General features: G+C 57.9%; 101 protein-coding genes and 6 pseudogenes (2 of these 107 running past the window's edge). 52 read left to right on the forward strand and 55 right to left on the reverse strand.

Annotation, left to right across the window (positions count from 1 at the left end; translation table 11 throughout):
- Positions 1-826: the 3' portion of a purine-cytosine permease family protein gene (locus tag AC3IX4_RS13215; RefSeq protein WP_489260954.1), read on the forward strand. Its footprint begins 497 nt before the window's first position; the window shows 826 of its 1323 coding nt (coding positions 498-1323); its start codon lies off the left edge, out of view; its stop codon occupies positions 824-826.
- Between the two features lie 60 nt (positions 827-886).
- On the opposite strand, the pseudogene AC3IX4_RS13220 reads toward AC3IX4_RS13215, so the two are convergent.
- Positions 887-996 (reverse strand): annotated as a pseudogene (locus AC3IX4_RS13220) (REP-associated tyrosine transposase); the annotation flags it as partial.
- 115 nt (positions 997-1111) lie between these two features.
- Entirely contained in the window at positions 1112-1507 is a 396-nt protein-coding gene (locus AC3IX4_RS13225; RefSeq protein WP_489260955.1) for a hypothetical protein, read from the reverse strand.
- A gap of 232 nt (positions 1508-1739) precedes the next feature.
- Between AC3IX4_RS13225 and AC3IX4_RS13230 the strand changes: the two genes are divergently transcribed.
- From AC3IX4_RS13230 to AC3IX4_RS13245, 4 genes are all read left to right on the forward strand, one after another.
- Entirely contained in the window at positions 1740-2219 is a 480-nt protein-coding gene (locus AC3IX4_RS13230; protein WP_489260956.1) for an isochorismatase family protein, read from the forward strand.
- An 85-nt stretch (positions 2220-2304) separates the two neighbouring features.
- Positions 2305-3000 carry a tRNA (adenine(22)-N(1))-methyltransferase gene (locus tag AC3IX4_RS13235; protein WP_489260957.1) on the forward strand — a complete coding sequence of 232 codons (696 nt, stop codon included), beginning with the start codon at positions 2305-2307 and terminating at the stop codon, positions 2998-3000.
- Positions 3001-3067: 67 nt separating this feature from the next.
- Positions 3068-3229, forward strand: coding sequence for a DUF2986 domain-containing protein (locus AC3IX4_RS13240; protein WP_489260958.1), 162 nt, complete (start codon positions 3068-3070; stop codon positions 3227-3229).
- Between the two features lie 60 nt (positions 3230-3289).
- Positions 3290-4153, forward strand: coding sequence for a diguanylate cyclase domain-containing protein (locus AC3IX4_RS13245; protein WP_489260959.1), 864 nt, complete (start codon positions 3290-3292; stop codon positions 4151-4153).
- Positions 4154-4579: 426 nt separating this feature from the next.
- Here the strand turns inward: AC3IX4_RS13245 and AC3IX4_RS13250 are convergent, their stop codons facing one another.
- The 3 genes from AC3IX4_RS13250 to AC3IX4_RS13260 form a co-directional block, all read right to left on the reverse strand.
- Entirely contained in the window at positions 4580-4834 is a 255-nt protein-coding gene (locus AC3IX4_RS13250) for a hypothetical protein (protein ID WP_489260960.1), read from the reverse strand.
- A 75-nt stretch (positions 4835-4909) separates the two neighbouring features.
- Positions 4910-5221, reverse strand: a complete 312-nt coding sequence (locus tag AC3IX4_RS13255; RefSeq protein WP_489260961.1) for a hypothetical protein — start codon at positions 5219-5221, stop codon at positions 4910-4912.
- Positions 5222-5287: 66 nt separating this feature from the next.
- Positions 5288-5722, reverse strand: a complete 435-nt coding sequence (locus AC3IX4_RS13260) for a hypothetical protein (protein WP_489260962.1) — start codon at positions 5720-5722, stop codon at positions 5288-5290.
- Positions 5723-6054: 332 nt separating this feature from the next.
- On the opposite strand from AC3IX4_RS13260, the gene AC3IX4_RS13265 reads away from it, so the two are divergent.
- A protein-coding gene (locus AC3IX4_RS13265; protein ID WP_489260963.1) for an IS3 family transposase occupies positions 6055-7607 on the forward strand; the annotation gives its coding sequence in 2 pieces (ribosomal slippage) (positions 6055-6517 and positions 6517-7607; 1554 coding nt in all).
- 614 nt (positions 7608-8221) lie between these two features.
- Complete coding sequence (ltrA, locus tag AC3IX4_RS13270) at positions 8222-9868, forward strand: group II intron reverse transcriptase/maturase (protein WP_489256427.1); 1647 nt, start codon at positions 8222-8224, stop codon at positions 9866-9868.
- Positions 9869-10474: 606 nt separating this feature from the next.
- On the opposite strand, the pseudogene AC3IX4_RS13275 reads toward ltrA, so the two are convergent.
- Positions 10475-10579 (reverse strand): annotated as a pseudogene (locus AC3IX4_RS13275) (helix-turn-helix domain-containing protein); the annotation flags it as partial.
- A 368-nt stretch (positions 10580-10947) separates the two neighbouring features.
- Between AC3IX4_RS13275 and AC3IX4_RS13280 the strand changes: the two are divergent.
- Genes AC3IX4_RS13280 through AC3IX4_RS13290 form a run of 3 tightly spaced genes read left to right on the forward strand, consistent with a single transcriptional unit; the run spans position 10948 to position 16375 of the window.
- A complete protein-coding gene (locus AC3IX4_RS13280; protein WP_489260964.1) occupies positions 10948-12846 on the forward strand; it encodes an ABC-three component system protein in 1899 nt (632 codons plus the stop codon).
- Positions 12843-13436, forward strand: coding sequence for an ABC-three component system middle component 1 (locus AC3IX4_RS13285; protein WP_489260965.1), 594 nt, complete (start codon positions 12843-12845; stop codon positions 13434-13436). Before AC3IX4_RS13280 ends, AC3IX4_RS13285 begins: the two co-directional genes overlap by 4 nt.
- Before the next feature lie 5 nt (positions 13437-13441).
- Positions 13442-16375, forward strand: coding sequence for an AAA family ATPase (locus tag AC3IX4_RS13290; RefSeq protein ID WP_489260966.1), 2934 nt, complete (start codon positions 13442-13444; stop codon positions 16373-16375).
- Positions 16376-16909: 534 nt separating this feature from the next.
- On the opposite strand, the gene AC3IX4_RS13295 is transcribed toward AC3IX4_RS13290, so the two are convergent.
- Positions 16910-17803 carry a LysR family transcriptional regulator gene (locus AC3IX4_RS13295; protein ID WP_489260967.1) on the reverse strand — a complete coding sequence of 298 codons (894 nt, stop codon included), beginning with the start codon at positions 17801-17803 and terminating at the stop codon, positions 16910-16912.
- A gap of 161 nt (positions 17804-17964) precedes the next feature.
- Between AC3IX4_RS13295 and AC3IX4_RS13300 the strand changes: the two genes are divergently transcribed.
- Positions 17965-19176, forward strand: coding sequence for an MFS transporter (locus AC3IX4_RS13300; RefSeq protein WP_489260968.1), 1212 nt, complete (start codon positions 17965-17967; stop codon positions 19174-19176).
- Here AC3IX4_RS13300 and AC3IX4_RS13305 read toward each other — a convergent pair.
- The gene (locus AC3IX4_RS13305) at positions 19142-19630 is read right to left on the reverse strand and encodes a zinc-binding dehydrogenase (protein WP_489260969.1); all 489 of its coding nucleotides are present in this window, start codon (positions 19628-19630) and stop codon (positions 19142-19144) included. The two genes, AC3IX4_RS13300 and AC3IX4_RS13305, sit on opposite strands and share 35 nt — an antisense overlap.
- A 17-nt stretch (positions 19631-19647) precedes the next feature.
- A pseudogene (locus tag AC3IX4_RS13310) lies at positions 19648-20121 on the reverse strand (alpha/beta hydrolase); the annotation flags it as partial.
- A gap of 397 nt (positions 20122-20518) precedes the next feature.
- On the opposite strand from AC3IX4_RS13310, the gene AC3IX4_RS13315 reads away from it, so the two are divergent.
- The 5 genes from AC3IX4_RS13315 to AC3IX4_RS13335 all read left to right on the forward strand — a co-directional run bounded on the left by AC3IX4_RS13315 (position 20519) and on the right by AC3IX4_RS13335 (position 26286).
- Positions 20519-21640 carry an MBL fold metallo-hydrolase gene (locus AC3IX4_RS13315; RefSeq protein ID WP_489260970.1) on the forward strand — a complete coding sequence of 374 codons (1122 nt, stop codon included), beginning with the start codon at positions 20519-20521 and terminating at the stop codon, positions 21638-21640.
- Positions 21641-21920: 280 nt separating this feature from the next.
- The gene (locus AC3IX4_RS13320; protein ID WP_489260971.1) at positions 21921-22400 is read left to right on the forward strand and encodes a (2Fe-2S)-binding protein; all 480 of its coding nucleotides are present in this window, start codon (positions 21921-21923) and stop codon (positions 22398-22400) included.
- Positions 22397-24682: a xanthine dehydrogenase family protein molybdopterin-binding subunit gene (locus AC3IX4_RS13325; RefSeq protein ID WP_489260972.1), complete on the forward strand. Its 2286-nt coding sequence runs from the start codon at positions 22397-22399 to the stop codon at positions 24680-24682. The genes AC3IX4_RS13320 and AC3IX4_RS13325 overlap by 4 nt, the downstream gene beginning before the upstream one ends.
- A gap of 7 nt (positions 24683-24689) precedes the next feature.
- Positions 24690-25280, forward strand: a complete 591-nt coding sequence (locus AC3IX4_RS13330; RefSeq protein ID WP_489260973.1) for a nucleotidyltransferase family protein — start codon at positions 24690-24692, stop codon at positions 25278-25280.
- Complete coding sequence (locus tag AC3IX4_RS13335) at positions 25267-26286, forward strand: XdhC family protein (protein ID WP_489260974.1); 1020 nt, start codon at positions 25267-25269, stop codon at positions 26284-26286. The genes AC3IX4_RS13330 and AC3IX4_RS13335 overlap by 14 nt, the downstream gene beginning before the upstream one ends.
- 61 nt (positions 26287-26347) lie before the next feature.
- Here AC3IX4_RS13335 and AC3IX4_RS13340 read toward each other — a convergent pair whose 3' ends face one another.
- The 3 genes and pseudogenes from AC3IX4_RS13340 to AC3IX4_RS13350 form a co-directional block, all read right to left on the reverse strand.
- Positions 26348-27376 carry an alpha/beta hydrolase gene (locus AC3IX4_RS13340; RefSeq protein ID WP_489260975.1) on the reverse strand — a complete coding sequence of 343 codons (1029 nt, stop codon included), beginning with the start codon at positions 27374-27376 and terminating at the stop codon, positions 26348-26350.
- A complete protein-coding gene (locus AC3IX4_RS13345) occupies positions 27373-27918 on the reverse strand; it encodes a cyclophilin-like fold protein (protein ID WP_489260976.1) in 546 nt (181 codons plus the stop codon). Before AC3IX4_RS13345 ends, AC3IX4_RS13340 begins: the two co-directional genes overlap by 4 nt.
- Positions 27919-27935: 17 nt before the next feature.
- Positions 27936-28484 (reverse strand): annotated as a pseudogene (locus tag AC3IX4_RS13350) (MFS transporter); the annotation flags it as partial.
- Positions 28485-28755: 271 nt separating this feature from the next.
- Between AC3IX4_RS13350 and AC3IX4_RS13355 the strand changes: the two are divergent.
- Together AC3IX4_RS13355 and AC3IX4_RS13360 are read left to right on the forward strand one after the other, a co-directional pair.
- The gene (locus tag AC3IX4_RS13355; RefSeq protein WP_489260977.1) at positions 28756-29661 is read left to right on the forward strand and encodes a LysR family transcriptional regulator; all 906 of its coding nucleotides are present in this window, start codon (positions 28756-28758) and stop codon (positions 29659-29661) included.
- A gap of 926 nt (positions 29662-30587) precedes the next feature.
- Positions 30588-31517 carry a malate dehydrogenase gene (locus AC3IX4_RS13360; protein ID WP_258443365.1) on the forward strand — a complete coding sequence of 310 codons (930 nt, stop codon included), beginning with the start codon at positions 30588-30590 and terminating at the stop codon, positions 31515-31517.
- 531 nt (positions 31518-32048) lie between these two features.
- Here the strand turns inward: AC3IX4_RS13360 and arsH are convergent.
- The 11 genes from arsH to AC3IX4_RS13415 all read right to left on the reverse strand — a co-directional run bounded on the left by arsH (position 32049) and on the right by AC3IX4_RS13415 (position 42770).
- Positions 32049-32744, reverse strand: a complete 696-nt coding sequence (gene arsH / locus AC3IX4_RS13365; RefSeq protein ID WP_489260978.1) for an arsenical resistance protein ArsH — start codon at positions 32742-32744, stop codon at positions 32049-32051.
- Positions 32745-32755: 11 nt separating this feature from the next.
- A complete protein-coding gene (locus tag AC3IX4_RS13370; RefSeq protein WP_489260979.1) occupies positions 32756-33226 on the reverse strand; it encodes an arsenate reductase ArsC in 471 nt (156 codons plus the stop codon).
- A gap of 29 nt (positions 33227-33255) precedes the next feature.
- Entirely contained in the window at positions 33256-34539 is a 1284-nt protein-coding gene (locus tag AC3IX4_RS13375; RefSeq protein ID WP_489260980.1) for an arsenic transporter, read from the reverse strand.
- A 23-nt stretch (positions 34540-34562) separates the two neighbouring features.
- Entirely contained in the window at positions 34563-34910 is a 348-nt protein-coding gene (locus AC3IX4_RS13380; protein ID WP_489260981.1) for a metalloregulator ArsR/SmtB family transcription factor, read from the reverse strand.
- A gap of 187 nt (positions 34911-35097) precedes the next feature.
- Complete coding sequence (locus tag AC3IX4_RS13385; RefSeq protein WP_489260982.1) at positions 35098-35796, reverse strand: NIPSNAP family protein; 699 nt, start codon at positions 35794-35796, stop codon at positions 35098-35100.
- Positions 35797-35810: 14 nt separating this feature from the next.
- Entirely contained in the window at positions 35811-36875 is a 1065-nt protein-coding gene (locus AC3IX4_RS13390) for a maleylacetate reductase (protein ID WP_489260983.1), read from the reverse strand.
- Positions 36872-37540 carry an alpha/beta hydrolase gene (locus tag AC3IX4_RS13395; RefSeq protein ID WP_489260984.1) on the reverse strand — a complete coding sequence of 223 codons (669 nt, stop codon included), beginning with the start codon at positions 37538-37540 and terminating at the stop codon, positions 36872-36874. The genes AC3IX4_RS13390 and AC3IX4_RS13395 overlap by 4 nt, the downstream gene beginning before the upstream one ends.
- A 73-nt stretch (positions 37541-37613) precedes the next feature.
- Positions 37614-38564, reverse strand: coding sequence for a VOC family protein (locus tag AC3IX4_RS13400; RefSeq protein WP_489260985.1), 951 nt, complete (start codon positions 38562-38564; stop codon positions 37614-37616).
- Between the two features lie 74 nt (positions 38565-38638).
- Complete coding sequence (locus tag AC3IX4_RS13405) at positions 38639-39412, reverse strand: citryl-CoA lyase (RefSeq protein ID WP_489260986.1); 774 nt, start codon at positions 39410-39412, stop codon at positions 38639-38641.
- Positions 39409-40908 carry a class I adenylate-forming enzyme family protein gene (locus AC3IX4_RS13410; protein WP_489260987.1) on the reverse strand — a complete coding sequence of 500 codons (1500 nt, stop codon included), beginning with the start codon at positions 40906-40908 and terminating at the stop codon, positions 39409-39411. The genes AC3IX4_RS13405 and AC3IX4_RS13410 overlap by 4 nt, the downstream gene beginning before the upstream one ends.
- Positions 40909-41096: 188 nt before the next feature.
- On the reverse strand, positions 41097-42770 hold the full coding sequence (locus tag AC3IX4_RS13415; RefSeq protein WP_489260988.1) for an arylsulfatase: 1674 nt from the start codon (positions 42768-42770) through the stop codon (positions 41097-41099).
- 297 nt (positions 42771-43067) lie between these two features.
- On the opposite strand from AC3IX4_RS13415, the gene AC3IX4_RS13420 reads away from it, so the two are divergent.
- Entirely contained in the window at positions 43068-44462 is a 1395-nt protein-coding gene (locus AC3IX4_RS13420) for an alginate export family protein (protein WP_489260989.1), read from the forward strand.
- A 72-nt stretch (positions 44463-44534) separates the two neighbouring features.
- Here AC3IX4_RS13420 and AC3IX4_RS13425 read toward each other — a convergent pair whose 3' ends face one another.
- Positions 44535-45374 carry a helix-turn-helix transcriptional regulator gene (locus AC3IX4_RS13425; RefSeq protein WP_489260990.1) on the reverse strand — a complete coding sequence of 280 codons (840 nt, stop codon included), beginning with the start codon at positions 45372-45374 and terminating at the stop codon, positions 44535-44537.
- A gap of 150 nt (positions 45375-45524) precedes the next feature.
- Here AC3IX4_RS13425 and AC3IX4_RS13430 point away from each other — a divergent pair, with 150 nt between their 5' ends.
- The 4 genes and pseudogenes from AC3IX4_RS13430 (at position 45525) to AC3IX4_RS13445 (ending at position 48601) form a co-directional block, all read left to right on the forward strand.
- Positions 45525-46292, forward strand: a complete 768-nt coding sequence (locus AC3IX4_RS13430) for a GntR family transcriptional regulator (RefSeq protein WP_489260991.1) — start codon at positions 45525-45527, stop codon at positions 46290-46292.
- A gap of 334 nt (positions 46293-46626) precedes the next feature.
- Positions 46627-46701: pseudogene (locus AC3IX4_RS13435) on the forward strand (hypothetical protein); the annotation flags it as partial.
- Between the two features lie 38 nt (positions 46702-46739).
- Positions 46740-47186, forward strand: a complete 447-nt coding sequence (locus tag AC3IX4_RS13440) for a hypothetical protein (RefSeq protein WP_489261397.1) — start codon at positions 46740-46742, stop codon at positions 47184-47186.
- A 311-nt stretch (positions 47187-47497) separates the two neighbouring features.
- Entirely contained in the window at positions 47498-48601 is a 1104-nt protein-coding gene (locus tag AC3IX4_RS13445; protein ID WP_489260992.1) for a DUF3616 domain-containing protein, read from the forward strand.
- Positions 48602-48631: 30 nt separating this feature from the next.
- Here AC3IX4_RS13445 and AC3IX4_RS13450 read toward each other — a convergent pair whose 3' ends face one another.
- On the reverse strand, positions 48632-49114 hold the full coding sequence (locus AC3IX4_RS13450; protein WP_489260993.1) for a nucleoside deaminase: 483 nt from the start codon (positions 49112-49114) through the stop codon (positions 48632-48634).
- Between the two features lie 36 nt (positions 49115-49150).
- The gene (locus tag AC3IX4_RS13455; protein WP_489260994.1) at positions 49151-49303 is read right to left on the reverse strand and encodes a hypothetical protein; all 153 of its coding nucleotides are present in this window, start codon (positions 49301-49303) and stop codon (positions 49151-49153) included.
- 639 nt (positions 49304-49942) lie between these two features.
- On the opposite strand from AC3IX4_RS13455, the gene AC3IX4_RS13460 reads away from it, so the two are divergent.
- The gene (locus AC3IX4_RS13460) at positions 49943-50845 is read left to right on the forward strand and encodes a universal stress protein (RefSeq protein ID WP_489260995.1); all 903 of its coding nucleotides are present in this window, start codon (positions 49943-49945) and stop codon (positions 50843-50845) included.
- A 91-nt stretch (positions 50846-50936) separates the two neighbouring features.
- On the opposite strand, the gene AC3IX4_RS13465 is transcribed toward AC3IX4_RS13460, so the two are convergent.
- The 4 genes from AC3IX4_RS13465 to AC3IX4_RS13480 form a co-directional block, all read right to left on the reverse strand.
- Positions 50937-51227, reverse strand: a complete 291-nt coding sequence (locus AC3IX4_RS13465; RefSeq protein ID WP_489260996.1) for a hypothetical protein — start codon at positions 51225-51227, stop codon at positions 50937-50939.
- A 162-nt stretch (positions 51228-51389) separates the two neighbouring features.
- The gene (locus tag AC3IX4_RS13470; protein WP_489261280.1) at positions 51390-52040 is read right to left on the reverse strand and encodes a DUF2459 domain-containing protein; all 651 of its coding nucleotides are present in this window, start codon (positions 52038-52040) and stop codon (positions 51390-51392) included.
- Positions 52041-52103: 63 nt separating this feature from the next.
- Positions 52104-52538 (reverse strand): GFA family protein, encoded by a 435-nt coding sequence (locus AC3IX4_RS13475; RefSeq protein ID WP_489260997.1) that lies wholly within the window; start codon positions 52536-52538, stop codon positions 52104-52106.
- 72 nt (positions 52539-52610) lie between these two features.
- Positions 52611-53552, reverse strand: coding sequence for a carbon-nitrogen hydrolase family protein (locus tag AC3IX4_RS13480; RefSeq protein WP_489260998.1), 942 nt, complete (start codon positions 53550-53552; stop codon positions 52611-52613).
- A gap of 102 nt (positions 53553-53654) precedes the next feature.
- On the opposite strand from AC3IX4_RS13480, the gene AC3IX4_RS13485 reads away from it, so the two are divergent.
- From AC3IX4_RS13485 to AC3IX4_RS13500, 4 genes and pseudogenes are all read left to right on the forward strand, one after another.
- On the forward strand, positions 53655-54338 hold the full coding sequence (locus tag AC3IX4_RS13485) for a winged helix-turn-helix transcriptional regulator (RefSeq protein WP_489260999.1): 684 nt from the start codon (positions 53655-53657) through the stop codon (positions 54336-54338).
- A 652-nt stretch (positions 54339-54990) separates the two neighbouring features.
- Positions 54991-55101 (forward strand): annotated as a pseudogene (locus AC3IX4_RS13490) (cupin); the annotation flags it as partial.
- Positions 55102-55138: 37 nt separating this feature from the next.
- Positions 55139-55483, forward strand: coding sequence for a hypothetical protein (locus AC3IX4_RS13495; protein WP_489261000.1), 345 nt, complete (start codon positions 55139-55141; stop codon positions 55481-55483).
- Between the two features lie 87 nt (positions 55484-55570).
- Positions 55571-56596 carry a hypothetical protein gene (locus tag AC3IX4_RS13500; RefSeq protein ID WP_489261001.1) on the forward strand — a complete coding sequence of 342 codons (1026 nt, stop codon included), beginning with the start codon at positions 55571-55573 and terminating at the stop codon, positions 56594-56596.
- A 7-nt stretch (positions 56597-56603) separates the two neighbouring features.
- Here the strand turns inward: AC3IX4_RS13500 and AC3IX4_RS13505 are convergent, their stop codons facing one another.
- Genes AC3IX4_RS13505 through AC3IX4_RS13520 form a run of 4 tightly spaced genes read right to left on the reverse strand, consistent with a single transcriptional unit; the run spans position 56604 to position 60106 of the window.
- On the reverse strand, positions 56604-57212 hold the full coding sequence (locus tag AC3IX4_RS13505; protein WP_489261281.1) for a PqiC family protein: 609 nt from the start codon (positions 57210-57212) through the stop codon (positions 56604-56606).
- Positions 57213-57217: 5 nt separating this feature from the next.
- Positions 57218-58891 (reverse strand): PqiB family protein, encoded by a 1674-nt coding sequence (locus AC3IX4_RS13510; protein WP_489261002.1) that lies wholly within the window; start codon positions 58889-58891, stop codon positions 57218-57220.
- Positions 58884-59498, reverse strand: coding sequence for a paraquat-inducible protein A (locus AC3IX4_RS13515; RefSeq protein WP_489261003.1), 615 nt, complete (start codon positions 59496-59498; stop codon positions 58884-58886). Before AC3IX4_RS13515 ends, AC3IX4_RS13510 begins: the two co-directional genes overlap by 8 nt.
- The gene (locus AC3IX4_RS13520; protein ID WP_489261004.1) at positions 59495-60106 is read right to left on the reverse strand and encodes a paraquat-inducible protein A; all 612 of its coding nucleotides are present in this window, start codon (positions 60104-60106) and stop codon (positions 59495-59497) included. Before AC3IX4_RS13520 ends, AC3IX4_RS13515 begins: the two co-directional genes overlap by 4 nt.
- Positions 60107-60303: 197 nt before the next feature.
- Between AC3IX4_RS13520 and AC3IX4_RS13525 the strand changes: the two genes are divergently transcribed.
- On the forward strand, positions 60304-61155 hold the full coding sequence (locus AC3IX4_RS13525) for a CAP domain-containing protein (protein ID WP_489261005.1): 852 nt from the start codon (positions 60304-60306) through the stop codon (positions 61153-61155).
- Between the two features lie 95 nt (positions 61156-61250).
- On the opposite strand, the gene AC3IX4_RS13530 is transcribed toward AC3IX4_RS13525, so the two are convergent.
- From AC3IX4_RS13530 to AC3IX4_RS13550, 5 genes are all read right to left on the reverse strand, one after another.
- Positions 61251-62141, reverse strand: coding sequence for a phytanoyl-CoA dioxygenase family protein (locus AC3IX4_RS13530; protein WP_489261006.1), 891 nt, complete (start codon positions 62139-62141; stop codon positions 61251-61253).
- A 65-nt stretch (positions 62142-62206) separates the two neighbouring features.
- Entirely contained in the window at positions 62207-63442 is a 1236-nt protein-coding gene (locus tag AC3IX4_RS13535; protein ID WP_489261007.1) for a glycosyltransferase, read from the reverse strand.
- A gap of 195 nt (positions 63443-63637) precedes the next feature.
- Positions 63638-63886, reverse strand: a complete 249-nt coding sequence (locus tag AC3IX4_RS13540; RefSeq protein WP_489261008.1) for a DUF6137 domain-containing protein — start codon at positions 63884-63886, stop codon at positions 63638-63640.
- 26 nt (positions 63887-63912) lie between these two features.
- Positions 63913-65526, reverse strand: coding sequence for a GMC oxidoreductase (locus AC3IX4_RS13545; protein WP_489261009.1), 1614 nt, complete (start codon positions 65524-65526; stop codon positions 63913-63915).
- A 367-nt stretch (positions 65527-65893) separates the two neighbouring features.
- A complete protein-coding gene (locus tag AC3IX4_RS13550; protein WP_489256972.1) occupies positions 65894-66967 on the reverse strand; it encodes an IS630 family transposase in 1074 nt (357 codons plus the stop codon).
- A 467-nt stretch (positions 66968-67434) separates the two neighbouring features.
- On the opposite strand from AC3IX4_RS13550, the gene AC3IX4_RS13555 reads away from it, so the two are divergent.
- From AC3IX4_RS13555 to AC3IX4_RS13585, 7 genes are all read left to right on the forward strand, one after another.
- A complete protein-coding gene (locus AC3IX4_RS13555; RefSeq protein WP_489261010.1) occupies positions 67435-68577 on the forward strand; it encodes a 2-deoxy-scyllo-inosose synthase in 1143 nt (380 codons plus the stop codon).
- A 105-nt stretch (positions 68578-68682) separates the two neighbouring features.
- Positions 68683-70533, forward strand: coding sequence for a hypothetical protein (locus AC3IX4_RS13560; RefSeq protein WP_489261011.1), 1851 nt, complete (start codon positions 68683-68685; stop codon positions 70531-70533).
- A gap of 1 nt (position 70534) precedes the next feature.
- The gene (locus AC3IX4_RS13565) at positions 70535-71782 is read left to right on the forward strand and encodes an aminotransferase class III-fold pyridoxal phosphate-dependent enzyme (protein ID WP_489261012.1); all 1248 of its coding nucleotides are present in this window, start codon (positions 70535-70537) and stop codon (positions 71780-71782) included.
- A 23-nt stretch (positions 71783-71805) separates the two neighbouring features.
- A complete protein-coding gene (locus AC3IX4_RS13570) occupies positions 71806-72516 on the forward strand; it encodes a PIG-L deacetylase family protein (RefSeq protein ID WP_489261013.1) in 711 nt (236 codons plus the stop codon).
- Positions 72517-72613: 97 nt separating this feature from the next.
- Positions 72614-73888, forward strand: a complete 1275-nt coding sequence (locus AC3IX4_RS13575; protein WP_489261014.1) for a DegT/DnrJ/EryC1/StrS aminotransferase family protein — start codon at positions 72614-72616, stop codon at positions 73886-73888.
- A gap of 110 nt (positions 73889-73998) precedes the next feature.
- Positions 73999-75831, forward strand: coding sequence for an ABC transporter ATP-binding protein (locus tag AC3IX4_RS13580; RefSeq protein WP_489261015.1), 1833 nt, complete (start codon positions 73999-74001; stop codon positions 75829-75831).
- A 118-nt stretch (positions 75832-75949) separates the two neighbouring features.
- Complete coding sequence (locus AC3IX4_RS13585) at positions 75950-79666, forward strand: hypothetical protein (protein ID WP_489261016.1); 3717 nt, start codon at positions 75950-75952, stop codon at positions 79664-79666.
- A gap of 200 nt (positions 79667-79866) precedes the next feature.
- Here AC3IX4_RS13585 and AC3IX4_RS13590 read toward each other — a convergent pair whose 3' ends face one another.
- On the reverse strand, positions 79867-80343 hold the full coding sequence (locus AC3IX4_RS13590) for a YbaK/EbsC family protein (RefSeq protein WP_489261017.1): 477 nt from the start codon (positions 80341-80343) through the stop codon (positions 79867-79869).
- A gap of 158 nt (positions 80344-80501) precedes the next feature.
- Here AC3IX4_RS13590 and AC3IX4_RS13595 point away from each other — a divergent pair, with 158 nt between their 5' ends.
- Positions 80502-80738, forward strand: a complete 237-nt coding sequence (locus tag AC3IX4_RS13595; protein WP_489261018.1) for a hypothetical protein — start codon at positions 80502-80504, stop codon at positions 80736-80738.
- Between the two features lie 82 nt (positions 80739-80820).
- Here the strand turns inward: AC3IX4_RS13595 and hpaI are convergent, their stop codons facing one another.
- The 8 genes from hpaI to AC3IX4_RS13635 all read right to left on the reverse strand — a co-directional run bounded on the left by hpaI (position 80821) and on the right by AC3IX4_RS13635 (position 88173).
- A complete protein-coding gene (gene hpaI, locus AC3IX4_RS13600) occupies positions 80821-81624 on the reverse strand; it encodes a 4-hydroxy-2-oxoheptanedioate aldolase (RefSeq protein WP_489261019.1) in 804 nt (267 codons plus the stop codon).
- Between the two features lie 19 nt (positions 81625-81643).
- Positions 81644-82447 carry a 2-oxo-hept-4-ene-1,7-dioate hydratase gene (gene hpaH / locus AC3IX4_RS13605; protein WP_489261020.1) on the reverse strand — a complete coding sequence of 268 codons (804 nt, stop codon included), beginning with the start codon at positions 82445-82447 and terminating at the stop codon, positions 81644-81646.
- Between the two features lie 11 nt (positions 82448-82458).
- Positions 82459-83763: an MFS transporter gene (locus AC3IX4_RS13610; protein WP_489261021.1), complete on the reverse strand. Its 1305-nt coding sequence runs from the start codon at positions 83761-83763 to the stop codon at positions 82459-82461.
- Positions 83764-83815: 52 nt separating this feature from the next.
- Positions 83816-84208, reverse strand: coding sequence for a tautomerase family protein (locus AC3IX4_RS13615; RefSeq protein ID WP_489261022.1), 393 nt, complete (start codon positions 84206-84208; stop codon positions 83816-83818).
- Positions 84209-84256: 48 nt separating this feature from the next.
- Complete coding sequence (gene hpaD, locus AC3IX4_RS13620) at positions 84257-85114, reverse strand: 3,4-dihydroxyphenylacetate 2,3-dioxygenase (RefSeq protein ID WP_489261023.1); 858 nt, start codon at positions 85112-85114, stop codon at positions 84257-84259.
- 157 nt (positions 85115-85271) lie between these two features.
- Complete coding sequence (gene hpaE / locus AC3IX4_RS13625) at positions 85272-86732, reverse strand: 5-carboxymethyl-2-hydroxymuconate semialdehyde dehydrogenase (RefSeq protein ID WP_489261024.1); 1461 nt, start codon at positions 86730-86732, stop codon at positions 85272-85274.
- Positions 86733-86737: 5 nt separating this feature from the next.
- Positions 86738-87505: a fumarylacetoacetate hydrolase family protein gene (locus AC3IX4_RS13630; RefSeq protein ID WP_489261025.1), complete on the reverse strand. Its 768-nt coding sequence runs from the start codon at positions 87503-87505 to the stop codon at positions 86738-86740.
- A complete protein-coding gene (locus AC3IX4_RS13635) occupies positions 87505-88173 on the reverse strand; it encodes a fumarylacetoacetate hydrolase family protein (protein ID WP_489261026.1) in 669 nt (222 codons plus the stop codon). The genes AC3IX4_RS13630 and AC3IX4_RS13635 overlap by 1 nt, the downstream gene beginning before the upstream one ends.
- A gap of 177 nt (positions 88174-88350) precedes the next feature.
- Here AC3IX4_RS13635 and hpaA point away from each other — a divergent pair, with 177 nt between their 5' ends.
- The 3 genes from hpaA to AC3IX4_RS13650 all read left to right on the forward strand — a co-directional run bounded on the left by hpaA (position 88351) and on the right by AC3IX4_RS13650 (position 91610).
- Positions 88351-89253 (forward strand): 4-hydroxyphenylacetate catabolism regulatory protein HpaA, encoded by a 903-nt coding sequence (gene hpaA, locus AC3IX4_RS13640; RefSeq protein WP_489261027.1) that lies wholly within the window; start codon positions 88351-88353, stop codon positions 89251-89253.
- A 639-nt stretch (positions 89254-89892) separates the two neighbouring features.
- Positions 89893-90315, forward strand: a complete 423-nt coding sequence (hpaR, locus tag AC3IX4_RS13645; RefSeq protein ID WP_489261028.1) for a homoprotocatechuate degradation operon regulator HpaR — start codon at positions 89893-89895, stop codon at positions 90313-90315.
- Positions 90316-90389: 74 nt separating this feature from the next.
- Positions 90390-91610 (forward strand): Bcr/CflA family multidrug efflux MFS transporter, encoded by a 1221-nt coding sequence (locus tag AC3IX4_RS13650; RefSeq protein ID WP_489261029.1) that lies wholly within the window; start codon positions 90390-90392, stop codon positions 91608-91610.
- Positions 91611-91787: 177 nt separating this feature from the next.
- On the opposite strand, the gene AC3IX4_RS13655 is transcribed toward AC3IX4_RS13650, so the two are convergent.
- Positions 91788-92084 carry a DUF7693 family protein gene (locus tag AC3IX4_RS13655; RefSeq protein WP_489261282.1) on the reverse strand — a complete coding sequence of 99 codons (297 nt, stop codon included), beginning with the start codon at positions 92082-92084 and terminating at the stop codon, positions 91788-91790.
- A gap of 101 nt (positions 92085-92185) precedes the next feature.
- Positions 92186-92947 carry an enoyl-CoA hydratase/isomerase family protein gene (locus tag AC3IX4_RS13660; RefSeq protein WP_489261030.1) on the reverse strand — a complete coding sequence of 254 codons (762 nt, stop codon included), beginning with the start codon at positions 92945-92947 and terminating at the stop codon, positions 92186-92188.
- A 188-nt stretch (positions 92948-93135) separates the two neighbouring features.
- On the opposite strand from AC3IX4_RS13660, the gene AC3IX4_RS13665 reads away from it, so the two are divergent.
- The 4 genes from AC3IX4_RS13665 to AC3IX4_RS13680 all read left to right on the forward strand — a co-directional run bounded on the left by AC3IX4_RS13665 (position 93136) and on the right by AC3IX4_RS13680 (position 96864).
- Entirely contained in the window at positions 93136-93861 is a 726-nt protein-coding gene (locus AC3IX4_RS13665; RefSeq protein WP_489261031.1) for an IclR family transcriptional regulator, read from the forward strand.
- A gap of 19 nt (positions 93862-93880) precedes the next feature.
- On the forward strand, positions 93881-94828 hold the full coding sequence (hutG, locus tag AC3IX4_RS13670; protein WP_489261032.1) for a formimidoylglutamase: 948 nt from the start codon (positions 93881-93883) through the stop codon (positions 94826-94828).
- Positions 94829-94878: 50 nt separating this feature from the next.
- Positions 94879-96087, forward strand: coding sequence for a sodium/glutamate symporter (gltS, locus tag AC3IX4_RS13675; protein WP_489261033.1), 1209 nt, complete (start codon positions 94879-94881; stop codon positions 96085-96087).
- Positions 96088-96252: 165 nt separating this feature from the next.
- Entirely contained in the window at positions 96253-96864 is a 612-nt protein-coding gene (locus AC3IX4_RS13680) for a cell wall hydrolase (RefSeq protein ID WP_489261034.1), read from the forward strand.
- Between the two features lie 55 nt (positions 96865-96919).
- On the opposite strand, the gene AC3IX4_RS13685 is transcribed toward AC3IX4_RS13680, so the two are convergent.
- Positions 96920-97624: a DUF1120 domain-containing protein gene (locus tag AC3IX4_RS13685; protein ID WP_489261035.1), complete on the reverse strand. Its 705-nt coding sequence runs from the start codon at positions 97622-97624 to the stop codon at positions 96920-96922.
- Between the two features lie 186 nt (positions 97625-97810).
- Between AC3IX4_RS13685 and AC3IX4_RS13690 the strand changes: the two genes are divergently transcribed.
- Positions 97811-98500: a GNAT family N-acetyltransferase gene (locus AC3IX4_RS13690; protein WP_489261036.1), complete on the forward strand. Its 690-nt coding sequence runs from the start codon at positions 97811-97813 to the stop codon at positions 98498-98500.
- Here the strand turns inward: AC3IX4_RS13690 and AC3IX4_RS13695 are convergent.
- Positions 98495-99259, reverse strand: coding sequence for an alpha/beta hydrolase (locus AC3IX4_RS13695; protein WP_489261037.1), 765 nt, complete (start codon positions 99257-99259; stop codon positions 98495-98497). The genes AC3IX4_RS13690 and AC3IX4_RS13695 overlap by 6 nt on opposite strands.
- A 76-nt stretch (positions 99260-99335) precedes the next feature.
- Here AC3IX4_RS13695 and AC3IX4_RS13700 point away from each other — a divergent pair, with 76 nt between their 5' ends.
- Complete coding sequence (locus AC3IX4_RS13700) at positions 99336-99740, forward strand: DUF488 domain-containing protein (RefSeq protein WP_489261038.1); 405 nt, start codon at positions 99336-99338, stop codon at positions 99738-99740.
- A gap of 6 nt (positions 99741-99746) precedes the next feature.
- Here AC3IX4_RS13700 and AC3IX4_RS13705 read toward each other — a convergent pair whose 3' ends face one another.
- The gene (locus AC3IX4_RS13705) at positions 99747-101558 is read right to left on the reverse strand and encodes an ABC transporter ATP-binding protein (protein ID WP_489261039.1); all 1812 of its coding nucleotides are present in this window, start codon (positions 101556-101558) and stop codon (positions 99747-99749) included.
- Positions 101559-101596: 38 nt separating this feature from the next.
- Entirely contained in the window at positions 101597-102514 is a 918-nt protein-coding gene (locus AC3IX4_RS13710) for a LysR family transcriptional regulator (RefSeq protein WP_489261040.1), read from the reverse strand.
- Between the two features lie 158 nt (positions 102515-102672).
- On the opposite strand from AC3IX4_RS13710, the gene AC3IX4_RS13715 reads away from it, so the two are divergent.
- The 4 genes from AC3IX4_RS13715 to AC3IX4_RS13730 all read left to right on the forward strand — a co-directional run bounded on the left by AC3IX4_RS13715 (position 102673) and on the right by AC3IX4_RS13730 (position 109788).
- The gene (locus AC3IX4_RS13715; RefSeq protein WP_489261041.1) at positions 102673-104184 is read left to right on the forward strand and encodes an aldehyde dehydrogenase family protein; all 1512 of its coding nucleotides are present in this window, start codon (positions 102673-102675) and stop codon (positions 104182-104184) included.
- A 61-nt stretch (positions 104185-104245) separates the two neighbouring features.
- A complete protein-coding gene (locus tag AC3IX4_RS13720) occupies positions 104246-105814 on the forward strand; it encodes a purine-cytosine permease family protein (protein ID WP_489261042.1) in 1569 nt (522 codons plus the stop codon).
- A gap of 2 nt (positions 105815-105816) precedes the next feature.
- Positions 105817-107505: a choline dehydrogenase gene (gene betA / locus AC3IX4_RS13725; RefSeq protein WP_489261043.1), complete on the forward strand. Its 1689-nt coding sequence runs from the start codon at positions 105817-105819 to the stop codon at positions 107503-107505.
- Between the two features lie 162 nt (positions 107506-107667).
- Positions 107668-109788 carry a TonB-dependent receptor gene (locus tag AC3IX4_RS13730; protein WP_489261044.1) on the forward strand — a complete coding sequence of 707 codons (2121 nt, stop codon included), beginning with the start codon at positions 107668-107670 and terminating at the stop codon, positions 109786-109788.
- A gap of 522 nt (positions 109789-110310) precedes the next feature.
- On the opposite strand, the gene AC3IX4_RS13735 is transcribed toward AC3IX4_RS13730, so the two are convergent.
- Positions 110311-111207, reverse strand: coding sequence for a DMT family transporter (locus AC3IX4_RS13735; protein ID WP_489261045.1), 897 nt, complete (start codon positions 111205-111207; stop codon positions 110311-110313).
- A 94-nt stretch (positions 111208-111301) separates the two neighbouring features.
- Between AC3IX4_RS13735 and AC3IX4_RS13740 the strand changes: the two genes are divergently transcribed.
- Both AC3IX4_RS13740 and yghX read left to right on the forward strand, forming a co-directional pair.
- A complete protein-coding gene (locus AC3IX4_RS13740; protein WP_489261046.1) occupies positions 111302-112630 on the forward strand; it encodes an aminotransferase-like domain-containing protein in 1329 nt (442 codons plus the stop codon).
- A 133-nt stretch (positions 112631-112763) separates the two neighbouring features.
- A protein-coding gene (gene yghX / locus AC3IX4_RS13745; protein ID WP_489261047.1) for a YghX family hydrolase crosses the window boundary here: on the forward strand, positions 112764-113139 show its 5' end (the start). 512 nt of this gene lie beyond the right edge of the window; only the first 376 of its 888 coding nucleotides appear in the window; its start codon is at positions 112764-112766; the stop codon falls past the right edge of the window.

Consider the following 113139-nt stretch of genomic DNA (forward strand, 5'->3'; position numbering starts at 1 on the left):
GTTGCCAGTGTACCTGGGCGGTTTGCTGGTGGCGGTGGGGTTGTCGATCAGTCGCTATGGCTACCAGCCGCAATGGCTGGATTTCGGCCCGGCAACGCCCAGCGCTTTCGGCTGGTGGGATTGCTTTGTCGCCTACATGGGGGTTTGGGTGCTGATGCTGTTCACCTTCGACTACGCCCGTTTCGGCAAGCCTGAAGACGCCGAGTACCACGGTCGCTGGAACTTTGGGATGCCGTTCTATGCGGTGACGTTTCTGCTCAACGGTGCAGCCGGCATCTACCTGGTCAGCAGCATTCCCCATGAAGGTGCGCTGAACGAAGTGTCGGTGGTGATGGCGATTCTGCAGTTGATGGGCTTGTGGGGATTGCTGTTTGTCTGGGCCACGCAAACTCGAATCAACACCGCCAATTACTACCTGGCGACACTGAATATGCAGGCTTTCTTTGCACGCTTTGGCCTGCGCGCCTCGTACTTGATGTGGGCGCTGGCGGTTGGGGTGATCGTGTACGGCCTGATGCTCGCGGACGTGTTTGCCTACCTTCTCAAGGCGTTGGCCTACCAAGGGATATTCGTGGTGGCCTGGGTGGGCGTGGCGTTGGCGCAGATTCTCTATGGCCGCAGCGACGTGGCGGCGCTCGAACGGGTGGCCGCGTTTAACCCGGTGGGCTTGACCGCCTGGTTCGGTGCTACCGCCTTGGGGCTTGGGTTGATGTTTTCTGGCGGCGGCCTGAGCAGTTTTTCCGCACCCTCCACCGTGATTGTCGCGTTTGCCTTGCAGGCAGGCTTATCCCATCGAGGCCGAGTAGGGGTGCGGTTGGCAGAGTAGGGGTCGCCCCCAAGCCTGGGACTTTGTGGGAGCTGGCTCTGCCAGCGAATGAGGCCCTGACAGCCACATAACATCCCACAGCAGATAATCCTCACCTGCTCCACCCATCCAGCCCTCAACGGGTTGGCAATCACATACCGGGCTAGTCGCTTTACATCCTCTTCCCGCCGGTTGGGTGGTTTGCAGGGTATTACTATAGTGGGCCTATTCGCTGGCAGAGCCAGCTCCCACAAAAATCCAGCTCACAGCCAATTCAATGTGGGATTCAATGTTTGAGGGGAAGCCCTAGCGACGATAGTAGCGGCGATCGTCCTCGTAGCGGTGCCGCTCGGCACGATCATGGTAGCGTTCCCAATCACGATGGCGTTCGGCTTCTCGGCGGGCTTGCTCTCTACGCCAGTGGTCTCTACGCCAGTTGTCTCGGCGCCAATCGTGTCTACGATCGTACCGATGGTCATGTCGGTATCGGTCGTCATGGGCAAGCAACGCTCCTGGCGCATTGCCGGCCATACTGGCCAAGGTTGGCCAAGGGTTGTCGGCAGCCCCGTCCTGCGCCTGAACGGCTGCGACTTCAGTGGCGAAAACAGGAGATGAGGTCTTCATCTGTGTTGCTGATGCCGAGCCCACTGCCGCGAACGCGAACAGGCCGAGGAGCACCATCCGTAGATCATGGAATTTCATGAGCGAAGACAACCTCTGATAGACAAGTGGACGTGTGGCCATCTGGCTGCGGAAAACCTGCGGGTTCGCGTTCACCGAGCGAATGTGCCTATCCACATAGACCGATAAATAGGGAAAAGTTCTATGAAGCCGTTGCTTAAATAGCCAACGGCCGCAGTATTCGGCCGAAAGAGGTCATTCAGCGCAGGGATCGGTATAGTTCGCGCCCTCAGGTAGCGTTCGGGAGAAGCCCATGCGACAGGTTTTGCTTATCGTTGATGTCCAGTCCACGTTCAGTCCACCGGAGTGGCTAATCGACGGTGTGCGGGCGATATCCGCGAGAATCCCCACGATCGCATCGGTCGAGCTCCATGATGAGCAGGTCACCCCGTTTCACAGACAGCTCGGCTGGCATCCTGCGGCAGAGGACGAGAGCCTGGTCGAGGCAGACGAGGTATTCGTAAAGCACGGCTACGGGCAGACCGTTGAAGCGCTCGAGTACATCAAGCAGCTTGGCGTGGAGCGTGTCCTGGTCTGTGGCCTGCAAACCGAAACCTGCGTGCTCGCCGCCGGATTTGCGTTGTTCGATGCAGGGCTTAACCCTACGCTGGTGACCGACCTGACAGTGGGTTCATCCCTGGACAGGTCTGGCAAGTTGGGGATCGATCTTTGGAAGCATCACTTCCGCCAGGTCACCACTCGAGCAGAAGTGATTGCCGAGTTGGTCACATAAAGTTGAAATGCACGGCATTGCTCGACAGAATCGCGCCCCGATCTGGCCAAAAGCGCTGGACGTTCGTGGTGTAAAGGGGCTGTAGTTGAACGAACAGACATTGTCCATGCGCCTGCAGCGCGTGGCGGCGCATGTACCCGTAGGTGCGCGGCTGGCCGATATTGGCTCGGATCACGGCTACCTGCCGGTGGCGTTGATGCGCCGTGGCGCCATTGAGGCGGCGGTGGCTGGCGAGGTGGCATTGACGCCGTTTCACTCGGCCCAACGTACGGTGCGCGAGAGCGGTCAGGACCTGCGGATCACTGTGCGCCTGGCCAATGGCCTGGCGGCGATCGAGCCGGGGGATGGGATCACGGCGATCAGCATCTGCGGCATGGGCGGCGAGACGATCCGCGACATCCTCGACAGCGGCAAGGGGCGCTTGAGCGGCCAGGAGCGCCTGATCCTGCAACCCAACGGCGGCGAGCAGCCGCTGCGCCAATGGCTGATGGACAATGGTTATCGCATCATCGAAGAAGAAGTGCTGCGGGAAAACCGCTTCGACTACGAAATCATCGTCGCCGAGCGCATGGGGCCGGTGATATACACCACCGAGCAGCTGTACTTCGGCCCGCTGCAGATGCAGGCACGCACGCCGGCGTTTCTGGCCAAGTGGCAGCGTCTGCTGCGGCTAAAGCAGAAGACCCTGACCCACTTCGCCCGAGCGCGACAGGCCGTGCCCGAGACGAAGGTGCAAGACATCGCCCAGCAGGCCCGATGGATCACCGAACTGCTGGCTTGAGCTGGGGCCCGGGCCTATGTGAACCGCCCTGAAATGTGTGCAAGAACTTAAAAACTGAGTAGAAAATATGAATCGTCGTAAAAAAATTAATCAGATATTAAAGGCGAATGCCCAAAAGGCTAGTGCCAAATTGGCACCGAAAAGTAAGCCTAAATACATTTGTAAAGCTGACCGATTAAAGTTAGCGGCTGAAACCAGTCCCGACTCGATCATTTCCTCTGAAAGCTGATCTCGCACGGCGTCTCGCGCTCGGGCTATGATCAAGAAATATCAACCGGACTCCTGACCTATGCCCGTTGGCTTGCAAGCGCTCTACCCCAAACTGATCCATCTGATGCTGGACACGGTCTTCGTGGTCGACAGGGACAATCAGATTGCATTTGTGAGCGAAGCCTGTGAGTCACTGCTCGGTTACCGTGCCGACGAGCTGACCGGCACCTTGATCACCGACTATATGCATCCTGAGGATTTGGCGATCACACGGGCTTCCATTATCCGGGTCATGAATGGTCAACCCCACGTCGATTTTCGCAACCGTTATATCCGCAAGGATGGCGGTGTCGTGCACATCCTGTGGGCTGCCTTCTGGTCCGAGGAGGTGGGGGCGCGAATCGGTGTCGCGCGGGACGTGACCGCCCTCTGGCAAGCCGAAGAGGAATTACGTTTCCTCGCCCACCATGATCCGCTGACAGCACTGACCAACCGATCGCTGTTCAATGATCGACTGGACTCGGCCCTGAAAGCGGCACACCGCCACCAAAACTCCTTGGCATTGCTGTTTCTGGATATCAACGACTTCAAGGGTATCAATGATGTCCATGGGCATGCAGCGGGCGATCGTGTGCTCTGTGTGATTGCACGACGGCTGGAAGGCTGCGTGCGTGAAACGGACACGGTGGCGCGGATGGGCGGTGATGAGTTCACTGTTCTGTTGACGGATATCCACTCGCAGGACGCCGTTTCCGAGAAGGTGGAGCAGATCCTCGCGATCATGGCCGCGCCGCTCGGCGCTGAGTTTGGCGAAATCAAAATGCCGTCCTGCAGCATCGGCGTCGCCTGTTATCCCGCGGACGGGGAGGATGCCGATACGCTGCTCAGCCATGCGGATGGCGATATGTACCGGATAAAAAGGCAGCGTTCTGCAGCGGGGTAACGAGCCTGCGGGTTCGCTTCGGTAAAGCACCGTGCGTTTTGAATTTATTCAAAAAGTCCACTATTGGCCCAATAGCTCTGCTGCGACTAGAAGCTTCTGTGTAGGCTCGCACATCACATAACGCCTAGGTTTCATCGCCCGCTTTTGGCCTATCACGACTGACCAGTTTGGGTCGACTTCAGTCTGTCACGACCGACGGCAGTCGACCCTTTACGGTCGTTCACCGTCGGAATTTACTTGCCTTCGTCCTTGAGCGCTTGGCCCCTGCTGTGCAAGCCACGGAGTGGCCAGGGTAGTAACGTCCGCCACTGGCAGGATATACGAATGCAACCGTATTAACATATGGTGAAGGAAAGCTTTACTCATTGCTTGCAGGGAAAATCAGCGCATTGTTATCAGGTTATTGGGCATAGGGGCGAAATCTATTCATGGTTTAACCATATTTAATTTTTTGTCCGGGCAGGCGATACGCAACTCTTTTCTGTTGAGCCCAGAATTTTCAGTTAATGTTTCATAACCTTGCGGACAGATTTCATTGGCTTTGTCATAGCAGATATTCCAGCCAAGCCCAGCACCGCAGGCTATAAGATACTCAGTATTACCATTAGGGCGCTTGATTTCTTGAGTGGTCGTGCACCCAGCAATAAATAATAGAGCTATAGTCTTAATTATTTTCAGCATGCCCACTCCTTTAACTGTTAACGTTGTGGTTAAGGCAGCGTCGAAGGCGTCGGCCTTGAATGACTTGTTATGCCATTAATTTAAGGGGGTGAGAATTAAAGTATTGGAGCTATTCTGGCGAACTTGGCCATTACCATACTCTACGACATGGCCGTTTTTTAGAATTACCGTATAATCTGTTCTGTCCCAAGACCATCCACTGACAAGTCTATTTGTGTAGAGCAGGGCTTCTTGCTCTCCGGCTCTTTTGAAGCCGTCTGGGTTTCCAAGTAAAGAGATTACCTCTGATTTAGTCATGCCTTCTCGGAGGCCGCCTCTAACCAGCTCTCCGGTTGCACAGGCCACAATAGAGAAAGCTAAAAAAATTACCGTAATGATGCGTTTCACGATGGACTCCCTCCTATTGGCTTAACGTTAATCGGCCACGGAGCGCGATACCAGTTAGCGCTGCTGTTAAACACCACTGACTACAAGCCACAGTGAAAGAGCTAAGGCCAAGAGCAATACTACCCACAACGGAATGACCATTTCCCAAGCACTAGCTCTACTCTTGACTCCACGAGCGTCCCGAAATGCATCTGACAACTTGGCATACACTCTCTCAAGGCGACTTCGCCTTTGCTCTATAGAGCCATGTAGACGCCAAAGTAGCCAGGCAGTTAGGCTCGCAATAGCAACAGCGCTGATGCACAGTATTGCGGCGATACATTTTGTGAGAGTGAGGCCTGTGATTTGAGGAGTTCCAGCAATGGCTGTGAGTGCAAGCAGTCCGTAGTTGGTGAGGGACCACTGTTGTGACTTGAAGAATGCCAAATCTTGCGTGGTAACTTGATATAAAGCGATAAGATCGGCCCGCTCCTCAGTACCTGCTGGTTTGTCTGGAGTCATCTTGCATCTCCCTTTGTGGTTTCTATCTATAAATAGACCCAAAGTGGGGTGGTAAGGCTTTCGCGGGCTTGGTGGATAACATTTTTTGTTTTCTCACCTACCCGCTGACTAGGTCGGGTATTGTGACAGCCTAGTGATCGCTGAAGGGGTATACGCCACGGACGGAAAGCCCAGTTTGCTCAACCAGTAAAAGGAAGCATAGCTACTTCGTTCGCTCTGTCCACCGGCTGCTTTTGGCCGTTCTCTGCCGATCATGGCCCCCGGTGTCAGGATAGTTGTCGCCTCTCCGATTTTTCCTAAAAAAGCATATCGGGGGCGGAAAGAGACTGGTCGTGCCGTATTATTCACCTGAACGCAGAGCCGCATTGCTCAAGATGCTGCTTCCCCCACTGAGCCTGACGATGGCCGAGGTTTCTCGGCGCGAAGGGGTCAGCGAAATGTCTTTGTCCAACTGGCGCAAGCAGCTCAGTTCTGAAGGAAATGCAGTGTCCGAAAACAAGCCGCTGACCGAGAACTGGTCAGCCGAAACCAAGTTTGCTGTTGTCCTTGAAGCGGCCGGCTTGTCCGAGATCGACCTGGGCGAGTATTGCCGGCGCAAAGGCCTTTACCCCGAGCAAATCACTGCTTGGCGACAAGCCTTCATTACCGGCCAGAAGTCGGATAAAGCCCTGCAAAAAGAGGATCGAGAGCAGTCGCGCAAGGATAAGAAGCGTATCCAGGAACTTGAGCGAGAACTGCGCCGCAAAGATAAGGCGCTCGCTGAAACAGCCGCGTTGTTGGTGCTGCGAAAAAAGCTCAACGACTACTGGGGGACCGACAACGAGGACAACTGACGTCTTTGCCGCAACGGCAGTTGTTCGTTGACTGGCTGAGTGAAGCGGTCATGGCGGGAGCCAGAAAAATCCGGGCCTGCCAGGAGGTCGGTTTATCGCTGCGAACCCTGCAACGCTGGACCGAAACTGAAGTCGTTCAGGCCGATGCTCGAACGACGGTCGTGCGGCCAACGCCCTGTAACGCACTGAGCGAGGCCGAGCGACAGGTGATTGTGACGCTGTGCAACAGCTCTGAGTACGCCCATCTACCGCCGAGTCAGATCGTGCCGCGCCTGGCCGATCAAGGGCGTTATCTGGCGTCGGAGGCGACGTTTTATCGCGTCTTGCGGGCGGCGGGCCAACAGCAACACCGAGGTCGTAGCCAACGCCCCAGGCGGCATGCCGCACCGACGACGCATGCGGCCAAAGGGCCCAATCAGGTGTGGTCGTGGGACATCACCTATTTGCCGTCGCCGATACGTGGAAAGTATTACTACCTCTATTTGATCGAAGATATTTACAGCCGCAAAGCCGTGGGCTGGGAGGTTTACGACGCGGAAAGCGGCGAGAAAGCCGCTGCGCTGCTGCAACGCAGCGTGATCGGCGAGCAGTGTTTGCGCGAGCCTCTGGTGCTGCACTCGGACAACGGAGCGCCGATGAAATCGGTGACGCTGTTGAACAAGATGTATGACCTGGGCATCACGCCCTCGCGGGGACGACCGCGGGTCAGCAACGACAACCCTTACTCGGAGTCGCTGTTTAGAACGCTGAAATACTGCCCGCAATGGCCGCCGGATGGCTTTGCCAGCTTGGACGCTGCACGCGCTTGGGTGAGGGATTTCATGCGCTGGTATAACCACGAGCACCGGCATAGCCGTATCCGGTTCGTCACGCCAGCCGAGCGGCATCGAGGAATGGACCATCAGGTCCTGGCCCGACGGCATGAGTTGTATGAGCGAGCCAAGGAGAAAAAGCCGGAGCGGTGGTCAGGCCGGACGCGTAACTGGGAGCCGATCGGTACTGTGTTGCTGAATCCGGACCGGGAGCAGCAGGTCGAGAAAAGAGCGGCATAGTTAGACGGTCGATGCGACAAGTACCTTGAAGTGCGACACGAAGTCGTTTGTAGAAGTTGTTCCCGCTTCAACTGAGGGAACCACCAATGTCACTTGGTGAATCTAGGAGTCTGAATAAAGAGCGACTCTGACAATGTAACGAAGCACTGCGAGGTGCGGGGTATCAATCGCGAGAGGCGTACTCTTCTGGCAGCCATACGCCGGTGTAGTGCTAGATAGTTGGTATGGTGAACACATGTGAATCTGCGCTAAAGGTCGTTAAGTTGAACAAGCGGAAATGGCTATTGCGCTTGAACCAAAACGGTAACGGAGGTGGGAAGAGCGCTTTTCAAGTGCGCCTTCGTGACCCGCACGCCTCCCGGCTCATAGCAGGCACCTAACCCGACATACTTCTGCAAGTGGAACGTGGGAACCCCGTATCGCGCCCTGCGGGGACAGTAGGCCGCAAGGTCTGCCAATGGCGGTGCGGGAACAGGATCGAGGACAAAGCGAACGCCGCCCTGTAATGGGACGGATAGGGATTGCAACATCACCCCACGCGAAAGCGGGCAGACTTCCTCTTGGTCTCTCTTCACAAGAGAATTTTTAGAACCATCTAAACGGGAGGAGAGCAAATGAATGCTGCAACACTGGCGTGTGCACCTTCCGGCGTGGCATGGGACGGCATTAATTGGATCGATGTCCAGCGCCATGTAAGACGGCTGCAAACGCGTATTGTGAAGGCCACCCAGGCCGGCAGGCACAACAAGGCGAAAGCCTTGCAATGGCTGCTGACCCACTCGTTTTGTGGCAAGGCATTAGCCGTCAAGCGAGTGACTGAAAACAAAGGCAAGAATACCCCCGGCGTGGACAAGGTGACGTGGAAAACGCCGAGGGCAAAGACCAACGCGATTGCGTCGTTGAAGCGGCGAGGTTACTCGCCTCTTCCGCTTCGGAGAGTGATGATTCCGAAAAAAAATGGCAAGACGAGGCCGCTCGGCATACCCGTGATGAAGTGTAGGGCTATGCAAGCGTTGCACTTGCTGGCCCTGGAACCGATCGCGGAAACCACCGCCGACCTGAATTCTTATGGGTTCAGGCCGGAACGCTCAACTGCCGATGCCGGTGAACAATGCTTCACTTGTTTGGCGCAAAAGGCGAGCGCGCAGTGGGTGCTGGAGGCTGATATTCAAGGCTGTTTCGACAAAATCAGTCACGACTGGATGATCACCAATATCTCAACGGACAAGGTGGTTTTAAATAAGTGGCTCAAGGCGGGATTCGTGTATCAAAACAAACTCTTTCCCACCGACTCCGGCGCCCCGCAAGGGGGCATAATATCGCCAGTGTTGGCAAACATGACATTGGATGGCCTCGAACTGATGCTCTCGGAAAAATTCCCGAAAGCGAAGAGAACAGGCCGGAAAATGAACATGGTGCGTTACGCGGATGACTTCATTATTACTGGTAATTCGAAAGAGTGGCTGGAACAAGAGGTCAAGCCCGCAGTGGTTGAATTTCTGGCAGAGCGTGGGCTAGTCCTGTCACCTGAAAAAACCAAAGTAACGCACATCAAGGATGGGTTTGACTTCCTCGGATGGAACATCCGCAAGTACAGCGGCAAGCTGTTGATGAAGCCGTCGAAAGCGAACGTCAAAGCGCATCTTGACAAAATCCGCGAAGTCATAAAGGCCAACAGGCCGGCTAAACAGACTGACCTGATAAAACAGCTCAATCCTGTGTTACGAGGATGGGCGAATTACCACAGCCATGTAGTCGCCAAGAAAACCTTTAATCGAATCGACTCCAACGTATGGTCAATGCTATGGCGATGGGCGGTAAGAAGGCACCCGAACAAAGGAGCCCGGTGGGTTAAGGAGCACTACTTCAAGACCAGAGGCACCCGAACTTGGGTATTTGCCGCAACAGAAGAAAGAAAAGATGGAGCGAAAAGGGAGCGCATCCTGCTCGCAGAGTCGGATACGCCAATACAGCGGCACATCAAGATCAAAGCGGACGCGAACCCGCACGACCCACAGTGGGAGCAGTATTTCGAGTCCCGATGGAGCAAGAAAATGCTGTACTCGTCGAAAGGTCGCGGGAAGCTTTACCGTGTCTGGCGGAGGCAAGATGGCATGTGCTCTACCTGTCAGAAACCAATCACAAAGAACACCCCTTGGGATGTTCGCTGTATTGTAAAACGGACTGACGGCGGATCAGATGCAGCAAGCAACCTGCAAATGCACCATCTCAATTGCCGTAGAAATCAGCAACACGCCTAAAACGAAGTTGGGTAACCGGGTGTCGAAAGATGCCTTAGTAGAGGCTTGAGCCGTGTGCGTTGAAAGGCGCATGCACGGTTCTTAGGGGGCTGGACGCGGGCAACCGCGTCTGGCTACCCGACAAACGCCGATGGTCACTAAGCGTGCCGGTAAAATCCGATGCGATCGGTGGTCAGAACGAATGCAAATGACTAGTCAGGTCTAATGCAAGCGGGTGGTCAAGTGGAGTGCAATTTCGCATATGCGTGGACGGTCCTTTGAGCGACCGAAAGAACCTGTACCTGGGCAGTGGCAAGCCTGTCGTGCGGCGGATCGGCTGCCGGTGGCCAGCGCGGCAAAGGGGGGAAGGATTCCGGGTCGTGCTCGATGCCGAACGGCTGCACCTGGGCGATGGCCAGCCCTGCCGCGTGCGGCGGATCGGCTGCCGGTGGCCAGCGCGGCAAAGGGGGAAGGATTCCGGGTCGTGCTCGATGCCGAACGGCTGTACCTGGGCGATGGCCAGCCCTGCCGCGTGCGGCGGACCGGCTGCCGGTGGCCAGCGCGGCAAGGGAGGAAGAATTCCGGGTCGTGCTCGATGCCGAACGGCTGCACCAACCATCGCTGCAATGCTCTGACCCATTTTCGGATGGTGTTTCTCGACAACCCGGTACGCTTGGCTATCTGGTGCAGCGACAGCCTGTCGCGAAAATACATGCGCCGATTTTTGCCCATCATTCCATGCTAATACCCTGTGTTCTTCTGCCCAAAAATTGAGCAGAAGCAGTTGAACACCTGGGTCAGTTTTCGGTCAGCGGCAACAATGTCACAGCCCAAAATTCTTGAAGGAAAGGGGATGGGGTGGTTCACAGCTATGAGCTAGGGGTGGTTCATCGGTGAATGATGGTGGCGAGGAATGAGCTGGGAATGATAACTAGAGAGCGTGAGGCAGACGCTGTAATCAGTGAGCACCTCAAGCGCCGCCTGGGCTAGCTAGCTATATGCCATACTCTCGGTCTGCCGCCCCGTCCACGCGAGGTCGGAAGGTCCAATTTGAGGGAGGCGAGCACTCCCGTGACGTTATCTCGTGTTGGTATAGGGAAATGCTAAAAAAACTCAGATTAAAAAGATCGGACAATTATGATTGCCATGTGGCTACGTACCATATGTCAAACATGGTGATCGCTTATATCCAAGGTCATGAACATGAACTGAACTTGGGCAGTGAACAAGGGCTCAGCCAATGGGACGATCTTGTTGTACAAAGTAATAATGGATCTTTGAAATACTTTCAGGTCAAGCGCCAGACGACAAATTTCAGTGATGATGGCGTTCTCAAAGCAACTAAAACAAAGGGTCCAAATAAAGGTGATCCTCAAGATCTCTCAGCTTTAGACGAGGCATTTAAAGGGCTGTCAACTTTTTATAAGGATGTTGACGACCATAAAGAATGTACAAATAGTTTCAGTCTCGTAGTGCCCGCAAGTAATATAGATATAAAAAAAGGTTTGGAATTAAGAGTTCTTTCGGAGCTTTGCCAGGAATGTAGGAAGGTCGGCGCTACATCCAGCGGCTTGCAGAACAGAGTAGATAAGGGTACTCAAGATGTAATTGGCTGGCTTAAAAGCTGGTGTGGCTTCACCAGTGTAGAGCAAATATTATTTGTTCTCGGAAAAATCACAATTGAGGCTGTCGGAGATGAAAGTTTAGTTAAGGAGCGAACTAACAGTATCTTAAAGCAGTGTTTCGATGAGGCAGACTCAGCTAGGGCAATAATTTACAATTATCTGCATTCCGAGGCCACTGATATCGGAGTTGTTTGCCCAAAACACATAATACCTCATGTGGAAAGCTTTTTCCGAACAGATCAGAAAATTTGGACCTTTTACAAACAAATTGAAGGGATGCCAGATTGGCATGTTGATGGCCTCGTTGTTAAAACCTCCACTGATCCGCTTAGCTATGTTGATTCGCTATGGGGTAACGAGATAAATCAGTCCACCCTGATTGTCAATAATAGTATTCCCTTCCATTTGAGTCCGGCGAAGAACGATGCTCTAGTGAAGTCGTTGTTTAGGCTTGCCATTCACCTTCCCCGCAATTCAATCGCCCGCTTCGCGGACTCTGCTCAAGGGGTGGAGGTCGCGCGATTAGCTGTCAACGGGACCCTTGGTACGGCGAAACAAGACGTAAGTAAAGATCAGCTTGGCTGGAAGGATAATAGCCAATATCACAACTTAGCAAATGGCCGGATTTTAAAAGATAGCTTAGAGCTAGAGGATGAAGCACTTCGCTTACATGCAAAGATGTATGGGCGGACTTGGTTAAAATTGGCGGAGGCCATGCAAGTCAAGCTGAGGGAACTCAATGGCAGCCTGCAGCCTGCCGCACAAAACCTGTGGGGGAGTTGGTATTCCTTATTAAGTGTTTCGATTCTAGATAGAGATGAATTTCTATGCGATATATTGAAGCTTAACGCTGAAAAAAACAATGCTATATCTGAAATGCGCGTAGGGCTTCTGACTGTGGAGCTTATGGCGGAAAGTATATTATTTTTACTCGTTGTAGCCGTAGCTTTAGGGGGGGTAGATGCAAGATGGGATGTTATATGCCAAGGTCTAGAGGCTAAGCTTGTAGGGTTAAAGTGCTGGGGGGGGACGAGCAGGGATATTTCAGTACGCGAGCTTTTCTATGAGGATGACGACGAAACGGTAGAGTTGATTATAGGGGGGGAGGTTAAGCCTATTTTAGTTTTGCCGCACATAAAGTCTTCTTCTAGCGAGTTTTACTCAGCTTCTCTTCAGGATGATAAGTCTAGCGCGGATTCATTAATTAGCTCCAAACGGCCAAAACTTCTAGTAACGAAAAGTAGAAGGCTCGATGGGTTGATCCGAGCTGGAGATCTCAACTCTATTCGTCAAGAATTACAAAAAGAGCTTTCCTCAAAGCTAGCTTCACGAGAGAGAAATATAATGAAGGTTGGCTCGGGAGATGTGATATGAGTTGGGAAAATCTGCAGACAGCTGTTTTAGAGCTCGCTGAGAGCAGGTTTCTACACACTGAGCTAGAGCGATCTAACTACCTCTATCATTTAGCACAAGAGGATGATTTTCCTAGGTCTGTTGTTACGTTGAAAAAACGTACAGCGAACTCTGGTGGGAACAAGACATTATTGTTAGCTCATTTTAGTTCGCTGGATCAAATAGGATTAGGTGCTAAGTGGGCCGCTGATGTAAGAGATGCCTTACCCGAACCAGAAGCGTCTGATCTGTATCTCTTTTTATCAGTAAATGGGCTTTCTGATGGCGAATGTTCACGCTTGGAAGCTGATGAACAGTTCTGTCGAAAATATGTTCTCCGCCCTAATGAGACTGATTTGAGTTTAGTGCTGCGTACATTTTTAGGGCCGCTCGAAGTCGGCGATGACGAGGTTAGCGTCGCAGACCCTGTGGTGACTGCGATGAGGTCAACCGCAAAAGAGCACGAGTGGCTAGACTCTCCAATGCAGGAGTATTGGAAAGAGCTTTTTTTGTCGACTCACGAGAGTGCAGTTATCGCAAGTCTTCTAATCGATGAAGGGACTCAAGAGTAATATTTATGATAACTTTAGATTCGGTAGAGTTGAGCAATATTCGGCGTTTTGCAACTGATGTGAAAATTGAAATTGGTCCGGGCGCAACGATACTATTAGCGCCGAACGGAACTGGTAAGACTGCCGTATTCGAAGCTATTGAGCTTGCTCTTACGGGTAATGTTAATAGACTAGGAGAAGATTTTATTCCGTTGATTAAAGACGGAGAGCAGGCGGCATCCGTCAAACTGAATTTTACAGACTGGAGTCGTGAAATATCAGTTACGGAAATGGGGGTTGTAGAGATCGATCCAGGCCAGTTAGATGAGCTTTTTCCTGGAGTGGATGCCCAGCATTATCCCTATCTACTCAGACTTACTCATCTCTTAGATCAGCGTGGTAAACAGTGGTTCTTGCAGGGTAACCCCGAAGATGCCGGGCAGCAGCTGTCGCGGCTACCTTTAGGGCGGGAGGCGAGCCAGATTTTTCAAAAAATGGTGCCCATCAAGCGAGCGCTGACGCAAGAAAAAACAGAGGCATCTAAGCAATTAGAGGCATCATCGAATAACTTGGCTCATTGGGATGTTTTGATATCATCAAGAGCTGAGTCTTTGTCTTCTGTTAAGCCTTTAACCTCGCTTGCAGGCATTCTGATAAGTATCGGCGCTAATGATGTGGGTTTGACTGGAACAGTGGCTGCGGATTTAGGCTATGTTCGGGAAGAGTTGGGCGTTATCAGCAATGCTGTAAATAAGAAATTGGCGAGTTCAAAAAGTCAACTCGTTAAAATGACTGAGTTTTTGCCGCAGATTAAGCGCTACAGAGAGTTGTTAGATAAGAGTGCTCACAGTAAAGTATTGATTGGGCAAGGAGTAGGCTATCTTGCTTCATTAAAACAAGATATCAATCTTCTTAATCAAGTAATATCAACCAACGAGACGTTGTTGGTAAAGATTTCGGCGGACCATAGCAAGGCTGTGAAGAAAAAAGAAAAGACTGAGATCTTGGAGCAAGAGCGCTCCAAGATATCCGGGCTTAAGGTCTTTCTTGAAGAGTTAAGAGTTTTAAAATCTTCCAATGAAAAACTACTCAGTGCTAAAGTCAAAGTATACGATGAGCTGAAGGGTGTGATTGATAAGCACTCGTACGTGTCTAGTACTATTGTATATTTGTCGGAGCAAGAATTACGACTGCTAAGTTCTCGTGAAGCCTTAGCGCAATGGATAAGAGCAAGTGAGGATTTTGCCAAAGCATCAGAACTCATAGCACAGATAGAATTATCAATTGCCGATTCAGATTCTCATCTAAGTATTTTTGGCTCGGAAGTTGAGAGGGCGGAGATAGAGCTTGCAGGTGCAAAAGTATCGCTTGATAATTTAGCAAATCTAGAGAATAAGTTAAAGGCATCTTTGGCTCAGCTATCTACCTGTATAGATCCTAGGTCAGATGATTGTCCTGTATGCAAATCTCATGTGGGAGCCTCGCATATCAAAAACAGCTTGGCGGCTGCAAGCCTAGCGGTTGGCCCTCAGTATCTTATTGCTTCAAAAAATTATGATGGTTTGGTTGTAAAGTTGACTGCAAAGCGCACTAATATGGAGCTCGAAGTAAGTGCAAGAGCTGTACTGTCCTCAAAGCTTGAGGCTGCGCTAAAGGAGCAATCTATTGCTCGCGCTCAAATAGACTCCAGCTCCAGCGATGAAATAATACACGGGCTGGATGTGGAGGGTGCTATTAAGCTAGTTGATCACTTGAGTGATGAATTAGATCGTAAGCGTTATGAATTAGACGCAGAGCGGGTTGCTTTGCCACCAGCCGCGACGCAAGAATTGGTCCAAACGGTTGAGAGTGAAATAAAAAGCATTGAAGTCGATAGCGATAGACTTGAGTCACGGATAAGCGATGCTCAGAAACAAATAGAGTCTGGTGTTGTTAAACTGCGCGATTTGGAATTTGAAGTTTCGGAGTACGACGCGGGCGAAGAACTTTCAGAGCTTGAGGATAGGAAGGCTGAGCTTACCTCGGCGATAGTAAATGATATCGAGCAGCGGACTATTTTGAATCGAAAGCAGATTGTTGAAGAAAGCACCTTGCAGTTGAATAAAGATTCTGTCTCTGAAGATGATAAAGCAATAAGTAGAATAATAACTGCGTGGGACGACTTCGGTCTCGACGGTCAGCCGATGCTGGAAACTTCTGTTGCCAAACAAACAACACTCAGTGAAGAAATTGATGATGCTGAAGGTAAGTTGGCTCTGATAGGAAAGAGCGAAGATGAACTTGCTCGTTGGGGTTGGCATATTGAGGCAGAGAAACTACAAAAGGAGCTGGACAATATTCGTGGTGAAGAGACCGAATCTGCGTACCATTTAAAAATGCTCGCTGAGATAGAGTATCATGCTGGCAGAGTGAATAAAGTTGAGCGAGTTCGTTCAGCGCTTGAGGATTTTTCAGCCAAGCTAAAGAGTGAGATTGAGACTGTCCAAGAAAAGATAGCGACTGTCGTTCCGCTTTGGAGAACGCTGCTTAATAGAATTGTAAGAGAGCCTAGATTTGGAAAAACTGCTCTCACGTATGTCTCTGAGAGAAATAAATCAAAAGCTAGAGTGCATGTCAATTTAGGGTCTCATGAAGTGTCAGTTGCGAGTGTCGCCAGTGAAGCGCAAATGACTGATATACAGTTAGCATTTTTGCTATCAATGTCCCTTACCCATAGCTGGTCCCCTTGGAAGGCGTTACTTCTAGACGATCCCACCCAGCATCATGATCTAGTACACTCAGCATCTGTCTTTGACCTCCTGCGAGATTTTATTTCTGATCATGGGTACCAAGTTGTTATTGCCACGCATGACGCTGCTCAAGCTCGTTTCTTTCTTAGGAAGCTCCTTAATGATGGTATTGATGCTCGTATCATAAATCTTCAGCCCTCCGACGAAGGGGTTACGGTTAGAGGTGGGTAGACGCAGCTGATTCACGTGTTGGAGTGCCGATTTCCACGAGAGCGATATGCTGTCATTGCCTCTTAAGTGCGATGATAGCTGTGGCTCCCTTCAAGCAGGGCAGTCGCCTTCATCTGCAAAATTTTTTGAGAGTGAATCCTCGGCGCTCTACTTGCCATCCGACGAACGGCTTGGCGCAGGCTATTGCTGCAGTTTTGTAAATTTTTTTGCGCAACAAACGGTCATATTTAACAAAATATTTGACGAAACTTTCGGATCTTTATTCGATTATTTCTGCCATGGCCTCATTTTACGGGTGTCAACGTATCAACGGCTACTCGACGCACTGCTCTATGGTATTCACAACCTTTTTAGCGAATGGCCGTGTACGTGGTTGGGCAGCCTCTGACTGCCGATTGACTGTTGCTCGCCGATTACGGCCAGTTTCCACCGGCTACAATCGACCCAATGCTGCCGTTGGCGAATGGCAGAGCATCGCAAAAATCGGCCATTCATCGCTGTGCGACTTCAGAATAAAGCGCTCCCAGCTCATTCTCAGGCCTTATAACGGAGTGCCTCAACCAGTGCCGTGAAGGCCGCAGACGTCTGCCGCCGATTGGCGTAGTACAAGTGATAGCCCTGGAACGTTGGGCACCACTCCGGCAACACCTCTTGTAGCCTGCCCTCGGCGAGATACGGCGCGACCAGTTCTTCTGGGATGTAGCCAATGCCAATGCCGTCCAGGGCGCCATTGAGCACGTGAACGATACTGTTGAACACCAGCGGCCCCTCACCCTTTACTGTAAAGGGTTTGCCATCGCGCTCGAATTCCCAAGCGTATATGGAGCCGGACGGCCGGTGGCGAATATTGATGCAGGTGTGCTTCATCAAATCATGGGGCGTTTCAGGTGGCGAGTGCTGTTCGAAATACGTGGGTGAGGCCACCAGCGACAGACGCCAGTCCCGACCGATTCGTACTGCAATCATGTCTTTGCTGATCGCCTCGCCCAGGCGGATGCCGGCATCAAAGCGCTCTTCCACCACATTGGTGAAGCCGTAGTCGACAAAAAACTCCAGCACGATTTCTGGGTATTGCTCGATGAACTGTTTTAGCTTCGGCCTGACGCACAGTTCAATCGAGTCGTCTGTACAGGTGATACGGATTGTTCCTCGCGGCTTGTCGCGCAGGTCATTTAGCGCCTCGACTTCAGCAACGATCTGGTCGAACAGCGGCGCGATGGATCGCATTAATTTAGCGCCCGCCTCAGTCGTAGACACGTTGCGCGTGGTACGCGACAGCAGCCGCATCCCTAGCCGTTCTTCGAGACCACGAACCGTGTGGCTGAGCGCGGAGGGGGTAACCCCAAGCTTGAGCGCCGCTTTGGTAAAGCTTTGGTCGCGGGCCACGGCCACGAAGGCTTGCAGGTCATTGACTTTGGTTTTCGTCATTACTGAGGTTTTCTCATTAACTCATAAAAACTCTACCTACTAATCATGTTAATGCTGATCCGTCAACATGCCTTCACTCGATCAGCTATGGCTATGCCCTTGGCTGAACGCTTTTTACGGGGCGGGTAACGCCCCTTCAACGACGTGTGTAGGTGAAGCCTATGAATAGCCCAACCATTGATCCTGCCCGCGAGGGCACCTCCATCACAGACAGTCAGTCGCATTGGAGTGGCGTGTTTGCCATGACCTTGTGCGTCTTCGCGCTGATCGCCTCGGAATTTATGCCCGTGAGCCTGCTCACCCCAATCGCCAACGAACTGGGCGTTAGCGAAGGTCTGGCGGGTTATGGCATCGCTATTTCGGGTGCATTTGCCGTGCTGACCAGTTTGTCCATCTCCAGGCTTGCCGGCGCGTTGGATCGCAAAACGTTGTTGCTGCTGATGACTGCGTTGATGTGTGTGTCGGGGCTGGTCGTAGGCCTTGCCAGCAACTACTTCATGTACATGGTTGGGCGCGCATTGATTGGCGTGGTGATCGGCGGCTTCTGGTCGATGTCAGCTGCGGTCGCTATTCGTCTGGTGCCCACTGAAAGTGTGCCCAAGGCCTTGGCAATCTTTAACGGTGGCAATGCCCTGGCAACTGTTGTAGCCGCGCCTTTGGGCAGCTACCTGGGTGGCGTCATCGGCTGGCGCGGCGCGTTTTTCTGCCTGGTTCCGATCGGACTCATTGCTCTGGTCTGGCAGTGGATCAGCTTGCCGTCGATGAAGGCCCAGACAAGAGCAGCAGGCGCATCCAATGTTTTCACGCTGCTGGGTAACCCTCTGGTTGCATTGGGCATGCTCGCCGTCGGCTTGTTCTTCATGGGCCAGTTCGAGCTGTTTACCTTCATTCGCCCGTTCCTTGAGACCGTTACTCGCGTGGATGTACCTACCTTATCGACCATGCTCCTGGCACTGGGCATCGCCGGCTTTTTAGGCACTCTCTTTATCGGATCATTTTTGAAGAAAGGGCTGTACCCGACCTTGATCGTCATTCCTCTGTTGATGGCCGCTTTCGGTGTGGGCCTGTTGGCATTCGGTAACTCTGTAGCGCTGGTTTTTGTACTGCTATCGCTGTGGGGGCTAGTCGCCACTGCGGCCCCGGTGGGCTGGTGGTCATGGCTGGCTCTGTCGGTGCCAGAAGATGCCGAGGCTGGAGGCGGGTTGATGGTGGCGGTCATTCAACTTTCCATCGCGCTAGGCTCGACCCTGGGTGGCGTTTTGTTCGATAGCCGTGGTTATCAGACTACATTCGGTGCGGCGGCAGTTCTGCTGATTGCCTCGGCTGTAGTGGCGTTGCTCACGGCGCGGACCAAACAGACCGCGATGGCCTGATGGCCGCTCCAACGCTCTCATAGACGATATGGCAGCGCTCGCCTGCGGTAACCTCATCCACCCTCGAAACGAAGTCTTCCCGGTTGTAATTGATCACGTGGTCGCAGCCGTTTTGGCGGGCGATTTCGGCCTTTTCGTCGGAGCCGACAGTGCCGATCACGGTCGCACCCAGATGCTTGGCCCATTGCGTCAGGATGCTACCGACGCCGCCGGCAGCGGCATGCACCAGAACCGTATGGCCTGCTTTCACGCGAAATGTTTGGCGTAGCAGGTACTGCGCTGTGAGCCCTTTCAGCAACGCAGCTGCGGCGGTGGCGAAGTCGATGCTGTGCGGCAGGTGAACAAGGAAGTGTTCGGGAACAACAGTTTGCTCAGCGTAGGCCCCTAGCGTCTCGACAAACGCAACGCGGTCACCCGGAGCAAAATTAGTCACGCCGTCGCCGACCGCTACCATGACACCCGCTGCCTCTTTTTGGCCGCGTTAATGGAGAAGCCGCCGCTGCCGCAAATGCCCAATACGCCGATACGGTCACGGTCGATAAAGTCGCTGGTGCCGAGGTAGTCGACCGCTGCGCTAAAGGCTTCGGTGTACAGCTCAGGCGCTACCAGGTTGCGTGGCTTGCCTTCGCTTTCGCCCCAGAATGGCAGGTCGATAGCCAGGGTCACAAAGCCTTGTTCAGCCAGCTTCTGAGCGTAGAGCATGGAGCTTTGCTCTTTCACTGCGCCCATGGGGTGGCCAATAACGATGGCAGGTGCCTTGCCTTTGCGATCCAGATTCTTTGGGGTGACGAGATTGCCCGTTACCTGCATGTCGTACTGGTTTTTGAAGGTCACCCTTTGCACGTTCACGCTGTCGCTTTTGTAGAAGTTGTCGGCCCCAGCTGGGATGCCTGCTGCACTGGGTGATTCGGCGGCGAAGGCTGAGCCTGTTGGAGTGGAAAGCATACCCAGCGAGGCGAGAAAAACACCCAGCGCTGCGAGCCGAACGCGTGGCTTACCGGCGTCTGAGGGGGAGGAGAACAGGCCGTGACTGATCTTGAACGAAGTACTCATAGTCGATGCACCTTTCAGAGTGGAAGTGATACCGCAAAGCTCGTTTCACTCCGGTTTCATGGTTGATTTTGGTGCCCACCATGTTGATCCTCGCGCGGCCTGATGATTAGTAGGGGTAATTTTCATGTGTTTGTGAAATTTGATCATTAATGGCGAGCTATCTGCGCAATCCACGACTGCCCAAAGATTGCTGAGCCGTTTTCATAAGCGCATCAAAAAATCTGGGTCTAGTTTGATGAATCGCCGCTGTTTAACATCCTTGGCACTATCAAAGGTGGCCGGGGATCGGATGAGAAAGTTTTGGCTTCGCGTGCTGGTCGTATTTACATTGCTGACCATCGTCTGCGTCTCGGCGGTCATGATCTACCTGCGTCAGCCGGTTTTTGGACAATTGCCCCAGGGCGAGTGGCTTGCCCATATCCAGGCGTCGCCACACTATCGCGGCGGCGCTTTTCAAAACCTGGCGAATACGCCGTTTCTAACCAAGGGCGCCACTGAGTGGTCCATCCGGTTGGACAACCTGCTCGCTGACAAAGGCCTGCCACGACCCGTCCACGACATACCCACACGAAAGGTCGACCTGCACGCGCTCGACCCACGCGAGGACTTGGTGGTGTGGCTCGGACATTCCTCTTGGTACGTGCAACTGGGCGGCAAACGCATCCTGATCGACCCGGTATTCAGCGAGCATGCGGCGCCATTGCCGGGCGTGGTTACCGCGTTCAGCGGCACCAACATCTACTCGGTGCAGGACATGCCGCCAATCGACCTGCTGTTGATCAGTCACGACCATTACGACCATCTTGATTACCCGACAATTCGTGCACTCAAGCCTATCGTCAAAGCGGTCGCTGCCGGGCTAGGCATCGGCGCGCACTTCGAATTGTGGGGCTACGACCCAGCCAACATTCATAAACTCGATTGGTACGACAGCTTTGAGGTCAGCAGGGATGTGCGTGTGCACGCAACCCCAGCCAGGCATTACTCGGGGCGTACGCTTACGCGCAATCAATCGCTGTGGATGGGCTTCGCGCTGGAATCTTCGCAACGCCGGCTGTTTTTCAGTGGCGACTCTGGCTACGGCGATCACTTTGCGGACATCGGTAAGCGCTACGGTCCGTTTGATTGGGTGACGCTCGACAGCGGTCAGTACGATCCACGCTGGGCGCACCTGCACATGAACCCCGAGGAGGCCGCACGGGCGGCCGACATTCTTGGAACCCGCGCATTCACACCTGCACATGTCGGCCGGTTCGCGCTCGCCTCCCATGATTGGAACGATCCGTTCAAGCGGCTGATTCTGGCCAGCGAAGGACGCGGTTACGCGCTATGGACACCAATGATTGGCCAGCCTGTCCGATTCGATGGGCGCCCCCAATCGTTTGAGTTGTGGTGGAACAACGTCGACTGAGAAGCCGGAATGGTTTGGATTCGGTATGCGTTCGAGGCGCTCTCTTCACGTCGTTCGCCTAGGCTCGTACATGAACCGAATTAAGGCTGCCGCTACTGTCTCGCATTGTTCATGTCGCGCTGTTGATCGGCTTAATGATCCAGACTAGATACTCAATGCTTAATAGGTCTATTAGACGCACTAATCAGTTTTTCGAGAGAAAATCACCCGTTCGTATTCCGAGCAGAAAGCACAGTGATCGAGCGGCACTACGCTCGCCCTTACCACCCGGGAGTTCGTTATGACACAACTGCAATTGCAAGTTAACGGCCAAGCGAAGGACGTTGACGTTCCCGACGAAATGCCTCTGCTTTGGGTGCTGCGCGATGAACTGCGCATGACAGGTACCAAATTTGGCTGTGGCATGGCCCTGTGCGGCGCGTGCACGGTGCACCTGGACGGCGCGCCGATCCGCGCCTGTGTTACACCCGTCGCGGCCGTGGTCGGGCGTGCGATCTCAACAGTAGAAGGAATGCAGGCCGATCGCGTGGGCCAGGTGGTGCAGCAAGCCTGGGTGCAGAACAACGTCGCCCAATGCGGTTACTGCCAGGCGGGTCAGATCATGGCGGCGGTGAGCCTGCTCAAAGTCACGCCGACGCCCAGCGAGCAGCAGATTGACGATGCCATGAGTGGCAACATCTGCCGCTGCGGTACCTACCCACGCATTCGTGTTGCCATTGAGCAGGCAGCGGGCCAACTGGCACAAGGAGCAGGCCAATGAGCGCAATAGCAGGACTTTCCCGTCGCACGTTCCTGCAAGCCAGCCTTGGGGCACTGACCCTGGCGGTGACGGCCAAGGGGCTGATCAGTGCTGCCTGGGCAGCCGATGCAAAGGCCTACGGCGCTGATTCCATGCCTGGCGGTACGGTGGACGATCCGCTGGTGTTCGTGTCCATTGCCACTGATGGCACGGTGACTATCGTGGCGCACCGCGCCGAAATGGGCACCGGGGTGCGTACCAGCCTGCCAATGGTGGTGGCTGATGAGATGGAGGCCAATTGGGAGCGGGTGAAGGTGATTCAGGCCGAAACCGATCAGGCCCGCTATGGCAACCAGAACGTGGATGGCTCGCGCAGTATGCGGCACTTCCTCTTGCCGATGCGCCGGGTGGGTGCCGCCGCCCGCCAGATGCTCGAAGCCGCGGCGGCGGCGCGCTGGGCGGTGCCGCTGGCGGAGGTCAAGGCCGTGCAGCATGAAGTGGTTCACCAGCCCTCAGGGCGGCGCTTGGGTTATGGCGAACTGGCCGTCGACGCCGCCAAGCTGCCGGTACCCGAGGGCGATCTGCTCAAGCTCAAGCACCGTGATGAGTTCCGCTACATCGGCAAGGAGCAGGTGCGGCTGGTCGACCTGGAGGCCATTGGCAAGGGCCAGGCCGCCTACGGCATGGACACGCACCTGCCCGGCATGGTCTATGCCGTGGTCGCTCGGCCCCCGGTGGTCGGCGGGAAGCTCAAACAGGTTAATTCGGCCAAGGCGCTGGCGATTGCCGGGGTGTTAAAGGTGGTGGAAATCCCTGCCTTTAAAGGTGCCCCGGCGTTTCAGCCGCTTGGCGGCATTGCGGTGGTGGCACGTAATACCTGGGCGGCCATGCAAGGCCGCGCTGCGCTGGAGATCGAGTGGGACGATGGCGACAACGCCGGTTACGACTCCACAGCCTACCGGCAAACACTGGACGCCGCGGCGCGTGCGCCGGGCAAGGTGATCCGCAACCAGGGCGATGCGCTTGGGGTGTGGTCCAAAGCCGGCGAGACTGAACGCTTTAGCGCCGAATATTACGTGCCGCACCTGGCGCACGCGTCGATGGAACCCCCGGTGGCCACCGTGCAGATCCGCGGCGACCGCGCCGAAGTCTGGACTTCGGTGCAAGACCCCGTCGCGGCGCAGACTGCTGTGGCCACGCGCCTGAATCTCAAACCCGAGCAGGTCAAGGTCAACGTACTGCTACTGGGCGGCGGCTTTGGCCGAAAATCCAAACCTGACTTTGTCGACGAGGCCACGGTAGTCGCACGGACCATGCCCGACGGCACGCCGGTAAAACTGATGTGGACCCGTGAAGACGACATTCACCACGACTACCTGCACACCGTCTCGGTGGAGCGCCTGGAGGCCGTGGTGGACGAGGGTGGGCAGGTGCAGTCGTGGTTGCACCGCAGCGCCTCGCCGACCATCGCCTCACTGTTTGCCGAAGGGGCCATGGGGCAGCAAATCTTCGAGTCGGCGATGTCGGCCATCAACATGCCGTACCGCATTGCCAATGTACGGGTGGAAACGGCCGAGGTGCCGGCCTATGCGCGCATCGGTTGGTTCCGCTCGGTGGCCAACATCCCTCACGCCTTCGCGGCGCAGTGTTTTATTGCCGAGCTTGCCCATCGTGCGGGCAAAGACCACAAGCAGTTTGCCCTCGACCTCATTGGCCCGGCGCGGCGTATCGATCCCGGCACGTTGGCCGACACCTGGAACTACACCGAGTCGCCCGAGCGCTATCCGTACGACACCGGCCGCTTGCGCGGGGTGATCGAGGCAGCGACAAACGGTGCTCAGTGGGGGCGTACGCTACCCAAGGGGCATGGCCTGGGCCTGGCGTTCTGCTACAGCTTCATGAGCTACACGGCCGCTGTGGTCGAGGTTGCCGTGGACGACAAGGGCACGGTACGTGTGGTAGCCGTGGACATGGCGATGGACTGCGGCCCGCAGATCAACCCCGAGCGTATCCGTGCTCAGCTGGAGGGCGGTGCGATCATGGGTCTGGGGCTGGCACTGGTCAGCGAAATCACCTTCGAGAAAGGACGGGTGAAACAGAGCAATTTCCACGATTACGAAGTGCTGCGCCATCACCTATCGCCGCAGGTAATCCGTACCCATCTGGTCAACGACAACCACGAGCTGCCGCCTGGCGGTGTGGGCGAACCGCCGGTGCCGCCGGTGGCGCCGGCGCTGTGCAATGCCATCTTTGCCGCCACCGGCAAGCGCGTGCGTAGCCTGCCGGTTCGGACAGTGGCGTGAGGTGGGTATGTCACCTACGGTGATTGTCCTGGCGGCCGGGCAGGGGCGGCGTTTTCGGCAGTCGGGCGGTATCACCCACAAGCTTGAGGCGTCGCTGGCCGGTATTGTGGTACTGGATCGGGTATTGCAAAGCGTTGCGCTGTCGGGGCTGCCGTACCATGTGGTGCGCCCGTCGGCGGATGCCGACGACGCTGCGGGGATGGGTGATTCCATCGCACGTGGCGTGCGGGCGACCGCACAAGCCGAAGGTTGGCTCATCCTGCCCGGTGACTTGCCCTTGGTCCAGGCAGACAGCTTGCTTGCAGTGGCAGACAGCCTGGCGTCGCACCCGGTGGTGCTGCCATTGTGGAACGGGCAGCAAGGGCATCCGGTCGGGTTTGATGCAAGCTGTTTTGCGGCGCTGACGGCCTTACGCGGCGACCTCGGGGCTGCCTCTGTCGCCCGTACGCACCGGCTGGCAGGTACGGCCTGGAGCCTGGCGCTGGACGATGTCGGCATCGTGACAGATATCGACACACTGCAAGATCTGACAGGGGCCGAGGCATTGCTTGCCGCCCGTCACTCTCAAGAGGGAGTCCATAACTTTGGAAAGCGTTGATGTTCGCGTGTTACACGCTGCACGCGACTGGTCGGCTGAGGGCGACCGGCTGTTGTTGGTGACCGTGGTGAAAACCTGGGGCTCTTCGCCCCGACCTGTGGGTTCGATGATGGCGCTACGTGAAGACGGGCGCTGTGTTGGCTCCGTTTCCGGCGGCTGCATTGAGGACGACCTGATCTACCGCTATAGCCGTGCCCAAGGCGGCGAAGGAATACCCGCTATCGCGCCGCAGCTTGTGCGTTATGGCGTAAGTGCCGACGAAGCGCATCGCTTCGGTCTGCCATGCGGCGGCACGCTGGAGTTGCTGTTGGAATTCAACCCTGATGGTGTGATGCTCGATGCCCTGGTTGGGCGACTGGAAGCCGGGCAGCTGGTGCAGCGCACGGTGGACTGCACCACTGGGGCGGTAACGCTGACAGTCACCCCGGTGCCCGAAGCGCTGCGCTTCGACGGTGCCTTGCTGAGCAGTACGCTGGGTCCGCAATACCGCATGCTGCTTATTGGGGCAGGCGCGCTGGCGGAATTTGTCGCCACCATGGCCCTGTTCAACGACTTCGCGGTGACGGTGTGCGATCCCCGCACTGAACACCTGGGTGCCTGGTCCGTGGCGGGTGTACAAACCACTACCGAGATGCCGGACGACGCCGTACGTACCTTGCGCCCCGATGCGCGCACCTGCATCGTGGCCCTGAGCCATGACCCCAAGCTCGACGACTTGGCGCTACTGGCGGCGCTGCACAGCCCTGCGTTCTATGTGGGCGCAATCGGTTCGCGGCGCAACACCGAGAGCCGCCGACAGCGCATGATTGAGCACTTCGACGAGACCGAGGCTTCGCTGGCTCGCCTGCACGCACCGGTCGGCCTGTACATCGGCAGCAAGACGCCCGCCGAAATCGCCGTCAGCGTCATGGCCGAGATACTGGCGGTCAAGAATGATGTTGCGCTGCCGCAGACATTGACCGTAGCAACGGCAAAGTCGCAGCAGGACGCACTCACCAGCACCTAGACGCAAAAAAGGGCTTCAGCAGATCTGGAGCCCTTCGCGTACAGCTGTTAACAGCCTGGGTTTACTTCAGGTTGTTCTGGAAGAAACTGGTCAGCTTGTCAAAAGGAATGAGATTGACCCGGTCATAGAGATCGACATGGCCGGCACCGGGCACAATCACGAGTTCCTTCGGCTGGCCGGCGAGCTTGTAAGCCTCTTCGCTAAATTCCCTCGAGTGAGCATCCGCGCCTGCGATGAACAGCATCGGGCGCGGTGAGATTGTCTCGATGTCATTGAACGGGTAGAAATTCATGAATTTGACGTTGCTGGTCAGCGTCGGGTGGGTGGTCAATTCCCGGGATGAGCCAGGCGGGGTGTATTCGCCCCGTGAGGTGCGGTAGAAGTCGTAGAACTCGCGCTGGATGGGGTGGGTGTTGTCATCGAGTTGGTGCACCGTGCCGCTGGTGTACTGGACCTGACCACCTGTGAATTCGACCTGCCGTTGTTGAGCGGCCTGGGCAATAACGGCCTTGCGCTGCTCCAGTGTCAGGGAGTGCTTCAGACCGTTACGGTTGGCCGCACCCATGTCGTACATGCTCACCGTGGCAATCGCTTTCATACGCGGGTCGATCTTGGCCGCGCTGATGACGAAGCTGCCACTTCCACAGATCCCGATGGCGCCAATCCGCTCCTTATCGACGAACGACTGGGTGCCAAGAAAGTCGACTGCTGCACTGAAGTCCTCGGCGTAGATATCGGGGGAGACGGCATTGCGCGGGCGGCCCTCGCTTTCACCCCAGAACGACAGGTCTAGAGATAAGGTGACAAATCCTTTTTCTGCCATTTTGGTGGCATAGAGGTTGGCGCTCTGTTCCTTGACCGCCCCCATAGGGTGACCAACGATGATGGCAGGATTCTTCGCGTTGCGATCAAGGTTGTTGGGAACGAAAAGGTTCCCCGCCACGTTCATCTGATACTGGTTCTTGAAAGTGACCTTGTGCACGACCACCTGTTCGCTGGTGTAGAAATTATCAGCACCGTTGGACATATCTGCTCCTGTTGCCGAAAGTGAACTGGCGAGTAGACCTAAAAGAATGAGGAGTTTTTTCATGGTGTGCTCTGGGTTGCGGGGTGATCGGAAGCCTCGCCCGTGGACAGCACCACCTGCACGCCATCACGCCCGAGCGCCTGGGCCAGGCCAGCAGAGTCGTCGATGCGGCCAAGGCGGGTGTAGCGGTATGAGGTGCTGAACGTTTCGTAGAAGATGACCAGCGTATCGGTGCCATAGAGCATCAGGTCGCCGTTGCGGACCGTGCCTGGTCGGGTGGCGTGGACAGGCAGCGCTTCGGGCAGGCTGGCGTACTTCTCGTTCCCGTTGAGTTCGCTCATGTCCAACGTCAGTGGCAGCAGCGCGCGAAGCGCCGTGGCCGCTGCATTATCGGTCAGGGTGATGGCGAAGCGCCGTTCGCCGATGATCATCCACATCTGTGTCTGCTCCGCTCTGAGGGATACCGGTGAGACCTCTGAAACGGCCACGTCGGCGCTACTTGCCATCGAATGGCCTGCTTCGCAATTGCCAAACACCAGCACGCCAAACAGCAAGGCCACGGCGTAACCGGGCGAACAACTGGGAGCGTTGATGCTGTTCATCATGATGCGTACCCCAAGGTTCAAACCGCCTGCGGTCGAGTAGCGCGTGACATCAGGAAGGTCAGCAAAGCTGCAACCAGCAACACGGCTGCGCCAGCGAGGAACGTGCTCTGGTAGCCGTTGCTGTCGAACAGCACGCCGCCCACCGTGGAGCCCAAGGCAATGGAGAGCTGGATCACCGCCACCATTAACCCACCGCCGGCCTCGGCATCTTTCGGCATGGCCTGGGCGATCCAGCTCCACCAGCCCACGGGGGCGGCGGTAGCCATCAGCCCCCAAACGCCCAGCAACACGGCAACAGCAGCAGCGGAGAAGCCAAAAGGCACCAGCATCACGGCGATAGCCGCCATCAGTACCGGGATGACCACCAGCGTCCGGTACAAGCCGCGCTTGAGGAAGGTGCCGATGACTACGGTGCCGATGAAACCCGCCACACCCATCGCGAGCAGGATCAAGGACAGAGTGGAGATGTCGACCTGAGTCACCGTTTCAAGGAATGGTCGCACATAGGTGAAAAGCGCGAACTGCCCCATGAAGAAAGCTCCGCATCCGGCCATACCCTCGCTGATGTGCAGATCGGCGGCAATCGGCGTCAGCAGACTGACCGGCATGAACTCCGACGAGATCAACGCGAAGACGCACAGCGTCATCGCAAATACGCCGCTCCAGTGAGCAGGTTGCGCCTTCACTTGGTTTTGGGGATAAACAGCGCCCATCGAGGCCTCACCTTCTTTCAAATTCATAGGGTAATGGTGAAGAACAAAGTCATTCGCGACTAGCTAATAAATTCTTAATAGGTGTATAAGCACAGCTAATTAATGGCATGCGGGGCTGCGCAGAATGGTCAGAAGGAATCTCAACGATCTGCTGTCATTCGTGACGGTGGCACGCGAGGGCAGCTTTACTCGCGCGGCTGCGATGTTGGGTGTGACCCAATCCGCGCTAAGTCAGGCTATCAGCGGTCTGGAAACGCGCCTTCAGATCAGATTACTCACGCGCACCACACGAAGCGTCTCGCCTACCGTTGCCGGGGAGCGATTGCTCCAGGCCATTGGTCATCGCTTCGATGAAATCGAAGCGGAACTAGATGAGTTGACCGAGCTGCGCGATAAGCCCGCAGGAACCGTGCGGATCACCTGTGGCGACCATGTCGTGCGAACTACGTTGATGCCCAAGCTGGCACCCGTGCTACGCGAGTATCCCGATATCAACATCGAGTTCGACATCAATTATGGGTTTCGCGACATCGTGGCTGACCGTTTCGATGCCGGCGTGCGCCTGGGCGACACCATCGACAAAGACATGATCGCCTTGCCCATAGGTCCACCGTTGCGCATGGCGGCCGTCGCTTCTCCAGCATACTTTGCCACCCATCCGCTGCCTCGAAACCCGCGCGACCTGATGGGCCACAATTGCATCAATATGCGTATGCAAACATCCGGCGGGCTGTATGTATGGGAGTTTGAAAAGCACTCAAAGCAGGTGAATGTGCGGGTAAGTGGTCAGCTTACTCTCAATACCTCCCAACGTATCGTAGATGCGGCCCTGGCCGGGCTGGGTATTGCGTACCTGCCAGAGGAAGAGTTCGAACCTCATCTCCGGGAAGGGCGCCTGGTGCGTGTGCTTGAAGACTGGTGCGCTCCGTTTGCCGGGTACTACCTGTATTACCCTAGCCGTCGACAGCCATCACCAGCTTTTACGCTGGTTGCCAATGCATTGCGAGTTAGCGATCAGGTTGGGCGGTAACGCTCAAGGCCGGCCGCTCGGTGATGATGACGACCAGGCCGAGCGGAACTTGTAGCTACCAATGCTGGCATTGTCAGTCAGATATGAAGGGATACGGATGCTGATCCTTACTGCTTGCGAGGGACAGTTTTCGACCGATTCTGTTGAAAAAGTCGACCGTGTTTTCTAAAGCAGAAAAGTACGCGTCGGAGATTGAAATCCTGAATGTCCGCAGAGCCTTTCAGGCTGATATTTCACGTAGAAGCGTGCTGAAGAGGCGCTTTCACCGATCCATCCTACGGCATTCTGAAAAAACCGACTTTTTCAACAGAATCGACCCATTGCGGACGATGGCAAAGGGCTGCGATAGACCTGGAGCAGTCCGCTAAGGCCGCACGGCTTGGCCTATGGGGGCATAGGTATCTACACAATTCTGGGGCAGCGCGGCTCTTGTAGCCGCTGCCGAGGTACGAGGCTGCGATCGGCGGCGAAGCCGTCGTAAATTCAGGCCCTTCGGTGTGCCTGATGGATTACGGTCTCAGGTTTTACGGCCGCTTCGCTGCCGATCGCAGCCTCGTACCTCGTCAGCGGCTACATTCGTAGCAGTAGACGAGTTCAGCGAGGCCAGGTCCGGGGACGTAGTCCTCGCAAAGCCTGTACTCGCGGTGTATCTGAATACTGAAGTGCCAGGTTTTACGACTGCTGCGCAGCCGGACGTGGCCTCGTTCTACTCGTCCACTGCTACGAAATGCAGTACACCAAAAGATGTGTAGATACCTATGCCTATGGGGGGTTATCAGAGGCTAAAGTAATGCCGCCATGGGAATGGCGAAAAGCAGGTAAAACAACTACAGGCCACTTTCGGGTGGCATTTTAGCATTAGCGGGTAATACTTCTCTGTATAGGCGGGCGTGTTGCTGGTGGCGCGAGCCGCGGGGAGGTGTGAGATGAACAAGCTATCAATTGTGGGTGCCGGTATGGTGGGTGAGGCGGCGGCTCAGATCATCGCCCGGGAAGAGTTCTGTCGTGAGTTGATGTTGATTGATGTGCAGGGTGAGTTGGCACAGGGCAAGGCGCTGGACGTCTGGCAGGCGGCAGTTGAGTCAGGTTCTGATACCAGGGTTTACGGCGGGTCCAATGCCGAATTGCTGCAGGATTCTGACCTGGTGGTGATTACGGCGGGTGTGCCCCGCAAGCCTGGTCAGTCGCGTCAGGATGTATTGAGTATCAATCTGCCAATTCTCGATAGCATCATGCTGGATATTAATCGTCATGCTCCGGCGGCGACGGTGTTGGTGGTGTCGAACCCGGTCGACGTGCTGACCTATCGGGCTTGGTGTCTCAGTGGGCTGGGACGCAACCGGGTGTTCGGGCAGGCGGGGGTACTGGATACAGCGCGCATGAAGTGTTTCATTGCCGAGGAGACTGGGTTTTCTGCTCGGGATATCACGGCGCTGGTGCTGGGAGGGCATGGCGATAGCATGGTGCCGCTGATGCGATACTGTGCGGTCGGTTCGGTGCCGCTGTCTCACTTCCTGTCCAATCAGCAGATAGAGCGGATTGTGGAGCGCACACGTCAGGGTGGCGGCGAGATTCTGGGTTTGAAGAAGGTGGGGAGCGCCTGCGATGCGCCGGGCGTGGCAATTGCACAGATGGTGGATGCTATCGCCAATGGGCGAAACCGCATTTTGCCGACGGTCGCGATTCTCGAGGGCGAGTACGGGCGCACAGGTATTGCCATGGGTGTCCCCTGTGTGCTGGCAGAGGAGGGGGTTGCGCGGGTGATCGAGTTGTCTCTGGATGCGCAGGAGCAGGCGATGTTCGACCGCTCTGCAGATCAGGTGGTGCGTGATATTGCTGAAATGAATGCTTTGTGAGCGGGGCTATATGAGGGGGGGCGCAACGGGGAGTGGAGCGCCGGTCCCTGGCGCTCGGGGTCATGGTGTTACCTGGTGTCAGGCAGTGGCACTATGATCTTTTATGGGTCTGAACAGGCCGGATAGTCACGTTTCTTCAAACCGGTATACAGCTGGCGCGGACGACCGATGCGTGTTTCGACTGTCCCCATACCCTATCAGGCCGATCCTGTTTGTGAATCGCCCCTGAATAAGTGGACATTCGATGGCCGCTTTTGGCCGATTCTGTTGAAAAAGTCGGCCATGGTTTCTAAAGCAGAAAAGTACGCGTCGGAGATTGAAATCCTGAATGTCCGCAGAGCCTTTCAGGCTGATATTTCACGTAGAAGCGTGCTGAAGAGGCGCTTTCACCGATCCATCCTACGGCATTCTGAAAAAACCGACTTTTTCAACAGAATCGGCCGTTTTCTGCCTGTCGCATGGCGTACCAGTTCGAATAACTCGAGCATTTCGTAATGGGTAGCTGACGACCCAAATCGGACATCTCTACATTCAGATCGACCGTTGATTCACACGCTGAGTCAGCTCTTGCGCTGACTCTTTACGTTCCGAGTAGCGGTCAACCAGTTCCGGGCGATCCCTTAGCAGCAGCGTGAACTTCACCAGTTCTTCCATGACGTCTACCACCCGGTCGTATAGAGCGGAGGGCTTCATGCGATTTGCATCGTCAAACTCCAGGTAAGCCTTTGGCACGGAAGATTGATTGGGGATCGTGAACATGCGCATCCAGCGCCCGAGCACGCGAAGTTGATTCACCACATTGAAGGACTGGGAGCCGCCGCAGACCTGCATCACAGCGAGGGTTTTTCCCTGGGTTGGGCGAATGGCACCTAAGGCCAGCGGAACCCAATCTATTTGTGCCTTGAATACGGCGGACATGGAGCCGTGGCGCTCGGGCGAGCACCACACCTGGCCTTCAGACCATTGCATCAATTCGAGCAATTCTTGGACTTTCGGGTGGTCCGAGGGGGCATCGTCTGGTAGCGGCAGGCCTGATGGATTGAAAATCCGCGTCTGGGCACCGAAGTGTTCAAGCAGTCGGGCTGCTTCCTCGACCAGTAGACGACTAAACGACCGCGAACGCGTGGAGCCGTACAACAACAGGATGCGTGGCTTGTGCTGAACGTCGTGTCCATTGTCAGTGGGCTGAGTCAGTGAAGTGTCGAGGTTGGGCAGTAGATGGTTCATGAGGGCTCCGGTTACAGTGTGCTGATGCGGTCGAGTTCCCGCTTCAATGCATCGTGATCAAGTTGGGTGAAGGGCAGGGAGAGGAACGCCCGGCAGCGCGTTTCGATGCGCGCCAGGGTTGAGTGAAACGCCGCAGATACCGTCGCCTCGTCTCCCTTTACATCTGACGGATCTTCCAGTCCCCAGTGGGCTTTCAGGGCAGGCCCAAAATACACGGGGCACGCCTCACCGGCGGCCTTGTCGCAGACGGTAATGACAATGTCCGGTGGACAGGCTTCGAAAGCGTCGTTGCCTTTGCTGCTTAACCCGTCGATGGCAATGCCAGCTTCCTGCAACGTAGTCAGGCTGCGCGGCAGCACCTGCCCCTTGGGGAAGCTACCGGCGCTGATCGCCTGGAAGCCTGCTGGCGCGAGATGATTGAACATCGCTTCGGACAAAATGCTGCGACAGCTATTGGCGGTACACATAAACAGAACGCGCATGGTGGCTTCTCCTTTCAGGCAGGCAAGTACTAAATGCTCAAGCGCAAGGCCAGGGCAGACAACGTGATAAACAAAATCGGAAGCGTCAGGATCACACCCACCTTGAAGTAGTAACCCCAGGTAATGCGGATACCCTTGCGCGCCAGGACATGCAGCCAAAGCAGGGTTGCCAGGCTGCCGATGGGGGTGATTTTGGGACCCAGGTCCGAGCCAATGACATTGGCGTAGATCATCGCCTCACGCACCACACCGGTGGCGTCACTGGCCTGGATCGACAGCGCGCCCACCAACACCGTTGGCATGTTGTTCATGCCCGATGACAGCAACGCAGTGAGAAAGCCAGTCCCCAGCGCGGCCCCCCATATGCCGTATTCCGCCAAGTGGTTCAGGGCCATCGTCAGGTAGGTGGTTAGGCCCGCATTTTTGAGCCCATACACCACCAGGTACATGCCCAGCGAAAAGGTCACGACTTGCCAAGGGGCTTCACGCAGCACGCGTCGCGTTGAAATCACATGACCGCGCGCAGCAACGCAGAACAGCATCACGGCACAGGCCGCTGCAATAACACTGATAGGAACGCCCAGTGGCTCCAAGGCGAACAGCCCGATCAGCAACAGCCCCAGCACCATCCAGCCGACGCGAAAGGTCAGGGGATCTCGCACGGCACGTCGAGGGTCTTGCAGGTCATCCAGTGAATAGTGTTTGGGGATGTCTCGACGGAAAAACCCGTACAGCACCGCCAGCGTGGCGCACACGGAAACGATATTGACCGGCACCATGATCGAGGCGTATTCGCTGAAACCCAGGTTGAAGTAGTCGGCCGAAACGATATTGACGAGGTTCGACACCACCAGCGGCAAGCTCGCCGTGTCGGCAATAAAACCGGCCGCCATGACAAACGCCAGGGTAGACACGGGCGAAAAACGCAGTGCCAGCAGTATTGAAACAACGATGGGGGTCAGAATCAGGGCGGCACCGTCATTGGCAAACAGGGCGGATACGGCTGCCCCCAACAGTACGGTGAACGCAAACAGACGATGACCGTCACCCTTGGCCCATCGCGCCACATGCAACGCAGCCCACTGGAAAAAGCCTGCCTCATCGAGCAGTAAGCTAATAATGATGATCGCGATAAACGTCGCGGTGGCGTTCCAGACAATGCCCCACACCAGTGGAATATCGTCCAGCGTCACGACGCCTGCAATCAGTGCCAGAACAGCCCCCAAGGAGGCACTCCAGCCGATGCCCAGGCCCTTGGGTTGCCAGATGACCAACACCATGGTGAGCAGAAAAATGGAAAACGCAGTGAGCATGAGAGATCTCGACAGAGGCTGGGTCAGCAGCAGGCGGCAGTGTTGAGCGGGCGGTCGCCCATTGCGTTGAGGCGAGTGCTGTTTTCCTCAAGCCAGTCAGCGTTGGCGGTCAGCGTGGTCTGAAGAACGTCGCGCACCCACGTTGGCAACTCTGGGTTGAGTCGGTAATACACCCACTGCCCCTGGCGGCGGTCGAGCAGCAGGCCACAGCCGCGAAGCTGTGCAAGATGGCGAGAGATTTTGGGTTGACTGTCATCCAGGGCGCAGACCAGTTCACACACGCATAACTCACCTTCACGAGTGATCAGCAAGGTGGCCCGCGCACGGGTTTCGTCGGACAGGCATTTGAATACTGCGGCGGGGTTGAGCATGGATGCGGCTCGTTACATATGGTTATCCGAATATACATCTATCCATATATTTTAGGCAAACCTCGAATGAGACGCCCCGTAGGAGCAGAGCTTGCTCGCGATGGCATCACCGCGGTTTATCGTAGACCGCAGCGATGCCATCGCGACCAAGGTCTGCTCCTACAAGCGGTGGGCAGTGCGCAGCGCATCAGGCAAACAACGGCGACATATCAGCGACCGGGGAGGGCGTCAGTAGGCGTGTGTCGCAGCCAGTGCTCAGGGGCGCCAGGCTACGCTGGAAACTGACCCAGCCTGGCGCGCTCGAGAGGTGTTGGCGGTGCTTGAGCAACGCCAGCGTGTCTGGGAAATGTCGATAGATCAGGACCTCATTGAGCGCGCCAACGATGGAGCTGAACGTGGCAAATATACCGTTCAACAGCCGCGGATCATCACTCAAGACGTGTTGACGCAAGGCTTCCCAGCACGCAGGTACGCCGCCAGCACGGAAGCTGAATGTTGTCTGCTCGATCACACTGTCCGGTCCGAACAACGCACCTTCACTCAGTTGCTGATCGCGACCGTTACCCCAGTACGGCGTCAGCTCCGGCAAAGGGGCAGGTAACAGGAATTGGCTCTCTTGCCGGGTGATCAGCGGGCGAACCGCCCGAAAGTACGGCTGTAGTTGCGCCTTGGCGTAGACACTGGAAAGCCGGCTCTGCCAATCCTCAAAGTTGTCGTAGCGATACAGGCTGATGATCTGGTCGGTGGGGCCGCTTCCCGTAGAAAATGCCCCAATCAGACGCTCCAGGATCGGCTTCAGGCCGTCTTCGCCGCGTTCGCGCTGCGCTTGCCAAAACAACGCTTCGCCGCCCAGGCCAAGTGTGTAGGTGCGATGTTCGATCAGCATGTCGGACCTCTTTATCAGCGAGGGTCGTGGCCATCGAAGGCACGCTGCAGCAGTTCGCGCAACGCCACACGCTCCAGCGGCCGCGGATTGGGGTAGGGCGCCGACGCAACCAGTTCGCACGCGCGATCAAGCCCGTCTTCCGGCATGCCGATCTCGCGTAGCGAACGCGGGGCACCCAGGGCATTGCTCAAGGCAAATAGACCCGCGATGCCATTCTTGCAGCCCAGCGCACGGGCCAGCGCTTGCATCGCCTGTGGGGCGAACGACGCGTTGTAAGCCAGCGCATGAGGCAGGATCACGGTGTGCAGTTCGGCGTGTGGCAGGTTGAAGCTACCGCCCAGCACATGGCAAAGCTTGTGGTGCAGGCCCATTTGCACACGCCCCAGCACCGAGCCACATAGCCAGGCACCATACAAGGCGTCCCCGCGAGCTTCGAGATCGCTGGCATTACGCTGCAGCGCTGGCAAAGCATTGGCCAGCGCCCGGATGCCTTCTTCGGCCATCAGTCGATGCACGGGGCTGGCGTTGTGCGCATACAGGCCCTCGGCGGCATGGGCAATGGCGTTCATCCCGCTCGTCATGCTGATCGCCAAGGGCAACTTGATGCTCAGCTCCGGGTCATAAATGACCGTGCGTGGCGCTACCCGCCAGTCGCGGCCGGTTCGCTTCTCGCCCTCGGCGGTGATGCCGTACAGCGGCGTCATCTCAGAGCCTGCGTAGGTGGTCGGTAATGCGATGATCGGCAGCGAAGTCTCCAGGGCCATGGCCTTGGCCAAGCCGATGGTGGAGCCGCCGCCCACGGCTACGCAGGCGTCGGCACCGCTCTGCTCGAACGCTTCGAGGGCCCGATGCACGGTGTCCAGCGGCACATGCATCACCGCACCACCGTACACGCCGGCACTGCGCTCGCCCAGCAACTGGGCGATCTGTTCACCCAGCGCGACCTGGTCCGGGGTGGTGATCACCAAGGCACGGCGAGATCCGAGCGCATCAAGCTCGGCGGCAACACGGCCACGGCTGCCCGGGCCGAAGATAACGCGAGACGCAGGTTCGTCATGAAGGAAGGGTTGGGTGCTCATGCTCTGTTTTCCTTGAAGTCGGGTTCGGCGTCCAATAGCGCGCGGGCAAAGTTGATCTCCGCGTCACGAATGCCATGCTCACTGGCCGGCTCAATATGAAGGTGTACCTGGGCGCCGGCGTGGCGAAAGAGTGCGGCGCTTTCCTGCACGCTTTCTGGCGGTACGTGGGGGTCGTTGTCCCAGCTCGACAGCAATACAGGCAGGTCGCGCAGTGCCGGCCGGTTAATTTCGCGCACAAGGCCCGGCGGGCCGATCAGGCCGCCAGTGAAACTTACGAGTGCTCGATAACGGTTGGGGCTGCGCCAAACGAATTCGCAGCACAGGCATGCGCCCTGGGAAAAGCCCATCAGTACCTGTGACTCGTAGGGGAAACCTTTCTCGACCAGTTCGTCGGAGAGTCGCTCAAGGCGTTCCAGCGCTTGGGGCAGACGGGGTTCGTTGTTTTGTAGCGGCGCAATAAAACGCTCTGGGTACCAACTGCTGCTGTCGGCATCGGGTGCGAACCAGGCCAGGTCCTCACGGCCGAAGCGCTCGACGACCAGGCTGTGCATGAGCTGCGCCGATTGGCCACGGCCGTGAACGAGGATCACCGCCAGGCGAGCCGCAGGCGGTACGGCGCCGAAGTGCTGGGCCGGTTGTGCAAGATGGGGATTGGGCAATGCCATCGTCATGCTCCTGAATATCTTCCAGGCGTTGCCCGTGAGCACCGCTATGGGTGACCACGGGCAAGGCCGCTGCTCAGTACTTCAATGATTCCAGCGAACGGAGAATTTCCTCGCGCTGATGATGGAACTGTGGAGCGATCATGATTTCCGAGCCCAGGTTCTCGTAGGTTTCATCGATCAGAAAACCTTCTGGCTTTGAAACCGTGGCCTCGAACATGGCGCCGCTGGGCGTGCGCACGTACATCGATTCGAAATAACCGCGATCCTTGCGCTCGGAAGTGTCGGTGAAGCCCAGCCCTTCAAGGCGGCGCTTGACCTGATCTTGCACCTTGTGGTCGGCGACCTGGAAAGCACAGTGATGGATCGTGCCTTCGCCATAGGTCCAGGAGGCTTGCGGCAGGTTGTTTTCCAATGCGAAATCGACGTATTTGCCCGAACCACCCTGGCCGAACTGGAAGCGGGTGAACTTGCCGTCGCGATGGGACTGCATAGCGCTCCAGGCATCAACCATGAACTCTTGCGAGGGCTCCATGGCCGGCGTGTTGATCACAATGGTATGCAGCCCTCGAATCGCCAGCTCAGCGGGCACTTCACCGTTGGAGTAGGGCTTGCGATCGTCATCGGCGATACCCACGAGCTCATAGGGAATGCCACAGGGGTGCGCAAAACTCAGCACTTGCTCGCCGAAGCGCTCGCTGTAGGTGACTTCAAAGCCATAGTCGACAAGACGCCGGGCCCAGAAGCTGATGCTCGACACGGGTACCGACAGGCTGATCGTGTTGATCTGCCCAGTGCCACGCTGGCCTTTGCGGCCGAAGTGCGCGACCGGAAAGCAGGTCAGCAAGGTGCTTTCTTCACCCATGTCATTGCCGTAGTAGAGGTGATAAAACGGCTTTGAACCGTCATAGATCAGCGTCTTCTTGACGCTCTTCAGAGACAAGACCTGGGTGTGGAAGTCATAGTCTTTCTGGGCGGTGCCGACATTCAAGGTGATGTGATGGTGACGCTCAATTGCTTGGTTCATGATGTTTCCTCATGAATTTGTTGTTTTTAAATGCCAAGTCAGGGAGTGCTGAGCAACAAGGTTTGGCGAGGACCTCAGTGCTTGGAATCGTCGTGCGCGGGTGCCATCGCTTGATCGACAAGCTCCCAGATAAATCGGCCCGAGGGCTCGTGCTGTTCCTCTGCGATATGGGCGATCAGGCCCGCGGTGCGGCTGAGTACGGCGAAGCCTCGCATCAGCGCTGGCGGTACGCCGATATCGGCGAGCAGCGCCGCAACCGCGCCGGTTGCGTTGATGGTGATATGCCGGCCAGCCGCTTTGTCGATAGCGCCTGCCAGGGTGAGCAGGGCCTGGCAATGCACCCCAAAGGTACCGACCTGGCGGGCAAGATCCAACAGAGCGATGGCGCGTGGATCGTCCGGTCGATGCAGATGGTGGCCAAAGCCAGGCACCGGTTCGCGTCGGCTGCGGTATTGCGATGCAATTGCTTGGGCGCTCACGTTGGCCTGTTCGCCAGCCTCGACAATTTGGTGCAGCAGTTCGGCGGCCGGCTCCATGGTGCCGACAAACCGACTGGCCACTGCAAGCAGGCCCGCAGCGATCCCGGCCTGGAGGTTCTCGGGCGAGCTGGAATAGACCATTCGCGCCGCGATGACGCTGGGCGTCATGCCGTGCTCCATCAAGGTCACCAGTACTGCCTCGACAATCGCAAGTTCTGCCGCATTAGGCTGCCTGCCGAATGTCTGGCGCATGAAGACCTCGATGAAACTGGCTTTGCCGATCAGGTCCTCGACGAGGTTGGCGTCACTGTAGTGAATGGCATCTTCGCCATGGCGGCAAAGCTGTGTGCGCGGAGTGTGCAGGCTCATGCTGGCTGGCTCGCTCTGATAATGGCTTCGCGCACGGCCGGCTTGATGACCTTGGCGACTGCGCTCTGTGGCAGCGCATCAAAGAAATGGACGTGCTTGGGCGTCTTGACCGAGCCCAGCTCGCGCTTGACCAGCCCCATCAGCTCATCAGCACTGACCTGCATGCCGTTTTTCAAACACACGGCCGCATGCACCGCTTCGCCCCATTTCTCATCGGCGATTCCGACCACTGCGCAATCCGCGACAGCCGGGTGGGAGGCGAGGACTTCTTCGACATCGCTGGGGTACACATTGAAGCCGCCGGTGATGATCACATCGCGCAGACGATCACGCAGAAACAGGAAGCCGTGCTCGTTGATCAGGCCCACATCGCCGGTGCGTAGCCAGCCGTCCACAATCGTCTTGCGCGATGCTTCTTCGGCGTTTAGGTAGCCACACATCACCAAATCACCCCGTACAGCGATTTCGCCCTCGACCCCAACCGGTTGCGGTTGACCGTCCGGGTCGAGGATCGCCACGCGAGTGAGCAGTGAAGGCCTGCCAACGGACGCGAGGTTGTCGCCGTGCAGTTGGTCGGGCGGCATGAAGGTGATGATTTGCGGTGCTTCAGTTTGACCATAAGAGGTGCAAACCACCGGGCCAAAGGTCGCTTGGGCCGCGCAAATCTGCTCGCTGCGCATGGGCGCACCGCCGTACACCAGATAGCGCAGGCTGGAAAGGTCTCTGGGCGAGTGGCGCTGCGCTTCGGCGAGCGATTGAATCAGGGTAGGCGGGGCAAAGAAAATCGTGGCCCGATGCTGCGCGGCAGTGTCGAGCAGCACGGCTGGCGTGTTGCTGTACGGGAACACCAGCGCACCACCAGCACCCAGCAACGGCAACATATAGGTGCCGGTGCCATGGGTAATGGGCGCTGCAACCAGATAACGATCATCGGGCGTCAGGCCGAGCTCATGAATCTGCGTGACGATGTTGGTGTTCCAGGCGCGCAGCGGTTGGATCACGCCCTTGGGCAGGCCGGTGGAGCCGCCCGTGAATTTGATCGCCTGCGCGCGTTCCAGCGAAACCTCACCGGTTGAGTTTGGCCCCATCAACAGCTCAGACGGGCTTGGAGCCGTTTGAAGCAAGACTTCAAGCAATTCCAGGCGCGCCGAAATCCCATATAAACGAGTCGCCATGGCTTCGTCGGCCAGGACCAGCGTCGGTTCGGCAAATTCGACAATGCGCCGCAGTTCTGGGTCGCCGTTACGCGGGTTGAGAGGAATCCAGACTTTGCCGGCCGCCATGACGGCCAACAGGGCGATCAGGTGTTCCTCGCTGTTGGCGGCGGCGATGGCGATACGGCTACCTGGTTGCGGGTCCAGAGCATTCAAGGTTGCAGCACGCGCCAGTACGTGAGTTGCCAATTCACGGAACGTCATCGTGCCCATTGGACTAATGAGCGCGGTTCGCTCAGGGAATCGTTCAGCCGAGCGCCACAGAAAATCTATCGGGTACATACGTTCTCCTTGGATGGGCAACTTCGAGCCGACGGGCGATCACGGACGGCCTTGATGTCTGAATGTTCGAACATTTCAATATTTGTGTCAATGCTTCATGTTCCCGTAGGAGCAGACCTTGGTCGCGATGGCATCCCCGCCGTACATCAGGCACACCGCGGTGTGGCCATCGCGACCAAGGTCTGCTCCTACGGGTTTTGGCCGAAACACTTGCCATACAGGCATGTTTGGAACCCGTATTTGAGGTCCATCGCTGCGTCCACGACATGGTTTCGCGCGACGTATGCGTCCCAGTCGCTCGAAAGCTGTGCCACTTTTTCCGGGTAGCGCGTTGCCAGGTCGGTGGTCTCGGTAGGGTCGGCCTTCAGGTCATACAATTGCCATCTACCAGGACCATAGGGAGGGGCCATATAGATCATTTTCCAGTCGCCTTTGCGCAGTGCACGACGACCTAGCAGCTCCCAACCCATCACACGGTCGTCTTGTGCTTGCCCCTTAAGGGCCGGCAGCATCGACACCCCCTGCATCGGGTACACGTCTCGCCCCTGATAGCGCGTACCGGGGTGTTGGACACCGGCGAGCTCAAGGAAGGTGGGCATGATGTCCATCACGCTGATCATGGCGTTGTTGATGCTGCCGGTGTCTTTCAAAAAGGGCGCGCGAATCATCGCCGGAGTCTTGATTCCGCCTTCGCTGGTGAACCCTTTGAAGTACCGATACGGGGTGCTGCTGACCTGGGCCCACTGCGCGCCATAATCCATGAACGAGCCTTTGCGGCCGAGGTTCTGGAGGCTGTTATCGAAGGTGCTGTCGACCCACTGGCGATTGCCCGGCAGGTCGAGCGGGCTATTGCCGTCGGCACCGTTGTCGGACATGAACACCACCACGGTGTTATCGAGCTTGCCGGACGATTTCAGGTAGTCCATCAGGCGTCCGATATGATGGTCCATGTTGCCCACCATGGCGGCATACACCTCCATGCTCCGGGCCTGTTCCAGCTGTTCCTGGGGCGACAATTGCTCCCAACTGGGTAATCCCTGCATAGGAAGATTGGGGGTGGCTTCACCCTTGACCAGGCCAAGTGCCTTCATGCGCGCCAAGCGTTGCTGGCGAACTTTTTCATAGCCTTCGCTGTAGCGACCCTCATATTTTTTGATCCACTCATCGGGCGCTTGCAGGGGCCAATGCGGGGCGGTGTAGGCCAGGTAGGCGAAGAAGGGTTTGCCGTCACTGCTGTCGGCCTTGAGGTAGTCAATCAGCCGGTTGGTGTAAAACTCGGTGGAAAAGAACCCCTTGGGGACGTCCACCAACGTGCCGTTGTCGCGGTACAGCGCTTTGGGTTCGATATTGCGTGTCGGGATCTGGTCGTCGTAGTGGCTGGCGGCGCCCTGCAGCAACACGTACGAGCGCTCAAAACCCTTGGCCTTGGGGCTAAGCTCCTCGGTGCGCCCCAGGTGCCACTTGCCCGTCATGTAGGTGTGGTAGCCGGCGTTTTGCAGGACTTCGGCGATGGTCACCACGCGACTGTTCAGGTATCCCTCGTATCCGGGCTTGCCCTTTTGCTCGGGCTGCATGAGCTCAGCCATATTGCCCAGGCCCGCCTGATGGTTATCTGTACCGGTCAGCAGCATCGAGCGTGCAGGCGAGCAGGTGGGGGCGGAATGGAAGTTGCCCAGGCGAACGCCTTCCTGCGCCAGTTGGTCGAGGTGGGGTGTCTGGATTTCGCCGCCGAAGCTGCCGATATCGCTGTAGCCCAAGTCGTCGGCTACGATCACCAGCAGGTTGGGTTTTTCGCCTGCATTGACGGTAATGGCGTAGAGGCACAGGGCAATTAATGAGCACGATCGAAAGCGCATTTTCATAGCAGGTCCTTATTGTTGTTATCCAGCCCTCGGGTAGCCGGCACAGTATTCTGGAGCCTTGATCGATGAACCGTTATCAATTAAACGGCGCGACTTAAGCTTTTGCGCAACTCTTTTTGATCAATATAAGTTCGAGACATTAATGGGCTTGACAGAAAAAAGCTCCGGCAAGATAGTTGCGCCTTCAATATGTTCGAACAATCGAATGCGCCGGATATCCTGACAGGGTTTCCGCTCAATCCGTGCGTTCGCGTTGGTTACTGAAGTCATCAAAAAAATAAGAACGAGGCTTTGTGGATGCGTGCGACTTTGTGGGTACTTCCTGTTCTATTGCTGGGCCATACACCCGCCTTTGCGCTCCCGCCGGTCAATGCGTTGGAGCAAAGCCGCCCCCCGCGGCCTGGGCCGCCTCGATGGATTGAGGATTATCGATTTCTAGACGCACCCGAAAAACGCACGTCTGCGTTTGATTCAATTCGCTATAACCGACTGAGTAGCGATGCGTGGCTGCAACTAGGTGGCGAACTTCGCTATTTGAGCGATGTGATTGAAAATCCGCTGTTGGGCCTGGCCCCGGTCAAAGACGATTCTTATCTACAGCAGCGTGTACTCCTGCATGCGGACTTGCATCTGTTCAATGATTTTCTACGTACCTTTGTCCAGTTGGAAAACACGCGAAGCTGGGGGAAAGACTTACAAACCCCTCGCGATGAAGGCCGTAATGATGTTCACCAGGCGTTTGTCGATAACCAATATGGCATTAACGGTCATTCATTAACTTTCCGTTTGGGAAGACAAGAAATGGCGTATGGGTCTCAGGTGTTGGTGAGTTATACCGAAGGGCCGAGTATCCGTCAGTCTTTCGACGGCCTGCGCGTCAGCCTACAGAAACCAGGGACCTACCGGCTGGATGCTTTTTATACGCGTCCGGTTCGTTATGGCCTTGATAATTTTGATGACGGCTCTGATGACAATCGTTTGTTCTATGGCCTGTATGGCACCTTCGGCGTTGGTAAAAGCACCAGTTTCGATCTTTATGCCATGGCGCTTGAGCAAAAAGACCGCCAGATGCTCGGTATGCTGACCGATGAAGATCGTTACACCGTCGGGACGCGGATTTTCGGAGCGCAGGCCGGGTACGACTGGAGTTGGGATTTCATTCATCAGCAGGGCCATCTCGACAACAAAACCATCAAGGCCTGGGCGGTATGGAGTGACACGGGTTATACATTCAATAACCCTTGGCGAACCCGCCTGGGCTTTCGGATCGACGGCTCCAGTGGCGACAAGGATCGCAATGATGGAACCGTCGGTACCTTTGATCCGTTGTTTCCGCGCAATGGTGTCTATGGCGAAGCCAACCTGACGACGCTGGCCAACCTGATCGCCGTCGGGCCGGTATTCGCGTTTTCGCCTCATCCGACCGTGCGGGTAGAAACCAGCCTGTTCAAACTCTGGAGGGAAAGCACCGAAGACGCCGTTTACTTGCCGGGCATGAAGACTGTTCCCGGAACAGCCAATGTTTCCGGCACTGACATAGGCTCCATCTATCGCCTTAACGCTCAATGGGGGGCCACGCAAAACCTGACGCTAGGACTGGAATACAAGTTCTTCAAGGCGGGGCATGTCATTCACGAGGCCCAGGGCAGTGATGCGAACTTTGTTGGGCTCAGGGCCTACTTTCGGTTCTAAATCATCCGGCGTTTTTCGCCAGGACAGACCGCCTTTAGCAGGTCGGTCTCCTGGCGTCCGGTCAGAGGATCACTACCACCGTTGCGCCAATGTCTGTGACGGCAGTTCATTGAAGGCGTTTTTATAGGCGGCGCAAAAGTAACTGGGATGAGAGAAGCCCCACTCATAAGCAATGCTGTGCAGCTGCACTTCGCCGGGGCGATGTTTGATCAAGAGTTCTCGAATGCTGTTCAGCCGAAGGGTTTGGATATAGCGCATCGGGCTGCTGGCCAGGTGTTTTCGAAAGCCTTGTTCAAGACTCCTGCGGCTGACGCCACACGCCCCCGCGAGTTGATCGGCACTGAATGTCTGCCTGATGTTGCCGTGAATATACTCAACCGCGCGCTTGATCGGCCGGGGTAGCAATCGCCCCGGTGGCGCGCCATTCAAGGATTGATAGAGTTGTAAAAGCAACTCGAACAGTAAATCCAGCAGGTGGCGCTGGCCTTGCCCGGTATTGAGAAGCCCTGAGCGATCATCAGACTCTACCTTCAAGAGGTTCAGCAAGTTTCGAACGCTCGCAACGCCTGGCTGCAGGCAATCCAGCCGATAGGCATGGCCGGGTACCACAGCAAGATCCAGGTCATGAAACCTGCTCAAATGCTCGACCAGCCGATCTGACTCAACGCAGATCAACACGACTCGAGTCGGGTCCTGGCAGTGCATCGTTGCCAAGTAACCCGGCGTACAGAGCAAAAGGTCGCCTGTATTGACCGCCTGCCCCATCCCCACCGGGCTGACGGCGCCTGACTCAACCTGCATGAAGTACCAGCGGGGCGCTGGAAAGCAATCGCTGGCGCTCAGCACACTTGGCAGCGACGTTTCAACGATCTCTACGCCTTTGCAGGCCAGCAAAACCTCTCGGTGATCCATCTCTATCCCCCTCTGTTGCCTTTTGCGATCAGGAGTTGAACATCTGAATGTTCGAATAATTGACAAATCATCTGGCCCTACTCATGATTCTGTCAAGGGCTAGAGACGTAGGCGCTGCGTGAAATGTCCGGCCGGTTCAGAGGAAAACAGATGCAAGACCCTATTACTTCACCGTTTCTGCTCGACAATCAGCCGGAATATTTATTGGTCGCCCAAACGCTCATGCAGGAGATTGAGAATGGGACTCGCCCGGTAGGGTCGTTGTTGCCCTCAGAAGGGGAGCTGTGCAAACAGTGGCAATTGAGCCGATACGGTGCTCGGCAGGCGATCAGTCGTTTGAGCTCACTGGGGCTGGTCTCCAGCCGTCCGGGCATCGGTACGCGGGTCATTGCCAGGCAGCCTTCGATGAGCTATCGGCAAACCCTGAGTAACCTGGCGGACCTGAGTCAATATGCTCAGTTGACGCAATTCGAGATCACCGATAAGTCTTTTATTGCACCGGACGAGGCGCTTAAAACTTTGCTTCGTAGCCGCTCAGATAAAGAGTGGTTGCATGTTTGTGGGCTGCGGACCGATACCTCGACGCAATTGCCGATTTCGCGAGTGGAGATTTATGTCAGTCGGGCCTACAGCAAGCTTCCAGGGTTGTCGGGAATTTTAAAGATTCCTGTCTACGAACTGATTGAAAAGCAATATGACCTGCGCATCACGCGACTCGAACAGGAAATCCAGGGATTTATTATCCGTGGTGACGACGCGAAAGCGCTGTTGGTCGAGGAGGGCAGTGCGGGCTTGCGTATTATCCGTACTTACTTCATTGGCACCCAAGTCGTGGAAGTCACCGTGGGGATTCATCCTGCCGAACGCTTCAGTTATTCCATGCACCTGGACTTAGATCTGGAACGACGCCCAGGGTAGGAGCCAGCCTTGCCGGAATGCCGGACCACTGCGATGGCTGCGCCGCGGTACATCAAGCAGACCGCATTGACCCCATCGCGGCTAAAGCCAGCTCCTACTCCAAAGCTGTAACATGAAAAATATTTAATCTGCAGTGAGATCGCCTCCGCCAGCAAGCTTTAATGCTGATTATCATTTGTTAGTTTATCAAATTAGACCTCATCTTCTGACTCATCAGTCGTTTGGATAATCACAATGCAACAATGCGTTCACTGCACAGTGGGCTATTGTCATTGCTATTCAGCGATTCGGGGCTCTGCTGCTTGGCAGGGGCCGACAGATGAGAGGAAGAGGTATGTTCGGTTTAGAGGCTCTCGATCTCGCCCGAATCCAATTCGCGTTCACCGTGTCGTTCCACATCCTGTTCCCAGGTTCCAGTGCACCGAGACACTCGATTTCACCATTCCCTTGGGTTCGTTCGCAAAGGCCGACTTCCGCATCTTCTGTAACAGCTCGTTCGACCCGTCCGGCCTGAGCTTCGAAAATGGTCGCGGCCTCGTCGATGCAAATGCTCGACCCTATGATGGTGATGAGCCATATATGGTCGTGGCGCTCGATGGCGCGGAGCGGGAGAATCTGCGTGAATTCGCGCCAGCACTGCTTTCGGCAGCCCAGCTTCAGAAGTTTTTCAACGTGAAAAGCGGCACGCAAACTTCGATCGAAGCCTTTGTCGAAGCGATGAAGCTGCTTAATGACTCCAAATATCGCATCGAAGCAGATCGTCTCAAGAAGCGCATTGATGCGCTCAGGGCTGACCCCAGCCACGAGGCAGTTGCACTAGCCAAACTTCAGGAAACGTATGACGCACAAGTTGCTAATATCGTATCCGAAGTCATGAAGCCGCTTACGGGCTGAGTGAGAACGTAGTTCGATGTTTGGCCAATGCTTTTACACAGCCTGGTCCGAAAGCGGACCTTCTCCATGGATTGCTCACCGCGGTGGCGTTGGGCATCAACTTCCAGCCTCCGGCTGATGAAGAGGGGCTGGAAATTGTCATTTGCCGTCGGTAAGAAAGCATTGCGCATGCCTACGTTCGACCGAGCTATTCTTCTGCGCTCTATTGCCTGTGAAAAAACGGACTAGCGAACAGCCTTGATTGTCGCCGGGCAGCCACTAACCTCGACAACGGCTTCTTCGCTTCACCCCATAAAGACAGGAGAGCGCTCATGAGCGAGCGAAGCAATGCGGTGATGTTGCACTTTGATCCGGCGTTTGCGTCGTTGCGCGATGGCCTTTCGGTCGCTCTGCAGATGGGTGGCACACTCTGGGTGGCCAACGACGAAAGCACGAGCCTGGAACGCCTGAGCATCCACGATGCTGCGCCAGGCGATGTGGTGACGTGCGACGAGCATCAGTCGTTCCCTCTCGGGAAGTATCTGGACCTACCTCTATCGAAGCCAGACGCCGAGATCGATATCGAGGGGTTGGCCTTTGCCCAAGACAGTGGCTACCTCTGGGTGGTGGGCTCCCATAGTCTGAAGCGCAAGAAGGCCGAGGCCGACCAGTCTGCGCAGAAGAATATCAAGCGACTATCGACGGTAGTGGCGGACGGCAATCGCTTTCTGTTGGCGCGCATCCCTGTGGTACAGGACGGCAACAGCTATGTACTCGCCGACAAGGTAGAGGCCGATGGACGAACAGCGGCGCAGTTGCATGGCAACGAGGTCGGCAACGACCTAACCATTGAAATTGCCAAAGACGATCAGTTACGAGACTTTCTGCGCATCCCGGGTAAAGACAACGGTTTCGATATCGAAGGGTTGGCGGTAATAGGCTCGCGCCTTTTGTTGGGGTTGCGGGGGCCGGTGCTTCGCGGTTGGACCGTGCTGCTGGAGATCGAGCCCGAACTCAACGGCGACTCGACTGACACGCTGGTACTCAACAAGATCGGTCCGGATGGGCGCCGCTACCGCAAGCACTTCTTCGACCTGAATGGCCTGGGTGTGCGTGACCTGTGCAGCAGCGGCGACGACCTACTGATTCTGGCGGGACCGACGATGGACCTGGACGGACCGGTAACAGTCTTCCGCTGGCGCGGCGGCTTTGCATCAGACGAGGAAAGCGTAGTCTTTACCGATCAATTGGAGACGGTGCTGGAGGTGCCGTTTGGGCAAGGCGACGATCATGCTGAGGGCATGTGTCTGTTTGATTCTAGTGAGCAGGGTGCGGAGGTTCTGCTGATCGTCTACGACTCAGCGGCGGAGAGTCGTAAACACGGTGACGCAGGCGTGGAAGGGGATCTGTTTATCCTGAATGATCGGAGTCCATAGCGAACTCCGATCTGCAGGACACTCGCCGTATCAGTACGGCACACGATCATCCTTGTTCTTGTACCGCTTCCACACATCAACGGCTTCTGTGCGCATGATCTGCTGGCTGGGGATGGAGCGCTCGGCCATCGGCTTTTTCATTTCGCCGTAAATCATGCTGTCGTCGAAGTCACCGTATTCCAGGGCGTCCCCATTGGTCGATGCGTAGAAGATGCGCGAGATGCCGGCCCAGTAGGCGGCGGCCATGCACATCGGGCAGGGCTCTGCGCTGGTATACAGCGTCGCGCCGTGCAGCTTGAAGCTGCCCGTGGCTTTGCAGGCATTGCGTATGGCTTCGATTTCGCCGTGCCAAGTCGGATCATTTTCGGCGACCACTCGGTTCGCACCTTCGCCAATAATCTTGCCGTCCTGCACGATGACCGTGCCGAACACGCCGCCGGCGCTTTCGATCAGCGAGGTCTTCTCCGATAGCTCAATGGCCCGGGTCATGAATTTCTTATCGTCTTCTGTCATCACAAGCCTCTCAGGGGATTGGGCGCACATCACGCATCAAAACAACAGCATGAAGATCGCCAGTTCGATTCCATACAGGGCCAGCATCGTGCAAGCGCCGAGGATTTCGCGTTGCCAGCGCCGCGCCGGCGTACATCGCAGCCACCAGGCCATGCCGCGTACCGCGATCTTCATCAGCGGCCAGGACATCAACGAACCACCAAGGGCTAACAACGCCAACCTCACAGACCATGGCACGTTGCAAAAAATGTAGGAGAGGCGGGGGCGCCTAGCCTTTAGCCGCGAATGCGCCGCGCGGGCGGCGCTCGATTTGGGCAACAGCGCAAAACCCACGGCAAGCGCCTGGAAGCCTTGATGCGATCCTCTTCATTCTCATGGTGAGCCCGTAGGGTGCCTGTCAACAGATCGCATGAGCCTCACGAAGTGCCTGCCTTGGGTTTTCTTTTGTTCTTGAGATCGAGCGCCGCCCGCGCGGCGCATTCGCGGCTAAAGGCTAGGCGCCCCCGCCTCTCCTACATTTTTTGCAACGTGCCATGGCCTGTGAGATTGGAGTTGTCAGCGACGCGCAATACCTAACGTTTGGTTAAGAGACGGGCTTTAGTCCGTCCCTGTGAGTGAAGTGTGTGTTGACGTAATCGTCTCAGCACTCCGGCAGTAAGGTGACTTGAGTTCGCGCCTCACCTCGACACGGCCAAGTGGGAATTTGATGGAATCCAGGCGTATATTGATAGTGTCGATCCAGATAGTTGAGGCGATAGTAAATCGTCGGTGGTGTGACAGGCGAGAGCGCTGGGGGAACTCGATATCCCGTAACGTTTGGAGGTGTACATGAGCCAATATCAACGACTCTTTCTGATAGCCGGTCCAGCCATGCGTCACACGCCGGCGATGGAACGAGCTGTCGCCATTGCCGAAGCCACTGGCGCAGCGCTGCACATCACGGTGTTTATCGAAGACTCCAACCTCTTGGGTTTGATGAGCGCCGGTGCGCGCTTTCGTGAGGCCTGCCAGAAAGAGAACGAAAAGTGGCTGCAGGATGAGGCTGATCTGATCCGTGGGCGCGGGGTTGTGGTGAGTACCGAAGTGCTTGTGACTCGCACCGCGCTGCAAGAAATACTTCGGCATGTGGAAGAAATGCAGCCGGATCTGGTTATCAAGGACGTGCAACACGAGTCAGCGCTCAAACGCGTTTTCATTACGCCTCTGGATTGGCACCTGTTGCGCGAATGTCCGGTGGCTGTGCATCTGGTCAGTGAAGTCAGGTGTCCACTTCCGCGGGTGGTCGTGGCGGCAGTCGATCCGTCACAACCCGAGACTCAGATCACAGGCATCAACGACCGCATCATCCAGGCGGCGAACGGATTGTCGATGCAATGCAGCGCGGAGCTGCATCTGCTGTATGCCTACGATCTATCGCAGACACATATATCCGACGCAGGCGCTGGTGCAGTGACGATGCTTGGCTTCAGCAACGATGTGCGCAAGTCACTGCAAAAGACATTTATCGCCTTGGCCGCCCACTACGGCGTGCCCACTGAGCGACAACACTTCGTTGAAGGGCCGCCTGGCAAAGCGCTGGCCGACTTTGCAGCGCATCACCGGGCCGATGTGATAGTCATGGGAAATGCGCATCGCAAGGGGCTGGGCAAATGGGTCGGCAGTACGACGGAGCATGTTCTGTATCAAGTGCCCTGCAACATTTTCGCCGTTACGGGGTCTGCGGATCAGTGAATGGATTCGCTATTAAGTGACTCTCAAAGAGCGCCTCAGCGACCAGGACCGCACGCTGATGGATATTGTCGTGGGGGATCGCCGAGGCGCGCTAATTGATCTGCACAATGACTGGACCCTCCGTAACGACCGGTGGGTTCGCGTGGATGTGCGAGGCGTTTTTCTGAATCCAGTCACGCGCGACTTTCATGCTCTCATCGGTGCCGGCCTTGTCCGTGCAAACGGTCACCGACATACCGCCATCACCGAGAGGTAACAAGGTGTAGCTTGCGAGGCCAGAGACTTTCCGGAGCGCAGCTTCGACGTCGGCCTTTTGCTGTTCTAAAACATCGAAAAGCTGCTTTGCGCCAGGACCCGAGTAGGTTCTTATCACCGCATACATAGTCGTCTCCCTTATGAGTGACCGTCTTGATACCCATCTGGATCCGCTGATGGCCGCCATTTTTTGGATTTCAGTACGGACCGATCTGTTGAGCGTAGTCAAACGTCGGTGACAAGCGATATGCAATTTCGCAAACAGGATTTTGGGTGAGTCAGGCGCGGGTTAGCGGGTAACCAGGCAAGATGCATCCGCCGCTGTCGCCCGGCGCAACTGCGACATGACGTTCCCCGCTGTCACTACCGCTCTAGGCGACATAGGGCAACTGCTCGCGGCCAGCGCCTCTGCGACCCAGGTATTGCAGGTATAGAACAGTGAATAGCTGCCCTCGGCCTGGTAGAACCGGCTCTCGCCATACAGGCCAGGCCCGAGTGCCGGCAAGGCGCCCGTCGCTGAGTGGGTGAAGGTCCCCGCCACGAACGCGAGCAGTCGTCGGTAGCCGTCCTCCGTCACCCGCACCTCGATGACCTCGCTTGCGGCGAAACGCCGCCTGGGGTCTCCGACAATATTGACCACATGCAACACGGTTGCCGTCGACCCGAACAAGGCCCGCAGGGCGAGGCTCAAGGTGGCCTGTGGGGCCCGATAAAAGTCCTCGTCACCCCAGCCGAATTCGACGAAGTCACCGTCGCCGAATGCTTCGGCCAGTGCGGGAAGCACCTGAAGTAGATCGGGGCGCGCAATCACCAACCCAGTATGCAGACCATGATTCACGACATAGAAGGACCGCCAACCGCCGTCCTCGCCCCTCGGTGTGCCGGACGAGGTAGCGCAGCCGAACAGTGTCAGGACCAGGGCCAGCACTACAATACGCATACTCAAGGGCTTGGAGGCTCGCTAACGAAACGCGGGAAACCCCCGGCAGGGGGGCGCTGCTGACTATTCATCCAGGCTGTCGCCCGATCCGCCTAATTCGCTGGGGACATCCTTTAGCTTAGGCAATCCGTCTTTGATACGCAGCACGGTCTCCTGATAGTGGACGTGAACGCCTGGCGAAAACGCGAGTTCCGGGATGACCGTGGCATACACGTCGATGAGCCCCATTTCCGGGTGTTCGGTGAAGATGTGCCCACCGCAGTTCTTGCACCATTTACGGTAACTCTGCGGTGTCTTATTGTAGGTGCCGATCTTGTCAGCCCCTTGGGTTACTTGCACAGCCTCGGGTTTCCACAGCGTGAAGGCATTGATCGGCCCGGCTGACCAATGTCGACATGACTCGCAATGGCAATAGCCCATCGCGGCGGGCTCACCGCTGACCGTGAACTCGACTGCGCCGCAAAAACAACGGCCTTTATAAGACTTTTGAATGCTCATGGAATGACTCCTCTATCGGTTGTTACGCGATACCGCCGCAGAGGGCATGGATCGCCTGAGCGTTGCCTGGGTTCACCCGTCGATGTAGCGCACCGCCGTCGCCGGCGAGCGCCGGACCTGCAGTTCAAAAATGTCTGGGCGCGCATAGTGCCCGGTGACGTTGAGCGCTCGCCGCGCTGGCGCCACGAGTGAGACGTCGATGTCCGCATACAGAATGCCCGCTTCTCGGTGTAATGGACCGGCTGTGATCCGGCCTTGAGGACTGACCACCACCGAGTCGCCGTCGTTGATCCACTCGTCCGGATCAGGAAACAGTTGCTCGCGCGCCGGAAAGTCTTCGGGGATGTCGCTGCCGCGTAGCGAAGTGCCACTGCCCAGCACCCAGCATCGACCTTCGAGTGCAATGTGACGCATCGTGCTGATCCAGCCTTCGCCATAGTCGTAGGTGGGGGCGATGTAGATTTCCACGCCTTGGGCATACAGAGCGTAGCGCGCCAGCGGCATGTAGTTTTCCCAGCAGATAAGCGCACCCACCCGACCGACGGGAGTATCGACCGTACGCAACCCGCTCGCATCTCCGAAACCATGCACCATGCGTTCGGGGTTGGTTGGCATCAGCTTGCGGTGTCGGTTGAGCACTTCACCGTTCGGACCGATAACGACTACGCTGTTATAGAGCGTACCGCCGCCATTGCGCCGGTCGCATTCATTGATGCCGCACACGATCGTCACGTCGTGAACGCTGGCGGATTCGCACAATTGGCTCAAGTCACCGTTAGCAATATCAACGGCGTTGGCCAGCAGTTGAGTGTGCAACTGGCCCATTACCGCCCCGTCCTTGCCCGCTGCCAGCCGCCAGATCCATGACGGGTAACCTGGAATGAATGATTCGGGTAACACAATCAGCGAGGCTCCCGCCGCCGCTGCCTCAGCGACCGATTGCACGGCCCGGGCGATCGTCGCGCTGCGATCGAGCAGCACGGGCGGACGCTGAATGATGGCTATCGTGGTCATGGCGTTCTCCTTCGGTGGTTGGCTATCGACGTTCAGAGTGCGCGCGCGCCAGTCGCGAGGCTAGTTCAGAATCTGAAGTGTTGTGATTGCGGAGGACAGGCGATGGAAGAGGGCTACGGTCAGTTCTGCACGGTTGCGCGCGGTGCTGAAGCACTGTGCGAGCGCTGGACACCCTTGGTTGTTCGCGAGCTGCTGTGCGGCAGTAAGCGCTTCAATGAACTGCACCGCGGCGTACCACGGATGTCTACCAGCTTGCTGGCACAGCGGCTGCGTCATCTGGAAGAGATCGGTGTGGTGCATCGCCGGGCTGCTGGCAAAGTATGGGAGTACAACCTGACCGAGGCGGGCGAGGAATTGCGCCCCATCATCATGGCGCTAGGCCATTGGGGCGCGCGCTGGATAGGCAGCCGTCTACGCGACGACGAACTCGACGCGGGCCTGCTCATGTGGGACGTGCGCCGGTTCGCGCGCCTCGAGATGTTCCCGCCCCGGCCGGTAGTCATCCAATTCAAGTTCCGCGACGCCCGATCCGGCGAGCAACAATGGTGGCTCGTGGTCGAACAGGGTGTGGCAGATCTTTGTCGCGACGACCCCGGACGCGAACTGACGCTCGTCGTGGACTCTAGCGTGCGCGCGTTGACCGAAGTGTGGACGGGCGATCGTACGCCCAAGGAGGTTCTTCAGTCGCGGGAACTGCGTGTAGAAGGTCCGGTGCAGGATGCGGAAAATCTCTGGCGCTGGCTCGGCACCAGTGCGTTCGCCAGTACCCGGCGCGCTGCAGTCTAGGTTCTGTGCGAAAATCCTTAAAACACCAAATTGGATAGAATCGCCGCCATCAAAGGCAGGAACCTCTGATCCCCCCGAAACCACAAAGATCTAAAGCCGAACCTCCAAGGCTAACAACGCCAACCCCACAGGCCATGGCACGTTGCAACCAATGTAGGAGCGACAAGGCTTCCAAGCGCTTGCCTTGGGTTTTGTGCTGTTGCCGAGATCGAGCGCCGCCCGCGCGGCGCATCGCGGCTGAAGGCTAGGCGCCCCCGCCGCTCCTACATTTGTTGCAACGTGCCATGGCCTGTGGGGTTGGGGTTGTTAGCCTTGGTGGTTCGGCTTTAGTTTTTTGTGGTTTCGGGCGGATTGCGCGTGGCTGACAACTCCACTCTCACAGGCCATGGCACGTTGCAACCAATGTGGGAGCCGGCTTTAGCCGGCGATGCGCCGCGCGGGCGGCGCTCGATCTCAAGAACAAAGGAAAAACCAAGGCGGGCACCTCGTGGGGCTCATGCGATCTGTTGGCAGGCACCCTGCGTTCACCCTGTGAATGACGGGAGGAAGGCCGTATCAAGGCCTCCAGGCGCTTGCCTTGGGTTTTGCGCTGTTGCGTAAATCGAGCGCCGCCCGCGCGGCGCATTCGCCGGCTAAAGCCGGCTCCCACATCTATGGGCCGGGAGTGGGCTGGCCCGAGGACAGGAACACCACGCACTGGCTTGAGAACAGAGGAACGATTCCGGCGGTGGAGATATCGGTTGATATTGCCAGGCAAGACTAGGCTATGCAGGGACGATGCACCGATCAGGAGCCTGGCCATGAAGAAGATCTGGCGGCAGTACTTGAACCTGCTGGACAAGGACTTGAACGCCAAGGTGTTCGATAACATCAAGAACTTGTTGGTGTGTGCTTTTCTATTCGCCGCAGGCACCAGCGCCCTGAGAGGCGAGCTTCCGGTTTTTATCGGTTTTTTGGGCGCACACGTCGTTGGGTGGGCGCTGATTGTCATATCCGCTGTACTGATGGTGCTGAATATCAGCGATGGCCTGCATCAGGTGGCCAAGCTGCGTTATCACGTGCTGTTGCAGCTCGTTTTGTCGGCTTTCTATCTGGTGATTGCGTTGCGGGTGGTGGAGATTGTCTGGAATTTTCGCATCGAATGACGATGGTCGCCTGCCTTCAATGGCCGCAATGCCTGCGACCTATACTCAGAGATAACCGCAAAGCACCCTCGCCAGGAAGTCGAATTCGTGAACCTGCGCTCGCTGATGATCGCCCTGATGGTGGTATTGGCAGGCTGCGCCACGCCTGTGCGCACGCCGCAGGTGATTGCGCCCGTGGTGGTCTCCCCGCACACCTGGCAGCAAATAGACCGGGAAATCATCGGCGCATCCCAACAAGCCACCGAACAGGCCAAGGTATACGCCCGTGGCTCCATGGAGCACTGGCGCACGCGGGTTTATCAGCAAACCGAGGAGAAGTTCATTCCTTGGTTCAGCGGCTATTGGACTCAGGAATGGATCTCGATGAAGGTCAATTGGTACAGCCTCAATGCCAACGGCGAGGAGGACGCAGCGGCCAAGCGCCTGGCGGCGTATCTGTTGGAGGAATATCAGGAGCAAGTGCTGGCGCCCGTGGCCGTGGAGATCGACCCTGACGCCATTCTGGGCCAGGCCACGGCCTATTACGTGCAGACCCTGGGCCAACAATTACAGGTGATCGCCAAGCGCCATGGTGTGCCCATGGCGCAACTTAACGGCCGAATCCAGAAAATCCCGGCGATTGCCTTGGGGCCACCGCCCGCCCGTGACGCGTCGCTGTATCAGGTGGTGAGCACCGAAGCGCTGGCAACGCTGCCGGCCTATGCCGCGCTGATCGACAAAATCCATACGGCAGGCGGCGCAAAGGGTATTGCTTCGACCGATGCAGGCATGGGGCCGGTGGCCAAGCGTGCCAGTAAACGGATCGAGGCTGAAATGGCGCCCCGGGGCGCAGCCAGTGCGGTGGCAGCGGTGGCCGGCAAGATCGCCGGGGCGTTGATTTCAGTGGGGGTGGCAGGGGTGCGGGCAATCATCCAGGCCAACGACCGGCCCGACAGCGAGGCGCTGATACGCAGCAGCTTGGGGAATTCTTTCGACAAAGCCTGGTTGAAACTGGTGCAGAACCCGCAATCCGGGGTGATGGCCGGCACCTTGTACATCGCAGGACAGGTCGAAGGCAGCCTGGCCACGACCGAGCCGACGACGCTCGGCTTGGACACCGTGCCTGCGCCTTGAGCCCCCTTCACGGGCAGCCAGTGCCTGGCTGCCTGGACCAGTTGCCAGCGGTACTGGCGATAATGCTCGCCAGTTGTCCGATGGCCTGTTGATGGGCCTGCACCACATCCGCCACTTGAGCGCCCGCCGCTTGGCGGATGACGCTGCTGCAGGTCAGGTTGCGGGTTTTGATACCGTCGCCGCGCAGCCGAAGGTTCCAGACCACGTCGTTCAGGGCGTATTGCCCCTGCACCGAATCGAAGCGACGCACGTCGGCCTGCACCGAAAGGATGGGCACACCCGCGCGTTTGGCAAAGCCCGCCAGGTCGCGGGTGCCCAGCTTGAGCTCAAGCTGGTGGGCCAGGGCGTCATGGAACTCATCGGCCAGCGGTGCGCTCCAGCGTTCGGTTTCCAGTAGCGCCAGGTCACCACTGGACTGACGGATGACCACCTGGGGCTGGTCTGCCTGGACAGGGATACGTACCGGCTGCATCTCGAACTGAAAGCCTGGCCCGGTGGTCGGCGGCGGTGCGGGCGAGTCAGTGGCAGTGGGCATCAGGGTGTAGTAATGCGTGGGTGCCGAGTTACAGGCGGCAAGGCCCAGTGTGGCGACGATGGCCATCGTCCTTAGCGTCATCGTGTTCATTGCGGGTCAACCTCGCGAGAAGAGGAGGGCGGCGATTGATAGCTGTCTGGCTTATTGTCTTGGATGCGCCCACGAATCAGCGCCTCGGGATGGCGGCTGAGGAAGTCAGTCAACACCCGTACCGAGCGGGCAGTGCGCTTGATTTCCTCCATGGTCTGGCCCAGCTCCTGACGTTGCGGCGAGTCTTCGGCGACGCTGTCATTGGCCGAAGCCAGGGTCTTGCGAGTGTCGACCAGGGTATTGCGCAATTGAGGGAGCACGGCGCCATTGACCTGTTTGAGGGTTTTCTGCATCTCGACAAGGTTGCCGTTGAGGTTGCTGGCGATCTGCTCTAGCGGCAATCGGCTGAGCTTGTCGACCATGCCCTGCAGTTGCTCCTGAAGTTTATCCAGGCTACCCGGCACGGTCGGAACTTCCACAGGCCTTGCGCTGACATCAAAGACAACCGGCTTGGCCGTGGGGTCGAAGTCCAGCGCGATATAGAGTTGGCCGGTCAAAAGATTGCCAGTCCGTGCCTGGGCCCTGAGGCCGCGGGCGATCAGTTCGGCCATCACTTGTACCGACTGCGCTTCGTCATCGGCTTTGAAAGTTTCCTGCATCTTGCGATGAGCCTTGCCCAGGCGGCTGGGATAAATCACGGCGCCAATCACGGTCGGAAATGTCTTGTTGACCTCGTCGTAGTCCAGGTCAATCGAAACTATCCGCCCCAGGTTGATCCCATGAAACTCCACCGGGGCGTTGACCACCAAGCCGCGCAAGGGTTGGTTGAAACGCATGCGAATGTACCGGGGCGGGCCATCCGCAGGCGCCATGGCGGTCTCGCGATCATTGAACAGCGTGAACTGGGTGAGTTCCTCGGCCAATTGCGGGTTGGGGCTGTAATTGGGTTCGACGAAGGCCACGCCGCCGGCCAGAATCGATGACACCGATTGGGTATCAATCTTCATCCCCTCGGCGCTGAGGCTCAGATCGACGCCGCTGGCATTCCAGAAACGGGTATCGCGGGTTACGAATTGGTCGTTGGGCGCATGGACGAAGATCTGTACTTCGACACCTTTACCGTCTTCTGTGAGTTCGTAGGAGACCACCTCACCGACCGGGATGCGCCGGTAGTAGACGCTGGAACCGATATCCAGCGAGCCCAGGTTGTCGGTGCGCAAGGTGTAGCGCGTGCCTTTTTGGCCGTAAGTGATGGGCGGCGGGGTTTCCAGCCCGACAAATTCCTTGCGGGTCTTGGTCGAAGCACCGGCGTCGGCGCCGATAAACGAGCCGGACAGCAGCGTGTCGATCCCGGACACGCCGCCTGCACCGATGCGCGGGCGCACCACCCAGAAGCGTGAGTCTTCAGAGGCAAAGGACTTGGCTGAACCCTCCAGGGCGATCGTGGCGGTGATAAGGCTGCGGTCCTCTGCCAAGGCAATGTCGGTCACCTTGCCGATCACCACGTTCTTGTATTTGACTTGGGTCTTGTTGATTTCCAGGCCCTCGGCGGTCAGGAAACTCACCTTGATTTGCGGCCCGGCTTGCCTGGCGTTGTGGATCACCATCGACAAGCCGACCAAGGCCGCGACAATCGGCACCAACCAGACCAGCGAGACGTTGAAACGCCTGCGCTTGACCTCCGGCGCGCCGGGAGAGGAGGTTGTGTTAGAGCTTGGGTGATCAGCCATTTTCTTCCTCTGCGTCCCAGATAAGCCTTGGATCGAACGACATGGCGGCCAGCATGGTGAGGACCACCACCAGGCCAAAAAACAAGATGCCCACGCGCGGCTCGATGGTGCTCAGCGAGCGAAATTGCACCAGGGCGGCGATCAGGGCCACCACCAGCACGTCCAGCATCGACCAATAGCCGATCACTTCCACCAGCCGGTACAGTTTGGCCCGCTCGCGCATGGCCCAGCGGCTGCGGCGTTGGCAGGTAATCAGCAGGGTCGCCAACACCAGGAACTTCATGCACGGCACGGCCACGCTTGCGATGAAAATGATCAGTGCCAGGTCCCATTCACCGGCGTGCCAGAACTCCATGATCCCGCTGAGGATGGTGTTCTCGCTGCCGCTGCCGAAAATATTGGTGAACATCACCGGCATCACGTTGGCAGGGATATAGAAGATCAGGCTGCCCAGCAGCAGTGCCCAGGTTCGCGCCAGGCTATTGGGCTTGCGCCGATGCAAGGGGGCATCACAGCGCGAGCAATAGTGATCGCTGTCCGGGCAGACCTGCTCGCAGGTGTGGCACAACACCAGGTTCAGCTCCCGGGCATAGGGCGGCATGCTCATGACATGACCTCCTCGAGGTCATCCCAGAGCCTTCGAATACCTTTGCCGGAGATCAGGATAATCAGCACGGTGAGCATGGCCAACGCCCATAACCCGAGCCCCGGATGCACATCGAGCATGCCCGCAAGCTTGACGATGGCGACCAGAATCCCCAGAAGGCAAACCTCAAGCATGCTCCAGGGCCGCAGCTGGTCCAGGGTTCGCATGCACAGCTTGAAGCCCGGCGCGGCGCGGTGCGCCAAGGCAAAACTCAGCACCCAGCACAGCAGGATGATTTGCAGCATGGGCGCCAGAATGATCGTCAACCCCGCGATCGCCGCCATGACGCTGATCTCCCCTTGAGCCAGCGCTTCGACAGACTCCAATAAAGTCGCCTGATTACTCAGGCCCTGCAGGCTGATGGTGATCACAGGAAAGGCATTGGCGAGGATAAACAGCAACGCCGCACCGATGGACAATGCCAGCAGCTGCTGGATACTGAGCCCACCACCACGATCCAGGATGGCCGCGCAGCGTATGCAACGCGCGGTCTGGCCTTTGGCCAGAGGGACGGCCTGATACACCGAGTCGCAGTGTTCGCAGATGATCCAGGCGTTGGGAGCGGTCATAGGCTCGAGGACGCTCAGTGAATGGGCTGACGGGCTCAAGCATAGACGTTGTGGGCGGCAGAGCGAGATAGACCGCAGATTCAACATAGAAGTGCGAGCAGGCCTGATTCCAGGCAATTGAGAAGGCCGGTCGAACCTCACGACGTTAGATCAGTCTTTAATGCAGATGGAAACTATTAAAGCCAGGGGAGATTTACATGCGCGTTATTTCAACCGCAGTGCAAGGAGCGGCGCTGTCAGTGGGGCTTTTGATGGCAAGCATTGCCTCGGCCAGCGAGGAATCCCAGTTGGTCGACTCGATCAACAGCTATCGCAGCCAGGCCCAGCGCTGCGGTGGCCAGGCTTCGTTGGAGTTGCCGCCGCTCAAGCCCGATGCGCGGTTGGTATTGCAGGCCGGCACCCAGGTTGATCTGCAGCAGGCGCTGGCGCGGGCGGCTTACCCGATGGCTAATGTGCAAGCCATTACCCTTTCTGGCCCACGGGATGCCCAGGCAGCGGTGAAAGCGGTGCAGGAAAGTTTCTGCCAGGTGGTGCTCGACCCGCAATTTATCGATATCGGTGTGAGTCGTATCGAACGCGATTGGCGAATCGTGCTGGCACGGCCGTTATTGGCCGCGAAGCTGGGCGATGCCCAGAGTGAAGGGCAAAAAATCCTGGCTGAGGTCAACAGTGCGCGTGGGCAGGCGCGCCAGTGTGGCGGCCAGCCATTTACCGCTGCAGCCCCCCTGGCTTGGAATGCCACGCTGGGTTCGACCGCACTTGAGCATTCCCGGGCCATGGCCAACAACAACTACTTCGACCACAAGGATCGGGACGGGCGCATGCCAGGCGATCGGGCGGAGCTGGCGGGGTATGCCGGGCAGCAGGTGGGCGAGAATATTGCGGCAGGGCAAGATACCGTGCGCAAGGTAGTGGATGGCTGGCTGGCCAGCCCCGGGCATTGCGCCAATATCATGAACCCGCAATTCAAGGAGTTGGGGGCGGCATATGCCGTCGATCCCAAGAGTGATGCCGGGATTTACTGGACGGCAATGTTTGGGGAGCAGTAACCGCCGGGAGTGTCTACCGATGCGCGCCGAAACGCCGCGCATCGCGGTAAACGCAAGGGCTCAGGCCTCGACTCCCACCGCTTTCCAAACAATTCTCAATCGAATTTGACTTCCCGCAGGAAAGACCTGCGATCCTCGCTCTGCTCGGCCTTCTGCATCAATTCGGCGCCCACTAGTTTGCCAGGTTGACTCCGACCCAATACAGTCATCGGATCCTCGAACCCGTGGACGTAGCCTAGGGCGAACGCTCCGCACTGATAACCCATAAGACGCAGCAGTTCGTCCGGCAGCGTACGGGCAATTTCCAGCGGACAGGACAGAAACTGGTTTTCCTCTTGCCGAAGCCAGCCGAGCGCATAAGTCAGGTTGATAGCCGACCGGACTCTGTCGGAGCGATTGGCTCCGCCGCCGTGGTAAACCTTTCCGTCGTAGACGAGCACCGATCCCTTTTCCATCTCTGCAGGAAAGCTGGCCGAAATTTCAAACTCGATGCTGCGTCCCGCTTGGTGACTGCCGGGTACGATGCGTGTGGCGCCCATCTCCACGGAGTAGTCGGTCATGGCCCATAGTGTGTTGCATTGCACGTGATAGTCGTGGGGAAAGGGGAACATGTCCCAGGCCACCTCGTCTTGGTGGAGGGTCTGTGATCCTGCCCCCGGATGAATGGACACGACCTGCGTGCAATGGATTTGAAACGTCGTAGCGTGCGAGAGAAAGCACTGTGTAGTATCGAGAATTGTAGGATTGAGAATTAATTCACGCACCCCTGCCGATCGCGCAATAAGGCCGCCGGTGCGTTTAGTTCGTTTACCGAGAATGCCGTCGGGTCCGAAGGGCGTCACCGCCGTGTAGGGTTCGAGCTCTTCGGCGATGCGATCCATAGCGGTACCGGGCACCAGTTTGTCAATGATGGCATAGCCGTGCTCGCGCAAGCACTGCACTACTTCTGATGCTGAAACGGTGTTGGGAAGGTGAATCAGCGACATAGAGAATCTTCCGTGGCGGGTAGTTTTCCGTTGGCCAAGCCGTTATCGATGCTGCGTGGGGGGACTCATGGTCTGACAGGTTTCGTAGAGTCGAAGAGCGCCAACCGGTATAGATTTAGGATTCGGGCGCCCATTGCGGAAGGGGTATACCGTTGCTCAATGTAGGCACGCAACCGAGCCGGATCGATACTCTGAGAGTGGCGCCCGGCCAGCACCGCATTGACTCGTGCAATCAGCGCGGGTGTATTCTCCGGCTCGATCAGCAGGTCGGGAGTAATGCCGTGTAGAATTTCTGGAAGGCCGCCAACGGCAAAAGCCACTACCGGGACACCAGTGGCCAGAGCTTCAATGCTGACACCCCCGAACTCTTCATATGCTGACGGCATCACGATCAGACGGCAGGCCGCCATCGCCAGCGGTACTTCGTGATTGGGGATGAAGCCCGTAACCGTCACCCAGTCCTGCAGTCCGGCTTCGCCAATGGCGTGCTGCAGCCGATCCCGTTGTGTCCCGTCGCCGACGATCAGTAAGTCGCACTCTTGCTCGCGAAGTGCTTGAGCGAGTGGGATGAGATGCTGCCATCCCTTTTCTTTCGCGATGCGGCCGACAAAGCCTACCGTTTGCCGCCGTAGATTATGACGTTTGCGGAACGCAGTTACACTTTCTTGCGGAGGCGGCGCGAATTGTGTGGTGTCGACCACGTCGGGAACGATCGCGACATGACGAGCATCGAGTGTGAGTTTGGAAGCGGTTCGTTGGGTCAGGGCGATTACCGCGAAGGCCGTGCCCACGGCCTTGCGCTCCAGCCACTGGGCCAGACGATGCTGAAGCATGTCAATCCGGGAGTGCGGCGTGTAAACCGCGAGGCGAGAGCAGTGCACCGTCAGGATCAACGGGCGTCGTAGCAATCGAGGCGCTAAACAGGCCACCAGCAGCGCCGGAATTTGTCCGTCGAGGTGCGTGTGAATGATATCGAAATCATATTTACGCCCTTTTTGGAGCAAAGCAGACAGTGTTGCCACGGCCCACGACTGCGTCAGCCCTATCAAACCGCTGAATTCGGACCGTATCCGTGGGATGGGTAGTAGCATGCGCTCCACCCACAGAAACGGATGCAACTGACGCAGCTTGGGCAGCCCGGGAAAACCAATCGTCATGACATGTTGATGGACACCCTCCTGAGCGAGCCAAACTGCTTGTCGCCAGGTCTGAACCTGCATACCTCCTACCGAGTCGTACGCCGCTGGCCAAGAGTCAGTATCTGGATGATGGAAAAAGGGCGTCAACTTCAAGATTTTCATACGAGTCAGGCCTTTGTTAAATGCATTATGGCCGAGGGCAGTCCGAGAGTGCAGAGGTGGGCGGACGATGAGCGCGCCCGTAGCGACTGCCCGGCGAGCCGCGTAAGCAATACATCATGCGACGTCCTCAGCCATTCAGATGGTCTGAGGTTAGGCCGCGCCTCAGGACACACGACGAGTCCGATCACGTATCGGTCAGGTGACGATGTCGTCTATTAGCCTTGCATGCAGCACACGCATCAACGCGTCGATGGAGATCGAACGTTCGGCCGAAGTCAACATACTGATCTGGATGTCGAGGGTCGCTTCCAGCCGGCTAAAGACCTGCTCCCAATCACGTGTATTCAATTCAACCCTCTCGAGGGGCGTAATGTCTTTAGGGGTTTCGCCGGTCACATTGCAGATCGTGTGAATGACGAGTTGGCGAATGAAGTGGGGTGTCATGAGTGTGACTACCTTTTGATTGAACTTCAGTTAGCGAAGGGCTGCAGTGCTCGCGAGGCGAACACATGACCCGTTGCGTCGCGGGCGATTTGGCGAGCAATTCTCAAAGCATTGGCTTGGATCGTCAGAGTGGGATTCACTCCACCGGGGTAGGGCATGTAGCTACCGTCCACAACGTAGACGTTATCTAGCGAATGGAGCTTGCCATCCCGATCCACCACGGACGTTCGCGGATCGTCACCCGCGCGGCAGGTGCCGTGTAGGTGAGTGCTGCCCATTGCGAAGTTCGAGGCTTCATGCCGGATATCCCGCGCGCCGGCGGCCTTCAGCCAGTCGGCTGAGCGCTCCACCATATAAGCTAGGCGTGCCAGATCCTGTGGATTCGTCGTGTAGTCGATCATCAAGCGCGGCAGGCCCCAGGAGTCCGTACTACCGGAGAGACGGACCCGATTCCCGAGAGACGGATGGTCAGCAAGAACGGTTTCTACACGTAATACCAGACCATCGCCCTGCAGATGGCTCCAGTCGTCGTGCTTGGCTTCATAGATCAGCCCGCCGACACCGGTCGGACAGCGCTCGTCCAGATAATGATCAAGCGTGCAGACCGTCGAAAACGGACCCCGATAACCTATTGGATGGTCATCGATTCGTTGCCGGTCTACATGCACCACGCCCTGCGAATACTCACTGAGTTTCATGCAAAGACCCCGACCGACTAGATCGTGCTCATTGCCAAGCCCCCGTGGTGCATAAGGTGTGATCGAGCGCAGCAGCAGCGCGGCCGTTTGAATTGCATTGCAGGCCAGCACAAAACGGTGCCCACGGATGGAGCGAATCTGACCAGTTGCGGTGTCCATGCACCGTACCGCGCTGGCGCGATTGCACTTTTCCTGCGTTAGTGCAATGGCCTTCACTCCGGTCAGCAGCAGCAGGTTGGGCATATCAGCCAAGGGGCCGAGCAGGGCATTCACTACATCGCGCTTGGCGCCGCGCGTGCACTGTGCGGTGATACATAAGGAGCATTGGTCGCAGCGGTTGCGGTCGATCGCGACAGGCGTCGGGCGGGGGGATAGGCCGAGCCGGAGCGCTCCTTCCCAAAGATGCTCCGCGGGTAGGCTCAGCGTATTTGGAGCTTGTCTTCGCCTACACTCGAATCCAGCGTGGTCGATGGAAAGAATCGACTCTATCTCATGGTAAAAAGGAGCGAGATCAGAAGCGCAGATGGGCCATTTCACCGGTAATCCCTCGACACGGATACGCTCGCTGGGATCGAAATCGAATTCGGTATACCGAAACGAGGCTCCGCCGTAGAAGACCGTCCCACCACCAAGATTACGCGTACTCCATGGCCATCCGCGCGGACTCCATCCTTGCTCGGAATTGCCAGCCAACGCGTGCTCAGCATGCGCGTCAACGTCCGCATTCTTCGCACTGGCCTTGAGTCGCACTCCTTCCTCCAGCAAGAGGGTGCGAAGTCCGGCTCGAACGAAAGTGTCTGCAGTAACCGCACCAGCAGCCCCGCTACCAATGATGACCACATCGAAAGGATCATCTAACAAGGTGTTTGACCGCAGCCCACACATATGGGACGTTCCGAGCGGACGGTTTTCGACGTATTGCTCTAATGAATCAGTCATCATTATGGATCATCCTCTGACGTAGTTACATGGAGGCGTACAGCGAAGATCTCTCGCAATTCCCATCGAGTGAATTATTCGCTATTTATAGTGAGTCAGCTGTAGGCGTACATTGCGATTGTTTACGCCGGAGAACAACTGATGCCTTTGGGTAAGGCGCGCCACTTCATATAATTTGACTCACCGTAGCAGAAAATCGCAGTGCGGGAAATTTCAAATTGTAAATTTGATTTTTCTATATACCTAGGGAGGCGCTGATTAATTCAAAATCGCGCAATTGCCACCCTTATAAATCAAGGCTTCCCGGGCACCTTTGTTGCGAAAAATTGAATTATTCAGCGCCTCCCTAGTGTGCTGTTTTAGAAATAATTTACCTGCGAGCCTGTGAGGCCATCGCCTCACGGGCTCGCTGTATCTTGTTCAAGATATCTTCTCCCTTGGCATTCCAAACGTAGCGGGTGGGCTGCGCATTTCGCAGGGCCAGGAACGTGGTAATCGAGCTCTCCAATTCGCGAACCGAGCTGAAACTGCCCTCGCGCAAATACACCGTGATGTCGCGAAAGAAGCGCTCAACCATGTTCATCCACGAGCTGGAGGTCGGGGTGAAATGCATGTGGAAGCGTTTGTGCTTCTCAAGCCACGCCTTCACTTTCGGGTGTTTGTGCGTGGCGTAATTGTCCACGATCAGATGCAACTGAAGATGCTTGGGCGTTTCGCGATTGATCTTTTTGAGAAATTCCAGCCACTCCTGATGCCGGTGTTGGCGCTCGATGCAACTGATCAAACGCCCCTGAAGATAATCCAGCGCCGTGAACAAGGTGACGGTGCCATGGCGGATATAATCGTGCGACTGCGTACGGATATGACCGATCCCCAGAGGCAGACCAGGCTGCGTTCGCTCCAGGGCTTGAACTTGGCTTTTCTCATCGCAGCAGAGCACCAACGCCTTGTCTGGCGGGTCGAGATACAGCCCGATCACATCCCAAAACTTCTCTTCGAAATGCGGATCATTGGACAGTTTGAAGGTCCGGGTCAGGTGCGGTTTCAGGTCATTGGCGGCCCAAAGTCTGTGCACGCTGGTGGCCGAGATCCCAGCGACTCGCGCCATGCTCCGACAGCTCCATCGAGGCTCACCGATTCGCGGCTGAGTCACCTGTTCAAGGACACGACGCACGGCGTCAGCCGGCAAGGACATTTTGCGCCCACGCCCCGGCTTGTCGAGCAAACCGTCCAATCGAAGCGTTTGAAAACGCTGGCACCAACAGGTGATTGTGGGAAGTGAAAAACCAGTCAAGCGAGCGATCTCTATCCGCGAACAACCTTGGGCTGCCAGCAGGATTACTCGGGCGCGACGGCCGTCGCGCTGACTGATGGTGGCCGAGCGAACTCGGCGGCTCAGTTCGGCCTGTTCTTCTGGGCTGAGGATAATTTCTTGGGCGTTCACTTGCGTTCCCCCGAGCGCTGAATGACAGAGGAAGTGTAGCCAAGACTCAAGAAAAGTTATTTATAAAACAGCACACTAGAAGGAAGTATCTTTCCTAAAATCTTGTGGGAATCTTCTTTTTCAATGTGCGTGGGACTTTCTTGGCATTACATATGCTTCGGCTGCATAAAATTGTAACGCACTAACTGCGCTTGTTGACGGTCCCGAAAATTCACTATATTCATGCTTTCAGTGTTTGCGCTTTGTTTGGCGAAGCGCATATGAGGAGAGGGCTGTGGTTTGTTTGTTAAGCTTGGTTTTTCTTGTGTGTAACGCATTTGTTGCGCGGATATAATTGGTGTGTGGGCGTATCGTGGTGTCATATGTGTTGTGGCTGGGCAAAGTAAAATTCAATGGCCGTGTTGACTGGTGCGGTAGCGCTGAGTGTCATGTTGCTATCAATGCGTTGGGATATCTGAGAGAGACTTATGCGTAACGTGAGACTTCAATTTGAAGATGAGTGTTATCCGGTATGGATTGGCGTTCGATGCCTGGATGAAATCGTATCGAATTTGCGTGAACTCAACGCCTCAAGCTATCACGTGATTACCGATAAAACAGTCAGTCACTTGCATGCGGGCATATTGTGTGAGGAGCTTTCTACTCAAGCTCTTGCTAGCCTTTGGGTCGTCGACGATGGCGAATCATTCAAATCCTTGGGAACTGTCGAGTATTTTGCCCAAAAAATGGTGCAAGCTGACATCGACCGGGGCAGTGTGATCGTCGCCGTGGGTGGCGGGGTAATCGGAAATCTTGCGGGATTAATAGCCGCGTTGCTGTTTCGCGGCATTCGCTTCGTACATGTGCCGACGACATTGATTGCAGCAGCGGATTCAGTAGCTTCGCTGAAGCAGGCAGTGAATCTTGCTGTAGGCAAAAATCTACTGGGATGTTTCCATAAGCCCACAGCTGTTTTGATTGATATTGATTTTTTGCGGACGTTGCCGTCGACGCAAATCCGGTCCGGCATGTACGAAATCATCAAAAACGCATTGACCGTGGCCACCGAGAACATCCCGCTGCTCGAATGTGGATTGAAGCCGGACGCAAATTATTCCGATACGGAACTCATGGACATTGTCGTGGCAGGTTTGCTTGCAAAGCAAAAGTTGATGAAGGCCGACAAATGCGAGCGTAAAGAGGCCCTTGTGTTCGAGTATGGCCACACAGTCGGCCATGCAATCGAACTGGCCGCTGAGGGTCGAGTGCCGCATGGTGAAGCCGTCGGCCTCGGAATGATTGTGGCGGCGGAAGTTGCCAGTCGCTTAGGGCGGCTGAGCGAAGTTGATCGAAGTCTTCATCATCGGCTACTCAAACGTAACGGGTTGACGGTTCGGTTGCCGGCCGAAGTTACTATCGCCGCAGTAATGGCGCTGCTGCGCACGGACAACAAGCGTGGTTATGTCTGCGCTCGTCCTGAGCAGGTTGCCATGATCCTGCTTGATGGTCTAGGGGTTCCGGCCGGACCGGTTGGCAGACCTCTGATACTGGTCGACGCCTCGCTAATTCAGTCTTGTATTGAGGATTGCTTAATGGGGAACAAGGATATCGCCTGCGAGGAAAGTCGTTAGTGACAAGTGTACTTTTAATGCCCTGGCCCATGTCGGGCCAGTCGATCTCTAACTGCGTCCGTGTTTTGCGATCGACGCGCCCACGGATCTCGGTATGCGATAACTATGAACGAACTTATTGCTAACCAGCCTGCCCAGACGGGCCCTGTGGGACTGATGCGCATCGATATTGGGCGAGTACTGAGTTGCCTGCGTGCCGCAGCCGCCCCAGGAACCTTTGACCGATATCTTTTGGCCTGCGCCAGCGTGCAATTCTGGGCCGACCTGCTCGCTATCGAACACATTAACGGCGTGCTCGGAAATACGACAACGGAAGAACTCGAGGAGCAGCTTCGCCGCGCCGAATGCGAAGCAGATTGTGCCGCACAGGTGTTGCTGGGGCGGACAGCAGTAGCGTCCGAAGGCATTGATCACCTCGCTTCTGCGAGTGTTGCGCTCCATGTAAATCTATCGCCCGATTCCCTGAGCAAAGTGCTCCATCTTCCGATACCGGAGTGCTGTGGCTACGACCTTGCTGATCTCGCGTTGATTGCCAGCGACGTTGACCGATTGATTGCACAGGTACGCCTTGATCGGGCCTTCCTTATTGTCGGGATTCGGACAGGTGGAGCATATCTTGCTCCGCTCTGGAAGGCAGTGCTGACCGGATTGGGCGTCGCCGATGTGCATTGGTGTACGGTGCGGCCGCGAGAAGGACGCGCAACGTCTGATGGTTTGGAAACTGCTCGGGCCTGGTTGGAGCTCCGATCTGCCCCTGTGGTCGTGGTGGTGGATGATCGACCGGATACCGGGGCCACCATGGAGCGTGTAGCGGCGCGGTTGCGCGAGCCCGGCGTTGATCTATGGTTCTCGAGCGTCGGAAAGATTTGGCATGGTCCTGCGGCGCATCCGATGCCGTTACACCCATCGGCGTACGTAAAGTGCGACTCGCGTGCACCACGGCTCTGGGAATGCTTGCTACCTGATGCACAACCTGAATTCATCGCACGACTGCGGGACACAGCAGGCATACCCTCGCTCCCTGCCCAAGCGCGACTGCACTTCCGATGCCCACAAGGTGAGGTGCGTTACGGTCTCAGTCGGGCTTGGCTCCCATGGAATGACCCTCGAGTCCTGAGCGGGCTTCGGCCTTTGGTGAATCCACGCAAGACACCGGTCGAAATTCTTGGACCTGATGGGGATGCGCTGTTGCATCTTCGTTTTATTGGAGAAGGCGTGTTCGGTCGTGCGGAGTTCGAGCGCGTGCGAAAGATGGGCACCACGGGTGCAGCTTGGTTCGTTGACGGTTATGCCATTACGGTCGACATCGGGCCCACACGCTCATTTCAGGAGCAGTTTTATGCCGTGAGCCAGCCGAGACGAGCCGACTTGCTGCTTCAAGCGGCGAACAGGCTGACTGTCCCTGCATGCCAAACCATTGCCCATACGTACCACAGCCCTCTGGTAATGGCACTTGATCCGCGCTGGTCGGCAATGGCATCTACCATGCGAAAGCGCTGCGATTTCGATCCACTGCAGGAGATATCTGAGCCACTTCGCGCGTTTCTAGCGGAGCCGGTACCGTGGCCGGGTCGTGCGGGCAGAGCGTTCCGTTCGTCGCTGCGTTATAGCAGTGGTAGTTGGCATTGGCAGGTTGACCAAAACGGAAGGCTTCATCGTTTTCAACTGGAAGCGAATTGGGGCGACATCAGCTTTCCCGAGTTGGAACTGGCAGCTTTCATTCTGGAAAATCGCATGGCGATTGAAGACGCTTGGCAGCTCACATCATTGTGCGGTCTCGCCTGGTCGAGCGTCCGCGAGAGCTTGTCGCTTGCGGCGCTGATAATCGCCGAGTCTCGGGTACGTAGCGTGAGATTACCCAGCGACAGTGGACGCATCACCCTCTGCGAAGATTTCCGTCAATTGATCAGGACCACTTCCGAGTTGGCCGAGATCGATACACCTTCATGGAAATAACATGGACAGACCTCACCACATCGTAACCGACGTCTACACCGCACTGCCCAGGCTGCGCGCTGTTAGTTCCACTGGCGCCACGGTGACGCTCTCAGACGGCAAGCAGTATATCGATCTGATGAATGGCAAAGGCAGCGTCACGCTCGGGCATCACCACCCAGCGGTGAATTCAGCAATTACGCGCCATTTACACAGCGGGCTGGCATCGGCGACCTGCTGGAGCAACCTGCATGAGACGCTCACAAACCGGATCATCGACGACGTCGGAATGGACGAAGCACGGCTTGCCCTGTTCAGCACGGGGACGGAGGCCTGTCGGGCCGCCGTTCAGGTCGCGCGGACATTCACGGGGCGGTACATCATTGCGAGTGCGGGTTATCACGGCTGGGGCGACTATTGGGACAACAGCGACAACCTGCTGGAAGCCAATGCGAGCGGAGTAATCGATTTCTACTTCGTTCCGGAACTACTGGAACAGTTCTTCGAGCGGCATCGCGGACAAACAGCTTTGGTGATCTTGTCGCCCGATTATGTCCACCTGCAACCGGATACGCTTCGTCGCCTGGCGCAGATTGCCAGGCATGAGGGGGTGCTGCTGTGCTGCGATGACGTCAAGCAAGGTTACCGCTCGGTGCGCGCATCCCAATTTCGAGAGACGGTCGGCTTCCATGCAGATCTGTATACCTTCGCTAAAGGATTGGCAAATGGCCATCGACTGTCGTGCCTGGTGGGCCGATCGGATGTGATGGCTGCGGCGAAGGAATTCACCTATACCGCCTATTTTGACACGATCCCGATCGTGGCGGCATTGGCCACACTGGACTACATGGACAGCCACAACGGTTACCAGCGACTGATCCATTGTGGAGCCACCCTAGCTGCGGAAATGCGTCATATCGTGCAACGCTGGGAGCTGCCGATCGAGATCTACGGCAATGGTCCAATGCTGCAAATCGTGGGTGCCAGCGAGGCCATGGATCAGGCCTTGTACGCGAATTGTGCCATTGCGGGCCTACTTCTATACGAAGGGGACAATCAAGCTGTCTCACTCGCGACCTGCGACGTACTTGACCAATTGCTTGAGCGTTTCGAGAAAGGACTCGCTGCCACTTCACAGGGATTCGAAAGTGGTGATCCCGCGACAATCAGCCGGCAGCGTCGCTTTCAGGCGGCCTTTCGCATGATAGACGGAGCCAGCGATTTCGTTCCTGTCGAGGAAGCGCTTCGTTGGATCAAGGAAGAGCGATGATCCCTCTATCCCTGGAGTCTCTGATGGGCAGGCGAATCCTGCTCCTATCACCGCACGCAGATGATGTCGCCTACTCCATCGGTGGCATCGTGGCGTGCCTTTCCACGCGAGCAGATCTCCGTCTTATGACTATCTTCGGCCATAGCGGATGGGCATTGCCGCAGGCTTCGTGCGAGAAAACCACAGATGCGATATCGGCAGAGCGAGAGCGAGAGGATCGTGCGTATTGTGCGCGCCGGCGGATCGATTACACCTCCCAGTCCTGTCCAGACAGCTATGTGATGGGATATGACGAAGAGACGGAGCTTAGGGTCGTCGCCACCGATGATCCGCGGACCGAGGGCGTCGTGAACTTGATCCGTGACGCAGTGGTGTGTCGGGTGCCTCAGGTGGTGCTTGCTCCGTGCGGCATTGGCGGGCATGTCGATCATCAGATCGTTCGATTTGCCGCAGATACGCTCGATAACGTCGAAGTCCTTTACTACGAGGACGTTCCCTACAGCTCAGGCTTGCCGCTCCCCGAACTCGAGAGACAGCTTGCCGTTCAAGGCCTAACACCTGCCATGACGACGGACATCGAAGTTGTATTGAAAAGTAAATGTGAGGACATGTGGGGTTACCGCTCACAGACCAGCGTATTCACTATTGCTGAGATGCTACTACATGCCAGCCGTATCGGCACCAACACCGGCACCGCACGATATGCGGAGCGTCTTTGGTGCCGCGCGAATTGAATTAGTTCTAACGAAAGAATTGATCCGGAACAATCGCTGGCCGGATCCCGTGTTTGTCTTGGACAAGGCAAATTAACCCTGATTGACGGAGGCATCCATGTTGGAAAAGCTAGCAATTTACGGAGGGGATACGGTTCACGATGGGAAATGGCCTAATTGGCCCCAGAGCACTGAAAACACCCGGCGAAATGTCAACGCCGTGTTGGGCAGCCACCGATGGTCCATCAGTGGCCAATATCGAGGGCAGCCGTCTTGGGAAGAGCATTTCGGACAGGCATTTGCCGTTTACACTGGAGCCGGGTTTTGCGTGCCGGCCTCGACAGGCACCGCCAGCTTGAGCATGGCGTTGGAGGCCTGTGAGGTCGGGGCGTACGACGAGGTGATCGTGCCGGGCGTGAGCTGGGTCGCATCAGCATCCGCGGTGCTCGGGATTAATGCTATCCCTGTTCTAACCGACGTGGAGCCTGAGACCGGTTGCCTTGATCCGGTGGCGCTTGAGCGAGCAATCACGCCGCGTACGCGAGCCATCACGGTGGTCCATCTCGGATCGGCGGTTGCCGACTTAGATCGCTTGGTCGCAATTGCCCAGGCGCACTCCATTCCTTTGATCGAAGATTGCGCCCAGGCACATGGCGCCCGATATGCAGGTCGGCATGTTGGCCGCTTCGGTGCGGCAGGTACCTTTTCGATGCAGCACAGCAAGCTGCTGACGAGCGGCGAAGGTGGGGCAGTGATTACTGAAAACGCGGGGCTCGCACGCCGCCTGGCGCACCTGCGGGCCGACGGCCGAACGCTCTCGGCACAGCTTCCTGGAATGGACGAGATGGCGCTGGTCGAAACTGCGGAGATCATGGGCAACAACCACTGTCTCTCGGAATTTCATGCCGCCATCTTGGTGGCGCAACTGGAGGAGTTGGACGAGCAAACAGCTCGTCGCCGCCGTAATGCCGCCGTTTTGGACAGATTTCTGGTTTCTCTTGGTTTCCTGCCACAGGCTACTGCCCCTAGGACCACGGAGCGGGCGTATTACACCTACGTGGTGCGGTTGCCGCAGTCGATTGTCGAGACGCAGGGCGCTGAGCGATTCGCTGCGGCGTTGGCTGCGGAAATCAGGTTGCCCTGCAAGACGATGTACAGCTCGCTTAATCAGAGTCGTCTCTATAAGCCCTTTTCACGAAACCGGTTCGAGCTGGGGCCTGCATTCACCCAAGCGGTCGATCCATCTCGTTATCAATTGCCTATAGCGCAAGACTTTTCCAAGTCCTGCATCGCTCTGCCTCATCGCATGTTGTTGGCCGATACAAGCGCGATGGAACATGTAGCTGCCGCCTTCGAAAAGGTAGCAAGGTTGATCGAGAACCTGCGTGCTTGAGCTGACGCTCGAACGGCGCATTTATCGCATTGTTTTGGTATATCAAGGCATTGCCCGCGATCCGAATAGGGCGTGTGGCATCAGTCGCAGGCTGCCAGTGAGGCTATATTTTGCTCAGCTTCTTTGAAAAACTGCTTTACCCGTTCCCTGCCAACGAGCCATCGCTGCCGCCCGAGGGTTTTTTCGCCTTTCTTTGGGCTTGCACGCAGGGTGTGCGCGGCAAGATCGCCGCAATGGCGGTACTTACGATGATAATGTCGGCGTTAGATGCGCTGCTGATTGCCATGCTCGGACGCATCGTCGATTGGCTCAGCGTCCAGGTCCCGTCGCTCCTGTGGGCCGAGCGCGGCGAGACGTTACTATGGCTGGTCGCCGTGATGGTGGCCAGCATCGCAATAGTGGCGCTGCAGACTGTCGTCAAGCATCAGACACTCACCGTCAACTTGCCCATGCGGCTTCGGTGGAACTTCCACAGGCTAATGCTGGGGCAGAGCCTGGCCTTCTATCAAAATGAATTCGCGGGTCGTATCACGGCCAAGGTGATGCAAACCTCACTCGCAGTGCGCGAAACCATTTTCGTGTTGGCCGACGTTATAGTTGCTATGACTGTATACGTGATTACCATGATCATCTTGGTTGGCGTGCTTGATCCGCAACTGGTATGGCCTTTCGTAATCTGGCTCGTACTCTACGTAGCCGCATTGGTCTATTTTGTACCTCGCCTTGGCAAGTTGGGCAAAGAGCAGGCGGACGCGCGTGCGCTGTTGACGGGACGTGTGACCGACGCCTATACCAACATTGCCACTGTCAAGCTGTTCTCTCACACGCAGCGTGAGGCAGGGTTCGCACATGAGGCGATGCGCGAATTCATGCGCACAGGCTATGGAGAGATGCGGCTAGTAAGCGCCTTTGAGATTGTCAACCATCTACTGAGCATTGGACTCACGATTGGCATGACAGGTACCGCGTTGTGGCTGTGGTCTCAAGATGCAGTGGGAGTGGGCGCCGTCGCCGCTGGCACCGCTATGGCGTTACGGCTGCAGGGCATGTCGCAATGGCTCATGTGGGAGATGACCAACCTATTCGAGAGCGTCGGCACAGTGCAGGACGGTATGAAGACGCTGTCGATCCCACCTGCTGTTCTCGATGCGCCTGACGCTGCTGAGCTCGCAGCAAAACGTGGTGAGGTACGCTTCGAACGAGTGAGCTTTCGTTACTCTGAAAACGCTCGCCGCGTGATCGATGATCTGGGACTCACCGTCAGGCCTGGTGAAAAGATTGGCTTGGTCGGCCGCTCGGGGGCCGGCAAGTCGACGCTATTGAACTTGCTGCTGCGCTTCCATGATCTAGAAAGCGGTCGCATTTTGATCGATGGGCAGAACATCGCACACGTTACGCAGGATTCGTTGCGCAGCCAAATCGGCATAGTCACGCAAGACATCTCGCTGCTGCATCGGTCGGTAGCCGACAACATTTCCTACGGCAAACCCGATGCGACGCCGGCGCAAATCGAGGCAGCTGCCCGGCGCGCAGAGGCACACACCTTTATCCAAAATCTCGGCGATGCGGGCAAGGGCTGCGGTTACGAGGCGCATGTGGGCGAGCGCGGCGTCAAACTCTCGGGGGGACAGCGTCAGCGTATCGCCATTGCGCGCGTAATGCTGAAGGACGCACCGATCCTGCTGCTCGACGAGGCGACCAGTGCACTTGATTCCGAAGTCGAAGGCGTAATCCAGCAAAGCCTTTATCGGTTAATGGAAGACAAGACCGTGATCGCGATCGCGCACCGGCTGTCCACTATCGCGGCGATGGACCGTTTGATCGTGCTTGATGAGGGCCGTGTTGTCGAACAGGGCGATCACAGGACGCTGCTTTCGCAAGGAGGTCTTTACGCGAGTTTGTGGGCTCACCAGAGTGGCGGATTCCTGGGTGATCCCAAATGAAAGAGCGCGGCGTATTGAAGACCCGGCTACATCGAAAGTCTATCGAGGTAGATACATATCGGTTGCTTACCCATTCCCATGCTGCATCTCCCCATTCATCGGATCTTGCGGGTAAACCATGACTACAGGCGAAGAAAAGCTCTACGGACCCAAGGTGGATCGACTTTTGCGCATTCAGAAGATCGAACCCTTGGCTAATCTTATCCTGCCCATCTTTCCAATCGCTCCATTGCCAACCGCCGTGACTGGGGGGCTGGAACATGCGGATGACGTAGTATCGATCTACGCAGCCGCTTTGGAGGCGACACTTGCGCAGCTGACGCAAAGCGTAGAGGACGTCTGTGGTCCAGGGCCTTGGATCGTGCGTAGCGCAGGCGACGAGGACCTGACGGATCATGTCAATGCCGGCGGCTACGAAAGCCTGATTTGTCCCGGCCCACAGGCACTTATGCAGTGCATTGCCGCTGTGGCCATGAGTGGATCGACCGAGCATGCCCGACGCCAGCTTGCACTTTCAGGGCGTTACAATCCTGTCGAGGCCATTCCATGCTTTGTGCAGCCGCTGCTGCAGATCGATGTCTGCGGCGATGTCGGTCACGATCATTCGCCGTATCTGGATGCGGTAGTTCTAGATCAGATGGAGTCGGTGTGTAACGAGCTGATGCAGACGTTTGACTTTGTAGCGATCGATTGCGAATGGGGGCTTGAGACGTCACTTGGCTTCGTGTCCGTGACCACCGTCATGCCCCGTAATCCACAACTGATGAACGTCGCGCATACGATCGGCTTCGGCTTCGCCAGCGCTCAGAATACCGGCTCGCTGGCGACGAGCCTGGTCTTGCGTCCGGCTTGCTCAGACCTCAGGCTCTGGCGCGGGCGTCAACTGCGTGCGACGACGGTGCGACAGTTGCATCTTCTGCAGGTGAGGCCGGCGTATCCTGATGATGCTTTTCGCGACCGTGATGTGTTGACCGATGCATGCCGTGAAGCGTTGATCGGGCGCTACGATCTCGTGGAAGCCAGTTTGTTGATGCTGGGTGAACAATCCTCGGGCCGTGCGTTAGTGGCACCGAATCTCATGAGCGCTTGGCGCCGGTATCTCGCGCTTAACTCGCGGGAGCAGACTGACGTGGCGGTTGTGATAGTGGACGAAGGCAGTGCGGAGGAACACGCGGGAATCATGTTCCGCCAGCAGAAAATCACCTGCGTCAAGATGGACACTCGACGCATGCCCGCCGGAGCAGACTGCGTTGTCTTTGACCGCGGCGCCTGCATTCTCGGCGACTCAAATATGCTGCGATCTATTCAGAGTGAACTTCGCCGAGAGTTGGTGTTGCCCGACGACTGCGCGCTTGTCTTCACCGATGAGGTCCTAGCGCCTGGCGGCGAGCTGGCGCTAGACTGCGTCGAAGTCCTTTCCAAGCTGCGTCGTCTGCCGGTCTCGAGAGAAGTCAAGGACCGGCTGATTGCATGCACCGAACAGCCGATGCAGGCAAGGTGGTTGCAGCGCGTCGACGGCGTAGTGGAGTCACCCTCTCTGCTCGCGGCAATCTGGCGGGCACAGAACCCAGGGTATGCCGACGAATGCTACGCGCTCACCGAATTTGCGAAGCACTACAAACGTGCCGTTCAGGTATCACAGGATGCGACGCAGCGCGAACTGCGCACACTGTTCGCGCTGTCGTCCGTGACGCGCATGCTGGTCGCGAGTGGTGACCTTAGAATCGTCATGGCACTGCTCGATTGTGAAGCGGCGACGTCTTGGGTACCGCCGCAAACATTGCGCCGCCTGCTCGATGCGGCCGCCTTTCAACTGACGGCGCTTCGGCACGACAACGCCGTGTTGGTTCTTGAAAGCGTGGCCTTCGTCAAGACGGAATGTGCACGACTACCGGTTTATGAGCTGGATGACACCGTCTCCTACCTCGGCGCATTGGCGCACGATCTTGAAGACGGCTTGTCTGTCGAGTCGATGGTATCCATCCGTTCATTGGATTTGCCGATCGCAAGTGGGATCCTGCTCACGCGGCAGGCTAGCAATAATCCTCCCGTCCTCGAGCCCGTGGAAGCGTTCCGGCAGTCAGTAACGTCATTTAGAGGCATTGTGTCGGGTGGCGATGCGACGACAATTCCACAGCAACTCAACGATATTTATTTGACGCTCCGGGGCTCGCTGCTTGAGGCAGGTCTGGAAAATGTCGCCGAGCAGATCAAAGGATCGCTAGTCGAAGCTTACGACGCTTCATTGAAAGGGCTGCTAGGACGCGCGGTGGAGGAGGGCGACGCAAGCAGCTACCGCCGCTACCTCGAAGTGATGCAAGGGTGGATCGAATTTCTAAGCATCGGATCGACGTCTGAGCGCGATGCCGCAGTGCTTCAGCGCTTTCAAATCTGGCTGCGTCAGTGGACTGATGAAGCGATCCCCGAGTCATTCGAGATACAGGACCGTAACTGGCAGTTTGAGTTTGACGCCATTGTGGTTTCCTGCGAAACACCGCAGCGGTATGAGAATCCGCACGTTCTACACAATCTCCTCCACCAATACTCCCTAGCGGGACTACAGCTTGATACGCGGGGACTACCACAGCGCGTGCAAGCGCTCGAACGCTTTTGCTCGACGTTTAGTAGCCGTTCGACGAAGGTTTTGCGTTTCGAGCGAGAGTTGCTCGAGATCCAGATTCCGATGGGAACGCACAAGGCGAGCTACGTGTTTACGCCGCGGCAGATTTCGGTTGAGTGGACGGAGCCGCCTGATTGCCCCGAGGGCGAAATCGCGCGGATCCTGGCGTTTGAGATATTCCTGGATCGATTCCGCACTTGGATGTTCCCAGCATTGACGATCCGGCGCGAGCAAGTGCTGGGTACCTGGACATTGTTCATTCGACTCAACACGCAAGAATCAGATCCCTGGGATTACGAGGATCTTAGGCACTTTGTGGTCGCCACGCGTTTGCTATTCGATGCCTCTTACGATTTCTCATATGTCCCAAACGGAGCCGTCGACGCCTTCGCCGAACATTTCGACGGGTTGGAATGGAAGGCGACGCTCACCACGCTAATACAGCATCGGGCGGTACTTGAGGACGCATCGCAGTATGTTGCCTTGCATGCCCTGCCGATGTCGTCGACGGTCGCCGCGATAGCGCGGAGCCGAGTCGTTCGTGGCCTGCTCTTACGTTGTCAGCGCAGGGGGTTCGATTATTGCCGGGGCTTAATCGACAGATATGCGAGCTGGCTGAATGCGGGGGGCGAGGACGATAGGCGGTGGTACGAACGCTATGAGTCGCTCCGACAGGCCAGCCTTTTGCTGGCGGCCAAGTGGCCAAGCAAAGCGCTTTCGGAACTGACCGAACGGGGCGTCTTCAATGTCGGCGATGACCTGGTCGCAGCCTGCCTTTTCAAACGCTTGGACGTGGTGGATGACCTCCGACAAGTCATGGCGACGGGGTCGTCAACGCTATCGGGAATGCCGGGGATGATCGTGCGGCATGCTCCCGAAATTGCTGTCGCGGGCCGTGGTGCCTCGTTCCTGGCTGAACAACTGGTCGGCACCGGAATTCGATTTCGACGTGCGAAACATTTTTTAGTCGCTCGATTTGGCGACCTTCTTGAGCAAGACACATTGGCGGCTCTGCTTCGGGGCCTGGATACGGTTCCATGGGGGCATACCGCCGACGCTGAGCAGGCCATCCACGCGCAGCTCTTGATTCGAGGGCCTGTCTGTCGATTTGAACTAGAAAAAGGCATCGATTGGACGACGTTAGATTCGTGGCCGACTCTTGTGCCATCGCGGCATAGGTATCTACACATCTCTGGGGCAGCGCGGCTCTTGTAGCCGCTGCCGAGGTACGAGGCTGCGATCGGCGGCGAAGCCGTCGTAAATTCAGGCCCTTCGGTGTGCCTGATGGATTACGGTCTCAGGTTTTACGGCCGCTTCGCTGCCGATCGCAGCCTCGTACCTCGTCAGCGGCTACATTCGTAGCAGTACGCCAAAAGATGTGTAGATACCTATGGCCATCGCGGTAAACACAATCCTCAGGCCTCAACCTCCACCGCCTGACTCACATCCACCCACTGTGCCTCGACCAACTGGGCCATGCGCACGGGATCAATGCGCACGGCGCTAGTGATCGAGCCGGCTGCTGGCAGGACTTCGTCAAAGTTTTTTAGCGACTCATCGCAATACACCGGCAACGGCGTCGCCAGCCCGAACGGGCAAACGCCGCCGACCGGATGGCTGGTCAGCGCCACCACGGTGTCGGCATCCAGCATTTTGGCCTTGGTGCCAAAGGCCGCTTTCATCTTGCGGTTGTCGATGCGCGCATCGCCTCGGGCCACCAGCAGTACGTTTTGTTCACCCACCCGAAAGGCCAGGGTCTTGGCGATCTGCCCAGGTTCCACACCGTGGGCCTCGGCGGCCAGCGCCACGGTGGCGGTGCTGGTGGTCAGTTCGAGGATGGTGATGTCTGGCGCCTTTTCAGCCAGGAAGGCACGTACTGATTCAAGGCTCATGAGCAACTCCTGTCGAGGTAAAAAGACGCCATGGTGAGCAGCCGGCAGGGGTGTGTCAAATCCTCGACCGCCCGTCGCCTGCGTCGCACATCGGCACAAGCCCCATCCTCCAATGATTACGGCCCAGATGTACTGGACCTCAAACGTAGAGGTGCACCATGGCTACCGAAAAACGTCCACATGACGACAAAATGAAAGACCCAAGCCGCCAGGGCGGACAAACAGGCGCCCAAGGGGGGCAAGCAGGCAAAGAGCAGGGAGGGCGCGCAGGCCAGCCTGGCAAACCAGGGCAGACTCAAGGTGGGAACAGGCCCGCCGATTGGGAAGACCCAATGAAAAGCAAAGGCACCACCGGTACTAATAAAGACGATGCCAAACCCGACACTCGACGCTGATACAAACCCATTGGCTTGAGCTTGTCCAATTGGCAGGCCCGGCATCTCCAGATGCCGGACCACCAGGCTGCCGGAGCGTTAATCAGTAAACCCCACCGCCGCCGCTCACCGGCGCAGGGGCATCCTTGAATTTGCCAACCAACGCCTGCAGGCCACGCATCAAGACAGTGGTATCGACACCCACTGCAACGAACGTCGCGCCCAGTTCCAGATAACGACGCGCGAGTTTTTCGTCGGCGCTGAGAATACCGGCAGCCTTGCCAGCCTTCTGAATACGGACGATGGCGTCTTCGATAGCCGCTTGCACCTCCGGGTGACCGGGGTTACCGCGATGGCCCAAGGCCGCACTGAGGTCCGCCGGGCCGATAAACACCCCATCAACACCTTCGACGGCGGCGATCTGGTCGAGATTGGCGAGGCCTTCGGCGTTTTCGATCTGCACCAACAGGCACATTTGCGCATCGGCTTCATCCAGGTAGCCGGGGATGCTATTCCAGCGCGAAGCTCGTGCCAGCGCACTGCCGACACCTCGCACACCCAGCGGTGGGTAGTGCATGGCGCGCACCAGCTCGCGGGCTTGCTCGGCGCTTTCGACCATCGGAACCAACAGGGTTTGTACGCCGATGTCGAGCACCTGCTTGATCAGCGCGGTATCGCCAATCACTGGGCGAATGATTGGCTGGCTGGCGTAAGGGGCCACCGCCTGCAGTTGGCCGAGCAGGCCACGCAGGTCGTTGGGCGCGTGTTCGCCGTCGATCAGCAGCCAGTCGAACCCGGCATTGGCGGCCAGCTCCGCACAGTAAGGGTCAGCCAGGCCGAGCCACAGGCCGATCTGCGCTTCGCCGTTTTTCAGGTGTTGCTTGAAGGTATTGATAGGCATCTTCATGAGGGGCGGTTTCCTGCGATCAAACGAAACGGCAGGCGATGGAACCCAGCATGTCGTAGTCGACATGGAAGGTATCGCCCGGGTTGGCCGCCACCGGCCGAGTGAAGGAGCCGCCCAGGATGATCTGGCCCGGCTGCAGGGTGACGTCGTAAGGCGCCAGCTTGTTGGCCAGCCACGCCACACCCTTGGCCGGGTGGTTGAGCACGGCTGCGGAGACGCCGGACTCTTCGATCACGCCATTGCGGTAGAGCACCGCCGGGACCTTGCGCAGGTCGATTTCGGTGGGCCGTACCGCACGACCGCCCATCACCACGCCACCGTTGGCGGCGTTGTCGGAGATGGTGTCGAAGACTTTGCGGGTGGCCTGGGTGTTTGGGTCGACCTGCTGGATGCGGGCGTCGATGATTTCCAGGGCCGGAATCACCCATTCGGTCGCGTCGAGCACGTCGAAGATCGTTACGTTCGGACCCTTCAGCGGTTTGCCGAGGATAAACGCCAACTCCACTTCAACGCGCGGCACGATAAAACGCTCGAACGGGATGTCGCTGCCTTCATCGAACAGCATGTCGTCCAGCAGCGCGCCGTAGTCCGGCTCGGTGATGTTGGACGACACCTGCATGGCGCGCGAGGTCAGGCCGATCTTGTGACCGACCAGCTTGCGCCCGTCCTTAATCTTCTGGGCCACCCAGGCGCGCTGGATGGCGTAGGCGTCTTCGATGGTGATGCCTGGGTAGTCCAGGGAAAACTGGCGAACCTGCTCACGGTTGCGTTCAGCATGGTCCAGGCGGGCGGCGGCTTGCAGAATCTGGCTTTGATCAAGCATGACGAAATCTCTTACTGAGGATTGACGATGGCAGCGTTGGTGCGCAGCACCAGCAGGCCGCCAAGAGCGATAAACAGCGCCAGCACGTACAGGGCCAGGCTCGCGCTTTGAGTGGTGTCACGCATCCAGCCGATCATGTAGGGGGCCAGGAAGGCGGCAACGCTACCGAACGAGCTGATCAGTGCGATGCCTGCCCCTTGCGTGGCGTTGGACAGAAAGGCGGGCGGCAGCTGCCAGAACATCGGCAACGCGGCACTGGCGCCCATGCCGGCCAGGATCAAGCCGCTGAGCACCAGAACAGCGCTGGTGGGCGCAAGGCCTGCAACGGCGACGCCGATGGCGGCCATCAGCAGTGGCACGCACAGGTGCCAGCGGCGCTCGCGATGGCGGTCCGAGGAGCGCCCGCACGCGAGCATAAACAGGCAGCCGGCCAGATAAGGAATGGCGCTGAGCAGGCCGACTTTGCCGTCGCTGCCAATCCCGGCACCGTGGATCAGGGTGGGCATCCAGAAGGCCAGGGTATTGACCGCCAGCATCACGGCGAAATACACCGCCACCAGCAGCCACACCTGCCGGTCGCGCAGAATGCCGCTGAACGAGGTGATCGACTTGCGCTGCTCTTCCTGGCTCATTTGCTCGCGCAGTTGGTCCTTTTCCTTGGGATCGAGCCAAGTCACGGTTTCGTAGCTGTTGGGCAGGCGCTTGAGAACCACCAGGCCCAGCAACATTACCGGGGCGCCTTCGAGCAGGAACATCCACTGCCAGCCGCGAAAACCACCGACATCATGGAACAGCTCCAGGATCGCGCCCGACAGCGGGCCGCCGATCACACCAGCCATGGGCACGGCGATGGCGAACAGGGCAGTGATTTGCCCACGGCGACGGGCCGGGTACCAGCGGTTGAGAAACACCAGGATGCCCGGGAAGAAACCGGCTTCGGCCACGCCCAGCAAGAAGCGCAAGACGTAGAAGCCTGAGGCCGAGTCGATCCAGAGCATGCCAGTGGACAGCGCACCCCAGACGATCATCAGCGTGGCGATCCAGCGCCGTGGGCCAACGCGGTCCAGTGCCATGTTGCTGGGTACGCCGAACAGCGCATAGGCAATGAAAAACAGACCCGCACCCAGGCCGTAGACGGTGTCGCTGAAATGCAGGTCGGAACTCATCTGCATTTTCGCAAAACCGATATTGATCCGGTCCAGGTGGGCAAACAGATAGCAGACCAGCAGCAACGGCATCAGCCGCCAGGTGATCTTGGCGTGGGTCAGGTCAGCAGAAGCCAGTGCAGGGCTGGCTGTAGATTGGGCTGTGCTCATGATGTTGTACTTTTTTGTCAGAGAGGCCGAAACGAAACAATCAGGACGGTGGTCAGCCGGCCTGGTTACTCAAGAACGCATGGACGTTGTTTTTCTTGAGATTCAGTTGCGGGTGCAACTCGATCATTTCGAACGAAAGGGCCAGCAGGCGCTGGGCCTGAAGTTCTGCGAAGTGTGTGGTGATGACTTCGAACAGCGCCTCGGCCACTTGCTGGCGCGTTTCAAGGTCGCGGCCGTGGCCGACTTTCAGGGTCATATGGACAAAGGCGTAGTCGTGCTTGCCATCGGCCATGCGCCAGCTATCCAGGCGGATACCACGGCTGCGGATGCCGCCCAGCGGGAAGACGCCGCTGGCGCCCAGGGTGGCGTGGACTTTCTCGAACAGGCCGGGCAGGTCGGCTTGTTGTTCGATGTTGTCGGTGAATTCAACGATAAAGTGTGGCATGCGCACCTCTGGGGCAGGAGCAGCCCAAAGGCTGCCCACAGGCAGGTATCAAACAGGGAAAATGGCGTTGATCTGGCCGGTGCCGGAACTGCCGAACGGTTCGGTGAGTACTTCCACCGGCTTGTCGTAGTCGGCACCGCCGAGCAGGCCCAGCAGCATCGCGGTGTCGTGCATCTTGCCTTCGCCGAAGCAGTGCTCGGCGTAGTCCGGCAGCATGGCGCAGAACTCCTTGAAGCGGCCTTGTTTCCACAGCTCGACCACCCGCAGGTCCATCTGTTTGTCGAATTCGCGGGTCCAGTTATGCATGTTGGCCTGGGCGTTGCGGTCGTCCGAGAAACGGTGGGAGAGGGAACCGGAGGCCAGCACCAGCACCTTGCGATCGCTCTTCTCGATGGCGCGGCGCACGGCGGCGCCAAAGGCGAAGCTGTCTTCCAGGCGGTGCCAGGCACACCAGGCGGCGATGGACACGACCTTGAATTTTTGGTCTTCCGGCACGCCCATGTGCATGTAGCGCATCGGTACCAGGGTGCCGTATTCCAGCTCCAGGCTCGGAATGTTGTGTGCCAGGGTGCGCACGCCCGCAGCGACGGCTTCGGCGGCGATCAGCTCGCCCAGCTCAGGGCAGCCGGGGTACTCGTACTCCATGTTCTTGATGAAGTGCGGCAGCTCGTTGCTGGTGTAGATGCCCTTGAAGTGCTCGCCACAGTTGACGTGGTAGGCACTGTTGACCAGCCAGTGCACGTCGAACACCACGGCGGTGTCGGCACCCAGCTCCCGGGCCCTGCGGCCGATTTCCTTGTGCCCAGCAATGGCGGCCTCACGGCAACCGTGGTGCTCACCGGGCAGCTCGGAGAGGTACATCGAGGGTACGTGGCAGATTTTCGCGGCCAGGACGACTTCGCCCATGAGCTTTCTCCTGAAAATGTATTGTTCTTGTTGCCGTTGTAGGAGCCAGCCTTGGCTGCGATGATCGCGCCGCGGATTGCCTGATACACCGCGGCGCGATCATCGCAGCCAAGGCTGGCTCCTACCCTGGGGTTGTGTCGTTCAATGTTTAAACGACCTACACACCCCAGCGCGGAATGTGGTGGCTACCCATCGATATACACACGTTCTTGATTTCCGCGAAGACCTCAAAGCTGTATTGACCGCCTTCGCGACCCGTGCCCGAGCCTTTTACGCCGCCGAACGGCTGACGCAGGTCGCGCACGTTCTGGCTGTTGATGAAGACCATGCCGGCTTCGATACCACGGGCCAGGCGGTGGGCCTTGCCAATGTCCTGGGTCCAGATATAGGAGGCCAGGCCGTATTCGGTGTCGTTGGCCAGTTGCAGGGCTTCGGCTTCGTCCTTGAACGGGATCAGGCAGACCACCGGGCCAAAGATTTCTTCTTGGGCGATGCGCATCTTGTTGTGCACGTCCGCGAACACGGTCGGCTGGATGAACTGGCCGCGAGCCAGGTGCGCCGGCAGGTTGGCAGGGCGTTCCAGGCCGCCAGCGACCAGGCTTGCGCCTTCTTCGATACCGATTTTGATGTAACCGGTGACCTTGTCATAGTGGGCCTGGGTAATCATCGAGCCTACTTGAGTCTTCGGATCTTGCGGGTCACCGACGATCAGGCGCTTGGCGCGGGCCGCAAATTCAGCGACGAACTGCGGGTAGACGCTTTCCTGGATGAAGATCCGGCTGCCAGCGGTGCAGCGCTCGCCGTTGAGCGAGAAGATGGTGAACAGGGCGGCGTCCAGCGCGCGCTCAAGGTCAGCGTCTTCGAAAATCACCACAGGCGACTTGCCGCCCAGTTCCATCGAATACTTTTTCAGACCCGCGGTTTGCATGATCTTCTTGCCGGTGGCGGTGCCGCCGGTGAAGGAGATGGCCCGCACGTCCGGGTGACGAACCAGCGCGTCACCGGCAGTGCCGCCGTAGCCCTGGACGATGTTCAGCACGCCGTTGGGGATGCCGGCTTCAACAGCCAGGCGGCCCAGTTCGTTGGCGGTCAGCGGCGACAGCTCGGACATCTTTAGTACAGCGGTGTTGCCCAGTGCCAGGCACGGCGCGGTTTTCCAGGTCGCGGTCATGAACGGTACGTTCCACGGCGACACCAGGCCACACACACCCACCGGCTGGTACAGGGTGTAGTTGAGCATCTGGTCGTCGACCGGGTAGGTGTGGCCGTCCATGCGGGTGCACACTTCGGCGAAGAAGTCGAAGTTGTGCGAAGCACGGGGGATCAGCACGTTCTTGGTCTGGTGAATCGGCAGGCCCGTGTCCAGGGTTTCCAGCTCAGCCAGGCGCGGAACGTTCTGCTCGATCAGTTCGCCGAGTTTGCGCATCAGGCGGGCACGTTCCTTGGCCGGGGTGTTGGCCCACTTCGGAAAGGCTTCCTTGGCGGCCGCTACGGCTTGTGCGACTTCTTCGGCACCGCCGCTGGCGACTTCGCCGATGGCTTCACCGGTGGCCGGGTTGTAGTTGACGAATACGTCTTTGCTTTCGACCTCACGGCCGTTGATCCAGTGTTTGATCATGGTGCTCAAGCCTTGTTGTTCTTGAAGAAATCAGCTTCGCTGACAATACGGTTGACCAGACGGCCCACGCCCTCGACTTCCACGACCACTTCATCGCCCGGCACCACATCGGCCAGGCCTTCGGGCGTGCCGGTGGCGATCATGTCGCCCGGTTGCAGGGTCATGAAGCTGGAGAAATATTCGATCAGGTAGGGAATATCGAAAATCATGTCTGCCGTGCTGCCTTCCTGCTTCAGCTCACCGTTGATCCAGGTGCGCAGCTTCAGGTTGCTGGGGTCCGGCACGTCGGCGGCGTCGACGATCCATGGGCCGACCGGGGTGGTGGCGTCACGGTTCTTAACCCGCAGGTTGGGGCGGTAGTAATTTTCCAGGTAGTCACGGATGGCGTAGTCGTTGCACACGGTGTAGCCGGCTAGGTAGTCCAGCGCGTCTTCACGCTTGACGTTGCGCGCCGGCTTGCCGATCACCGCCACCAACTCGCACTCGTAGTGCATATAGGCGACGCCGTCCGGGCGCCAGGTGACCTGGTTATGGCCGGTGTAGGTCCCAGGCGACTTGATAAAGGCCAGGGGCTCGGTGGGCGGTGCGAAAGCCAGCTCTGCTGCGTGGTCGGCGTAGTTCAGGCCCAGGGCAAACATGCTGCCGTTGGCCGGTGGCAGCCACTCGACCTGGTCTTCGCTGATCAGTCGGCCATCGGCCAGGCGCAGGGCGTTATCGGCCTCGACGTTGGCGACGTGAACCTCGCCTTCGAAACGAATACGGGCGTGTTTCATCAGCGGGTCTCCTCGGCAACGATGTGGTTGGCCAGACGGCCCAGGCCTGTGATTTCTACTTCGACCTTGTCACCTGGCAGCACATCGACGCGGCCCTCAGGGGTGCCGGTGATCAGCAGATCGCCTTCGTGCAACGTCATGAACTCGCTGAGTTCGGCGATCAGTTGCGGGATGCTGCGCACGAAGTTGGCGGTGGAGTTTTCCTGGCGCAGTTGGCCGTTGACGAACAGCTTGAGGTCCAGCTTGTGCGGGTCGGCGACTTGATCGACCGGCACCAATTCCGGGCCGAAGGCGCAGAAACCATCACGGCACTTGGCTTTGACGGCCGGGCGGTAGTAGCTGTCTTCCGGCAGGCTGAATTCATTGACGATGGTGAAACCTGCCACATGCTCCATCGCATGCTCGACGCTGACGCGGCTGGCGGTCTTGCCGATCACCACACCCAGTGCCGGGCCTGGCTGTACGCGATCAACGCCTTGCGGATAGATCACCGCCTGGTCATGGCCGTTGCGGGTGTTGGGCGTCTTGATAAACAGCACGGGCTTGACCGGTGGCTGTTTGTAAGGCGCTTGCTCGAATTCGGCGAGACGCTGGTTCAGCAACCCCTGGTAATTCAGCGCAACGCCGAACAGGGTGCCGGTCGCAATCTCATGCAGGGCACGGCTCATGCTTATCTCCTGGCAGGGCAGTGGTCGCCCCGCGATGTGATCGTTAATGTGTTAACGTTATATTTAATATGTTAACGATCGTCAAGTGCCGCTGTGAAATCGATGCTGGCATGCGCACCCCATCCGGTGCACGATGAGCCCTTGGCAGTGCGACAAAACAACAATGAGAGACGGGCAATGAGCGATCGTCAGCCGATCCCCAACATCAATATCGGCCAGGTCTACGACCAGCGTTACAGCGATGCCGAGGTGCATTACGACAAGCTCGGCAACCTGGCGGGCTTTTTTGGCCGCAACATGCCGGTGCATCGCCATGACCGGTTTTTCCAGGTGCATTACGTCAAGAGTGGTGCGGTGCGGGTGTATCTGGACGACCAGCAATACCTGGAGTCAGGGCCGATGTTTTTCCTGACGCCACCGACCATCCCCCATTCCTTCGTGACCGAGCCAGAAGCCGACGGGCATGTGCTCACCGTCCGCCAGCAATTGGTCTGGCAACTGCTGGAGGCCGACCCGAGCCTGGCACCCGGCCCGCAACTGGCGCCGGCCTGTGTTTCTCTGGCCAATGTCGACCCGGCCTTTGCCGCCCAGGCGCACCGGGTGGAATGGCTGTTTGAAGAACTGCATGCGGAAATCAACGCCCGCCATGCCGGCCGTGCACCGGCACTGGACAGCCTGACTCGATTACTGATGATTGGCTTGTTGCGCCTGTGTGCCAACTCGCTGGACGCACGTCCGGCCCGGCATGAAGACCTGCAGGTGTTCCATCGGTTCAACGAACTGATCGAGGCGCACTATTGGGAGCATTGGCCACTGTCGCGCTACGCCAGTGGGGTGGGGGTAACCGAGGCGCGGCTCAACGATGTGTGCCGGCGCATCGCCGACCTTCCCTCCAAGCGGCTGATCCTTGAGCGGCTGATGCAGGAGGCCAAGCGCCTGCTGCTGTACACCGGCAGCTCGGCCAATGAAATCTGTTACCGGTTGGGGTTCAAGGACCCTGCGTACTTCAGCCGGTTTTTCCAGCGCTATGCGCAGATGACGCCGGGTGAATATCGCCAACGCCAGCCGGGGTTGCGGTGAATCAAGAGGCTAACAACGCCGATCCCACAGGCCATGGCACGTTGCAAAAAATGTGGGAGCCGGCTTTAGCCGGCGAATGCGCCGCGCGGGCGGCGCTCGATTTGGGCAACAGCGCAAAACCCAAGGCAAGCGCCTGGAAGCCTTGAAACGGTCTTCCTCCCTTCATTCACAGGGTGAACCGCAGAGTGCCTGCCAACAGATCGCATGAGCCCCACGAGGTGCCTGCCTTGGTTTTTCCTTTGTTCTTGAGATCGAGCGCCGCCCGCGCGGCGCATCGCCGGCTAAAGCCGGCTCCCACATTTTTTGCAACGTGCCATGGCCTGTGGGGTAGGGGTTGTTAGCCTTGGTGGTTCGGCTTTAGTTTTTTGTGGTTTCGGGGGGGGGCGCGTGGCTGACAACTCCACTCTCACAGGCCATGGCACGTTGCAACCAATGTGGGAGCCGGCTTTAGCCGGCGATGCGCCGCGCGGGCGGCGCTCGATTTGGGCAACAGCGCAAAACCCAAGGCAAGCGCCTGGAAGCCTTGAAACGGTCTTCCTCCGGTTCACTGCGTGGGATCGCTCGCGAATCACCCAGCGCCTTGCACCGAGCCATCCGCGCCCTTAAGCTGCCCCATTCCCGTGCAAAGCCAGTCAACCCATGCCCATACCCAGACAGTCCCTGACCCTCGCCCTGTTGCAAGCCCGTGAAGCCGCCATGGGTTTTTTCCGTCCCTCGCTCAATGCCCATGGCCTGACTGAGCAGCAGTGGCGGGTGATTCGTATCCTGCGCCAGCAAGGCGAGCTGGAAAGCCACCAGTTGGCGGACCAGGCCTGCATTCTCAAGCCCAGCATGACGGGCGTGCTGTCGCGTCTGGAGCGCGATGGCATTGTGCGGCGCTGGAAGTCCGAGCAGGACCAGCGTCGAGTCTTTGTCGGTTTGACCGAGCAAGGCCAACAATGCTTCGTCGACATGAGCGAAGACATGGAAAGCAATTACCAGCGCATCCTTGAACAATTCGGTGAAGAAAAGCTCCACGAGCTGCTCGCTTTGCTCAACGATTTGAAAGACATCAAGGCCTGATTCGACCGGCGAGGTTCAAGTGATAAGGTTAACATGTTAACTTTGTCGTTTTCCCGATTTGCCCGGAGCCTTGCATGTCGACTATTTCACGCCCGGAGCGGCTGATCCTCCTGCTCGCCGCCCTGGTGGCGTTTGCTCCGTTGTCGATCGACACTTACCTGCCCAGCTTGCCGTTGATCGCCAGTGATCTGGGGGCGGACTCGGCCAGCGTACAGATGACCATTGGTGTGTACCTGGCCGGCCTCTGTCTGGGCATGCTGTTCTATGGCCCACTTTCCGATCGTTATGGACGCAGGCCGCTGCTGCTGGGTGGCATGAGCTTGTACCTGGTGGCCACGGTGGGCTGCATGCTGTCCAGCAACGTCGAGCAACTGATTGTCTGGCGCTTCTTCCAGGCCCTTGGCGGCGCGGCGGCCTCGGTGCTGGCACGCGCCATCGTCCGCGACCTGTTCCCTTTGAAGGATGCTGCACGGGTGCTGTCGCTGATGCACCTGGTGACCATGATTGCCACCCTTATCGCCCCCTTGGCCGGTAGTTTCCTGATGATGATAGAGGGGTGGCGCAGCATCTTCGTCTGCTTACTGGTGTTTGCCCTGGTGTGCATGTTGGCCAGTGCCCTGTCCATCCCGGAAACACATCCGGCCAGCCATCGTGGACAGTCGTTGGGCGCGGTGTTCGGTGCTTATTGGCAGATCCTTACCCAGCCCCGCGCCCTGGGCTACATCTTTTGCATGGGGCTTTCGTTCGGTGGCATGTTCGCGTTTATCACGGCCTCGCCCTTTGTCTACATGGAGTATTTCGGCGTTTCACCTCAGGCTTACGGTTGGCTGTTCGGCATGAACATCGCCGGCATCATTGTGGTGACCTTGCTCAATACTCGCTACGTGCGCCTTATCGGCCCGTTGCGAATGCTGGGCTGGGGAGCGGCTGCGGCGGCGCTTGCCGGCGTGCTGCTGCTGACGGTGGGCATGACCGATGCGGGTGGCCTGACAGCGATGGTGGCCTGTGTGATCCTGTACGTCAGCGTCACCGGCCTGCTGGGCGCTAATTGTGTGGCCAGCCTGTTGGCGTTGTACCCACGCCAGGCCGGGGCGGCTGCGGGCATCGCCGTGTCGACTCAGTTTGCCTTGGGGACGGGCTTTAGCGCCTTGGTCAGCGCTGGCGCAGACGGCACGCCATGGCCGATGTGCCTGACCATGGCGTTGGCAGGCTTTGGTTGTGGGCTTTGCTATCTAGGAGTGCGCAGGGCGGCGCGGTCTGGAACGCTGAAGGCTGAGTCCACAGTGCAGCGGTAGTCTGTAGTGGAGTTTATGCTTCGTGCACTGCAAGAATCCATGACACAAATCCCTGCAAACCGATCAAGTAACCGATCAAGTAGCGAAGCTCCTGCGGGCGACCAAAAACTCCCACTGTCCATTGGACAAAGCCCATTCGGCACACGTGCAGGTCACGTGCGCAACGTTTGCAAGCGCTCAGAGCGAAGCCAGCAGACTCTGAACCCTGGCCAGCTCCCAGGTGCTGAGCAAGCTGACCGGGTCGGTGCCGTACCGCTGCCAAATGTGCAGGTCCGCACGACGGCCTTCCGGTGATTGGCAGTCTTCGCAGTGATCCAGCGAGTCGCCGTCGATGCGCAAGGTCAGCAGCCAACCGTCGATGTCGACTTGTATCAATGGGCTCCGGGGCCCGGAGCGCAAGCGCCGGAGTGTTCGCACTCCGAGGGCAGCCTCACGTAGCACCTGGCACACTTCGCGAGCGCTGAGAGGTGCAATGCTTGGGTGAAAGTCAGTCAACGGATGATCTCGCCACAAAAACAGCTGCAATCTTAAAGCAAATCCCGGCGATCCTGACCACCCGAGGGCCTGTGCGCAGATCAACAGTCGGTAAAGACGGCGGGCCGTTGTTCGATAAAGGCGTTGACGCCTTCTCGGGCATCGGCGGTCGTCGCGAGTTGCGCGCCCAGCGTACGCTCCAGTAATAGGCCTTCGCTCAAATCCAGGCCTATGCCGTCACGCACGGCCCGTCGAATGGCCTGCTGGGCCAGCAAACCGTGTTGCCCACAGGCCATCGCCAGCTCGCAGGCATCGTCCAGTAGTGCATCACGCCCTATGGCGAGGCGATCTATCAGCCCGTACGCCAGCGCCTGATCGACGTCTATCGGCTCGCCGCTGAGCATCATCTGCAGGGCCCGGCGTTCGCCGATCAGGCGGGGCAGTAACTGAGTGCCCCCGTAGACGGGCATCAATCCCAGTTTTATCTCCGGCATCCCGAATCGCGCTTGCGGCGCTGCGACGCGAAAGGTGCAGGCCATTGCCAACTCCAGGCCGCCCCCGAACGCCAGGCCATTGATCGCCGCCACGCTGATTTTCGGGAACTGTGCTAACCGTTCTATCAGCCCGTGCATGCGTGCCATGCGCCGTTCAGGATCAACCGACTGCTCCTTGAGGTCGGCGCCGGCGCAGAAAACCCGGCCTTGGCCTACCAGAATCAAGGCGCGGCTCGCATCCGCGGCAATCTGATCCAAATGCGCTTGAAGATCGTCCAGCAGTGACGCGTTGAGGGTGTTGAGTGCCTCGGGTCGATTGAGCATCAGCACCGCACAGCGGCCGTTGTCGTGACGTGTGATGTTGTCCATGGCAGGCACCTTCCAGAGATTGTCTGGGCCCAGACTACGACCGGTGGGCCTGGGTGGGATCGGCCAAACGGACGATCGCCGTCCAATGAAGTGCCACTGGTCATTAATTCGGGCTAATTTCCCACTGAGTGGGAATACGATTTCACCTATCGAGAAAACTCAGTGCACCCTGTCGGCAAGGAGCACTTATGGTCTACCACACGCCAACTGATCGACTGCTGCAAATCCTCGTCGCGCTGGGGCAGGCGGATGACGCGCTGTCGGCCAAAGAATTGTCTGCGCAGCTTGAGCAGCCGCTGAGTAGCACGTATCGGCATCTGAAGACGTTGTTGCGCTGGGGGCTAGCCGAAGAAAACGGCCAAGGTCGCTATCTGCCGGGGCCTACGTGCCTGCAGTTGGCCAAAAAGTTTGATCGTGAGGCGGTGTTGGTCACGCTGGCAAAGCCTGAGCTCAAGCGCTTGGCTGAACTGAGCCAGGAAAGCGTGGCGCTGATGGTGCCAAGCAACGGTCAGGCCATCTGTATCGAGCTGATCGATAGTCCACAGCCCTTGCGCTGTTGCTATCAGAAGGGACTGGCGCAACCCCTGTTGGTGGGGGCATCGGCGCGTGTGTTGCTAGCGTTTATGGACGAAGAGCGAAGCTTCGCCATTCTGCAAGCGCAGGGTATCGAGGCCGATGCTTTTGAGGCGTATCGACAAAGTTTTCTGGCGATTCGGGAAACCGGTTACGCCATCAGCCTCAGCGAAATCGATGAGGGTGTCTGGGGCGTGAGCGCCCCGGTACTGGACAGCCGCAATCGCCTGCATGGGGCTATTAGCCTTATGGCGCCAGCCTTTCGCGCACAAGAGCGCAGCGAAAGGCTGACCCGCTGGACCCAGGAAGTTGCGCTGCGAGTAAGTGCGCGACTGGACTGAAGTAAACGGAGTAAGCAACATGACTAACAATTCTAACAATCCTGTCCTGCCGATCTGGCAGGGCCGCATCGACGCTGGCGAAGGGCAAGCGGCGCGCCGCTGGCACCAATGGGTGCAACCCTATGCCAGCGAGCAACCGGCAGGCGTGGCTTTGGTGGGTTTTGCCTGCGACGAAGGCGTGACTCGCAATCAGGGTCGCAGTGGTGCCCGTCAAGGCCCGCAGGCCCTGCGAAAAGCATTAGCCAATCTGGCCTGGCATGGTCAGCGCAGCGTATACGAAGCGGGCGATATCGAGTGCCAGGGCGAAGACCTGGAAGGTGCACAGCAGGCTTACGCCCGTCGCGTCACTGAACTGCTCGACGACGGCCACTTGCCGATAGGGCTGGGGGGAGGGCACGAGATCGCCTTTGCCAGTTTCAGCGGCCTGGCCGACCACTTGCGAAGCAAAGAAGCGCGACCGCGCATCGGGATTCTCAATTTTGATGCCCATTTCGACCTGCGTCATGCCGAGCGAAGCAGTTCCGGTACGCCATTTCTGCAAATCGCCGACTACTGTGTACAGAACGGTCTGGCATTCGACTATTGCTGCCTGGGGATCAGCCGCTTCAACAACACCCCTGCGCTGTTCGATCAAGCCGAGCGCTTGAACGTGCGCTACCGACTCGACGAGCAGATGCAGCCTTGGCATTTGCCGGAGGTCGAGCGTTATCTGCAAAGTTTTCTGGACGAAATCGACTACCTGTACATGACGCTTTGCCTGGATGTATTACCGGCAAGCCAGGCACCCGGCGTCAGCGCACCGTCAGCCCACGGTGTGGATTTCATGGTAGTCGAACACCTGGCCCGGATGGCCAAGGCCAGCGGCAAGTTGCGCATGGCCGACGTCGCGGAGCTCAACCCTGATCTGGACCAAGACAGCCGTACCGCCCGCATCGGTGCTCGCTTGTTGGCCAATCTGGTGGATTGAAGTTTTCAGCCCATTTCCTTTGTTTATTTATAAAAAGAAGAGTTCTGCCCATGTTAACCCTGCATTTGAATGCATTGACCACCGTTGCCCTGGCATTGTTGTTGCTGGGAATTGGCGCACAGTTGAAGAAGCACAGCCGCTGGATGCGCCAGCTCTGCGTACCGGCACCGGTCATCGGCGGTTTCGGTTTTGCCCTGATCGTCTGGCTGTTGCGCGACCAGCAGTTGCTGGACATCCAACTCGACACCGTCATGCAAACGCCTTTGATGGTGGTGTTCTTTACCACCGTTGGCCTGGGCGGCAGCCTGGGGCTATTGCGCCAGGGCGGCAAGATTCTGTTTGTCTACCTGGGCGCTTGCTGGGGCCTGGCCCTGCTGCAAAACGTGGTAGGTGTCGGCATGGCCAAGGTGTTGGGCATCGACCCATTGCTGGGCATCATGGCCGGTGCTGTTTCGCTTGAAGGCGGTTTCGGTGCAGCAGCAGCCTTCGGCCCTATCGCCGAAAGCCTGGGCACCGCCGGTGCGACCACTGCAGCCTTGGCTTCGGCCACCTTCGGCATGGTGGCCGGCGGCTTGTTGGGCAGCCCGGTAGCGCGCTTTCTGATCGACCGCAAAAAGCTGGCCGTGCAGACCGATCAGTCCGAAAGCCTGCAAGCCCTGGAAAAAGCCAGCACGGCTTCCAAGGCCGTGCTGGATGCACCGGTGCTGTTGCGTGTATTGACCTGCATCCTGGCGATCATGGTACTGGGCTTCTGGATGGGTGATGCCCTCAAGGAGCATCTGGGTATTGTCTTGCCTGTGTATGTGGGCGCAATGTTCGTCGCCATCATACTGCGCAACATCAACGACCGGGCTCAAGTCATTGACATGCCGGACAACGCCGTCAGCACCCTGGGCGATATCAGCCTGGGCATGTTCCTGACCATGGCCATGATGAGCCTGAAGTTCTGGGAGCTGGAGAACCTCGGTTTGCCGCTGCTGGTGATTCTGGTGGTACAGGTCGTGATCATGGTGCTGCTGTGCATCTTCGTACTGTTCCGCCTGTTTGGCAGCAACTACGATGCCGCCGTCCTGTGTGCGGGCTACATGGGTCACGGGTTGGGCGCAACGCCTAACGCAGTGGCGAACATGGGCTCCATTTGCGATCACTACAAAGTGTTCTCCCACAAGGCCTTTATCATTGTGCCGCTGTGTGGCGCGGTGCTGATCGATATCGTGGCCTTGCCGTTGATTACCTGGTTCATCAACGCCTTCAGCTGATCTGTGGCCGGCGTGCCGGACCACTGCGATGGTACGCCGCTGTCTGTAGGAGCCAGGCTTGCCTGCGATGGTGTCGCCGCGGGATTAACTGATACACCGCGGCGACACCGTCACAGTGGTCCGGCATTCCGGCAAGCCTGGCTCCTACAGTCAGAAGGTTCGATCATGGTCGTCATCCGGGTAGCACTGAGCGTGGCAACCCTTTTGCTCGCAGGCCCGCTATGGGCCGCCGACTCCGAGCAAAAAGCCGAACAGGCGTTGGACAAGGCGCAAGTGCTGGAACGCAAAGCCGCCGCCGAAACACCTCCCCCCAAATCCAAAACCATCACCACGACCGAAGTTCAGGCTGTCGATCCGGCCGGTAAGGACGCCCTGGACGATGCCATCACCTGTCTGTCTCGTAGTATTTACTGGGAGGCCAAGGGCGCGGAGGCCGCTGACATGGAGGCCGTTGCCAGCGTGGTCATGAATCGCCTGGGGCATGACGGATTTCCAGACACCGTCTGCGGGGTGGTCAAACAAGGTGTGGAGCAGAAAACCTGCCAGTTTTCCTGGTGGTGCGATGGCCGTTCGGACCTGGTCAAAGAAGATGAACGCTACACCATCGCCAAGGAAATCTCGCGCAAGGCCCTGAATCAGCAGTTGCGGGACCGCACCCACGGCGCTTTGTATTTCCATGACCGCAATGTACATCCCGATTGGGCCAAGGTTTACTTGAGGACCGCCCAGACGCGCAAATTCCTGTTCTATAAGCCTCGAGGAGACAAGGCGCGGTAAAGGTGTGCCTGACCCAATGAGTGCCGGCCTGGGTGGCAGGCCGGCTGAAGATCAATTACAGATAAAGCACCTCAACGGTTGCGGCCCCATCGATTGGGACTTCATTGCTCAAGTCCAGGTCTTGGCTGCGAAAGATGGTCATGGCGATATACATGTTGGTCATAAAAGAACTGATTGGCATCGGTTCCGTGGTACCTGTGGTCGCATAACCGGTGATGCTGTCTCGAGCGAAAATATAACCGGCAAGTTCGCCACCGATAGAGTAATCGCCGTTGCGCCAGGTCGCCCCATTATCAAGTGACCAAAGTGAGCTGATCCCAGTGGTATTGTCAGCAACATAACTGGCCTGCGGTGTACGAATCGAGTAACTACCGATTTTTTGATCGCCATTGGGGGCCAGCCCGTAGTCAGCATTTGCCAAAACGGGCAGCCCTTCCGGCCGCCCATCAATTCCACGCAGGGCAAAGCGCGTCGAGCCATCGCACACCACCCTCAACTGATAATCCGATGACTTGAAGTAAGTGGGAGCTGTCTCATTGAGGTCTTGTGCCGAAATCCGGCCGAAGTCGAAGTTGCCTCCATTGCTGATCGATGGCGTACAGGACGCGGGGGTAATGACCCCGGTGACGGTCAGGTCGGTGGTGGATTGAGCGAAGGCGGTGGGTATCACAGCGATCAGGGCACTCAGGGCAAACAGAGGTGAAAATTTCATTGCGATAACGGTCCTCGTAGGATGAATTGCCGTCCAGGCGGATGCCATGTAAGGCGATGGCCATGTTAGGAGGGAGCTTTTTAAATTTCGACGGGCCGTTTCCCAAATAAAATCGGATTGTTCCTATGGGGCTTAGGATTTTTCCGAAGACGGCTCGCCGCATCACGCTCGACGTTGAACGGGTTATCATGCCCAACCCCCAGGGGTATGCCTTTCTTTGGAGCCTGCAATTCGATGTTCACGATCACCCATTTTCAATCTCGGCCGCCGGAGCCGATCAAAAGCCAGATCCTGCAAATGGTGGTCGACCACGTCACCGACATCAGCGCTGTTGCCATTGCTGTGAGTAATCCGTTGTACAACCTGTACCAGTACGGCGTGGGCCATGAAGTCCATCAGTACCTGGAGGCCATGGACGGCTCTGGAAACCTTCGCGTCGAACTGATCGTCGCCACCGAACCCCAGGACGACACTGTGCTGGGGTTTGTGCTTTATCTACCGGCACAGGATGATCCCCAGGCCTGCGCGGTGGCGTATATGGCCGTCAAGCCGAGCCACAGGCGCCAGGGCATCGCGCGCGGCATGCTCGATCAGATGGTGGCGCGCTATCGACATGCCGAACTCGCCTGTTTTATTCCCAAGGTGCCGTATTTCGAAGCAATGGGCTTCAAGGTGCTGGGTGTCCGCGGCCCACAGGTGCTGTTGAACACCCAGGACTACCGCAGCAATGGCTTGATCGCGGTGCTGGACGTGGCGCCCATTTATCGGTCGGTGGAAGTCCAGCAGATCCACACTTACCTGCTCAAACAGCATGGCAAGAAGGCGATGGTGGAAGCCGAGAAAAAACGCGACCGCCATCTGGATGAACTGACCCGTCATGCCCAGGCATTCGTACGGGAGCGGTTGGGGCAAGGTTCGTTATAGCGCTGCCTTGATCATCTCAAGGTAGAGGGGGCTGGCAGAAATCGAGTTGTGATTGGTTGCCGGCAGGGTCTGCAGGGTGGCCACGCCAGGGGGAAAGTGGGTGTACAGCCGTCGAGTGCTGGACGCAGAAACGACCTCATCCTGCTCGGCGGCGATCAGGTGCGTGGGCACCCTGATCAAAGGGGCATATTTCCAGGAATCGTATCGATCCTTGAGCAGCCACTTGACCGGAACGAAAGGAAACTGGCGCGACGCAAGTTCTGTAAGCGAGTTGTAGGGCGTGATCAAGATCAGGCTGCTGGCCGGGCGCTGGCTGGCCAAGCGAATAGCCACGCCAGACCCCAGGCTGCGGCCGATCAGTGCGATATTGGGGTGCAGGGCGTAGACCTTGTCGAACAATGCCAGGGCGTCGCGCGCAAGGGCGTCCTCCGAAGGAGACCCGGAACTGCCGCCGTAGCCTCGGTAGTGCATCAAGTAGATCGCACGATTTGCAAATGCACGGGAAAAAGCCGCCAGGTTGAGGGACACATCCTCGGCGTTGCCACCAAAGTAAATCAGTGCATCAGGGCCTTCGTGAGGGCGCACCGAGACTTGCAAAGTGGCGCCTGCGACCTGCAACTGGAGCAAGTCGGCCGCAGTATCATGGCGGCTCGGTTGCGGGTAATAGATCAGGGCGCGCTGAAACACGAACAGCGCCAGGCACAGCAGCACATACAACGCCGCAAGGCCAACAACGACAAAAAACAGGGTTCGTTTCATTTGCGCCATTGCACACTGTGCACTTGAAAGGCTTACCAGCAGTTTAGACTCAGGGGAATCAATACGGAGTTGCGCCATGATCCAGTGCAAGCGAGCCTATGACCCCGCTACGGCGCAAGACGGCCGCCGGATTCTGGTTGACCGCCTTTGGCCGCGCAACTGCCGCAAGGATCAATTGGCACTGGACGCCTGGCTGCCAGAAGTGGCGCCCTCGACAGCCTTGCGCAAGGCGTTCAAGGGCGGCGAGCTGGATTTCGCTCAATTTGAAACAGCCTATCGCCTGGAACTGGCTGCCCGTCCTGAGCATTGGTGGGCATTACTGGCCATGGCCGAGCAGGGGACATTGACCCTCATCTTCGCGGCTAAAGACCCACTCGCCAACAATGCAGTGGTCCTTGCCCAATGGCTGGAGGAGGAGCTGGAGCGTCGCGCAGGGCCCAGTTCTGCGGTGTGTTATCGCGACGAGTTCCCGGACTATTGACGGTAATTATCGATAACCCCTGGCCTGCAGGTCGAACAGTTGGGCATAGCGCCCACCCAAACTCATCAGCGATGCATGATTGCCCCTTTCCATGACCTGCCCCTGATCCAGAAGCAGAATCTGGTCGGCATTTCGCACGCTGGAAAAGCGGTGTGAAATCAGCAGGCTCATGCGGCCCTGGGCGTATTCACGAAAATGTTCGAACACAGCCGCTTCCGCAGCGGCGTCCAGCGCGGCGGTGGGCTCATCCAGAATCAGGATATCGGCATCGCGTCGCATATAAGCGCGAGACAGGGCGATTTTTTGCCATTGCCCGCCAGACAGCTCCCGGCCACCGGCAAACCACTTGCCGAGCTGGGTTTGATAGCCATGGTCCAGGTGCTCGATAAAGGGTGCAGCCATGCCCAGGGTTGCAGCCTCTCGCCAGCGTGCTTCATCGGTAAAGGCTTGAACATCTCCCACGCCCAGGTTCTCGCCGACCTTCATCTGATAACGCAGGTAATCCTGGAAAATGACCCCGATCCGGCGGTGCAAGGTGCCCGGGTCCCACTCGCTCAGGTCACTGCCGTCGAGCAGAATCCTGCCCTCGGTTGGTCGGTAGAGGCGCGTGAGCAATTTGATCAGGGTGGTTTTACCCGAACCGTTTTCGCCCACCAGCGCCAGGCTGTTGCCGGGCTTCAAATGCCAGTCGATGGACGACAGTGCAGGCGTGTTTGCTCCGGGGTAGGTAAAACCAACACTTTCGAAGCGCAAACCATCGCCCGGTTGTACGCCGACCGCCCGGTGGCCGCTGTCGACGGCCACGGGCTGGCCCAGGTATTCATGCAGGTTGGTCAAGTACAGCCCGTCCTCATACAAGCCGCCAATGGCACCCAGGCTTGAGCTGATGGCTGTCTGTCCCTGTTTGAACAGCACCAGATACATGGTCATCTGGCCCAGCGTGGTGGTGCCATTGACCGTATCAAGCACGACCCAGGCGTAGGCCAGGTAGAAAGCCAGCGTACCGAGCAGCCCCAGCACGAAGCCCCAGCCGTCACGGCGCAGGGTGAGGCGTCGATCTTCGGCATAAAGCCGGGCAAAGGTGTCCCGGTATCGTTGTAACAACAGCGGTGCAATGCCGAACAGTTTCACTTCCTTGATATGGGCTTCCTGGCACAGCAACGCCTCGATGTAATTCTGCTGGCGAGCCTCTGGGGCGCGACGGGTGAATAGCCTGAAGGCATCGCCCGAAAAGTGCGTTTCCGAAAAAAACACCGGCAAGGCGCCCACCACCAGGATCGCCAAGGCCCAGGGTGAAAAATGGACCAGCAGCACCGCGAAACTCAAGAGCGATATGAGGTTCTGCACCAGCCCCAGGGATTTTGTGACCAGCCCCAGTGGGCGGGTCGAGGCATCTCGTCGTACGCGTACCAGTTTGTCGTAGAAATCCGAGTCCTCGAACTGCAACAGTGACAAGGTCTGGGCTTTTTCCAGGATCAGCAGGTTAACCTTTTGCCCCAGCTGCACCCGTAATAGCGATTGCTGCACCGAGAGCGCCCGTTGAGCGGCTGCCAACAAAGCCAGCACACCGGCTTCGGCGAGCACGAATCGCAGCACTGGCCACAACGGTGCATGGCCCTGGCTGGCATGCAAGCGCATCCCTTCGAGCACCGCATCAACGATGCGCTGGCCTAGCCACGCTGCCACGGCGGGCAAGACCCCGGCAATTAGGGTGGCGACCACCAACCCCAGGAACAGCCCCCTGGAGGTTTGCCATACCAGTCCTAGCGCCAGTCGGGCTTGATCGATAAAGGCAGTCAAGCGTTTGAGCGAAGGCATTCAAGACTCCCCACGTTCTACTGTTCGGCAGGCGAGGGCTAGAACCCCGAGACCCCGGGCCGTGAACAGGCCACCAGGTCTTCAAGGAAGGTCTGCAGTATCGGTGGCGGTGCCGCACTGCGGCGGGTGATCACATCAAAGTCCGACATCAGGCGCAGGCTGACCGGTGCCAACTGGTGCATTTCGCCATTGATCACCCATTGCGCCGCAAAGTGCATCGGCAAGAAACCCACATAAGCTCCCGAGATGATCAGAATCGCCAGCGCCTCGATGTTGTCGACGGTGGCAGCAGCTTTGGTGACACCGAGATTTTCCAGGTCGTATTGCTGCATGAAGCCCCTGGCGACGATCCGGGAGCTGGCGACCTCCTCAAGCAGTGCCGGCCCTTCCAGCTTGCTGCCGAACAGCGGGTGTCTGCGCCCGCAATAGAGCCCCAGGGCCTCCTGGTAAAGCGGGGTGTGCAAAAGGCCTGGAACGCGAGTTGGAAAATGGCCGACCGCCAGGTGCAGGCGACCATCCAGGACCCGCTCTTCAAGCTCGGCGGGGCTGCCCACGTAGACATTGAGGTGAACATCGTGGCCGCGCGATACGAAGCGCTGGGTCGTTCGCGGAATCGGGGAGTCGGGGTCGGTGATGGTGGTGTCGATGATGCCCAGGTTGAGTTGGCCGCTGATGTTCTGTTTGAGGACATCGGCATCCAGGCAGAAGTGCTCCACCGCCGTCAGCAAACGCTGGGCCGCTTCGTGGATCGCGATGCCCTGCTCGGTCAGGCGAAAGCCGCTACGCCCTCGCAGGCACAGCTTGACCCCCAGGCGTGCTTCCAGTTGGCTCATCTGTTCGCTGATGGTGGATTGGCCTACGTTCAAGGCTGCCTGGGCCGCGGAAAAGCCTCCGCATTTGACGATGGTGACAAACACCCTGAGCAATTTCAGGTCGACATCGTATAGCTGAATCACACCCACCTCCGGCTGGCAAATACATCGATAGATGCCGATATAAGTATCTTATATTTTGCATTTTCTCCATGAATACTTGCGCCCATAGTCTGTTCAGCGACGGTCAGCGTTTGCGGCTGACCGCTCTTGATCATCATCGCCGTACAGAGACAACAATAATGGACATGATCGTTAAGCAGTACCTGCAAACTTTCGGTGTATCCGAGGCAACCCAGGCCTTTCTCTCCAAGACTCAGAAAATGTTTATCGGTGGCCAGTGGGTATTGGCCAGCGATGGGCAAACCTCGGATGTCACCGAGCCGTCCACCGAAGGCCTGATCACCCGAATTCCCATGGGCACCACGGCCGATCTGGATCGCGCCGTGCAAGCGGCCCGCGCACAATTCGACGGGGGCGCCTGGCGCCAGGCCAAGCCCCTGGAACGCGAGCGCATGCTGCACCGGCTGGCTGACCTGATCGAAGCCAATGCCGCAGAGCTGGCTGAAATCGAAGCCATCGACATGGGCAAGTCAGTCGCCTGCGCTCGCGAAGTGGATATTCAGGGCACTGTCGATACGTTCCGCTACTTCGCCGGCTGGGCCACCAAGCTGCACGGCCGCACGGTCGAGCCTTCGTTGCCGGGCAATTACCTGGCCTATACCCGCAAGGAAGCGGTGGGTGTGGTCGGCGCCATCGTGCCGTGGAACTTCCCGCTGCAAACCATGGCCTGGAAGCTGGGCGCTGCGCTGGCGACCGGTTGCACGGTGGTGGTGAAACCGGCCGAGTTGACCTCGCTGTCGGCGCTGCGCTTTGCCGAGCTTGTGCAAGAGGCGGGTATTCCAGAGGGCGTGGTCAATATCGTCACCGGTCGCGGCAGTGTGGTGGGCGCGGCCATGGCGACCCACCCCGGCATCGACAAACTGACCTTCACCGGTTCAACCCCCGTCGGCCGCACCGTAGGCCAGGCCGCGCTGGATGACATGAAGCGCCTGACCCTGGAACTGGGCGGCAAATCACCGGTCATCGTCTTCGCCGACGCCGACCTTCCAGCCGCTGCCCGTGCGGTGGCCAACGGCGTATTCTTTAACTCAGGCCAGGTCTGCGATGCCGGCACCCGTGCCTATATCCACCGCAGTGTCTACGACGAATTCCTGCGCGAGCTGGCCGCCTATACCCAGACCTTGAAGATTGCCCCCGGCATGGACCCGGACTGCTTTATCAGCCCGCTGGTCTCGGCCCTGCAAAAAGAGCGGGTGCAGGCGTATATCCAGCTCGGCAAAGAGGAAGGCGCCGAGGTGTATTACGGCGGCGAGCCTATCGAGGGCCCCGGCTATTTTGTCCAGCCGACCATCTTCGCCCATTGCCGCAACGACATGCGCATCGTCCAGGAAGAGATTTTCGGCCCGGTGCTGGTCACCGCCCCGTTCGATGACGAGGAAGAGGCGCTGGCACTGGCCAACGATTCACCCTTTGGCCTGGCAGCCGCCCTTTATTCCAACGACCTGGGCCTTGTCCACAGCCTGATCCCCCGCCTGCGCGCCGGTTCCGTGTACGTCAACGCCCACAGCACCATCGACCCGGCGATGCCGTTCGGTGGCTACAAACAATCCGGGTTTGGCAAGGACCTGGGATCGGAACAGCTGGAGTTCCTGCTGGAGACCAAGGCGGTCTGGATTACGCTGCCGGGCTGAGTGCAGCCCACCCCTGCAGCGGCACTGACGTGATGTTCACAAAACAACAAGAGACCTCATCATGCACACTCCATCTAAGGCCGCCAGCCCTTCGACGCAGCGCATTGACGCGCTTGCCGTCGAAGGCCACTCGATCGATTTCATTCCTGAAAGCGAGCGCACCGACAAACTCAGAAGCCAAGGGCCGTTCTGGTTTTTGGGCAACTTCACCTTCTTCACCATGACCATCGGTTTCGTCGGCCCCAGTGTCGGCTTGACCGCCTTGTGGACCACGCTGGCCGGCACGCTGGGCATCATGTTCGGCACTTTGTTCATGGCCTTTCATGGCTCGCAAGGCCCGCACCTGGGCTTGCCGCAGATGATTCAGTCGCGGGCACAGTTCGGTTATCGCGGTGTGATCCTGGTGTTGTTGGCGACGCTGTTTGTGTTTGCCGGCTTCAACATCGTCAACCTGGTGTTGATGATGCAGGGGCTGCACACACTGTTCGGGTTCAATCCGGTGGCCGTGGCGTTGGCGGTGACCTTGCCGGCTGCGCTGCTGGCGATCCTTGGGCATGACTGGATGCACCGCAGTTTCAAATGGGCGCTGTATTTGTCGCTGCCGCTGTACGGGTTGGTGACATTGGCCGTGCTGATGAATTGGGTCCCCGATGCGCCGCTGCCGGTGCTGGCGGCCGGTGAAGTGGCGCCGCCACCGCTGGGCTTCAACTGGACGGGCTTCATCGCCCAGTTTGCCGCGGCCGCGAGCTACAACATCGCCTATGCCCCGTACGTTTCCGACTACTCGCGTTACCTGCCGAAAAACACACCGGGCGGCAAGCTGATCGCTGCGGTGTTTCTGGGTGCTTCGTTGTCCGGGGCCTGGATGATTGCCGTCGGCGGCTGGTTGGCCGAGCACCTGCACACCACCGACGTGCTGGTAGCGCTGGGCCAGGTCGGGGACACGGTGTCTTCGCTGGTCGGTACGGCGGTGGTGGTGGTGACTATCCTGGCCTTTGTGCCGGTGATCGCGATGAATATCTACAGTGCCAAGCTCACAACGCTGACGTGCGTCGACTCGATCAAGCACATCGAGCCGACCCGCAAGGCCCGCGTGCTGGCCATCACCTTTGTGATCTTGCTGCAACTGGGGGTGGCGCTGAGTATCCAGAGCTCTGGCAAAGGGTTGTCGGTGCTCGGGATCTACCTGGTGGTGATGCTCTACTTCCTGGTGCCCTGGACCTCGGTCAACCTCACCGACTACTTCTTTGTGCGCAAGGGCCGCTACGCCATTCCGCACTTTTTCCAGCCTCAGGGCAGCCTCTACGGTAATTGGGGCCTGCGCGGCATTGCCTCCTATTTCATCGGCTTTGTCGCGATGATCCCGTTTTTCTACATCTACGACGGCGTCGAACAGCGCGAGGTGTACGTCGGCCCGTTGGCCAAGGCACTGGGCAACATCGACGTCGCCTGGCTGGTCGGCCTGATTGTCTCGGCGATTGCCTACTACCTGCTCAGCCGCTCGATCGACCTGGTGCGCGAAGAGCGCGTGATCCACCAGATCGAAGCCACCAGCCCGCATTTCACGACTGGCGATAAAAGGGCCAAGGCCCCTCTGGCGCCGCTCGGCAAAACGACCTTTGGGAGATAACCATGGCGACTCAACAATACGACTACATCATTATTGGCGCAGGCTCAGCCGGTTGCGTTTTGGCCAACCGCTTGAGCGAAGATCCCGCCACCTCTGTGTTGGTGCTGGAGTTCGGCGGCAGTGATCGCAGCGTGATTATCCAGATGCCCAGCGCGTTCTCGATTCCGATGAACACGCAAAAATACAACTGGCGCTACGAAACCGACCCGGAGCCCCACCTCAATGGTCGCCGGGTTCACTGCCCACGGGGCAAGGTGCTGGGCGGTTCCTCATCAATCAACGGCCTGGTGTACATCCGCGGCCATGCGTGCGACTTCGATGAGTGGGAGTCTCTGGGCGCGCAAGGTTGGGGGTATCGCAATTGCCTGCCGTATTTCAAGCGTGCCGAGCATTACGAAGACGGCGGCGATGACTATCGTGGCGGCAGCGGCCCGCTGCACACCACCAACGGCAACCACATGAAAAACCCGTTGTACGGGGCGTGGGTAGAGGCGGGCGAGCAGGCCGGCTACATCAAGACCGACGACTGCAACGGCTTCATGCAGGAAGGTTTCGGTGCCATGCACATGACCGTCAAGGACGGCGTGCGCTGCTCGACGGCCAATGCCTACCTGCGCCCAGTCATGGACCGTCCGAACCTGACGGTGATCACCAAGGCCATGACGCGCCACATCATTATGCAAGGCAAGCGCGCGGTGGGGGTTGCCTACGACTGCAACGGCAAGACCCATGAGGTGTTCTGCAAGCGCGAAGTCCTGGTGTCATCGGGCCCGATCGGTTCGCCACACCTGTTGCAGCGTTCTGGTATCGGCCCGGCTGAAGTCTTGAAAAAAGCCGGCATCCCCGTTCGCCACGACCTGCCGGGCGTGGGTGAAAACCTGCAGGATCACGCCGAGGTCTACATTCAATTCGGCTGCAAGGAGCCGGTCACACTCAACAGCAAGATGGACCCGTTGAGCAAACTGATGATCGGCCTGCGCTGGCTGCTGTTCAAGGATGGCCTGGGTGCGACCAACCACTTCGAAGCGGGCGGCTTTATCCGCTCGGAGGAGGGGCTGCGCTGGCCCGACATCCAGTTCCACTTCCTGCCGGCGGCCATGCGCTACGATGGCAACAAGCCGATCAAGGGCCATGGCTTCATGGTGCTGACCGGGCCGAACAAGCCCAAGAGCCGTGGCTTTGTCCGGGCACGTTCGGCGGACCCTTACGAGCACCCACAGATTCTCTTCAATTACCTGGAGCGTGAAGAAGACCGTGAAGGCTTCCGCCGTTGCGTGCGTCTGACGCGCGAGATCATCGGTCAGCCGGCCATGGATCGCTTTCGCGATGCCGAGATCGCGCCGGGGCCGCAGGTGAGCAGCGATGCAGAAATCGATGCGTTCGTGCGCGACAACCTGGAAAGCACCTACCACCCCTGCGGCTCTTGCCGGATGGGCGAGGACGACATGGCGGTGGTCGATTCCGAACTGCGGGTGCGCGGCATTGATGGCCTGCGGGTGATCGACTCTTCAGTGTTCCCGACCGAGCCCAATGGCAACCTCAATGCCCCGACCATCATGCTCGCCGAGCGTGCATCCGACCTAGTGCTTGGCCGCACGATGTTGCCGGCCGCTGAAGTGCCCATCGGCCTGGTGCAAGACTGGGAAACCCGTCAGCGCAGCAAGGCACCAGTGCGTAATGTTCGGGTTTGAATGATCGGCCAGACAACGGAATAGCAACCGAGTTCAACATCCGAGCGCGTTCGTTCGGATGTTGTGAACCGTGTCAATAGTATGAATAAGAATTATATACATTTACATACAAAGAATAATCGTTATCATTAGCGCGATAAATCATCCAAGAAGGTGTCTAAGGTGGCTTTTTCGCGCATTAACCCGGCCTGCGTGTCGTTGCTGGGTGTTCTGGTTGTATCCGATTTGCATGCAGAAACAGAGTCTGCTCTGACTTTGCCGACCACGGCTGTCAAAAGCGATTACAGCGAGCAGAGCTACCTGTCGAGCGAGAGCAAGAGCGCATTGAAAATCGATGCCCCTCTGCGTGATATCCCGCAAACGGTGAACGTGATTCCCCAGAGCGTGATCAAGGACCAAGGTGCGTCGTCGATGGAAGACGTGCTGAAAAACGTCCCCGGTATTGGTCTGTCCAATGGCGATGGCCAGCGCGACCAAGTCACCATTCGTGGTTTCAGCGCCATTGGCGATATGTACGTCGACGGCGTTCGCGATGATGCGCTGTACTTCCGTGATCTCTCCAACGTGGAGCGGGTGGAAGTGGTCAAAGGCCCGGCCGCTGTGCTTTATGGTCGTGGTTCTTCCGGCGGCTTGATCAACACCGTCAGCAAGAAGCCCAACTTCACACCCAAGCAGGAAGTCGGTGTCAGTGTCGACAGCGAAGGCAAAAAACGCACTCAGTTCGATGCCGGCTGGGCTGATCAGCAACAGGGCGATAAAGCCTTTCGTGTAACCGGTGCGCTGGAGAACAGCGACACCTTCCGTGACGACGGCTATATCGATCGCAAGGCCCTCGCGCCTTCCGCTTACTTCAAGCTGTCTGACGACCTGGAACTGAACCTGGGCGCCAGCTATCTGTATGACAAGCGCATGATCGACTTCGGCATCCCGGCCCTGGGCAATCGCCCAGTGGATGTGGACCGTGAAAAGCGTTTCGGTGCCGGCGACCCGGATGACGACTACTCCACCAGTGAAGTGTTCTCGTTCACGGCCGGCGTCGACTACCGCATCAATGATGACTTCAGCCTGAGCAACACCAGCCGCTACTACCACTACGACCTGGATCGCAACAACACGCTCGCGGACTCCAGCCCAACGCGCTTCGTGACCGCCCCCAACGGCGAGTTGCTGATCAAACTCACCCGCGGCAACGTGCAGCGCAAAGAAGATGGCTGGTTCAACCAGACCGAACTCAAGCAGCGTGCCGTACTGGCCGGGATGACCCATAACCTGCTCTATGGTGTGGAGTTGGGGCGCCAGGAGAAGTATCAGTCGGTGTTCAGCCAGGCCAACGTGGCGCAGGTTCCGGTGTTCCGTGATGCCTTGGTCGATGTGCCATTCAAGGCCAATCGGCAAACCGCCAAGGGCACCAATATCCAAGACACCGCCGGGTTCTACGTGCAGGACATGATCGAACTGGCACCCCAGTGGAAGGCTTTGGTGGGGGTACGGTATGACGTCTTTGACCAGAAATATAACGATGACTTGAGCAATCGCGACCTGTCCCGTACCGACACCACCTGGAGCCCGCGAATCGGCCTGGTCTATCAGCCGGATCAGATTCAGTCCTATTACGTTTCGGTGAGCCGTTCCTATCAGCCTTCCGGTGAAATGTTTGCCCTGGCCGCGACGAGCGAGGGACTTGAGCCGGAGGAGACCACCAACTATGAAATCGGCGGCAAGTGGGACTTGCTCGACAATCGCCTGGCGTTGACCGCGGCGCTGTTCCGTCTGGAACGCACCAATATGAAAACCAGCGACCCGGCAAACCCCACCCAATTGGTGCTGTCGGGTGAGCAGCGCACCGATGGTCTTGAGCTGACCGCCACCGGTCAATTGACCGACAAGTGGCAGGTCTATGCCGGCTATGCCTTCCTGGACGCCGAGATCACCAAGTCCAACAGCCGTACCAACGGTGTTGCCAACGAAGGTCAGGTACCCACTTTGACCCCGCGTCACAGCGCCAACCTGTGGCTGGTGCGCTCGCTGACCGAAACCTGGCGTGTGGGCATGGGTGCCAACTACGTGGATGACCGCTATACCGCGCTGGATAACAACGTGGTCATGCCGGCCTACACCACCGTGGACGCTGCGCTGCTGTACAACCAGCCGAAATGGGACATGGCCTTGCGTCTGCGTAACGTGTTCGACAAGGACTATTACGCCTCCGCCCACGGCTCGGTGGACCTGATCACGCCTGGCGCACCACGCACGCTGGAACTGAGCACCAACTACCGTTTCTGAGTGTTGGGGGCTGCTGACAACCCCCCAAATTTGCGCTTGAAATGACCTGTAGGAGCCGACCTTGGTCGCGATGGCCTCACCGCGGTTCTCCGTAGACCGCGGTGAGGCCATCGCGGCATAGGTATCTACACAATTCTGGGGCAGCGCGGCTCTTGTAGCCGCTGCCGAGGTACGAGGCTGCGATCGGCGGCGAAGCCGTCGTAAATTCAGGCCCTTCGGTGTGCCTGATGGATTACGGTCTCAGGTTTTACGGCCGCTTCGCTGCCGATCGCAGCCTCGTACCTCGTCAGCGGCTACATTCGTAGCAGTAGACGAGTTCAGCGAGGCCAGGTCCGGGGACGTAGTCCTCGCAAAGCCTGTACTCGCGGTGTATCTGAATACTGAAGTGCCAGGTTTTACGACTGCTGCGCAGCCGGACGTGGCCTCGTTCTACTCGTCCACTGCTACGAAATGCAGTACACCAAAAGATGTGTAGATACCTATGGCCATCGCGGTGGTCCGGCACTCCGGTAAAGCCTGCTCCTACCTTGAAAACCTGCGAGCGCCCACCACGCAGAAGATGACCGCAACGGTCACCCCCAGCATGCCCAGGCTGACCTGTTCATGCAGCAACGTGGCCGCCAGTGCCAGACCGAAGAACGGTTGCAGCAACTGCAACTGACCGACCGCCGCAATCCCGCCCTGAGCCAACCCGCGATACCAGAACACAAAGCCGATCAGCATGCTGAACAGCGAAACGTAACCCAGGCTGGCCCAGGCACTGGGGCTAATGCCTGAAAAAGAATGCGGGGCAGTTATCCAGGCCAGTGCAGCCATGACCGGCAGCGACACCACCAAAGCCCACGAAATAACCTGCCAACCGCCCAGCGTGCGAGACAGTTTCGCACCCTCGGCGTAGCCCAACCCACAGGCCAGAATCGCCAGCAACATCAAGGCATCGCCCAGGGGCGCAGCGCTCAAACCTTGCGTGAGCGCATAGCCCACCACCAGCAGGCTCCCCAGCACCGAAAAAACCCAGAACGTCGGGCGTGGACGCTCGCCGCCGCGCAGCACGCCGAAGGCTGCCGTGGCCAATGGCAGCAGGCCGACGAACACGATGGAGTGAGCCGAGGTTACGTACTGCAGCGCCAGGGCTGTCAGTAGCGGAAAGCCCACGACAACCCCCAGCGATACCACAATCAGCGGCACCCATTGATGCCGAGCGGGGCGCTTTTCCTTGAACAGCGTGAGCAAGGCAATGGCGAGCATACCGGCGATGGTGGCGCGAGCTACGGTCAGGAACACCGGGTCGAACTCCAGCACCGCCAGGCGCGTGGCGGGCAACGAGCCGCTGAAGATCACCACGCCGATCAAGCCATTGAGCCAGCCACGGGTGGTCTGGGACGTGGCTGTTTGTTGCAGATTCGATGCGCGTTCCATGGGCGGTCCTACTCACAGTTGCGAAATGGGATACACAGAGGCATCGTAGGGCTGCTTATCAGTACAATCAAAAAATTGTCATGGATACATTCACATGCCTCGTTCACGCTACAAATCAGTCGTCGATGCGTTTGCCGCGGATATCAGGGCAGGGCGATTGCCGCCGGGGACGCGCTTGCCCACCCATCGGCAGTTGGCAGCCAGCGAAAAACTCGCGCTGGTCACGGCAAGCCGGGTCTATGCCGAGCTCGAAGCCATGGGCTTGGTCAGTGGCGAGGCGGGCCGCGGCACCTTTGTTCGCGAGACTTCGTTGCCACCGAGCCTGGGTGTCGACCAGAAGCACATCGCGGTGGGCATGATGGACCTCAACTTCAATTACCCCTCGTTGCCGGGTCAGGCGGACCTGCTGCGCACCGCGCTGCGCCAGCTTGCACTGTCCGGCGACCTCGAAGCCCTGTTGCGCTACCAACCTCACGCCGGGCGCTTGCATGAGCGCGCTTCGGTGGCGCGTCACCTGTTGGCGCGGGGCCTGTCGGTGGAAGCCGATCAGGTGTTGATCGTCAACGGTGCGCAACAAGGCTTGGCGGTGACCCTGATGGCGCTGCTGCAGCCAGGCGATGTCATCGCGGCCGACGCCCTGACGTATTCGGGTTTCAAGGTGTTGGCCGAAGCGCTGCACCTGGAGATCGTCGCCATTCCCGTGCTCGAACATGGCCCGGACCTGGAGGCGTTTGAGCAGTTGTGCCGTCACCGACGGGTGCGCGCCGTGTACAGCATGCCGACACTGCACAATCCGTTGGGCTGGGTGATGAGCCTGGCCCAGCGCGAGCAGTTGGTGAGCATTGCTCGCCGACATGAACTGCTGATCATCGAGGATGCCGCCTATGCCTTTCTGGTCGAAGAGCCCCCGGCGCCACTGGCCGTGTTGGCGCCGGAAAGAACCGTCTACGTGTCTGGGCTTTCCAAGAGTATTGCCACTGGATTGCGGGTGGGCTTTATCGCCGCGCCCATCGAACACATGCCAGCCCTGGAGCGAGCGATCCGTGCGACCACCTGGAACACCCCAGGCATACTGACCGCGATTGCCACCGGCTGGCTCGACGATGGCACCGTCATGCAGTTGGAGGACGAAAAGCGGCGCGATGCACAGGCCAGGCAAGCCATTGCTTCTGAGATGTTGGCAGGGCTACGTACGGTGGGTCATCCCAATTCCTATTTTCTATGGTTGCCCTTGCCTGAAGACGCTCGCGCCGACCAGGTCGTCGTGGCGTTGTTGCGCGAACAGGTGGCCGTCTCCACGGCTGAGCCGTTTGCGATCTCGGCCCATGTGCCTCATGCGTTGCGGTTGGCATTGGGCTCGGTGGAGTTACCGGTGCTGCGCCAAGCGCTGGCGAAAGTCCACTGGATTGTCTCCGCCCTGTAGGAGCAGGCTTTAGCCGCGATGGCATCACCACGGTTCATCGTAGACCGCGGTGACGCCATCGCGGCTAAAGCCTGCTCCTACAGCGCCCGTGGTCTACCCTGAATCGATGCCTTTATTGACTGGGGAGCCTGCTATGGACCGTCTCACCGCGAAAGACTTTGCCCCTGAGCTGCTGGAACTGTACGACTACTATGCCCATGGCCAGATTAACCGCCGCGAGTTCCTGGACCGTGCGGCGGCTTTTACCCTGTGCGGTTTGTCGGCCAGTGCTTTTCTGGCAGCCTTGAGCCCCAACTATGCGCTGGCCGAGCAAGTGTCCTTTACCGACCCGGCCATCATCGCGGAGTACATCACCTACCCATCACCCAAGGGCAACGGCCAGGTCCGCGCCTATCGAGTGCGTCCCGCCAAGGCGGCTGCAAAAGTACCGGGCGTTGTGGTCGTGCATGAAAATAGAGGGCTCAATCCCTACATCGAGGACGTCGCCAGGCGCCTGGGCAAGGCCGGTT

It is taken from the genome of Pseudomonas sp. KH_021, from assembly GCF_057838865.1.

What these genes read in the sequence shown, in the direction of transcription:
- AC3IX4_RS13595 (WP_489261018.1), top strand. Translation starts at nt 80,502, where the DNA reads ATGGCTACCGAAAAACGTCCACATGACGACAAAATGAAAGACCCAAGC.
- AC3IX4_RS13230 (WP_489260956.1), top strand. Translation starts at nt 1,740, where the DNA reads ATGCGACAGGTTTTGCTTATCGTTGATGTCCAGTCCACGTTCAGTCCA.
- AC3IX4_RS13585 (WP_489261016.1), top strand. Translation starts at nt 75,950, where the DNA reads ATGACTACAGGCGAAGAAAAGCTCTACGGACCCAAGGTGGATCGACTT.
- ltrA (WP_489256427.1), top strand. Translation starts at nt 8,222, where the DNA reads ATGAATGCTGCAACACTGGCGTGTGCACCTTCCGGCGTGGCATGGGAC.
- AC3IX4_RS13360 (WP_258443365.1), top strand. Translation starts at nt 30,588, where the DNA reads ATGAACAAGCTATCAATTGTGGGTGCCGGTATGGTGGGTGAGGCGGCG.
- AC3IX4_RS13690 (WP_489261036.1), top strand. Translation starts at nt 97,811, where the DNA reads ATGTTCACGATCACCCATTTTCAATCTCGGCCGCCGGAGCCGATCAAA.
- AC3IX4_RS13400 (WP_489260985.1), bottom strand. Translation starts at nt 38,564, where the DNA reads ATGAACCAAGCAATTGAGCGTCACCATCACATCACCTTGAATGTCGGC.
- AC3IX4_RS13560 (WP_489261011.1), top strand. Translation starts at nt 68,683, where the DNA reads ATGAACGAACTTATTGCTAACCAGCCTGCCCAGACGGGCCCTGTGGGA.
- AC3IX4_RS13495 (WP_489261000.1), top strand. Translation starts at nt 55,139, where the DNA reads ATGAAGAAGATCTGGCGGCAGTACTTGAACCTGCTGGACAAGGACTTG.
- AC3IX4_RS13685 (WP_489261035.1), bottom strand. Translation starts at nt 97,624, where the DNA reads ATGGCATCCGCCTGGACGGCAATTCATCCTACGAGGACCGTTATCGCA.
- AC3IX4_RS13700 (WP_489261038.1), top strand. Translation starts at nt 99,336, where the DNA reads ATGATCCAGTGCAAGCGAGCCTATGACCCCGCTACGGCGCAAGACGGC.
- AC3IX4_RS13245 (WP_489260959.1), top strand. Translation starts at nt 3,290, where the DNA reads ATGCCCGTTGGCTTGCAAGCGCTCTACCCCAAACTGATCCATCTGATG.
- hutG (WP_489261032.1), top strand. Translation starts at nt 93,881, where the DNA reads ATGACTAACAATTCTAACAATCCTGTCCTGCCGATCTGGCAGGGCCGC.
- AC3IX4_RS13715 (WP_489261041.1), top strand. Translation starts at nt 102,673, where the DNA reads ATGGACATGATCGTTAAGCAGTACCTGCAAACTTTCGGTGTATCCGAG.
- AC3IX4_RS13430 (WP_489260991.1), top strand. Translation starts at nt 45,525, where the DNA reads ATGCAAGACCCTATTACTTCACCGTTTCTGCTCGACAATCAGCCGGAA.
- hpaH (WP_489261020.1), bottom strand. Translation starts at nt 82,447, where the DNA reads ATGCTTGATCAAAGCCAGATTCTGCAAGCCGCCGCCCGCCTGGACCAT.
- AC3IX4_RS13575 (WP_489261014.1), top strand. Translation starts at nt 72,614, where the DNA reads ATGTTGGAAAAGCTAGCAATTTACGGAGGGGATACGGTTCACGATGGG.
- AC3IX4_RS13295 (WP_489260967.1), bottom strand. Translation starts at nt 17,803, where the DNA reads ATGACGAAAACCAAAGTCAATGACCTGCAAGCCTTCGTGGCCGTGGCC.
- AC3IX4_RS13510 (WP_489261002.1), bottom strand. Translation starts at nt 58,891, where the DNA reads ATGGCTGATCACCCAAGCTCTAACACAACCTCCTCTCCCGGCGCGCCG.
- AC3IX4_RS13735 (WP_489261045.1), bottom strand. Translation starts at nt 111,207, where the DNA reads ATGGAACGCGCATCGAATCTGCAACAAACAGCCACGTCCCAGACCACC.
- AC3IX4_RS13320 (WP_489260971.1), top strand. Translation starts at nt 21,921, where the DNA reads ATGACACAACTGCAATTGCAAGTTAACGGCCAAGCGAAGGACGTTGAC.
- hpaA (WP_489261027.1), top strand. Translation starts at nt 88,351, where the DNA reads ATGAGCGATCGTCAGCCGATCCCCAACATCAATATCGGCCAGGTCTAC.
- AC3IX4_RS13415 (WP_489260988.1), bottom strand. Translation starts at nt 42,770, where the DNA reads ATGAAAATGCGCTTTCGATCGTGCTCATTAATTGCCCTGTGCCTCTAC.
- AC3IX4_RS13280 (WP_489260964.1), top strand. Translation starts at nt 10,948, where the DNA reads ATGCTAAAAAAACTCAGATTAAAAAGATCGGACAATTATGATTGCCAT.
- AC3IX4_RS13325 (WP_489260972.1), top strand. Translation starts at nt 22,397, where the DNA reads ATGAGCGCAATAGCAGGACTTTCCCGTCGCACGTTCCTGCAAGCCAGC.
- AC3IX4_RS13315 (WP_489260970.1), top strand. Translation starts at nt 20,519, where the DNA reads ATGAGAAAGTTTTGGCTTCGCGTGCTGGTCGTATTTACATTGCTGACC.
- AC3IX4_RS13300 (WP_489260968.1), top strand. Translation starts at nt 17,965, where the DNA reads ATGAATAGCCCAACCATTGATCCTGCCCGCGAGGGCACCTCCATCACA.
- AC3IX4_RS13355 (WP_489260977.1), top strand. Translation starts at nt 28,756, where the DNA reads ATGGTCAGAAGGAATCTCAACGATCTGCTGTCATTCGTGACGGTGGCA.
- AC3IX4_RS13590 (WP_489261017.1), bottom strand. Translation starts at nt 80,343, where the DNA reads ATGAGCCTTGAATCAGTACGTGCCTTCCTGGCTGAAAAGGCGCCAGAC.
- AC3IX4_RS13290 (WP_489260966.1), top strand. Translation starts at nt 13,442, where the DNA reads ATGATAACTTTAGATTCGGTAGAGTTGAGCAATATTCGGCGTTTTGCA.
- AC3IX4_RS13475 (WP_489260997.1), bottom strand. Translation starts at nt 52,538, where the DNA reads ATGAGCATTCAAAAGTCTTATAAAGGCCGTTGTTTTTGCGGCGCAGTC.
- AC3IX4_RS13480 (WP_489260998.1), bottom strand. Translation starts at nt 53,552, where the DNA reads ATGACCACGATAGCCATCATTCAGCGTCCGCCCGTGCTGCTCGATCGC.
- AC3IX4_RS13380 (WP_489260981.1), bottom strand. Translation starts at nt 34,910, where the DNA reads ATGCTCAACCCCGCCGCAGTATTCAAATGCCTGTCCGACGAAACCCGT.
- AC3IX4_RS13340 (WP_489260975.1), bottom strand. Translation starts at nt 27,376, where the DNA reads ATGAAAAAACTCCTCATTCTTTTAGGTCTACTCGCCAGTTCACTTTCG.
- AC3IX4_RS13635 (WP_489261026.1), bottom strand. Translation starts at nt 88,173, where the DNA reads ATGAGCCGTGCCCTGCATGAGATTGCGACCGGCACCCTGTTCGGCGTT.
- AC3IX4_RS13505 (WP_489261281.1), bottom strand. Translation starts at nt 57,212, where the DNA reads ATGACGCTAAGGACGATGGCCATCGTCGCCACACTGGGCCTTGCCGCC.
- AC3IX4_RS13345 (WP_489260976.1), bottom strand. Translation starts at nt 27,918, where the DNA reads ATGATGAACAGCATCAACGCTCCCAGTTGTTCGCCCGGTTACGCCGTG.
- AC3IX4_RS13285 (WP_489260965.1), top strand. Translation starts at nt 12,843, where the DNA reads ATGAGTTGGGAAAATCTGCAGACAGCTGTTTTAGAGCTCGCTGAGAGC.
- AC3IX4_RS13485 (WP_489260999.1), top strand. Translation starts at nt 53,655, where the DNA reads ATGGAAGAGGGCTACGGTCAGTTCTGCACGGTTGCGCGCGGTGCTGAA.
- AC3IX4_RS13525 (WP_489261005.1), top strand. Translation starts at nt 60,304, where the DNA reads ATGCGCGTTATTTCAACCGCAGTGCAAGGAGCGGCGCTGTCAGTGGGG.
- AC3IX4_RS13405 (WP_489260986.1), bottom strand. Translation starts at nt 39,412, where the DNA reads ATGAGCCTGCACACTCCGCGCACACAGCTTTGCCGCCATGGCGAAGAT.
- hpaI (WP_489261019.1), bottom strand. Translation starts at nt 81,624, where the DNA reads ATGAAGATGCCTATCAATACCTTCAAGCAACACCTGAAAAACGGCGAA.
- AC3IX4_RS13535 (WP_489261007.1), bottom strand. Translation starts at nt 63,442, where the DNA reads ATGAAAATCTTGAAGTTGACGCCCTTTTTCCATCATCCAGATACTGAC.
- AC3IX4_RS13665 (WP_489261031.1), top strand. Translation starts at nt 93,136, where the DNA reads ATGGTCTACCACACGCCAACTGATCGACTGCTGCAAATCCTCGTCGCG.
- AC3IX4_RS13305 (WP_489260969.1), bottom strand. Translation starts at nt 19,630, where the DNA reads ATGGTAGCGGTCGGCGACGGCGTGACTAATTTTGCTCCGGGTGACCGC.
- AC3IX4_RS13465 (WP_489260996.1), bottom strand. Translation starts at nt 51,227, where the DNA reads ATGTATGCGGTGATAAGAACCTACTCGGGTCCTGGCGCAAAGCAGCTT.
- AC3IX4_RS13555 (WP_489261010.1), top strand. Translation starts at nt 67,435, where the DNA reads ATGCGTAACGTGAGACTTCAATTTGAAGATGAGTGTTATCCGGTATGG.
- AC3IX4_RS13225 (WP_489260955.1), bottom strand. Translation starts at nt 1,507, where the DNA reads ATGAAATTCCATGATCTACGGATGGTGCTCCTCGGCCTGTTCGCGTTC.
- AC3IX4_RS13455 (WP_489260994.1), bottom strand. Translation starts at nt 49,303, where the DNA reads ATGTCCTGGCCGCTGATGAAGATCGCGGTACGCGGCATGGCCTGGTGG.
- AC3IX4_RS13390 (WP_489260983.1), bottom strand. Translation starts at nt 36,875, where the DNA reads ATGAGCACCCAACCCTTCCTTCATGACGAACCTGCGTCTCGCGTTATC.
- AC3IX4_RS13250 (WP_489260960.1), bottom strand. Translation starts at nt 4,834, where the DNA reads ATGCTGAAAATAATTAAGACTATAGCTCTATTATTTATTGCTGGGTGC.
- hpaE (WP_489261024.1), bottom strand. Translation starts at nt 86,732, where the DNA reads ATGATCAAACACTGGATCAACGGCCGTGAGGTCGAAAGCAAAGACGTA.
- AC3IX4_RS13680 (WP_489261034.1), top strand. Translation starts at nt 96,253, where the DNA reads ATGGTCGTCATCCGGGTAGCACTGAGCGTGGCAACCCTTTTGCTCGCA.
- AC3IX4_RS13375 (WP_489260980.1), bottom strand. Translation starts at nt 34,539, where the DNA reads ATGCTCACTGCGTTTTCCATTTTTCTGCTCACCATGGTGTTGGTCATC.
- AC3IX4_RS13570 (WP_489261013.1), top strand. Translation starts at nt 71,806, where the DNA reads ATGGGCAGGCGAATCCTGCTCCTATCACCGCACGCAGATGATGTCGCC.
- AC3IX4_RS13460 (WP_489260995.1), top strand. Translation starts at nt 49,943, where the DNA reads ATGAGCCAATATCAACGACTCTTTCTGATAGCCGGTCCAGCCATGCGT.
- AC3IX4_RS13630 (WP_489261025.1), bottom strand. Translation starts at nt 87,505, where the DNA reads ATGAAACACGCCCGTATTCGTTTCGAAGGCGAGGTTCACGTCGCCAAC.
- AC3IX4_RS13515 (WP_489261003.1), bottom strand. Translation starts at nt 59,498, where the DNA reads ATGAGCATGCCGCCCTATGCCCGGGAGCTGAACCTGGTGTTGTGCCAC.
- AC3IX4_RS13660 (WP_489261030.1), bottom strand. Translation starts at nt 92,947, where the DNA reads ATGGACAACATCACACGTCACGACAACGGCCGCTGTGCGGTGCTGATG.
- arsH (WP_489260978.1), bottom strand. Translation starts at nt 32,744, where the DNA reads ATGAACCATCTACTGCCCAACCTCGACACTTCACTGACTCAGCCCACT.
- AC3IX4_RS13530 (WP_489261006.1), bottom strand. Translation starts at nt 62,141, where the DNA reads ATGTCGCTGATTCACCTTCCCAACACCGTTTCAGCATCAGAAGTAGTG.
- AC3IX4_RS13695 (WP_489261037.1), bottom strand. Translation starts at nt 99,259, where the DNA reads ATGAAACGAACCCTGTTTTTTGTCGTTGTTGGCCTTGCGGCGTTGTAT.
- AC3IX4_RS13565 (WP_489261012.1), top strand. Translation starts at nt 70,535, where the DNA reads ATGGACAGACCTCACCACATCGTAACCGACGTCTACACCGCACTGCCC.
- AC3IX4_RS13240 (WP_489260958.1), top strand. Translation starts at nt 3,068, where the DNA reads ATGAATCGTCGTAAAAAAATTAATCAGATATTAAAGGCGAATGCCCAA.
- AC3IX4_RS13545 (WP_489261009.1), bottom strand. Translation starts at nt 65,526, where the DNA reads ATGATGACTGATTCATTAGAGCAATACGTCGAAAACCGTCCGCTCGGA.
- AC3IX4_RS13720 (WP_489261042.1), top strand. Translation starts at nt 104,246, where the DNA reads ATGCACACTCCATCTAAGGCCGCCAGCCCTTCGACGCAGCGCATTGAC.
- AC3IX4_RS13520 (WP_489261004.1), bottom strand. Translation starts at nt 60,106, where the DNA reads ATGACCGCTCCCAACGCCTGGATCATCTGCGAACACTGCGACTCGGTG.
- AC3IX4_RS13705 (WP_489261039.1), bottom strand. Translation starts at nt 101,558, where the DNA reads ATGCCTTCGCTCAAACGCTTGACTGCCTTTATCGATCAAGCCCGACTG.
- AC3IX4_RS13395 (WP_489260984.1), bottom strand. Translation starts at nt 37,540, where the DNA reads ATGGCATTGCCCAATCCCCATCTTGCACAACCGGCCCAGCACTTCGGC.
- AC3IX4_RS13650 (WP_489261029.1), top strand. Translation starts at nt 90,390, where the DNA reads ATGTCGACTATTTCACGCCCGGAGCGGCTGATCCTCCTGCTCGCCGCC.
- AC3IX4_RS13420 (WP_489260989.1), top strand. Translation starts at nt 43,068, where the DNA reads ATGCGTGCGACTTTGTGGGTACTTCCTGTTCTATTGCTGGGCCATACA.
- AC3IX4_RS13330 (WP_489260973.1), top strand. Translation starts at nt 24,690, where the DNA reads ATGTCACCTACGGTGATTGTCCTGGCGGCCGGGCAGGGGCGGCGTTTT.
- AC3IX4_RS13385 (WP_489260982.1), bottom strand. Translation starts at nt 35,796, where the DNA reads ATGCTGATCGAACATCGCACCTACACACTTGGCCTGGGCGGCGAAGCG.
- AC3IX4_RS13450 (WP_489260993.1), bottom strand. Translation starts at nt 49,114, where the DNA reads ATGACAGAAGACGATAAGAAATTCATGACCCGGGCCATTGAGCTATCG.
- AC3IX4_RS13260 (WP_489260962.1), bottom strand. Translation starts at nt 5,722, where the DNA reads ATGACTCCAGACAAACCAGCAGGTACTGAGGAGCGGGCCGATCTTATC.
- AC3IX4_RS13425 (WP_489260990.1), bottom strand. Translation starts at nt 45,374, where the DNA reads ATGGATCACCGAGAGGTTTTGCTGGCCTGCAAAGGCGTAGAGATCGTT.
- gltS (WP_489261033.1), top strand. Translation starts at nt 94,879, where the DNA reads ATGTTAACCCTGCATTTGAATGCATTGACCACCGTTGCCCTGGCATTG.
- AC3IX4_RS13470 (WP_489261280.1), bottom strand. Translation starts at nt 52,040, where the DNA reads ATGCGTATTGTAGTGCTGGCCCTGGTCCTGACACTGTTCGGCTGCGCT.
- AC3IX4_RS13370 (WP_489260979.1), bottom strand. Translation starts at nt 33,226, where the DNA reads ATGCGCGTTCTGTTTATGTGTACCGCCAATAGCTGTCGCAGCATTTTG.
- hpaD (WP_489261023.1), bottom strand. Translation starts at nt 85,114, where the DNA reads ATGGGCGAAGTCGTCCTGGCCGCGAAAATCTGCCACGTACCCTCGATG.
- AC3IX4_RS13740 (WP_489261046.1), top strand. Translation starts at nt 111,302, where the DNA reads ATGCCTCGTTCACGCTACAAATCAGTCGTCGATGCGTTTGCCGCGGAT.
- betA (WP_489261043.1), top strand. Translation starts at nt 105,817, where the DNA reads ATGGCGACTCAACAATACGACTACATCATTATTGGCGCAGGCTCAGCC.
- AC3IX4_RS13610 (WP_489261021.1), bottom strand. Translation starts at nt 83,763, where the DNA reads ATGAGCACAGCCCAATCTACAGCCAGCCCTGCACTGGCTTCTGCTGAC.
- hpaR (WP_489261028.1), top strand. Translation starts at nt 89,893, where the DNA reads ATGCCCATACCCAGACAGTCCCTGACCCTCGCCCTGTTGCAAGCCCGT.
- AC3IX4_RS13615 (WP_489261022.1), bottom strand. Translation starts at nt 84,208, where the DNA reads ATGCCACACTTTATCGTTGAATTCACCGACAACATCGAACAACAAGCC.
- AC3IX4_RS13540 (WP_489261008.1), bottom strand. Translation starts at nt 63,886, where the DNA reads ATGACACCCCACTTCATTCGCCAACTCGTCATTCACACGATCTGCAAT.
- AC3IX4_RS13445 (WP_489260992.1), top strand. Translation starts at nt 47,498, where the DNA reads ATGAGCGAGCGAAGCAATGCGGTGATGTTGCACTTTGATCCGGCGTTT.
- AC3IX4_RS13410 (WP_489260987.1), bottom strand. Translation starts at nt 40,908, where the DNA reads ATGTACCCGATAGATTTTCTGTGGCGCTCGGCTGAACGATTCCCTGAG.